This window comes from Mesorhizobium sp. WSM4989, assembly GCF_029625795.1.
In the GTDB taxonomy this organism is placed as follows: Bacteria; Pseudomonadota; Alphaproteobacteria; order Rhizobiales; family Rhizobiaceae; genus Mesorhizobium.
Window position 1 is genome coordinate 332480 of the sequence record NZ_JARTVN010000001.1, and the last position, 108892, is coordinate 441371.

Annotated in this window: 121 protein-coding genes, 1 tRNA gene and 2 pseudogenes (2 of these 124 cut by a window edge); 62 read left to right on the top strand and 62 right to left on the bottom strand. The window is 63.8% G+C overall.

Annotated features, from left to right (window positions below; genetic code table 11):
* The 3 genes in view from P9217_RS01715 to P9217_RS01725 are tightly spaced (at most 49 nt apart) and all read left to right on the top strand, a layout consistent with a single transcriptional unit that may run on beyond the window.
* Positions 1–232, top strand: partial view of a transporter substrate-binding domain-containing protein gene (locus tag P9217_RS01715; protein ID WP_278086771.1) — the final stretch only. 596 nt of this gene lie to the left of the window's left edge; only the last 232 of its 828 coding nucleotides appear in the window; the start codon falls outside the window, past its left edge; it ends in the stop codon at positions 230–232.
* Between the two features lie 49 nt (positions 233–281).
* Entirely contained in the window at positions 282–1562 is a 1281-nt protein-coding gene (locus P9217_RS01720; RefSeq protein ID WP_278086770.1) for an FAD-binding oxidoreductase, read from the top strand.
* 18 nt (positions 1563–1580) lie between these two features.
* Positions 1581–2552 carry an amino acid ABC transporter permease gene (locus P9217_RS01725; RefSeq protein ID WP_095801486.1) on the top strand — a complete coding sequence of 324 codons (972 nt, stop codon included), beginning with the start codon at positions 1581–1583 and terminating at the stop codon, positions 2550–2552.
* A 3-nt stretch (positions 2553–2555) separates the two neighbouring features.
* Here P9217_RS01725 and P9217_RS01730 read toward each other — a convergent pair whose 3' ends face one another.
* Both P9217_RS01730 and P9217_RS01735 read right to left on the bottom strand, forming a co-directional pair.
* Positions 2556–3371 (bottom strand): PfkB family carbohydrate kinase, encoded by an 816-nt coding sequence (locus P9217_RS01730; RefSeq protein WP_095801487.1) that lies wholly within the window; start codon positions 3369–3371, stop codon positions 2556–2558.
* A 32-nt stretch (positions 3372–3403) separates the two neighbouring features.
* Entirely contained in the window at positions 3404–4417 is a 1014-nt protein-coding gene (locus P9217_RS01735) for an SIS domain-containing protein (protein WP_278086769.1), read from the bottom strand.
* Positions 4418–4604: 187 nt separating this feature from the next.
* On the opposite strand from P9217_RS01735, the gene P9217_RS01740 reads away from it, so the two are divergent.
* The 4 genes from P9217_RS01740 to P9217_RS01755 all read left to right on the top strand — a co-directional run bounded on the left by P9217_RS01740 (position 4605) and on the right by P9217_RS01755 (position 8559).
* On the top strand, positions 4605–5336 hold the full coding sequence (locus tag P9217_RS01740) for a GntR family transcriptional regulator (RefSeq protein WP_278088263.1): 732 nt from the start codon (positions 4605–4607) through the stop codon (positions 5334–5336).
* A 436-nt stretch (positions 5337–5772) separates the two neighbouring features.
* On the top strand, positions 5773–6351 hold the full coding sequence (locus P9217_RS01745) for a TetR/AcrR family transcriptional regulator (RefSeq protein ID WP_095801489.1): 579 nt from the start codon (positions 5773–5775) through the stop codon (positions 6349–6351).
* Between the two features lie 39 nt (positions 6352–6390).
* Positions 6391–7665 carry a beta-ketoacyl-ACP synthase II gene (gene fabF / locus P9217_RS01750; protein ID WP_095824610.1) on the top strand — a complete coding sequence of 425 codons (1275 nt, stop codon included), beginning with the start codon at positions 6391–6393 and terminating at the stop codon, positions 7663–7665.
* A 78-nt stretch (positions 7666–7743) separates the two neighbouring features.
* Positions 7744–8559, top strand: coding sequence for an oxidoreductase (locus P9217_RS01755; RefSeq protein WP_278086767.1), 816 nt, complete (start codon positions 7744–7746; stop codon positions 8557–8559).
* Between the two features lie 73 nt (positions 8560–8632).
* Here P9217_RS01755 and P9217_RS01760 read toward each other — a convergent pair whose 3' ends face one another.
* Positions 8633–10582 carry a GGDEF domain-containing phosphodiesterase gene (locus P9217_RS01760; RefSeq protein WP_278086766.1) on the bottom strand — a complete coding sequence of 650 codons (1950 nt, stop codon included), beginning with the start codon at positions 10580–10582 and terminating at the stop codon, positions 8633–8635.
* A 480-nt stretch (positions 10583–11062) separates the two neighbouring features.
* On the opposite strand from P9217_RS01760, the gene P9217_RS01765 reads away from it, so the two are divergent.
* Positions 11063–12598 carry an FAD-dependent oxidoreductase gene (locus tag P9217_RS01765; protein WP_278086968.1) on the top strand — a complete coding sequence of 512 codons (1536 nt, stop codon included), beginning with the start codon at positions 11063–11065 and terminating at the stop codon, positions 12596–12598.
* A 268-nt stretch (positions 12599–12866) separates the two neighbouring features.
* A complete protein-coding gene (locus tag P9217_RS01770; protein WP_066992988.1) occupies positions 12867–13052 on the top strand; it encodes a hypothetical protein in 186 nt (61 codons plus the stop codon).
* Positions 13053–13106: 54 nt separating this feature from the next.
* On the opposite strand, the gene P9217_RS01775 is transcribed toward P9217_RS01770, so the two are convergent.
* Positions 13107–13439, bottom strand: a complete 333-nt coding sequence (locus tag P9217_RS01775; RefSeq protein ID WP_127215351.1) for a hypothetical protein — start codon at positions 13437–13439, stop codon at positions 13107–13109.
* A 326-nt stretch (positions 13440–13765) separates the two neighbouring features.
* On the opposite strand from P9217_RS01775, the gene P9217_RS01780 reads away from it, so the two are divergent.
* The 5 genes from P9217_RS01780 (at position 13766) to P9217_RS01800 (ending at position 15616) form a co-directional block, all read left to right on the top strand.
* Complete coding sequence (locus tag P9217_RS01780) at positions 13766–13996, top strand: hypothetical protein (RefSeq protein ID WP_067321889.1); 231 nt, start codon at positions 13766–13768, stop codon at positions 13994–13996.
* 82 nt (positions 13997–14078) lie between these two features.
* Positions 14079–14240 (top strand): hypothetical protein, encoded by a 162-nt coding sequence (locus tag P9217_RS01785; protein ID WP_095801495.1) that lies wholly within the window; start codon positions 14079–14081, stop codon positions 14238–14240.
* A gap of 118 nt (positions 14241–14358) precedes the next feature.
* A complete protein-coding gene (locus P9217_RS01790) occupies positions 14359–14664 on the top strand; it encodes a hypothetical protein (RefSeq protein WP_066992982.1) in 306 nt (101 codons plus the stop codon).
* A 342-nt stretch (positions 14665–15006) separates the two neighbouring features.
* Entirely contained in the window at positions 15007–15306 is a 300-nt protein-coding gene (locus tag P9217_RS01795; RefSeq protein ID WP_067321894.1) for a DUF982 domain-containing protein, read from the top strand.
* 22 nt (positions 15307–15328) lie between these two features.
* Positions 15329–15616: a DUF982 domain-containing protein gene (locus tag P9217_RS01800; RefSeq protein WP_067321896.1), complete on the top strand. Its 288-nt coding sequence runs from the start codon at positions 15329–15331 to the stop codon at positions 15614–15616.
* A 51-nt stretch (positions 15617–15667) separates the two neighbouring features.
* Here the strand turns inward: P9217_RS01800 and P9217_RS01805 are convergent, their stop codons facing one another.
* Positions 15668–16177, bottom strand: a complete 510-nt coding sequence (locus tag P9217_RS01805) for a DUF892 family protein (RefSeq protein WP_278086765.1) — start codon at positions 16175–16177, stop codon at positions 15668–15670.
* Between the two features lie 212 nt (positions 16178–16389).
* On the opposite strand from P9217_RS01805, the gene P9217_RS01810 reads away from it, so the two are divergent.
* Together P9217_RS01810 and P9217_RS01815 are read left to right on the top strand one after the other, a co-directional pair.
* The gene (locus P9217_RS01810; RefSeq protein WP_095778947.1) at positions 16390–16578 is read left to right on the top strand and encodes a DUF3606 domain-containing protein; all 189 of its coding nucleotides are present in this window, start codon (positions 16390–16392) and stop codon (positions 16576–16578) included.
* A 44-nt stretch (positions 16579–16622) separates the two neighbouring features.
* Positions 16623–16745 (top strand): hypothetical protein, encoded by a 123-nt coding sequence (locus P9217_RS01815; protein WP_259979811.1) that lies wholly within the window; start codon positions 16623–16625, stop codon positions 16743–16745.
* A gap of 288 nt (positions 16746–17033) precedes the next feature.
* Here P9217_RS01815 and ligD read toward each other — a convergent pair.
* Positions 17034–18272, bottom strand: a pseudogene (ligD, locus tag P9217_RS01820) (non-homologous end-joining DNA ligase); the annotation flags it as partial.
* A gap of 194 nt (positions 18273–18466) precedes the next feature.
* Here ligD and P9217_RS01825 point away from each other — a divergent pair.
* The gene (locus P9217_RS01825) at positions 18467–18685 is read left to right on the top strand and encodes a hypothetical protein (RefSeq protein WP_095824617.1); all 219 of its coding nucleotides are present in this window, start codon (positions 18467–18469) and stop codon (positions 18683–18685) included.
* 248 nt (positions 18686–18933) lie between these two features.
* Here the strand turns inward: P9217_RS01825 and P9217_RS01830 are convergent, their stop codons facing one another.
* The 3 genes from P9217_RS01830 to P9217_RS01840 are packed head-to-tail and all read right to left on the bottom strand — an operon-like array spanning position 18934 to position 19575.
* Positions 18934–19191, bottom strand: a complete 258-nt coding sequence (locus P9217_RS01830; RefSeq protein WP_095801499.1) for a helix-turn-helix domain-containing protein — start codon at positions 19189–19191, stop codon at positions 18934–18936.
* A gap of 23 nt (positions 19192–19214) precedes the next feature.
* The gene (locus tag P9217_RS01835; RefSeq protein ID WP_066992959.1) at positions 19215–19397 is read right to left on the bottom strand and encodes a hypothetical protein; all 183 of its coding nucleotides are present in this window, start codon (positions 19395–19397) and stop codon (positions 19215–19217) included.
* Positions 19381–19575: a DUF3606 domain-containing protein gene (locus P9217_RS01840; protein ID WP_066992956.1), complete on the bottom strand. Its 195-nt coding sequence runs from the start codon at positions 19573–19575 to the stop codon at positions 19381–19383. Before P9217_RS01840 ends, P9217_RS01835 begins: the two co-directional genes overlap by 17 nt.
* Positions 19576–19959: 384 nt before the next feature.
* Here P9217_RS01840 and P9217_RS01845 point away from each other — a divergent pair, with 384 nt between their 5' ends.
* The 5 genes from P9217_RS01845 (at position 19960) to P9217_RS01865 (ending at position 25463) form a co-directional block, all read left to right on the top strand.
* Positions 19960–20958, top strand: coding sequence for a L,D-transpeptidase (locus P9217_RS01845; RefSeq protein WP_278086764.1), 999 nt, complete (start codon positions 19960–19962; stop codon positions 20956–20958).
* Between the two features lie 148 nt (positions 20959–21106).
* A complete protein-coding gene (locus tag P9217_RS01850) occupies positions 21107–23545 on the top strand; it encodes an FAD-dependent oxidoreductase (protein ID WP_278086763.1) in 2439 nt (812 codons plus the stop codon).
* Positions 23545–24654 (top strand): mandelate racemase/muconate lactonizing enzyme family protein, encoded by a 1110-nt coding sequence (locus P9217_RS01855; protein ID WP_278086762.1) that lies wholly within the window; start codon positions 23545–23547, stop codon positions 24652–24654. The genes P9217_RS01850 and P9217_RS01855 overlap by 1 nt, the downstream gene beginning before the upstream one ends.
* A 101-nt stretch (positions 24655–24755) precedes the next feature.
* Complete coding sequence (locus P9217_RS01860; RefSeq protein ID WP_067321922.1) at positions 24756–25079, top strand: DUF2934 domain-containing protein; 324 nt, start codon at positions 24756–24758, stop codon at positions 25077–25079.
* A gap of 99 nt (positions 25080–25178) precedes the next feature.
* Complete coding sequence (locus P9217_RS01865) at positions 25179–25463, top strand: photosystem reaction center subunit H (RefSeq protein WP_095778953.1); 285 nt, start codon at positions 25179–25181, stop codon at positions 25461–25463.
* Positions 25464–25607: 144 nt separating this feature from the next.
* Here P9217_RS01865 and P9217_RS01870 read toward each other — a convergent pair whose 3' ends face one another.
* A complete protein-coding gene (locus P9217_RS01870; RefSeq protein ID WP_067321928.1) occupies positions 25608–25880 on the bottom strand; it encodes a PilZ domain-containing protein in 273 nt (90 codons plus the stop codon).
* 166 nt (positions 25881–26046) lie between these two features.
* Positions 26047–26196, bottom strand: a complete 150-nt coding sequence (locus P9217_RS01875) for a hypothetical protein (RefSeq protein WP_095778956.1) — start codon at positions 26194–26196, stop codon at positions 26047–26049.
* A gap of 204 nt (positions 26197–26400) precedes the next feature.
* Here P9217_RS01875 and P9217_RS01880 point away from each other — a divergent pair, with 204 nt between their 5' ends.
* Positions 26401–26583: a hypothetical protein gene (locus P9217_RS01880; RefSeq protein ID WP_067321930.1), complete on the top strand. Its 183-nt coding sequence runs from the start codon at positions 26401–26403 to the stop codon at positions 26581–26583.
* A 177-nt stretch (positions 26584–26760) separates the two neighbouring features.
* Here P9217_RS01880 and arsC read toward each other — a convergent pair whose 3' ends face one another.
* The 3 genes from arsC to P9217_RS01895 are packed head-to-tail and all read right to left on the bottom strand — an operon-like array spanning position 26761 to position 28213.
* Positions 26761–27171, bottom strand: coding sequence for an arsenate reductase (glutaredoxin) (gene arsC / locus P9217_RS01885; RefSeq protein WP_067321933.1), 411 nt, complete (start codon positions 27169–27171; stop codon positions 26761–26763).
* Positions 27168–27866, bottom strand: a complete 699-nt coding sequence (locus P9217_RS01890; protein ID WP_278086761.1) for an MIP/aquaporin family protein — start codon at positions 27864–27866, stop codon at positions 27168–27170. Before P9217_RS01890 ends, arsC begins: the two co-directional genes overlap by 4 nt.
* On the bottom strand, positions 27863–28213 hold the full coding sequence (locus tag P9217_RS01895; RefSeq protein WP_067321941.1) for a metalloregulator ArsR/SmtB family transcription factor: 351 nt from the start codon (positions 28211–28213) through the stop codon (positions 27863–27865). Before P9217_RS01895 ends, P9217_RS01890 begins: the two co-directional genes overlap by 4 nt.
* 42 nt (positions 28214–28255) lie before the next feature.
* Here P9217_RS01895 and P9217_RS01900 point away from each other — a divergent pair, with 42 nt between their 5' ends.
* Entirely contained in the window at positions 28256–28393 is a 138-nt protein-coding gene (locus tag P9217_RS01900) for a hypothetical protein (RefSeq protein WP_156751036.1), read from the top strand.
* A 659-nt stretch (positions 28394–29052) separates the two neighbouring features.
* Here the strand turns inward: P9217_RS01900 and P9217_RS01905 are convergent.
* The gene (locus tag P9217_RS01905) at positions 29053–29235 is read right to left on the bottom strand and encodes a hypothetical protein (RefSeq protein ID WP_095778960.1); all 183 of its coding nucleotides are present in this window, start codon (positions 29233–29235) and stop codon (positions 29053–29055) included.
* A 557-nt stretch (positions 29236–29792) separates the two neighbouring features.
* On the opposite strand from P9217_RS01905, the gene P9217_RS01910 reads away from it, so the two are divergent.
* Positions 29793–31193 (top strand): sensor histidine kinase, encoded by a 1401-nt coding sequence (locus P9217_RS01910; protein WP_095801506.1) that lies wholly within the window; start codon positions 29793–29795, stop codon positions 31191–31193.
* Positions 31190–31834 (top strand): response regulator transcription factor, encoded by a 645-nt coding sequence (locus P9217_RS01915; protein ID WP_066992920.1) that lies wholly within the window; start codon positions 31190–31192, stop codon positions 31832–31834. Before P9217_RS01910 ends, P9217_RS01915 begins: the two co-directional genes overlap by 4 nt.
* A 182-nt stretch (positions 31835–32016) precedes the next feature.
* Here the strand turns inward: P9217_RS01915 and P9217_RS01920 are convergent, their stop codons facing one another.
* The 3 genes from P9217_RS01920 to P9217_RS01930 form a co-directional block, all read right to left on the bottom strand.
* Entirely contained in the window at positions 32017–32505 is a 489-nt protein-coding gene (locus tag P9217_RS01920; protein WP_278086760.1) for a hypothetical protein, read from the bottom strand.
* A 592-nt stretch (positions 32506–33097) separates the two neighbouring features.
* The gene (locus tag P9217_RS01925) at positions 33098–33604 is read right to left on the bottom strand and encodes a hypothetical protein (protein WP_067321952.1); all 507 of its coding nucleotides are present in this window, start codon (positions 33602–33604) and stop codon (positions 33098–33100) included.
* 311 nt (positions 33605–33915) lie between these two features.
* Positions 33916–34803 (bottom strand): DMT family transporter, encoded by an 888-nt coding sequence (locus P9217_RS01930; protein ID WP_278086759.1) that lies wholly within the window; start codon positions 34801–34803, stop codon positions 33916–33918.
* A gap of 580 nt (positions 34804–35383) precedes the next feature.
* On the opposite strand from P9217_RS01930, the gene P9217_RS01935 reads away from it, so the two are divergent.
* From P9217_RS01935 to P9217_RS01950, 4 genes are all read left to right on the top strand, one after another.
* Entirely contained in the window at positions 35384–36535 is a 1152-nt protein-coding gene (locus tag P9217_RS01935) for an acyltransferase (RefSeq protein WP_278086758.1), read from the top strand.
* Entirely contained in the window at positions 36535–37647 is a 1113-nt protein-coding gene (locus P9217_RS01940; RefSeq protein WP_278088264.1) for a glycosyltransferase, read from the top strand. The genes P9217_RS01935 and P9217_RS01940 overlap by 1 nt, the downstream gene beginning before the upstream one ends.
* A gap of 112 nt (positions 37648–37759) precedes the next feature.
* A complete protein-coding gene (locus P9217_RS01945) occupies positions 37760–38785 on the top strand; it encodes a glycosyltransferase (protein WP_127246685.1) in 1026 nt (341 codons plus the stop codon).
* Entirely contained in the window at positions 38782–40554 is a 1773-nt protein-coding gene (locus tag P9217_RS01950; RefSeq protein WP_278086756.1) for an ABC transporter ATP-binding protein, read from the top strand. The genes P9217_RS01945 and P9217_RS01950 overlap by 4 nt, the downstream gene beginning before the upstream one ends.
* A gap of 234 nt (positions 40555–40788) precedes the next feature.
* Here P9217_RS01950 and minE read toward each other — a convergent pair whose 3' ends face one another.
* The 3 genes from minE to minC form a co-directional block, all read right to left on the bottom strand.
* Positions 40789–41061, bottom strand: a complete 273-nt coding sequence (gene minE, locus P9217_RS01955; RefSeq protein ID WP_042638296.1) for a cell division topological specificity factor MinE — start codon at positions 41059–41061, stop codon at positions 40789–40791.
* A complete protein-coding gene (gene minD, locus P9217_RS01960) occupies positions 41058–41873 on the bottom strand; it encodes a septum site-determining protein MinD (RefSeq protein WP_067321964.1) in 816 nt (271 codons plus the stop codon). Before minD ends, minE begins: the two co-directional genes overlap by 4 nt.
* Positions 41874–41981: 108 nt before the next feature.
* The gene (gene minC, locus P9217_RS01965) at positions 41982–42845 is read right to left on the bottom strand and encodes a septum site-determining protein MinC (protein ID WP_066992899.1); all 864 of its coding nucleotides are present in this window, start codon (positions 42843–42845) and stop codon (positions 41982–41984) included.
* 544 nt (positions 42846–43389) lie between these two features.
* Here minC and P9217_RS01970 point away from each other — a divergent pair.
* The gene (locus P9217_RS01970; protein WP_066992896.1) at positions 43390–43599 is read left to right on the top strand and encodes a cold-shock protein; all 210 of its coding nucleotides are present in this window, start codon (positions 43390–43392) and stop codon (positions 43597–43599) included.
* 219 nt (positions 43600–43818) lie between these two features.
* Positions 43819–44007, top strand: coding sequence for a hypothetical protein (locus P9217_RS01975; protein WP_066992893.1), 189 nt, complete (start codon positions 43819–43821; stop codon positions 44005–44007).
* Between the two features lie 93 nt (positions 44008–44100).
* On the opposite strand, the gene P9217_RS01980 is transcribed toward P9217_RS01975, so the two are convergent.
* The 4 genes from P9217_RS01980 to P9217_RS01995 all read right to left on the bottom strand — a co-directional run bounded on the left by P9217_RS01980 (position 44101) and on the right by P9217_RS01995 (position 48016).
* Complete coding sequence (locus P9217_RS01980; RefSeq protein WP_278086755.1) at positions 44101–45621, bottom strand: FAD-dependent oxidoreductase; 1521 nt, start codon at positions 45619–45621, stop codon at positions 44101–44103.
* Between the two features lie 89 nt (positions 45622–45710).
* Positions 45711–46583, bottom strand: a complete 873-nt coding sequence (locus tag P9217_RS01985; RefSeq protein ID WP_127324537.1) for a ferritin-like domain-containing protein — start codon at positions 46581–46583, stop codon at positions 45711–45713.
* Positions 46584–46898: 315 nt separating this feature from the next.
* Positions 46899–47324: a globin family protein gene (locus P9217_RS01990; protein WP_127324536.1), complete on the bottom strand. Its 426-nt coding sequence runs from the start codon at positions 47322–47324 to the stop codon at positions 46899–46901.
* Between the two features lie 83 nt (positions 47325–47407).
* Positions 47408–48016, bottom strand: a complete 609-nt coding sequence (locus P9217_RS01995; RefSeq protein WP_164746757.1) for a TetR/AcrR family transcriptional regulator — start codon at positions 48014–48016, stop codon at positions 47408–47410.
* 207 nt (positions 48017–48223) lie between these two features.
* Between P9217_RS01995 and P9217_RS02000 the strand changes: the two genes are divergently transcribed.
* Positions 48224–49348, top strand: a complete 1125-nt coding sequence (locus P9217_RS02000; protein ID WP_164747392.1) for an alpha-hydroxy acid oxidase — start codon at positions 48224–48226, stop codon at positions 49346–49348.
* A gap of 152 nt (positions 49349–49500) precedes the next feature.
* Here the strand turns inward: P9217_RS02000 and P9217_RS02005 are convergent, their stop codons facing one another.
* Both P9217_RS02005 and P9217_RS02010 read right to left on the bottom strand, forming a co-directional pair.
* Positions 49501–50337: a BA14K family protein gene (locus P9217_RS02005; RefSeq protein WP_127324535.1), complete on the bottom strand. Its 837-nt coding sequence runs from the start codon at positions 50335–50337 to the stop codon at positions 49501–49503.
* Between the two features lie 78 nt (positions 50338–50415).
* On the bottom strand, positions 50416–51522 hold the full coding sequence (locus tag P9217_RS02010; protein WP_278086754.1) for a KamA family radical SAM protein: 1107 nt from the start codon (positions 51520–51522) through the stop codon (positions 50416–50418).
* Positions 51523–51703: 181 nt separating this feature from the next.
* Between P9217_RS02010 and P9217_RS02015 the strand changes: the two genes are divergently transcribed.
* Positions 51704–52639: a hypothetical protein gene (locus P9217_RS02015; protein ID WP_095801518.1), complete on the top strand. Its 936-nt coding sequence runs from the start codon at positions 51704–51706 to the stop codon at positions 52637–52639.
* A 66-nt stretch (positions 52640–52705) separates the two neighbouring features.
* Here P9217_RS02015 and P9217_RS02020 read toward each other — a convergent pair whose 3' ends face one another.
* Positions 52706–54262, bottom strand: a complete 1557-nt coding sequence (locus P9217_RS02020) for a serine hydrolase (protein ID WP_278086753.1) — start codon at positions 54260–54262, stop codon at positions 52706–52708.
* Between the two features lie 388 nt (positions 54263–54650).
* Between P9217_RS02020 and P9217_RS02025 the strand changes: the two genes are divergently transcribed.
* Positions 54651–55544: a hypothetical protein gene (locus P9217_RS02025; RefSeq protein WP_278086752.1), complete on the top strand. Its 894-nt coding sequence runs from the start codon at positions 54651–54653 to the stop codon at positions 55542–55544.
* Between the two features lie 41 nt (positions 55545–55585).
* Here P9217_RS02025 and P9217_RS02030 read toward each other — a convergent pair whose 3' ends face one another.
* The 3 genes from P9217_RS02030 to P9217_RS02040 form a co-directional block, all read right to left on the bottom strand.
* A complete protein-coding gene (locus tag P9217_RS02030) occupies positions 55586–57013 on the bottom strand; it encodes a hypothetical protein (protein ID WP_278086751.1) in 1428 nt (475 codons plus the stop codon).
* 371 nt (positions 57014–57384) lie between these two features.
* Entirely contained in the window at positions 57385–57894 is a 510-nt protein-coding gene (locus tag P9217_RS02035; RefSeq protein ID WP_278056965.1) for an Hsp20/alpha crystallin family protein, read from the bottom strand.
* An 89-nt stretch (positions 57895–57983) separates the two neighbouring features.
* A complete protein-coding gene (locus P9217_RS02040) occupies positions 57984–58460 on the bottom strand; it encodes an Hsp20 family protein (RefSeq protein ID WP_127216123.1) in 477 nt (158 codons plus the stop codon).
* A 347-nt stretch (positions 58461–58807) separates the two neighbouring features.
* On the opposite strand from P9217_RS02040, the gene groES reads away from it, so the two are divergent.
* The 3 genes from groES (at position 58808) to htpG (ending at position 62967) form a co-directional block, all read left to right on the top strand.
* Complete coding sequence (gene groES, locus P9217_RS02045) at positions 58808–59122, top strand: co-chaperone GroES (protein ID WP_066992870.1); 315 nt, start codon at positions 58808–58810, stop codon at positions 59120–59122.
* A gap of 52 nt (positions 59123–59174) precedes the next feature.
* Positions 59175–60803, top strand: a complete 1629-nt coding sequence (groL, locus tag P9217_RS02050) for a chaperonin GroEL (RefSeq protein ID WP_066992865.1) — start codon at positions 59175–59177, stop codon at positions 60801–60803.
* A gap of 271 nt (positions 60804–61074) precedes the next feature.
* The gene (htpG, locus tag P9217_RS02055) at positions 61075–62967 is read left to right on the top strand and encodes a molecular chaperone HtpG (protein WP_067321997.1); all 1893 of its coding nucleotides are present in this window, start codon (positions 61075–61077) and stop codon (positions 62965–62967) included.
* Positions 62968–63126: 159 nt separating this feature from the next.
* Here the strand turns inward: htpG and P9217_RS02060 are convergent, their stop codons facing one another.
* A complete protein-coding gene (locus P9217_RS02060; protein WP_278086967.1) occupies positions 63127–64746 on the bottom strand; it encodes an ABC-F family ATP-binding cassette domain-containing protein in 1620 nt (539 codons plus the stop codon).
* A 219-nt stretch (positions 64747–64965) separates the two neighbouring features.
* Between P9217_RS02060 and P9217_RS02065 the strand changes: the two genes are divergently transcribed.
* A complete protein-coding gene (locus P9217_RS02065; protein ID WP_164750533.1) occupies positions 64966–65292 on the top strand; it encodes a GYD domain-containing protein in 327 nt (108 codons plus the stop codon).
* Between the two features lie 28 nt (positions 65293–65320).
* On the opposite strand, the gene P9217_RS02070 is transcribed toward P9217_RS02065, so the two are convergent.
* From P9217_RS02070 to P9217_RS02085, 4 genes are all read right to left on the bottom strand, one after another.
* Positions 65321–66064: a 2OG-Fe(II) oxygenase gene (locus tag P9217_RS02070; RefSeq protein WP_095824686.1), complete on the bottom strand. Its 744-nt coding sequence runs from the start codon at positions 66062–66064 to the stop codon at positions 65321–65323.
* Positions 66065–66143: 79 nt separating this feature from the next.
* Positions 66144–67574 carry a patatin-like phospholipase family protein gene (locus tag P9217_RS02075; RefSeq protein ID WP_278086750.1) on the bottom strand — a complete coding sequence of 477 codons (1431 nt, stop codon included), beginning with the start codon at positions 67572–67574 and terminating at the stop codon, positions 66144–66146.
* 86 nt (positions 67575–67660) lie between these two features.
* Positions 67661–68188 (bottom strand): hypothetical protein, encoded by a 528-nt coding sequence (locus tag P9217_RS02080; RefSeq protein WP_278086749.1) that lies wholly within the window; start codon positions 68186–68188, stop codon positions 67661–67663.
* 6 nt (positions 68189–68194) lie between these two features.
* Complete coding sequence (locus P9217_RS02085; protein WP_127215420.1) at positions 68195–68617, bottom strand: OsmC family protein; 423 nt, start codon at positions 68615–68617, stop codon at positions 68195–68197.
* 206 nt (positions 68618–68823) lie between these two features.
* On the opposite strand from P9217_RS02085, the gene P9217_RS02090 reads away from it, so the two are divergent.
* Both P9217_RS02090 and P9217_RS02095 read left to right on the top strand, forming a co-directional pair.
* The gene (locus tag P9217_RS02090; RefSeq protein ID WP_278086748.1) at positions 68824–70068 is read left to right on the top strand and encodes a cytochrome-c peroxidase; all 1245 of its coding nucleotides are present in this window, start codon (positions 68824–68826) and stop codon (positions 70066–70068) included.
* A 184-nt stretch (positions 70069–70252) separates the two neighbouring features.
* Positions 70253–70396: a hypothetical protein gene (locus P9217_RS02095; protein WP_156751089.1), complete on the top strand. Its 144-nt coding sequence runs from the start codon at positions 70253–70255 to the stop codon at positions 70394–70396.
* Between the two features lie 86 nt (positions 70397–70482).
* Here P9217_RS02095 and P9217_RS02100 read toward each other — a convergent pair whose 3' ends face one another.
* A complete protein-coding gene (locus P9217_RS02100) occupies positions 70483–71070 on the bottom strand; it encodes a dihydrofolate reductase family protein (protein WP_067325443.1) in 588 nt (195 codons plus the stop codon).
* A gap of 105 nt (positions 71071–71175) precedes the next feature.
* On the opposite strand from P9217_RS02100, the gene P9217_RS02105 reads away from it, so the two are divergent.
* Together P9217_RS02105 and P9217_RS02110 are read left to right on the top strand one after the other, a co-directional pair.
* A complete protein-coding gene (locus P9217_RS02105; RefSeq protein ID WP_095824647.1) occupies positions 71176–71592 on the top strand; it encodes a helix-turn-helix domain-containing protein in 417 nt (138 codons plus the stop codon).
* A gap of 134 nt (positions 71593–71726) precedes the next feature.
* Positions 71727–72449 (top strand): 3-keto-5-aminohexanoate cleavage protein, encoded by a 723-nt coding sequence (locus tag P9217_RS02110; protein ID WP_095824648.1) that lies wholly within the window; start codon positions 71727–71729, stop codon positions 72447–72449.
* A 40-nt stretch (positions 72450–72489) separates the two neighbouring features.
* Here the strand turns inward: P9217_RS02110 and P9217_RS02115 are convergent, their stop codons facing one another.
* The 4 genes from P9217_RS02115 to P9217_RS02130 form a co-directional block, all read right to left on the bottom strand.
* Positions 72490–72891: a GFA family protein gene (locus tag P9217_RS02115; protein ID WP_095801529.1), complete on the bottom strand. Its 402-nt coding sequence runs from the start codon at positions 72889–72891 to the stop codon at positions 72490–72492.
* Positions 72892–72969: 78 nt separating this feature from the next.
* Positions 72970–73962 (bottom strand): adenosine deaminase, encoded by a 993-nt coding sequence (add, locus tag P9217_RS02120; RefSeq protein WP_278056985.1) that lies wholly within the window; start codon positions 73960–73962, stop codon positions 72970–72972.
* 142 nt (positions 73963–74104) lie between these two features.
* Entirely contained in the window at positions 74105–75163 is a 1059-nt protein-coding gene (locus tag P9217_RS02125) for a Gfo/Idh/MocA family oxidoreductase (protein ID WP_278086747.1), read from the bottom strand.
* Positions 75164–75252: 89 nt separating this feature from the next.
* On the bottom strand, positions 75253–76038 hold the full coding sequence (locus tag P9217_RS02130) for a ThuA domain-containing protein (RefSeq protein WP_278086746.1): 786 nt from the start codon (positions 76036–76038) through the stop codon (positions 75253–75255).
* 217 nt (positions 76039–76255) lie between these two features.
* On the opposite strand from P9217_RS02130, the gene P9217_RS02135 reads away from it, so the two are divergent.
* The gene (locus tag P9217_RS02135; protein WP_278086745.1) at positions 76256–77011 is read left to right on the top strand and encodes a DUF4239 domain-containing protein; all 756 of its coding nucleotides are present in this window, start codon (positions 76256–76258) and stop codon (positions 77009–77011) included.
* A 3-nt stretch (positions 77012–77014) separates the two neighbouring features.
* Here P9217_RS02135 and P9217_RS02140 read toward each other — a convergent pair whose 3' ends face one another.
* The 4 genes from P9217_RS02140 to P9217_RS02155 form a co-directional block, all read right to left on the bottom strand.
* A complete protein-coding gene (locus P9217_RS02140) occupies positions 77015–78256 on the bottom strand; it encodes a glycosyltransferase (RefSeq protein ID WP_278086744.1) in 1242 nt (413 codons plus the stop codon).
* A 292-nt stretch (positions 78257–78548) separates the two neighbouring features.
* A complete protein-coding gene (locus tag P9217_RS02145; RefSeq protein ID WP_245479192.1) occupies positions 78549–80135 on the bottom strand; it encodes a tlde1 domain-containing protein in 1587 nt (528 codons plus the stop codon).
* A 507-nt stretch (positions 80136–80642) separates the two neighbouring features.
* Positions 80643–80891, bottom strand: a complete 249-nt coding sequence (locus P9217_RS02150; RefSeq protein ID WP_179293627.1) for a hypothetical protein — start codon at positions 80889–80891, stop codon at positions 80643–80645.
* Between the two features lie 291 nt (positions 80892–81182).
* Positions 81183–81662 carry a DUF2231 domain-containing protein gene (locus tag P9217_RS02155; protein ID WP_164747617.1) on the bottom strand — a complete coding sequence of 160 codons (480 nt, stop codon included), beginning with the start codon at positions 81660–81662 and terminating at the stop codon, positions 81183–81185.
* Between the two features lie 235 nt (positions 81663–81897).
* Here P9217_RS02155 and P9217_RS02160 point away from each other — a divergent pair.
* Positions 81898–82048, top strand: a pseudogene (locus tag P9217_RS02160) (SAM-dependent methyltransferase); the annotation flags it as partial.
* 29 nt (positions 82049–82077) lie between these two features.
* On the opposite strand, the gene P9217_RS02165 reads toward P9217_RS02160, so the two are convergent.
* The 4 genes from P9217_RS02165 to P9217_RS02180 all read right to left on the bottom strand — a co-directional run bounded on the left by P9217_RS02165 (position 82078) and on the right by P9217_RS02180 (position 85523).
* A complete protein-coding gene (locus P9217_RS02165) occupies positions 82078–83331 on the bottom strand; it encodes an NAD(P)/FAD-dependent oxidoreductase (RefSeq protein ID WP_127246662.1) in 1254 nt (417 codons plus the stop codon).
* Positions 83328–84062, bottom strand: coding sequence for a methyltransferase domain-containing protein (locus P9217_RS02170; protein ID WP_127246661.1), 735 nt, complete (start codon positions 84060–84062; stop codon positions 83328–83330). The genes P9217_RS02165 and P9217_RS02170 overlap by 4 nt, the downstream gene beginning before the upstream one ends.
* A complete protein-coding gene (locus P9217_RS02175; protein ID WP_127246660.1) occupies positions 84059–85126 on the bottom strand; it encodes a type III polyketide synthase in 1068 nt (355 codons plus the stop codon). The genes P9217_RS02170 and P9217_RS02175 overlap by 4 nt, the downstream gene beginning before the upstream one ends.
* A gap of 238 nt (positions 85127–85364) precedes the next feature.
* Positions 85365–85523: a hypothetical protein gene (locus tag P9217_RS02180; RefSeq protein ID WP_164748208.1), complete on the bottom strand. Its 159-nt coding sequence runs from the start codon at positions 85521–85523 to the stop codon at positions 85365–85367.
* A gap of 230 nt (positions 85524–85753) precedes the next feature.
* Between P9217_RS02180 and P9217_RS02185 the strand changes: the two genes are divergently transcribed.
* From P9217_RS02185 to P9217_RS02195, 3 genes are all read left to right on the top strand, one after another.
* Positions 85754–85900: a hypothetical protein gene (locus P9217_RS02185; protein ID WP_082954140.1), complete on the top strand. Its 147-nt coding sequence runs from the start codon at positions 85754–85756 to the stop codon at positions 85898–85900.
* Positions 85901–86482: 582 nt separating this feature from the next.
* A complete protein-coding gene (locus P9217_RS02190; RefSeq protein WP_066999287.1) occupies positions 86483–86701 on the top strand; it encodes a hypothetical protein in 219 nt (72 codons plus the stop codon).
* 104 nt (positions 86702–86805) lie between these two features.
* Positions 86806–87510: an SOS response-associated peptidase gene (locus P9217_RS02195; protein WP_095824689.1), complete on the top strand. Its 705-nt coding sequence runs from the start codon at positions 86806–86808 to the stop codon at positions 87508–87510.
* On the opposite strand, the gene P9217_RS02200 is transcribed toward P9217_RS02195, so the two are convergent.
* From P9217_RS02200 to P9217_RS02215, 4 genes are all read right to left on the bottom strand, one after another.
* Entirely contained in the window at positions 87507–87722 is a 216-nt protein-coding gene (locus P9217_RS02200; protein ID WP_278088265.1) for a hypothetical protein, read from the bottom strand. The two genes, P9217_RS02195 and P9217_RS02200, sit on opposite strands and share 4 nt — an antisense overlap.
* A 71-nt stretch (positions 87723–87793) precedes the next feature.
* Complete coding sequence (locus P9217_RS02205; RefSeq protein ID WP_067330704.1) at positions 87794–88273, bottom strand: class I SAM-dependent methyltransferase; 480 nt, start codon at positions 88271–88273, stop codon at positions 87794–87796.
* 123 nt (positions 88274–88396) lie between these two features.
* Positions 88397–88657 (bottom strand): hypothetical protein, encoded by a 261-nt coding sequence (locus tag P9217_RS02210; RefSeq protein WP_127334995.1) that lies wholly within the window; start codon positions 88655–88657, stop codon positions 88397–88399.
* 3 nt (positions 88658–88660) lie between these two features.
* Positions 88661–88921, bottom strand: a complete 261-nt coding sequence (locus P9217_RS02215) for a hypothetical protein (protein WP_127246657.1) — start codon at positions 88919–88921, stop codon at positions 88661–88663.
* 137 nt (positions 88922–89058) lie between these two features.
* Here P9217_RS02215 and P9217_RS02220 point away from each other — a divergent pair, with 137 nt between their 5' ends.
* Positions 89059–89259 (top strand): hypothetical protein, encoded by a 201-nt coding sequence (locus tag P9217_RS02220; RefSeq protein WP_095779104.1) that lies wholly within the window; start codon positions 89059–89061, stop codon positions 89257–89259.
* A gap of 14 nt (positions 89260–89273) precedes the next feature.
* On the opposite strand, the gene P9217_RS02225 is transcribed toward P9217_RS02220, so the two are convergent.
* A complete protein-coding gene (locus P9217_RS02225) occupies positions 89274–90713 on the bottom strand; it encodes an FAD-binding oxidoreductase (protein ID WP_127325417.1) in 1440 nt (479 codons plus the stop codon).
* A gap of 222 nt (positions 90714–90935) precedes the next feature.
* Here P9217_RS02225 and P9217_RS02230 point away from each other — a divergent pair, with 222 nt between their 5' ends.
* A complete protein-coding gene (locus P9217_RS02230) occupies positions 90936–91265 on the top strand; it encodes a hypothetical protein (RefSeq protein ID WP_127246655.1) in 330 nt (109 codons plus the stop codon).
* A gap of 113 nt (positions 91266–91378) precedes the next feature.
* Here the strand turns inward: P9217_RS02230 and P9217_RS02235 are convergent, their stop codons facing one another.
* Both P9217_RS02235 and P9217_RS02240 read right to left on the bottom strand, forming a co-directional pair.
* Positions 91379–92311 (bottom strand): dimethylarginine dimethylaminohydrolase family protein, encoded by a 933-nt coding sequence (locus P9217_RS02235; protein WP_127325416.1) that lies wholly within the window; start codon positions 92309–92311, stop codon positions 91379–91381.
* 31 nt (positions 92312–92342) lie between these two features.
* Positions 92343–93929, bottom strand: coding sequence for an amidohydrolase (locus P9217_RS02240; RefSeq protein WP_278086742.1), 1587 nt, complete (start codon positions 93927–93929; stop codon positions 92343–92345).
* Between the two features lie 82 nt (positions 93930–94011).
* On the opposite strand from P9217_RS02240, the gene P9217_RS02245 reads away from it, so the two are divergent.
* The 5 genes from P9217_RS02245 to P9217_RS02265 all read left to right on the top strand — a co-directional run bounded on the left by P9217_RS02245 (position 94012) and on the right by P9217_RS02265 (position 99242).
* Positions 94012–94908, top strand: coding sequence for a LysR substrate-binding domain-containing protein (locus P9217_RS02245; protein ID WP_066999260.1), 897 nt, complete (start codon positions 94012–94014; stop codon positions 94906–94908).
* A 390-nt stretch (positions 94909–95298) separates the two neighbouring features.
* Complete coding sequence (locus tag P9217_RS02250) at positions 95299–96393, top strand: ABC transporter ATP-binding protein (protein ID WP_095801538.1); 1095 nt, start codon at positions 95299–95301, stop codon at positions 96391–96393.
* Between the two features lie 68 nt (positions 96394–96461).
* On the top strand, positions 96462–97574 hold the full coding sequence (locus P9217_RS02255; protein ID WP_066999254.1) for an ABC transporter substrate-binding protein: 1113 nt from the start codon (positions 96462–96464) through the stop codon (positions 97572–97574).
* A gap of 23 nt (positions 97575–97597) precedes the next feature.
* On the top strand, positions 97598–98431 hold the full coding sequence (locus P9217_RS02260) for an ABC transporter permease (protein WP_067330676.1): 834 nt from the start codon (positions 97598–97600) through the stop codon (positions 98429–98431).
* A gap of 4 nt (positions 98432–98435) precedes the next feature.
* The gene (locus P9217_RS02265; protein WP_278086741.1) at positions 98436–99242 is read left to right on the top strand and encodes an ABC transporter permease; all 807 of its coding nucleotides are present in this window, start codon (positions 98436–98438) and stop codon (positions 99240–99242) included.
* A gap of 249 nt (positions 99243–99491) precedes the next feature.
* On the opposite strand, the gene P9217_RS02270 is transcribed toward P9217_RS02265, so the two are convergent.
* Positions 99492–99767: a hypothetical protein gene (locus P9217_RS02270; protein WP_095801540.1), complete on the bottom strand. Its 276-nt coding sequence runs from the start codon at positions 99765–99767 to the stop codon at positions 99492–99494.
* Complete coding sequence (locus P9217_RS02275; RefSeq protein WP_066999308.1) at positions 99764–100123, bottom strand: metalloregulator ArsR/SmtB family transcription factor; 360 nt, start codon at positions 100121–100123, stop codon at positions 99764–99766. The genes P9217_RS02270 and P9217_RS02275 overlap by 4 nt, the downstream gene beginning before the upstream one ends.
* Positions 100124–100546: 423 nt before the next feature.
* Between P9217_RS02275 and P9217_RS02280 the strand changes: the two genes are divergently transcribed.
* The 3 genes from P9217_RS02280 to P9217_RS02290 all read left to right on the top strand — a co-directional run bounded on the left by P9217_RS02280 (position 100547) and on the right by P9217_RS02290 (position 101728).
* Positions 100547–100765: a hypothetical protein gene (locus tag P9217_RS02280; protein ID WP_245299680.1), complete on the top strand. Its 219-nt coding sequence runs from the start codon at positions 100547–100549 to the stop codon at positions 100763–100765.
* A gap of 115 nt (positions 100766–100880) precedes the next feature.
* On the top strand, positions 100881–101126 hold the full coding sequence (locus tag P9217_RS02285) for a DUF982 domain-containing protein (RefSeq protein WP_059186167.1): 246 nt from the start codon (positions 100881–100883) through the stop codon (positions 101124–101126).
* Positions 101127–101485: 359 nt separating this feature from the next.
* The gene (locus P9217_RS02290; RefSeq protein ID WP_066999301.1) at positions 101486–101728 is read left to right on the top strand and encodes a DUF982 domain-containing protein; all 243 of its coding nucleotides are present in this window, start codon (positions 101486–101488) and stop codon (positions 101726–101728) included.
* 407 nt (positions 101729–102135) lie between these two features.
* Here the strand turns inward: P9217_RS02290 and P9217_RS02295 are convergent, their stop codons facing one another.
* A complete protein-coding gene (locus P9217_RS02295; RefSeq protein ID WP_278086740.1) occupies positions 102136–103134 on the bottom strand; it encodes a glycosyltransferase in 999 nt (332 codons plus the stop codon).
* A gap of 93 nt (positions 103135–103227) precedes the next feature.
* Entirely contained in the window at positions 103228–103809 is a 582-nt protein-coding gene (locus tag P9217_RS30400; RefSeq protein ID WP_336618893.1) for a CatB-related O-acetyltransferase, read from the bottom strand.
* A gap of 233 nt (positions 103810–104042) precedes the next feature.
* On the opposite strand from P9217_RS30400, the gene P9217_RS02305 reads away from it, so the two are divergent.
* Entirely contained in the window at positions 104043–104828 is a 786-nt protein-coding gene (locus P9217_RS02305; RefSeq protein ID WP_067330655.1) for a hypothetical protein, read from the top strand.
* A gap of 143 nt (positions 104829–104971) precedes the next feature.
* Here P9217_RS02305 and P9217_RS02310 read toward each other — a convergent pair.
* Positions 104972–105048, bottom strand: a tRNA-Arg gene (locus P9217_RS02310).
* A gap of 117 nt (positions 105049–105165) precedes the next feature.
* Positions 105166–105471, bottom strand: coding sequence for an ETC complex I subunit (locus P9217_RS02315; RefSeq protein ID WP_066999298.1), 306 nt, complete (start codon positions 105469–105471; stop codon positions 105166–105168).
* 293 nt (positions 105472–105764) lie between these two features.
* Between P9217_RS02315 and P9217_RS02320 the strand changes: the two genes are divergently transcribed.
* From P9217_RS02320 to P9217_RS02330, 3 genes are all read left to right on the top strand, one after another.
* Positions 105765–106736 (top strand): NAD(P)H-dependent oxidoreductase, encoded by a 972-nt coding sequence (locus P9217_RS02320; RefSeq protein WP_095826404.1) that lies wholly within the window; start codon positions 105765–105767, stop codon positions 106734–106736.
* Positions 106737–106867: 131 nt separating this feature from the next.
* Positions 106868–108037, top strand: a complete 1170-nt coding sequence (locus P9217_RS02325) for an NAD(P)/FAD-dependent oxidoreductase (RefSeq protein ID WP_278086966.1) — start codon at positions 106868–106870, stop codon at positions 108035–108037.
* 333 nt (positions 108038–108370) lie between these two features.
* Positions 108371–108892 carry the beginning of a PAS domain S-box protein gene (locus P9217_RS02330; protein WP_278086739.1) on the top strand. 981 nt of this gene lie beyond the right edge of the window, so only the first 522 of its 1503 coding nucleotides appear in the window; its start codon is at positions 108371–108373; its stop codon lies off the right edge, out of view.

Sequence of the window (108892 nt, forward strand, 5' to 3'; positions counted from 1 at the left end):
CGACGCAGTCATCGCGCCCGAGCAGACCGCCCAGAACGCCATCAAGAACGGGTATCCGCTGCGCATCCTCGAGGGCGACTACGCCTTCCGCGAGCCGCTGGTGGTGATCGCGGACAAGGGTGACGCCGAGTGGACCACCAAGATCGGCGGCATCATCGACCAGATGAAAAAAGACGGCACACTCGCCACGCTGACCACCAAATGGTACGGCAAGAACTACAGCGCCGAATGACGTTCGTCGCGGGCGGCTTTGAAGGCCGCCCGCTCTCATGCGATTCATCATGACCTATCCCGATACTTACTATCGCCGCACGCTTGCCGACGAGAAGGTCAGACCACCTTTGGCCGGTCTGGCCGAATGCGACACGGTCATTGTCGGCGGCGGACTGGCCGGTCTGACGACGGCGCTGCAGCTGGCGCGCGCCGGGCGCGAGGTCGTCCTGCTCGAAGCCGAGCGCGTCGGCTTCGGGGCCTCGGGCCGCAACGGCGGCTTCGTCAGCCCCGGCTTCGCCACCGGCAGCGACAATATCGCCGCGATGGCCGGCACCGCGGCGGCACAGAAGCTGCACCGATTGTCGATCGAAGGCGTCGAATTCGTGCGGCAGACGATCAAGGATCTCGACATCAAGGCGGCAAAGCCTCGCCCCGGAATTATCGGCGTGCTTCGCCATGACGGCGGCGCCGAACTGAAGGCCCACGCCGAACGGCTGGCGCGGGATTTCGACTATCCGCTCGAATATCTCGAGCGTGACCAGGTGCGCGCGGTGCTGCAGTCCGAGCGCTACTATCAGGGCCTGCGCGACCCCAACGCCTTCCACATGCATCCGCTCAACTATCTGCGCTCCGTCGCCGAGGAGATCGAGCGGCTGGGCGGCAGGGTCCACGAGGCGTCGAGCGCCGTCGAGGCGAGACTCGACGGCCCGCAAAAGACCATGCGCACAGCAAACGGCGAAGTACGCGCGCGGCAGGCGGTGTTCGCCACCGGCGGCTACACAGGACGGCTGCTCGGCCAGTTGAGGCGGGCCATGTTGCCGATTGCGACCTATGTGATGCTGAGCGAGGAGGCCCCGGAGCTCATCGCCAGCGCCATCGCGACGACCGACGGCATAGGCGATAGCCGCCGCGCCGGCGACTACTACCGCGTCGTGGAAGACGGGCGGCGGCTGCTCTGGGGTGGGCGCATCACCACGCGGGCCGCTTCGCCGGCGGCGCTGGCCAGGGAATTGCGCCGGGAGATGGTCGGAACCTATCCTCAGCTCGCTGCGCTCAAGACCGAACTCGCCTGGTCGGGGCTGATGGCCTACGCCCGGCACCTGATGCCCCAGATCGGACAGCTGCAGCCAGGCGTCTGGTATCTCACGGCGTTTGGCGGCCATGGCATCAACACCACCGCCATGGCCGGCAAGGTGGTGGCCGAGGCGATACTCGGCCAGTCGGACCGTTACCGGCTGTTCGAACGGTTCGGACTGACCTGGGCGGGCGGGCCGGTCGGGCTTGCCGCGGCGCAACTCACCTATTGGAAGCTACAGGCGCAGGATTGGTGGCGCGAACGCCCCCGCTGACCACAGGGAGATCGACAGGTGATCGGCAGACTGCTGCTCAATTATCCGGACGCCGCGCGTCGCATCGGCATGTGCCTGGCGCTCGCCGCGTTCGCTGCAGGCCTCTACGGGCTTGGCATCAAAGCCGACTGGATCGGCAAGCTGGTTCCGAGCTCCCTCGAATGGCTTGCCGCCAATCCCGCGGCAGCGCGGGGCGTTTCGGCGGTGCTGATCGCGCTGATCGCGGCGGCCAACTGGAAAGCCCTGCAGCAACTCGGGCGCAAACAGCAGATCGTGGCGGTGTGGATCGAGCTGTTCGTGTTGCTGATGCTGTTCTTCTATTCCTTCGACCTGTCGTTCTCTTTCATTGGCAGGAAGATCGGCTTCCTCGTCTCGCAGGGCGTGGTAACGACGCTCTACATCTCCGCCATTTCGATCGCCATCGCCACGGTCATCGCCTTCATCGGCGCCATAGCCAAGCTCTCCAAGAACGGCGTCATCTATGGCCTGGCAACGTTCTACACCTCGCTGTTCCGCGGGCTGCCGTTGCTGATGCAGATCTACATCATCTATCTCGGCCTGCCGCAGGTCGGCTACGTGATCGGGGCCGTGCCCGCCGGCATCATGGCGCTGTCGCTTTGCTACGGCGCCTACATGACCGAAATTTTCCGCGCCGGCATCGAAAGCATTCCGCGCGGCCAGACCGAGGGCGCCACCGCGCTTGGCCTCAGCCCCAACCAGACGATGTTCCTGGTGATCCTGCCGCAAGCGATGCGCGTCATCGTTCCCCCGACCGGCAACCAGTTCATCGCGATGCTGAAGGATTCCTCGCTGATTTCGGTGGTCGGCGTATGGGAGATCATGTATCTGGCGCGCACGCAGGGCCAGACCGAGTTCCGGCACATCGAGATGCTGATCACCGCCTCGATGATCTACTGGCTGCTGTCGATCGGGCTCGAATTCCTGCAGTCCCGCATCGAGGAACGGTTCGGGCGCTCGCTGAAGCGCTGAACTTCAGTGCGGCATTCCCTCCTGGGGGAAGCCGCCGAGATGGCAGCAGGTCAGCGCGGCGCGGTCGCGGCCGCTTTCGAGACATTGCAACAGCGGCTTTTTGGCCAGCCAGGCGTGGAGAAAGCCGGCAATGAAACTGTCGCCGGCGCCGGTCGTGTCGACGACCTCGACCGGACGGATGCCGGTCTCGGCGCGCTCGCGGGCCGTCACCGCCATCGATCCCTCGGCACCGCGCATGACGACGGCGCAGCCTGCGCCGCGCGACAGAAGGTCCACCGCCATCGCCGCCGCGGCACCATAGGGTTCGCCGGTCGAGCAGAAGGCTATGCTCAGGCCCTCGACGCCGAGATTGGCCGGATCGGCGTTGACCGAAATGTCCTGCGAGACGCTGACGCCTGCCCGCGACAGGCGCCAGCGCAAGGCGCCGCCGTCATCCAGCCAGCCGATATGGACGTGATCCATCGCCTCCATGATGGCAAGTTCGGCCTCGTGCGGCGCGTATCCGGCGCAGGCGCCGAAATCCTCGGCGGCGATCAGCCGCTCACCTGACGGCAACACTTTGATGTCGGTCCAGGCGGTGTTGCGGTCGCCGACTCGCAGGTGGTCGACCACGACCCGATTGGCTTCGAGCTCGGCGCGGGTGCGCTCGCCTTCGGCGTCGCGGCCAACGGCACCGAAATAGAAGCTCCTATTGCCAAGCCGGGCGAGCTGGACGGCGACGTTGAGCGCGTTGCCGCCGACCAGCGAGCGCCCGATCGGCAAGCCGAGGCGGTCAGTGCAATTGTCGCCGACGGCGGCAAATCGAAATTGAGCCGTCATATCCCCTCTGCTACGCCGCTAAAGGCACGCGCTCAATAGGCTACGCGTTTATAGTAGCGGCGCGTCGTCAGCGGGTGGTTGCGGATTACCTCGAGATGAGCACTGACGCGTTCGAGGGCGGTGGCCAGCACGACCGGCGAAACCAGCGCGCGCACGTCCGCAGAAATGCCGGGCAGTTCGAAGGCGGCCGTGTCGAGCACCGTCGTCTTGTCCGTGTAGTTAGCTGCGAAATTCTCGACCCGCTCGGCCAGCGGCCGGGCGCTGTCCTCGCCCTTGAAGAGAACAACGCTCACGTCTTTTTCCACCAGCTCCAGCGTGCCGTGGAAAAAATCGGAGGCATGCACCGGACGGGTCCGGATCCATTGCATCTCTTCCAGGATGCACATGCCGTAATACCAAGCCTGCGGCCACACGTTCCCGGCGCCGGTTATGATGTGATAGTCGGAGGCGGCCAGTTTTTGGGCGAAGTCGGCGGCTTGCTTTTCATAGCTCCGCTTCACCTCCAGCAGCGATCGCGGCAACTGCGCCAGCTCGGCGAAAATCCGTTCGGATTCGGCCATCTCGCCGCGATGCTTCAGCACCGAAAGCGCGATGAACAGCGACTGGAGGTAGAAGGACTCGCAGGAGGTGTCGTCCTCAGCGAAGTTGACGAAGACGTGGTCCCCGCCCCTGCCGAGCGGCGTCTCCTCATGCCCGACCAGCGTGATCACCGTCGCTCCGATCTCCTTGATCCTAGCCAGCAGCGCCACGCTTTCCTTGGTGGTGCCCGAGAGCGAAGGCAGCACGACGATCGACTTCTCGGTCAGGTGCACGGATTGGGCAAGCTGCAGCTCGGCAGTGATATCGACGAAGGCGGGAAAGCCGGACCGGCGCTGCAGCAATTGCGCGGCCGGATGCATCAGGATCGCCGCGCCGCCGGTGCCGAGGAAGAAGATGTTTTGAGCCCCGCCGGCGAGACATTGCGCAACGGCGGTTTCGATGCGCTCCCGCAGAGCCACCGCCCCCGATTGAATGCGTACAAACCGGGCTTCGTCGAAACTGAGCATCGTTCCCTCGATCGCTTCTGTTGTAAGACAACTGACATCTCAATGAGCGCATTTCAAGAGAAATTTTGCGGACCGGCTTCGGTCCATTTGCGTATGCAGCAAAGTCAGGCGCCACGACATGCCCCGCTTGACCTAGCCGCGATTGTCCGACAACAAAAGGAGAGTTGGCACAATGGGGATAAAGGACTTGGACGAGCCGCTTCGCGATGCGCGCACACTGGCGGTCCAGCTCCGCGACCGCCTTGCCGACCTGATCAGAAGCGAGGGGCTCAAGCCCGGCGACCGGCTGCCGACCGAGTCGCAGTTGACGCAGCGCTTCCGCATCTCGCGCCCTGCCCTGCGCGAAGCGCTGAAACTTCTCGAACAGGACGGCGCCATTTCCGTCACCCACGGCCTCGGCCGCTTTGTCACGGCGAACTCTGCCGTGCAGGTCGACCGGCCGATAACGATGTTCGAAAGCGTGACCGACATGTCGCGCCATTACGGCTACGACACCATCAACAAGGTTCTGTCGATCGCCGAGGAAACGCCCGATCCGGTGATCCAGCAGCAATTGCGGCTGGCCGACGGAGAGCGCGTCATAAGACTGGAACGGCTGCGGCTGCACAACGACGTGCCCCTCATCTACTCGCTGGATTACGTGCCGCGCGGCCTTTTGCCCGGCCGCCTTTTCGACATCGAATGGAGTGGTTCGCTGCTCGCGCTGTTGGAGAAACACCGCCATCAGCCGCGTATGTCGGCCGCCTCGGTTTCAGCCGTGACGCTGCCGGACGAAATCGTGCAGCGCAACGACCTGCGCGATTTCGGGCCGGCGCTGCTCATTACTGAAACCTGTTTCGATGCGACCGGGACACCGGTCGTCTATGCCGCTGTCTATCATCGCGGCAGCCATTTCGCCTTCAGCTTCGCACGGCGGTGACGCCCAACGCCGGCGATTCGGGCCGGCGACGGCGGTGTTCGCCGGGACGCTGCCGATTGGGAATTGAGTTCGAGAATAGCCTTCGAATAGGTCCTCTGGTCCACGCGTCTTTTGTTAGGTCCTGGCCAACGCTCTGAGACTCTTGTCCGGCAGCTTGCCAGGCCGCGATCCGTGGCGGGGTAGTCCGGCAGCGTTGCGCTCATCTGCATGTCGCCCACGGTCGAGACCGTCACCTCCCCGCCGGATCTCGAGAGCGCGTAGAGCTGTTCGCGGTGGCCCGGCAAGGAGAAGCTCACGGAATCCCGGTCGGCGGGCGCATCTGGCCTGCCGCAAACCTACGCCCGACGAGCCGCCTATCCCGGATCCTTAATTAGATTGCGCTCAGTCTCTAAATGGCATATAGATTTCGTACGCAATCTAAATATGGAGGCCGATCATGCGCGTGAGCCGCATTCAGGCTGAGAAGAACCGGCAGACCGTGATCGACGTGGCCAGCCGCCTTTTTCGGGAACATGGGTTCGACGGCATCGGCCTCAAGGATCTGATGAAGGGTGCCGGGCTGACCCAAGGCGCCTTCTACAAGCAGTTCGCGTCGAAGGAGGACTTGGTCGCACAGGCTTCCAGACGGGCGGTGGAGAGTACGGCTGCCCGATGGGCGACAGCGACCGCAGCCAATCCCAGCGATCCGCTTGGGGCGGTGATGGCATTTTACCTCAGCATGGGCCATCGCGAGCAAAGGATGGACGGCTGCCCGGTCGCGGCGCTCGGCTCGGATGCCGCCAGGCAGCGGGCCGAGGTGAAAGGGTCGTTCGAAGCCGGCATCAAGCAGTATCTCGAAATCATCGGCCGGTTGATCGCCGCGACCGACGTAGACGAGCCCAACAGCAAGGCCATGGCCATTCTTTCGACGATGGTCGGCGCGCTGACGTTGTCGCGCGTCGTCAACGACCCCGACCTCGCTCAGGCCTTTCTGGATGCGGCCACCGAACAGGTTCGCGACGCAGTCACGGCTTGAACCGCGCGGGACTGACGACCGGGATTGATAGGAGAATAGATGCGACGGATCGTTGTAACGGGCATGGGCGCGGTCACGCCGCTTGCGGCGGATGTCGAGACGTCCTGGTCGCGTCTCCTGGCCGGCCGCTCTGGTATCCGCAGGCTTGCGGACGAGGTGGTGGAAGATTTGCCGGCGAAGATCGGCGGCGTGGTTCCTTCCCTGGAGGATGATCCCCAAGCCGGCCTCGATCCGAACGGTTTCCTGGCGCCGAAGGATCAGCGCAAGGTCGACCGCTTCATCCTGTTCGCGCTGGCCGCTGCAGAAGAGGCGCTTGCCCAGGCGAGATGGAAACCGGCCTCGGAAAAGGATCGGGTTCGCACGGCGACGATCATCGCTTCAGGTGTCGGAGGTTTTCCCGCCATCACCGAGGCGGTACGGACCGTCGACCAGCGCGGCGTTCGGCGCCTTTCACCGTTTACGGTGCCGTCTTTCCTGGTGAACCTCGCGGCTGGCCACGTCTCGATCCGCTACGGCTTCAAAGGCCACATCGGCGCGCCGGTAACCGCATGCGCCGCCGGCATCCAGGCGATCGGCGATGCGGCTCGCATCATCCGCGCCGATGAGGCCGATATCGCTTTGTGCGGCGGCACCGAGGCATGCATGAACACAGTCAGCTTGGGCGGCTTCGCAGCGGCACGCTCGCTTTCGACCTCCTTCAATCACCGCCCCGATCAAGCTTCTCGTCCGTTCGACATGTCGCGGGACGGATTCGTCATGGGCGAAGGCGCCGGCATCCTGGTCATCGAGGAATTGAGCCATGCGCTGGCTCGCGGCGCGAAACCGCTCGCCGAGGTCGTCGGCTACGGCACCACGGCGGATGCCCATCATGTCACTTCCGGCCCCGAGGACGGCGATGGCGCGCGACGTGCGATGGAGATCGCGATTGCCCAGGCCGGCATCTCGCCACGCGACATCCGCCACCTCAATGCGCATGCGACCTCCACGCCGGTGGGCGACCTGGGAGAAATCGAAGCGATCAAAAGGGTCTTCGGCGCGGATTTCTCGATCGCCGTCAGCGGGACCAAGTCGGCGACCGGACACCTGCTCGGCGCTGCCGGCGGGCTCGGCGCGATCTTCACGATATTGGCGCTCAGGGACCAGGTGGCGCCGCCAACCCTCAATCTGGGCGCGCCCGATCCGGCCGGCGACGGCATAGACTTCGTCGCGAACCAAGCCCGGCCAATGGAAATGGACTACGCGATCTCCAATGGGTTTGGCTTCGGAGGTGTGAACGCCAGCGCGCTGTTCCGGCGCTGGGACGGACAGGCATGAACGGTCGAGCCGCTCCCTGGCTGCGGCTTTTGTTTCGGCCTTCCGATTTCCCCACTCCAGCCGCAAGAAAGTGATCTCATGGAAAAGACCAATCCTGGCGTCGCCCTCCTCACAGGCGCATCCTCGGGCATCGGGCGCGCAACAGCCGCAGCCCTCCGGAACGCGGGCTTTCGCGTGTTCGGAACCAGCCGTCGCGCGATCTCCGAACAGTCCGACGGCGTTACCATGCTGACCGGCGACGTGACCGACGACGCGTCCGTATCGAAGCTGGTCGAAGAGGTGCTGGCCGAAACAGGGCGCATAGACTTGCTGGTCAACAATGCCGGCATCGGCCTGCTTGGCGGCGCGGAGGAGTCCTCGACTGCGCAGGCTCAGGCGCTTTTCGATGTGAATGTCTTTGGTGTCATCCGGATGACCAACGCGGTGCTGCCGACAATGCGACACCAACGCAGCGGCAGAATCGTGAATTTGAGTTCCGTGCTGGGCCTGATTCCGGCTCCCTATTCCGCTCTCTATGCGTCGACCAAGCATGCGATCGAAGGCTATTCAGAATCGCTGGACCATGAACTGCGCTCGTTCGGAATTCGCGTGGTGCTGGTCGAGCCCGCCTACACCCGCACGTCGTTTGAAGAAAATCTCGCCAGGCCCGATCAGTTGCTGGACATCTATGGCATCGCGCGCGCCGGCATGGATGTGGTTCTGCGGAAAGCCATCGAGACAGGCGATGCGCCCGAGGTCGTGGCCAAGACGGTCTTGCAAGCGGCGACCGCCTCCGTTCCGCGGAGGCGCTATGCTGCCGGAAAAATGGCTCGCCAGATCAGCTTGCTGCGCCGTTTCGTTCCCGAATCCGCCTTCGACAAGAGCCTGCGAAAGCAAAACGGCCTGCCGGCCTGACATCCAAGTCGCCGACAGTGGTCATTCGAGGCTCTCTGACACATGAGTTGGGCAGCCGCAGCCGCCCACCCCCTTAGGCGGCGCTGCCGGTTCGGCGCGACGGGAGTTGCCCGGGATCAAAGGCGGCATTTGCGGCGGCAGAGGTGTCGAAACGCCTCGGCTCGAAGGCCAGCGCATCGTGCATGGGAAGCGCTGCCGAGAAGAGGAAGCCCTGCCCGATCATGCAATCGAGCGAGCGCAGGATCAGGCGATCGGCGTCCGTTTCGACCCCCTCCGCCATGACCTCTATGCCAAGCGTTCGTCCGAGATCGATGACGGCCCTGACCAGCGCCTGATCTTCCACGGATTTGGCCAGATCGCGAACGAAGTCCTTGTCGATCTTGATCTTGCGGATCCGACTGTCCTTCAGCGAAACCAGGGTCGAAAAGCCGGTGCCGAAATCGTCCAGCACGATCGATATGCCCGCGTCCGCCAGGCGTTCCAGCTTTTCGTCGACCCGGGCGCGATCCACGGGCGCCTCTTCGGTAATCTCTATCTCGAGCATGGCCGCGGGGACATTCCTCGTCTTCAGGATGTCCAGCATCATATCGTCGACATTGCCTGCCTCGAGTTCACGCGGCGACAGATTCATCGCAACGCGCACATCCTGGCGCCCTTTCCTCGCCAGTTCCTCGATCATGGAGCAGCAATTGAGAAAGACCTTCTCCGTCAGCAAGGAAAGCAGACCGGTTTCGCGTGCCGCTGTCACGATCTCCGGCGGGGGAATGGCGCCGTGAACCGGATGCTGCCACCGCAGCAGCGCTTCGAAGCCGGCGACCGCTTGCGCGTCCAGCCGCACGATGGGCTGGAACCATGAGCAAAGCGTGCCTCTCTCGATGGCTGCGCGCAGGTCGCGCTCGATGCAGTGCTTGCGTTCGAGCCCCTGATCGAGCTCGGCATCGAAGAGGCAGTATTCGTTCCTGCCGCTGCGCTTGGCCGCGTAAAGCGCGAAGTCGGCGCGCAGCAGCATCTCCGTCAGTCGCGGTGTCTCCGATACGTATATACCGATCGAGGCGCCGACACGCACCGATTTCAATGCCGGATCCGGATTGGCGATGGCCGCGATGATCAAGGACGCAAGCTCGTCTATCGAGTGCTGCGAGCTTGCGGCGGGAAAGAGCAGCACGAACTCGTCGCCGCCGATGCGCGCGATCGTTGCCCCCGGCGGCGCGTGGTTCTCTATCCTGCGCGCGACCCGGACCAGCAGGTCGTCGCCGATATTGTGACCATAGGTGTCGTTGACGGATTTGAAGCCGTCGAGATCGATCAGCATGGTCACGAACGGACCGTCGGAAAAACCCATCTCGCCGATTGCGTGCTCGAGCCCGTGCCTGTTGAGCAAGTTCGTCAGCGGATCGCACCTGGAGTTTCGTTCCATCCGGGCCGCGAACGCCCTCGCCTCGTATTTGAGGCGGCTCGTCTCCTTGAAGCGGGTCTGCCCGAGCAGCGAGCTTCTGATCATGCCTCCAAGAAAAAGCAGGACCGTGAGGCCGAGGACGTAGTTCTCGATATTGCCTTTCGCCAACACGCATCCTGCGGCGATCAGAAGCGGCAATGTCAAGAAGTTGATCGAAGCCGGCGCGTATGACGCACCATAGGTGACCGAACCGGCCGACAGGCCGGCGAGGACGACCAGATAGAGCGGCGCCTGGGGAGTGGTGTATCCATCCGATAGCACGGCCAGAAAAGACCAGGCGATGCCCGATGCCAGCGCCAACAGCCCGTAAACGGAAAGCCGCGCATCGACTGGCCTCGACCGGCCATCGGACCCATTAAAGGCAATTTCCGGCTGGGTGAGGGCCAGTCCTATGCGGGCGCCGTTGATGATGGTGACCGCCACAAACCACAGCGCCGCCGCCGGGCCACCGCCCGAGAGCATCTGCACGGCCAGGATCAGGGCCGAGAGAACGGTGCCGATGGGCATCGAGATGAAAAGGCCCTTCTTCAGGTCAGCGAACTGATCCCGCAGAATTCCCGCTTCCACGGCTTCGCTTTGCCCCTGAAGGGCTGAACCTGGGCCGGGCTGGTCGGAATTTCTCATGCCTAGTGGCTAAACGAGCGGAATGAAAATCGCGTTAAGGATTTCAGCGACTTACGCCGCATCAGTCATGGATAGGCGAGCGCGACGGTTCCGGCCCGCCTCCCCATCGGGGTCGAGGCTGTCCACAACTCCAGCCGAACGGACTGTTCCCCACGCTGCCTCTGCGCTTCGATCTACCCCGGTGTGGCGGGAGTTTGCGAAAATCTTTGGGTCCGTTTGGAAACCGATCTGACGAAACTCCATCAAATCATTCGTCGGCCGCTATGGTCACCAAAGGATGGGTGTCGATGTCGTGACAGGCCTCGAACTTTGCCCATCGACTGGCGCAAAGCAGGCCAGGCGATCGTTGATTTGCCCAAACCAGCGTCGGGAGTCAGTCTGGCTCGGTCGGACTCCAATCGAACAGCGAAGGGAGAAAGAAAGATGGCTCAAGACCACTCTAAATCGAACGGACCGGATCTGGCCCAAGGCATTGCGCTAGCCGACCTTGCCGATGGCGCAAAGCTGGTCGGTCACTGTGGCGATGAACAGGTGCTGTTGGTGCGCCGCGGGACAGAGGTCTTCGCAATCGGAGCGGCGTGCACGCATTATGGCGGGCCGCTGGTCGACGGTCTTGTCGTGGAGGATACCGTTCGATGTCCGTGGCACCACGCCTGCTTCGATTTGCGCACCGGCGAAGCCGTGCGTGCGCCTGCGTTCAGTCCACTCGCCTGCTGGTCGGTGGAACAGCGCGGCGATCGCATATTCGTGGGCGAGAAGCGCAAGCGAGCGGCTCAAACGCCCGGCAGCGGAGGCGCTGGCCAGTTTGCCGGCAGAATCGTGATCGTCGGAGGCGGCGCGGCCGGTTTCGCAGCCGCCGAAAGACTACGGCGCGAAGGCCATCAGGGCAGCATTGTCATGCTCAGCGACGACGAGGCGCCGCCCGTCGATCGCCCCAACCTTTCCAAGGACTACCTCGCCGGCAAGGCGCCGTCGGACTGGGTTCCGCTGCGTCGGGAAAGCTTCTATGCCAAGAACGGCATTGATCTGCGCCTCAAAGCCAGCGTCGCCGACATCGATGTCCGGTCCGGCGAGGTCGTGCACGCAGACGGGAACCGAACTGCCTACGACCGTTTGCTGCTTGCTACGGGAGCCGAACCGGTCCGCCTCACGATCTCGGGCGCCGATCAGCCACAGGTCCATACGCTGCGCTCGCTCTCCGACTGCTGCACGATTATCGAGGAAGCCAAGACGGCCCGCAGCGCCATCGTGCTGGGCGCCAGTTTCATCGGCCTCGAGGTTGCCGCGTCCCTGCGTGCGCGGAACATCGAAGTTCATGTCGTCGCGCCCGACGAACGGCCGATGGAGCGGGTCCTCGGGCCGCAGATGGGCGACTTCATCCGCAGCCTCCACGAGCAAAATGGCGTCGTCTTTCATCTCAAGGACACCGCGACCGCCATCGACGGCACGAACGTGCAACTGAGCAGCGGCCTTACGCTGACCGCGGATCTCATCGTCGCTGGCATCGGCGTGCGGCCGCGGCTCGGGCTTGCCGAAAAGGCTGGGCTCAGGCTCGACCGCGGCATCATGGTGGACGCCTTTCTGGAGACGAGCGCGCCGGGCATTTTCGCGGTAGGCGACATTGCGCGATGGCCCGATGCCCACTCCGGCGAAAACATCAGGGTCGAGCACTGGGTGGTCGCAGAAAGGCAGGGACAGACCGCAGCTCTGAACATGCTCGGACAGCGCGAGAAATACACTGCCGTGCCGTTCTTCTGGAGCCAGCATTATGACGTCCCGATCAACTACGTTGGACATGCGGAGCGATGGGACAAGATCGCGGTGGAAGGCGACATCGCCGCCAAAGATTGCCTCCTGCGTTTCAAGCGCAAGGGACGCACACTGGCGGTCGCCTCGATTTTTCGCGACATCGAAAGCCTGAAGGCCGAATTGGAGATGGAACGCCAGAGCGCTACCTGATGAAGCATGCGGAGGCCGCTTAGCGCAGCGCACGCACGGAGGCGGCCGGCGTCGGTCTGCAATGCGCTCAAATCCGACATCCGACCGGAACGGCCGACGGCTGCAAATGTGATGCAGTTGAGGACCAAAGGCCGTTTTGCCGTTTCAGACGGCCTGGCGAAGGCTGATTTGCCGCCATGCGATCGGCGGTACCAATCGCCTACGAAAAGCAACAATGCGATGAAACCTTTCAGGGCTTCTTTCCGTTCGGTCGGAGGAGGATCCAACAATGACCGAACCCGGCGAAAGCAGTTCCCATAACCGGATCGACGACAAGCAGCTCGTCATTTTGCTGAAACAGAAAACAGGCATTTCGGACGCGCAAGCCAGGAGGCTGATAAAAGCGGTTGGACGCGATCGTCCTGCGCTGTTGCGGGAAGCCAGAATCATCAGGGCGAGGCACTCGGGCGTCTAGTTCACGCCGCCGCTTGAGCCGGTCGATGGGCCTTTCCGAAAAACGGCCATCCCCTCAGCGTGCGACCAGCCGAGAAACCTTGAGCCGCGGCGCGAAGAAGCAGCGCAAATAGGGCTGATTGGTTATCACGTAGTTGTTTTCGCAGATATGATATTGGCCGTCCGGCGATTCCTGAACCCGATCTCGCGGGATGTTGAAACCGTCGGGCAAATAGGTATAGCCGCCGTCGGCTCTGGACCGCACCGAAGACTGAGGGATGGCGCGGCAATCTTGACTGCCGCAGCACTTGAATCTCGTTACCGGGTCAATCTTGTCTTCGTACCAATCATGCGCATTGGCGCCTGTTGCGGCGGCAATGCACATGGCTGTGAAGATGACCCTTCGCATGGCATTCCTCGTGTGCGGAGGCGCTGCTCATTCGGGCGTCATGTATATTAGCGTTGCGCCGAAAATGCCATTGCATCGCGAAGGCCCGGCACGGCAGCCGTCTGCCTCGCCCGCTCACACCAGCCATCGTTTTGGATGGTCTCGCCGGTCATGAACGCGTTCTGCATAAGATACAGACAGGCGGGCGCGCGATGTCGGAGGGCGTGGCGAAGCGCTTTTAGTCGTTGGTTGCTGCGTCTCGTTGCCCCAGAATCGCTTGTGCCTCCTGGCGGCATGCACAAGAATCGGCGGCTTGCGCAGACCTGCCGATTGCGAGATGGTGGGCGATGATCGCCGGTAGGTATCTGGATCACAAATTGGAATGCCCGTATTGCGGTGTGATCCGGTTGCAGATCCCCATCGATGCTCAACCCATTACCCAAATCCATTGTGCCGAATGCGGCAAATATCTGGGTACGTGGGACGAACTCCAGACCGACTTCGAGCGCCAGGGCGGCACCGAGGGGGTGTTCCGTCTGGACAAAGGGCGTATCCAGAAGCTCGCTTCCAGCCAATAACGGACCGCCGGTGGCAGCCAAGCCCGGAATTGGCGGGAACTAATTTCTGACTTGAACGTTGCGCCGCCGTAGGGGACTTCCCATGGCGCTCACATCTGACAGTCAGTCACAGGAAGCTGTTGTTCAACGGCTTGTCCGGGAGATCGGCATTACCGAAGCGCAGGCTTTGGAACTTGTTTCTTTCCTAGGCTTGAATTGGGGTTCGCTCGTTCGCGAGGCGAAGGCACTGTCGTTCAGGAAGTAGCCTGTTGACGAGCCAGATCCGGTTTTCTTGCACGCGTGCCAAGGCACGCGCTGGAAAGTGCGCAAAGATACATTAGCGATCGCTTGACGAATCCGCCGACCGCCCCAGTCTTGCGTCTATGGCAAGAGGCATCAAGGTCGGAGACGAGGTCGCCATCACCGCAACGGTTCGCCGGCGGGTGACGGAGGACCGCGTCAGCGTGTCGATTCCCTCCTATGAGCAGCCGCATTCGATCATCGACCGCACGTCGACCGTGAAGAGAGGCCAGCCGATCGAGCTCGTCGGAGATGTAACGCGCGTCAATGGGGACCGGGTGACAGTGAAGCTCGGCGTACCGGTTACAGTTGACATCGACAAGGTCAGGCTGGTGACCACCAGCAAGCCTCCCGCGCGAAAGCCACCGGTGGTTCAGCGGCCGGCGTAAGGAAGACTGTGCCTGCCGGCAGTTCCGGACGGAAACCCGAGTCACGCTTTCTAGAATTGCTCCGGCAAAAACCCGCCCGGGGAGGAGCGCGGGCGGGTTTTCGCAAGAGCGGCCACATGACTCGCTCACGGATGGCGGCCCTCATTTCGGAGCAAAGGTTCGCCCCGCCGCTGCGTACCGAACAGCAAGACCCGCGGAAGGTTCCCATCGAGCCGAACGCTCCCGCACGCGCCCTCATCTTGACGGCCAAAAACCGCAAACCCATATCGCAGCCAGGCCAGGATCGTTGAAGGTTCCGGCCCGTCTCAGAACTCAAATTGTTCGTTCGACTTGGAGGATCTTATGAACGATCGGATGTTTGACAGCCCTGTTTTCGTGAAGAGCGGGAACAGCCTCATCCAGGAAATCGCGTGCCTCGATGACGCCCTGGAATTTCTCTACGAATGGCCCAAGAACAGACGCGGCACCATCTACGAGACCGCCCTGCGTGCCTGTCAGCGAGCATTCGACAGCGACTATCCGCTAACGGCGGCCAGAGACGCGTTCTGCGGCTTCGCAAAGTCGGTCAAAATCCACGAGGACGTGAGTGTCACTTTGCCTTGGATGACCGGCAAGGGCCCAGGCAGCGGCGTGACTGCGTAGCCGCAAAAAGGAGGCAGTCACGATGCTTGCAAAACCGTTCGAAAAGCCGATCCGCGTCTGGGTCGGACTGGGATTTCCGCGTCAGCTGAACACTGTCGTAGATGCCTATCAGTTCGTCGCCGACTGGTGTGGCAACAGCCCTGAGCAGAAGGCGGCGATGCGTGCCTGCAAGGCCGCCTTGGCCGGCGAAATCGACGCAGAAACGGCGAGAGGCGTCTTCGTTGCCTTTGCCCGCCGGAAGGACATCCTCATCGAGGAGGGAGCAGTTCCGCTCCCAACTGGAAAGGCAGCCCAGCCGAAGCACGCTTGATGGGACCGAGGCGGCGGCCAACGCCGCCTCGTTTCACCTGTAGGACGCGAACTAGCGCTTGGCGCTGTCGCTGTCGGCATCGGCCCGGGCGAGGAATGTCTCGGTGACCTGCGGAAGATTGTCCTTCAGCCACTCGGCCATCGCTTCTTCTTCGCGCAGGTTCTGCTCACAGACCCGAGCAATCTCGGCTTCACCCACGGCTTCAGCGGCAGCCATGAGGATCGTATAGGAAGCGATCTCCATATGCTCGAAGGTGTAGCTGGCCAGAGAGCCTTTCATCACCTCGTCGCCGGCGAACACGCCGCTGATCGACTGCGCCATTGCGGTCAGTTTTCCGCCTGCGTCCTTCAGTGTTGACGAACCTTCTTCCAGGCCTTCCAGGCAAGACTTCAATCGTCTCGCCTGCTCCTTGGTCTCGGTGAGGTGAGCGCGGATGCGTTCGCTGAGTTCCGGATAGCTCTCGAGCCGGCCCAGCTGGCCGGACAGCATCGTCTCGGCTTGCTCTTCCATCGCGTGAGCATCCCTCAGCCACTGGATCAGCCATTCGCGGGATTCAGACATAGTTTGTTCCTCCTGGTTGGGTGCGCCCGAACCACAAGGACTGCGGATTGTTCCGTGGCGAGAGTGACGGGAGTGGGCATGACGAGCAGCAGGCCCGCGGCTCCTCGAAAAGTGTCGCTGACAGGACGGAAGCCGCGTCCGCATACCAACCTTCCAGAGGCTGGAACATTCCCAAAGGGAGGCGGTTTTATTCCTATCCAGGAGGAACAACCATGGCAGACGACACGACCAAGCGTGATTTCCGCGACCGCGGCCGCGTGTCAGGCGATGAGGAATATGAGGTCGCCCACTTCGCGAGGAAATTCCAGCTGACAATCCCCGAGGCTCGCGACCTCATCAAAAAGCACGGAAACGATCGTGCGACGCTGGAGCGCGAAGCAAGGGCGGTGGCGAGCCGCTGACAGGCGTTCGCACTTGTGCGGAGATACTGCGAAGGAGACTTGACATGGCTAACAACCTATCCCGCGAGGAGGAGCAGCGTGGCACCAGCAGGGTCTTCATGTGGGGCACCGTCGCCGCGGCCGCAATCTTTGTGGCCCTTCTGGCGCTATTTTGGTTCGGCTCGTGATTGCCGTCGGCGACAAGGCCAAAGACCTTGCGGCGTACCACAGCCCTGCTCGACCGGTCGGGGCTGCGTCCTTAATTTGGGATTTCGAAATGAGGCAACCGACGGCATGGGCGGGGGGCGATGGGGAGCCGTCGGTTACCAGGAACAGGGGCCATCGAATCAAAATATGCATAGGCCCTTATATGATCATGCCAGCAATTTGCGTTCTTGGAAACTGGTTCCGCCCGAAAATTCAATCGCCTATGCCTAAGAACGCAGATTCGAGATGATCTTCACGGGCCTCGCCCGCTACGCCGCATTTCGCTGAGCCGCCCTGAACGGATGGTCCATGGTAAACGCATCCGGCCGGATACGCCGCTCTACCTGCACCCAAGGAACGGGATGCGCGATGGGGAAGCCGGCGCGGGCCCGCGGCGAAAAAGCGCCGGCGGCCGTGTTGCCGCGTCCGTTGCGCAGATAATCGATGAAGATGCGGCCCTTGCGGGCCACCGGCGCGGCCGACAGCAAGTAGCGGTCGGGTTCTGCGTCGGCGAGGACCTGTGCAATCGACCTGGCGAGCTGCCGCGCGCCGTCGTGGGTCATCTTCGCCGCCAGCGGCGCCATCAAGTGAATGCCCTTGCCGCCCGTGACCTTCGGCCAGCTTTCCAGACCTGACGCTGCCATGATGTCGCGCAGCGCCAGCGCGGTCTCAGTCACTTGCGCCCATTCCACGCCCTCACCAGGGTCGAGATCCAGCACGATCCGGTCGGCATGCTCGATGTCATCCACCGTGGCATTCCACGGGTGGAGCTCGACAGCATCCATTTCGACCAGCCCGAGCAAGCCGTCGAGGTCGTCGACCCAGACCCGAGTGCCCTCCCCACCTTCTCGCTTCTCGACGCGCAGCTGGTGCACCGCTGCCGGGATCTCGGGCAGCGGTCCCTTGTGGTAGAAAGTTGCCCCGAAGGCATGACGGACGAGCTTCAGTGGGCGACGGCCGAGGTGCACCAGCGCCTGATCGGCGACCAGACTCCAATAGCGAACGAGCTCATCCTTGGAAGGCGAAACCGCATCGGGCAGCAGCTGCAAGATATTCTCACGCGGCACGCCGTGATCTCGGTCCGCTCTTCGTTTCGACGGCGCCGGCGGCTTTGGCGGGACGGCCACCAGGTCCTCGCGGAGCCCCTTGAACACGGCTTCGCGCAAGATCCCGCGATCGGTAACGCCGCTGAACTGCACCTCGGCCAGGACTTCGGGTCTCACCCAGGTCGCCTTTGGCTTCACAATGGGCTCCGACAAAGGCGATTTGCCGATGATCAGCGGATCGAGCCGTTCGCGAACGCGTCGCGCCACTTCAAGCGTATAACCGCTCTGAGCCTTGCCTGCATAAAGCAGCCGATCGCCCTCGCGCTTGCCGATATAGAGCGATGCGATCCGGCGCGGCTCAGCACCAAGCTTCTCGACGAACGCGACGATCGGAAAGGTGTCGCTCTTGATGCATTTGACCTTGACCCAGCTCGTCTGCACGCCGGAACGGTAGGGCGCGTCCTAGTTCCTTCCATTTTAGTAAAATCGTATGTTTGTCCGACTTGGCCAAGCGTGGCCTCGCAAAGGCAACACGTTGCCCTCCGGGCCGCAGAGTGCTCCGATTATCTGATCAGATGTTTTATCAATTGAGTGCGGAACAATCCTTAGGCGGCGACGTTTGGCTGCGGGGTGGATCTTCTTCAGGTGGGCCGTCAATGAACAAGTCAATCGTAATGGATTCGGTCGAGATCGACACGCTGGAAGACAGGTATTACGTGCGCGTTATCGAGGATGGCGTTGTCACCATCAAGGGTTTCGGTTCCGAAGCGGATGCGAAAGCTTTTGCCAAGCACGAACACACCCGACTGGGACTTGACGCTGTCAAGCAGCCGGGCACCGGCCAAAAGCTGCGATACGGGTTTCCGGAAAGTTGATGCCGCCTCGAAGATCGAGGAGTCTCTGACTTCCCCTTCGGGAACGCCGGCAACGCGCGGCCGCGGTCCTGCCCTGCAAATAAGTCAGCCATGCGCGTCGTTCATTTGCCTGGTCGAGGTTGAACCAGCTTGAAGTCGAAGCTCTCCGGCAAACGTCCACGAGTGCTCACAGGCCTCACGGAGGACGCGACCTCCGGTTTGCGTGGACAGTTAGCTCGCTGCCAGCAGCGCTCGGCAGCGGGACCAGCTTAGCGGCGCTGTTTATGGCGATAGCCATTCATTTCGGGCCTGACGGCCGAAAGCGAGGGCCCCTTCGCCGTGAACACGACGCCTGCCGCCTCAAAAGCGCGACGGATGCGGGTTCGTTTCTCGACCCGCAGGATTCTGATCCCGTTCTCGAAGTCGCGAATGGTCCCTTCGCCTAGGCTGGCCTTGGCGCCGAGGCGCACCTGCGACCAATGCAGGAGTTCTCGTGCGGCTCGCGACTCCTCTGGCGTCAAATCCATCAAGGGGTCTCCCCTAGGGCTTTTCAGCTGTCAATTTCCAGCTTCGTGTGTCCCGGCTGCTCATGCCAGATCACCTGCCGGAGGTCGCCCCAGTCCACTGCCTGCCCGCAGGCGGGACATATCCGGAACTGGTCCTCTTCGTTGGCGGCTGCTCTGACCCGCAACCGGGCAAAGATCGGCGGCCCCAAATCAGAAAGCTTTGTCACCCAGCTTCCTTGCCTCACGTTGCAAAATCTTACGGTCGTTGCCGTGCTCGCTGATCAGTTCCCGAACCTGTTCAGGCGTGATGCGATGCTGCTTGGCAAAGTAGCGAACCTCATAATCGTCGTCCGCCGACACACGGTCGCGGTCCCGGAAATCGCGCTTCGTTTTGACGTCTGCCATGGTTGCTCCTCCTGGCAAAACGAACACCGGGAAGGCAGGAATGTTCCAAACCGCTAATATGTGCGTGAAGCGCTACGGCCGGGATGGGGTCGGCCACGGCATTGCCTGGGGAGGCCTCAAATGAAGTAACCGGCGGCATGGGCGGGGGGCGTTGGGGAGCCGCCGGTCACCAGGCAAGGGCCCATCTAATCAGAAAATGCATAGGCCCTTATATGATCATGCCAGCATTTTTCGCTCTTGGGAACTGGTTTCGGCATAAAATTCAAGATCGTACGCCCAAAGGTGCACGTTCTAATGATTTTCACGCCGGCGCTGCGACAGGAACCAGATCGGCACGCCCGCGTCATAAAGACAGGTTTCTGTCGTAACCCGGGAGTGAAGTCGATGGTCCGGCTCTTCGTTGTCGCTGCCGTGGCGTTCGCGCTCGCATGCAGCGGAGCTCAGGCGGCCAGGCTTGACCTCGACGCGGTCAATCAGGCGCAATTCAGCGAGGGCGAGCCGAAGGACGTCAGTCCGATGCTTCTCAAGGCGCAGATCCTTCTCGATCGCGCCCGCTTCTCGCCGGGCCTGATCGACGGTCGCCTCTCCGACAATTTTGCCAAAGCCGTGGCGGCGTTCCAGGCGGCGAACGGACTGGCTTCCGACGGCAAGCTCACACGCGAGACCTGGGACAAGCTGACGGCGAGCTCCGCCGAGCCGGTTCTGGTGGCATATGAGGTCACGGTCAAGGACGTGCGCGGCCCCTTTACCAGGCGCATTCCCACCCGCCTGGAGCGGATGGCCCGTCTGAAGCGCCTCGGCTATCGCAACGCGCGGGAGAGGCTGGCCGAGCGTTTCCACATCAGCGAACAATTGCTGAAGACGCTCAACCCGCGCGTCGGGTTCCGGAAGGCAGATGTGAGCCTCGTAGTGCCCGATCTCGGACGGGGCGACGCCCCGGCGGAGATCGAGACCATCGAGGTCGACAAGGCATCCCGCCAGGCCCGCGCGCTCGATCCATCAGGCAAGCCGGTTGCGGTCTATCCGGCCTCGATCGGCAGCGAGGAAAAGCCGGCGCCGAGCGGCGCCGCGGAGGTCAAACGCGTGGTGCGCAATCCGACCTATCACTACAATCCGAAATTCGCCTTCAAGGGGGTCAAGAGCAAGCGGCCCTTCACCATCGCCAAGGGACCGAACAATCCGGTGGGATCGGTCTGGATCGACCTCTCGATCGAAAGCTATGGCATCCACGGCACGCCGGATCCCGGCAAAATCGGGACGACCTACTCGCATGGCTGCATCCGGCTGACCAACTGGGATGCCGAAGACCTCGCCGCTATGGTCAAGCCGGGCACGAAAGTCGAGTTCAAGGACGAGACGGCGCAGGACGGGCAGGCGCAGTAAAAACGCCGGGAGGAGCGAGCCGCCAAGGCGGGATCGCTGCATAAGCCTAATTTATCGTTACCCCTAGTTTTTCAGAACGTTACACGGCCTTCCGTCGCCTGTAGCTTCGGCGGCGCGCTTTTGAAAACGATCTGGAATTGGTGGTTCGATGCAAGCACATGCGAGAGTGGTGATCGTCGGCGGAGGATGCGTCGGCGCCGGCATCCTTTACGGCCTGGCCAAGCGCGGCTGGACCGACGTTGCGCTGCTCGAGCGGACCCAGCTTACGGCCGGCTCCACCTGGCATGCGGCGGGCCTGATCCCGTCCTATACCCGCAACATCAATGTCGGCCGCATGATCAAGAAGACCATCGAGATCTATGAAGGGCTGGAGGCCGAAACCGGCCAGCCGGTCGGCTGGCACAAATGCGGCCAGCTGCGCATCGCCAACAGCCGCGACCGGCTAGACGAATTCAAGAGTTATATGAGCGTGGCCGACGTCCAGGGCATGCGCGCTGAGTTGCTGACGCCGGGCGAAGCGAGGCAGCTGGCGCCGCTGCTCGACAACGACCACATGCTGGGCGCGCTTTATCATCCCGATGACGGCCATATCGCGCCGGCCGATGTGACCATCGCCATGGCCAAAGGCGCGCGGGATCTGGGTGCCAAGGTGTACTTGAACACCGAGGTCACCGGCTTCAGGCGCACGCCCGGCGGCGAATGGCTCGTCCAGACTAACAAGGGCGACATCACCTGCGAGCACGTGATCTCCGCGACCGGCAATTATGCGCGCCAGACCGGCGCGCTGCTCGGCCTCGATATCCCGGCGATCCCGATCCTGCATCAGTACTGGATCACCGAAGCGGTGCCGGAAATCGTCGAGCGGAAAAGGCAGGGCCGCCCCGAAATGCCGATCCTGCGCGACGAAGGGTTCGAGGGCTATCTGCGCGAAGAAGGCGACGGGCTGATGTTCGGGCCTTACGAGCGCACGGCGAACCTGAAACTGTTCGCCGAGGACGGCGTCCCTTCCTGGTTCGGCGCCGACCTCGTCGAAGAAGATTTCGAGGCGGTGTCGTGGAACTGGGAGCAGGCTCTGCAGCTGGTGCCGGCGCTGGGGCGCGTCGGTATCAAGGCCAATGTGCGCGGACCGTTCCAGATGACCGCGGACGAGCTTCCCTTGATGGGGCCGGCCTGGGGCCGGCCCAATGTCTGGCTGGCCGAAGGCGTGCCAGGCGGCATCCTGTGGGGCGGCACGATCGGCTATTACCTGTCGGAACGGATCGTCGAAGGCGGCAACAGCCTCGACACCTCGGATCTCGATCCGCGCCGCTTCGGCGACTATGCCAACAAGGCCTGGACGCGCGAAAAGGTCCGCGAGGCCTGGGGCACACATGCGGAGCAGAAGTATCCGGGACAGGACATGCCCGCCGCCCGGCCGCAGAAGACCGCGCCTTCCTATGACAGGCTGACCGAGCTCGGCGCCGTCTGGGGCGTTCTCAATGGCTGGGAGATGCCCAACTGGTTCGCGCGCCACGGCGTCGAAGCCAAGGACCAGTATAGCTGGCGATGGACGCCGAAGGGGAACCTCGTCGCCCAGGAAGTCCAGGCGGTGCGCACTGCCGTCGGCCTGGTCGAGATGACGCCCATGACCAAGTTCGAGGTGTCCGGACCGAACGCGGCCGCCTGGCTGGACAGGATCATCGCCAATCGCTTGCCGGCGGTCGGAAAGGTGACGCTGGCCCATCACCTCACTGCAGGCGGCGGGGTGCAGGCGGAGTACATGGTGGCGCGCCTCGGAGAAGACCTGTTCTACCTCATCTCGACGCCGCGCGCCGAGCGCTGGAATTTCGACGATCTCTCAAGGCTGCTGCCCGCCGACGGCAGCATATCACTGAAGAACGTCACCAACGATCGCGGCTGCTTCACCGTCGTCGGGCCCAAGGCACGCGAAGTGCTGCAGCCGCTGACCGAGATCGATCTTTCGAACGAAAAGTTCCCGTGGTTCAGCGTGGCGACCGGCAGCGTCGCACTGGCCAGCGACGTGCGGCTGCTGCGCGTCAACTATGAGGGCGAGCTCGGCTGGGAACTCTATCACCCGCTGTCCTATCAGCGGCAGCTGCTGGATGCCATCCTCAAAGAGGGCGAGAAGCACGGCATGCGGCTTATCGGGCTGCATGCGCTGGAGTCGCTCAGGCTCGAAAAATCTTATCGCGCCATGTATCGCGACATGAACCCTGAGCTCAACGCGCTGGAGAGCGGGCTCGAGCGCTTCATCCGCCTCGACAAGGGCGATTTCGTCGGCCGCGAGGCGGTGCTGAAATACAAGGCGAGGAACGACCAGCGCCGGTCGGTGACGCTCAAGATCGAAACCGACGGCGCGAGCACGCTTGCCTCCGAGGGCCTTTATAGCGACGGCGAACTTGTCGGGCGCATTACGTCGGGCGGCTACGGCTATGCGCTCGGCCATGACGTGGCGCTGGCCCTTCTGCCGGAGCGTCTGAGCAAGCCCGGCACCAAGCTCGAGGTCGCCATTTTGGGAGAATGGAAGATCGCCGAGGTGATCGCGGACTCGCCTTACGATCCGACCTCGGCCAGGGCGCGTATGTGATGCGCGTCGATCGGATCAACGTCTATTCGGCGCAGCTGCCCGTCAAAGGCGGCGTCTACCGCATGGCCAGCGACGACGTGGAGTCGCTGGACTCGACGCTTGTCGAGATCGTGACCGAAGACGGTTTGACCGGTTGGGGCGAGACCTGCCCGATCGGACCGGTCTATCAGCCGCACCATGCGCTGGGCGCTCGCGCGGCGATCGCCGAAATCGCCCCGGGTCTGATCGGTGCGGAGATCGCTTCGATCAGGCTGCTTGCGAAACAGATGGACGAGCGCCTGAACGGACATGGCTATGCCAAGGCCGCGTTCGACATGGCCTTTCTCGACCTGCTCGGCCAAAAGCTCGGCGTGCCGGTCTCGACGCTGCTGGGCGGCGCGCTGACCGATCGCGTGCCGGCCTATTATTCGCTGATCGTAGGTCCGCCGGACGAAACGGCGAGGATCGCCGCCGACAAGGTGAAGGCCGGCTATCCGCGCCTCCAAGTGAAGATCGGCGGGCGCAACCTCGAAGAAGACGTGGCCGTCGTGCACAAGGTCTGGGAAGCTGTCGGCTACAAGGCGCGCATAGCGGTCGACGGCAACCGGGGCCTGACAATCGCGTCGGCAATCCATCTCGACCGGCTTTGCCACGCCATCCCCTTCGTCTTCGAACAGCCCTGCAACACCATGGATGAAGTCGCTACGCTGAAGGGCCGCCTGACGCATCCGGTCTATCTCGACGAGAGCACCGAGGACCAGAACGCGGTGCTGCGAGCGATCTCCATGGGCATCGCCGACGGCTTCGGCTTCAAGGTGACGCGCCTCGGCGGCCTCACGAAGATGACAACCGTGCGCGACCTTTGCGCCATTCGCTCGCTGCCGCACAGCTGCGACGACGCCTGGGGCGGCGACATCATCGCGGCGGCCTGTGTCCATCTTGCTGCCACGGTCGAGCCGCGCCGGATGGAGGGAGCCTGGATCGCCCAGGAATATATCGACGGGCATTTCGACCGGAAGAACCCGGTCGTGATCGAAAAGGGCTTCATAGCCGTGCCGCAGCGGCCGGGCCTGGGCGTCAAACCGCAACCCGGGACATTCGGCAAGCCGCTGGCGACTTACGGAGCCTGACCACCGGCCAGGCTTTGGCCGGCCCAGCCGATCACTTCTTGGGTCTCGCGGATCGTTCCACCTCATCCCGCGTTGAGTGGCACGCAAAGGGAGGAACGGCAATGGATGATGATCGGACCGAGAAGATCAGACAGCGTGCCTATGAGCTCTGGCAGCGCGAGGGCAGCTTGCATGGCGACCATGAGCGGCACTGGCGCCAGGCCGAGATGGAGATCGATCGCGAGGCGGCGCTGCCGCTCACGGCAGACGATGCGCTGCCTGGAACGCGCGAGATCGACAGCGCGGATGTGCTGACGGTCGAGGCGCTTGCGATACGCACCGGCATATCGGCCCAAGAAGCGCAGGAGTTGCTCGACAGGCTGGGCAGCGACCGCGCCGCGATCGAGCAGGCGGCGCGGAGCATCCGGGCACGGAAAGGGCTGTAGGTCAGGAACCCAGACGCGTGCGACGTTGCCGGCATTCGACGTCGGCGGAACCCTCGTTGCCATCGACAGTTCCTCCTGTCTAACCACAGGAGACCTGTCATGGATCATACCAACCACGTGAGGCTGACAAACGCCGAATTGACTCCCAGCATTCTCGAAGGCGCCACCATCTACGGCCCCGACGACGAAAAGATCGGCTCGGTCGACCACATGCATGGCAGCCAGGTCGTCATCGATGTCGGCGGCTTCCTCGGCATCGGTGCAAAGCCGGTCGCCGTCAGCGCCAACCAATTGGATTTCATGCGCGACGAGGACGGCGACGTCCACGCCGTGACCAGATGGACGAAGGACCAGCTGAAGTCGATGCCCGAGCATCACGACTGAGCACGGGAGGGTCCGACGAGAGCCGGGCCTCCATTCAGCAGGTCGCGCTCGGCGGCCTGCACGTGGCCCCCGCGCTCAACGAGACGACGGCGGTGGAGAAGCGGCGACGCCGCTCCGCCCCGTTGCCGGGGCTAACGAAGGCCGTCAGCCCTTCATTGAATTGCTGTAGACCTGCACGCCGACGCGCTCGTTGCGGCGCCAGCGCACCACGGCCCGATAAACGGCGTCGTCATCGGGAACAATGAGCGTGAAACGGTCGGGCAATTCCACCTGCGGCCCGACGCGCAGTTCGGCGCCATGCTCGTGCTGATTACGGACGGAGCACCTGATGCTGGCGTCGCCGGTGACGATTGTAGCCTCCTTCAGCACGAATTCTCGTGAATGAAGACGGCGCTCTAAGTGGGGAAAGGTGGCCATGATGCACTGGTCCCGAAACTTGCCCGGCGGGCTCAAACTCAATCGCCCGACGCACCACCCTAGCGCGGACGTGTTTCCGTTCCGTTAGCGTTTTCTAATCACTGCCCACTCGGCGATCCCGTTTCCGCACAGGCGGCGCCGGACCGAACGAGCTTGTCGCATGCCGCTAATGCCGCTTGAAATACTGGACCTCGCGCTCGTGCTTTTCGGCAGCCTCGCGCGACTTGAAGGTACCGAGATTCCGGCGTTTGCCGGTCCTCGGATCCACCTTGCGCGAATAGAGCCGGTAGTCGCCGGACTTCAGCTTGCGGATCATGGGACACCTCCTCTGCTCGTAAGTCTAATCCACTCGACCTGTCCGGGGTTCCAGCAGCGAACGTGATCCATTTCACGGAAGCGCCGCGCCGAATGTCGGAATCGACGCGGCAGCGACACGATTGGGTCGGATTATTTGTACTCAAACGACTTCCGCGGCGTTAGTCTTTGCGTCCGCGAGCATGCCGGACTGGAGGAGGGTGAGATGGCGACGGCCAAGCTTCACGGCGTTGAACTCGTCAAGGGCCAGAGGTGGACGGTGCGCGTCACCGCCTACGGCACTACGCTGACCTTCCCTTTCGAAGCCGAGCAATTTGCGCGCTCCTATGCCGATGGTCAGGCCTTCCGCCTCGGCGTCGAGGTGGTCGAGTTGAAGGACTGCGCCTGAGCGGCTGCGGGCGTAGCGATCGCCGCCACGGGTTCGCCGCGCGACAAATCTATCGCCAAGCTCCGATAGCGGCGGACCTTATGCAGGAACTGGCAAGAAGTCGGTGTCGTGCCCATCACTTTGTCGACTCGTTCGCAAACCACGAGCCTCGATCTACTTCATGAAGCATCTGGCGTTCTAGGTTTGCGGCAACCAGGCAACCTTCTCGCCATCCTCCTTGATGAATTCGCGCACGGGGTTGTCGAGCAGCGGCAGCACCGCCTCCGACGGCCGGCAGAGCCTCGTGCCCTTGGGCGTCTCCACGATCGGCCGGTTGATGAGTATCGGATGAGCGAGCATGAAACCGATCAGCTCGTCGTCGCTCCATTTCGGATCGGCGAGGCCAAGCTCCGCGTAGGGCGTGCCTTTCTCCCGCAACAGGTCGCGCGGGGTGATGCCCATCGCCGCGATCAATTCGAGTAGCCGTTCGCGGCTCGGCGGCGCCTTCAGATATTCGATCACCATCGGCTCCTCACCGCTGGCGCGGATCATGGAAAGCGTGTTGCGCGAGGTGCCGCAAGCGGGGTTGTGGTAGATGGTGACCGTCATGGCTCGGCTTTCAGTGGCTCGGATTGCTCGATGGATTCGGGCCGCAGCAGCCATCCCATCAGCGCCAGCGCGATAAAGGCGCCGAGCAGTTCGGCGACGATGAAACCCGGGAGATCGGCCGGCCTGATGCCGGAAAAGCTGTCGGTGAGCGCACGCGCCACGGCGACGGCCGGATTGGCGAAGGACGTAGAGGCGGTGAACCAGTAGGCGGCGGTGATGAAGAGGCCTACCAGCCATGGCACAGCCCGTCGCTCGAAGCGCAGGCCGGCGAGAATTACAGCGACCAGGCCGAATGTCGCGACAATCTCCGAAAACCATTGCGCCGGTCCGGCGCGCAGCTTGGTCGCGATTTCCAAGGCCGGCAGGGCGAACATGAGGTGCGCGGCAATCGTGCCGGCGATGCCGCCGGCGAACTGCGCGGCGAGATAGGCAGGCAGATCGCGCGGCGGGAGCGACCGGTTCAAACAGAAGACGAGCGAGACGGCCGGATTGAAATGCGCCCCGGAGATCGGTCCGAGGATGGTGATCAACACCACCAGCATTGCGCCGGTCGCGAGCGTGTTGGCGAGCAGCGCCAGCGCGGTGTCATGCGTCAGCGTCTCCGCCATGATGCCGGAACCGACCACCGTTGCCACCAGCAGGCCGGCGCCCAGGGCTTCAGCAACGGCACGTCGCGGCAGATCGTAAGAGATCATTGCCGGGGCCCCTCGCCCGGCCGGCAGCACGGGGCGGCGAGCGCCGGCGCGCAGATTTCCGGCCGGCCCGAGCAGCAATCCTCCATCAGAAAGCGGATCAGAGCGGAAAGCGCATCGTATTCCGCGCTGTAGACGATCGAGCGTGCGTCGCGGCGCGTGCCGACCAGGCCGGCGCGCTCCAGTTCCTTGAGATGGAAGCTGACATTGGACGGAGATACCTCGACCTGTTCGGCAAGCGAACCGGCGGCGATGCCGTCCGGCCCGGCAACCACCAGCAACCGAAGCAGTTTCAGCCGCGTTTCCTGCGACAGCGCACCAAAGGCCATCAGGGCTTGTCGCTCATCCACGTTTCAACAATCCTTGAAATATTGAAACGAGGCATAGCCGACATGCTCACTCCTGACAAGAAATATCGTCCCCGCTCCTCCATTGGATCCTCGGACCTGACCATCGGCGATCTGCTCCACACGCTGGCTGATTACCAAGACAAGCCGCTGGTGTTTCGTTACGACGCGGCCGGCCGGTGAAATTTCCACCCCAACTAGGATAGTGGGCCGGTTTGAAATCGCGGGTTAGCCAAACTCCCCGTCCATCACGCTCTATTGAGCGAATGTGAATGATCCCCAGCTTCCTCTGAACCCGTGATTGTGATGAATATCCGACCGCCAGAGCACACCCAACAATGTCGCTCTCAGCAAGGAAAAGGGCTCGCGCCTAAACGCCGCGAGCCCTTCTCTTTTTACGTCACGCGCTTTTTTGTAAGGGCGGCGCACTGTTGGCTTCTCGGCTTCGACAAGCGCAACGATGATCGCGCTTCTCCCAACGCTTGTCGGTGACGCCCGCTTCCGCCTGTTTCCGGACGGGGCCTAGGCGAAAGCGCCTATTCTGATTGGGGTGGACTTTCAAACCGACCCACTACCCAAATTAGCGATCTCTTGTATTTCTTGAAAATGAGGATCATGCTTGGCCCAATGCGTGGCAACCTGATGCGCAGCCGGGTGGATAAAAGGGTAAGGCGCCATGGAATTCGCAGTCTGCTATGACCACAGCGTGATCGATCTGGCTTGGTCGATCTTCCTCGGCATCACGACGGTTTTCATGTTCTTGGCGCCATTGGCCGTTGCGCGGCTTATCGCGCGGGGCACCTGTCGGACGGCTTCAGACGGCCTGACAGCCGAGGCCTTTCCTAGCCGACGATTTTTAGCCCAGGCACTTCACCGAACAGCGCCGAGCAGTCGATCTCGTCCAGGAAAAGCGCGTTGGGATCGAGCACCAGCCACGATGTATGCATACGAAGATCCCTCAGCCTTGCGTTCTTTTCGGCGCGCGCCTGGCGCTCCGCCTCGGCAATCGAGGCCAAGCCTGGCATCTCGGCCTTGTGAAGGTGAGAACTCCTCGACATAGCGAGACAAAACGCGGTCGCCCTATTTTGCGTTCCAGCCCATCCGCCTGAAAACAAGTGCGGTGATCATACCCGCGAGCACGACCGAAAAGCCGGATGGCCAAGGCCACCCCAAGCCGCCGCACGTTTCATTCGCGCCGCCATCGCTACGAGCGGCCCGACTGAATCAGCGCAGACCCAGAAAACTCAAAATGGCGATCACGATGACGATAGCACCTACGATCCAGATGATGTTGTTCATGGTCCTCTCCACATGTCAGCGGTCAGGAAACGCGCCTGCCAAGGGGGCATAGGCCGAAGTTTCTTTCGGGAGCCCTCGCAAAGACCTCAACACTTAGAAACTGCTAATGTTCCGCCCGCATCTGTGCCGGGGGCCGGACTAGGCGTTCTTGGCACCTGGAAGCGGTTTCTGCAGCCTCGACGGCCGCGCTGTTAACCGCTCGCCTGAAGGCCGGACCAAGGTCGGTGTCGCAATTGCCGCGGCTGGCCTATACTCTTTGTCCGTGGTGGGGTGAATCGCGCGAATGCTCAGGGAGACCTTGAAGCGACTTGTGCAAATCTGGAGCGGGCTGTCGCTGGCCTGGCAGTTTGTGATTGCCGGCGGCATCGGGCTTTTGGCGGTGATGCTCGTGGTTGGCCTCTGGGTGACGTCGCAAATCCGCGAAGGCGTGATGCACAACTCCGCCACCACGACGGCGCTCTATGTCGACAGCGTGATCGCGCCGCTGCTGCCGGACCTGCGCAAGAGCCGCGAGCTCGACGACACGGTCAAACGGGCGCTGGACGAGACGCTCGGCCAGGGCGCGCTCGGCAAGAGGCTAGTGTCATTCAAGCTGTGGCGGCGCGACGGCACGGTGCTTTACGCCGATAACTCGAAGCTGATCGGCAAGACGTTTCCGCCCAACCCCAATCTGATCTCGGCCTTTGCCGGCAATGTCGTGGCGGAATTCAACAACCTCGCCGACGATCCTGAGACCAGCGAAGAGAAAGCGGTGACCGCGCCGTTGTTCGAGATCTACAACCCCGTGCGCGAACCCTGGTCGGGCGAAGTGGTGGCGGTGTCGGAATTCTACGAAGTCGCCGACGATTTCCAGGAGACGCTGAATTCAGCACTCAGATGGACCTGGCTGGTGGTGGCCGGCGCCACCGCCGCCTCGCTGGCGCTGCTGTCGGGCATCGTGTTTCGCGGCAGCCGCACCATCCAGACGCAGCGTGCCGCGCTGGAAGCCAAGGTCAGCGAGTTGCAGGAGGCGCTGGCGCAGAACTCGTCGCTACGCCAACGCGTGCAGCGCGCCTCGCGGCGAGCCACTGCCATCAACGAACGCTACCTGAGGCGCATCGGCGCCGACCTGCATGACGGCCCGGCGCAGCTGGTGGCACTTGCCGCGCTCAGAATGGACAGTCCGGTGCTGGTCGACCCCGCCACGCCCAAACCGCAGCGCGAGGCGGAAATCGCCGGCATCCATAAGACGCTGGGCGAAGCGATGAGCGAGATACGCGGCATCTGCAACGGCCTGGTGCTGCCGCAGATCGAGACGCAGGCGGTGGCCGACATATTGCGGCTGGCGGTCGCCGAGCATGAGCGCCGCACCGACACCAAAGTGCTGCTGACGCTGCCAGAGCGCTTGCCGGAACTCGGCACCTCAGAGAAGATCAGCATCTATCGTTTCGTGCAGGAAGGACTGAACAACGCCTTCCGGCACGGCAAGGGCAAGGGCCAGCAGGTGAGAGCCACGATGAAGGGCGGCAAGCTTCTGGTCGAGGTGCAGGACACCGGCCCGGGCTTCAATCCTGCGCGAAGCGAAGGCCTCGGGCTCGCCGGTCTCAGGGAGCGTATCGAAAGCATTGGCGGGCAATTCGAGACGCTTTCGGGGCCGGGGGGAACGAGACTGGTAATCACATTGTCTGTCGAGGAGCAGCCGTGACCGCACCCATCCGCATCGCTATTGTCGACGACCATCCGCTGTTTCGCGAGGGCGTGGCGCGCAGCCTCGGCGAGATCGGCGGCTTCGAGCTTGTCGGCGAAGGCGCCAGCGCCGAGGACGCCGAAAAGCTGGTCCGCGCCAGCGCGCCCGACGTGCTGCTGCTCGACATCAGCATGCCCGGCGGCGGCCTCAATGCGCTGGCCAGCATCCTTTCGGCGGCGCCTGAGCAAAAGATCGTCATGCTCACCGTGTCCGAGACCAATGCCGATGTCGCCCAGGCGCTGAAGGCGGGCGCGCGGGGCTATGTGCTGAAGGGCGTCGGCTCCAAGTCGCTGGCCGAGATCCTGCGCGACGTCGCCAACGGCCAGAGCTACGTTTCGCCGACGCTTTCGGCCCGGCTGCTGTCGGATCTCTTGCAGCCCACCAGCCGCAAGCCCGACCCGCTCAGCCAGCTCACCGGCCGCGAGGCCGAGATCCTGGGGCTGGTGGCGGAGGGCCTGAGCAACAAGGAGGTCGCGATGCGGCTGTCGCTGCAAGAAAAGACGGTCAAGCACCACATGACCCGAGTGCTCGCCAAGCTCAACGTGCGCAATCGGACGGAGGCGGCGCTGCTGATGCATGAAGCGAGAGAGAGGAATTAGTGAATAGTGGAAAGTACAGTGAATGGTGAAGCGTCGGCGCGTTCCCATTCGGTGAAGTGCGTTTCGTTGATTACTGTTCCCTATTCACCATTCACCGTCATTTCAAAAGCAAATCACCCCCGCCTCTGAAGGCGGGGGTGACATGCGAAGGCGCGGGAAAAGGGGGTAGCTTCTCTCGGCCCTCACAAGCCTAGCAGACGGGCCAGATCCTTCTCGGTCGCCCGGCGCTCGACGATGGTGCGGCCTTGCGCATCGCTCATCTCGAAGCGTCCGTTCTCGATCTCTTCTTTCATGCCGTTGCGGTGGATGATGGTGATCCTGTTGCCGTCGATCTCGACTATGTCGCCCGTCGCCGCATTGACACGGCTGGCGGCCTTGCCGCCGGGGCTGCTGTTGCCTTTGCCGCTGTTGTTGCCAGGACCGGCATTGGCATTGCCGCCACCGGAATTGCTGTTGCCGGAATTGCCGCCAGCGTTTCCGCCGCCGCTATTGCCCCCGCCGCCGTTGCCGCCGCCATTGCCGTTGCCGCCGCCGTTGTCGGCATAAGCGGTGGCCACCAGAAGCTTGGCAAGGCTATTGGACGTGAAATGACCAGGCGCGGCAAAAAGCGCCAGCGCGGCCGCGGCGCGCAGCGTAAGGCGGACAAACCTTTTTGAGGCGGGTTCGCGCATGCCGTCCTTGGTTCATGCCGGTTCCGCCTCGGCCCTGCCGAAGTTCCGCTCTCAGCCCGCCAAGGCGGAACCGGTGTCTTGACCAGACAAGATTCACGCTTTGGTAAGGTTACGGAAGCGGCCCACGACCCATGCCATGTCCGGTCGGACCTTTTTGCAGTCACTTGGGGACCATTGTCGCACCAGCCGGGAACACAACTGGAAGCTGCGACTGCCGTCGCGTTAACCAAATCGCTTGGAAAGCGGCCAGCAATTCATTATGACTGTCGCACGCGAGAACGGCGCGGACACTCAACGAACCGCGGCATGCTACGGCGCATGCGCCCTCCTGGACGAAAAAGCGCCGTAACCTTTGGTTTGCGCATGAAATGTTTCCCCGGACTGCGGGGGCATGCGCCAAGAGCCCGCCTTATCCGGCAGCCGTCTCAAGGGCCCCAAAAAAGTACCCCCGCCAAAAGGCGGGGGCAAGGTGAGCAGCGGGAGTTCTGTCGTAAGACGATCAGGACCGAAGAGACGAAGCAAAAGGTGGCAACCTGATTTTGCAGCGCTGGCTTTTGGCCCCTTAAGATCTAATCCAGATAGAACCTCGCTCTCACAAACTCTTTAGGCGATCGAGATCGGCCACTGTGGCCTTGCGCTCGACGATGGTGCGACCAAACTTGTCCTCCATCCTGAAACGGCCGTTCTCGATGCTCTCCTTCATTCCGTTCCGGTGCGTGACCTGGATGCTATTGGCACTGACCTCGACCTTGTCGCCGGTCGCCGCATTCACATGATCATCGACATCGCCGGTTGCTGCAGTGTTCGTTGCGCCCTTGCTGTTGCCGCTGTTTCCGTTTCCGTTGTTACCGCCCGAGTTGCTGTTTCCGCTGTTGCCGCCCGAGTTGCCGTTCCCGTTCCCGCTGTTGCCGCCGCCGCTGCCGTTACCGTTTCCGCCGCCGCTGTTCCCACCGCCATTGCCGTTTCCATTGCCGCCTTTGCCGGCATAGGCCTTGGCCACGACAGGACCGTCGAAGGAGAGATGAAAAGGCGCGACAACAAGCGCCAGCGCAACGAGCGCCCGCAAGACATGCCTGCAGCCCATGCGCGATACGCGCATCCCAATCTCCCCTTGCCAGCCATCCGACCCTTCGGCCGAACTACCCCACCGGCAATGTCGCAACATCAGCATCCCTAATCAACCCGTCGTGGGGAAGTGGCCCACGACCCTTGTCTTGCTTTTTAAGACCTTTTTCGCAGCGATGTCGGACCTAAGTCCTATCTCAACCACCAGATGTGATCGGGCCCGGCTGCGTGCACGGCTTTTTCCGGCGTGGATACCCGCGTGCACGGCTTCGCGCAACGCGCTACGAGTGGTTGTTCTATGCTCTCCCAAAACCGCCGCGCCCTCAGGCGATATGGCATTGATCCTTAACAGGGTGACGGAACCGGCGCTCTCGCCGTTACGGCCGCGCCGAACGCGGCGGCAATCACGGCGCCAATACCGGCGCATTGCAAAACGCTCAAGCTCTCGTGCAGGAAGAGAAACCCGGTCAGCGCGGCGCCTGCGGGTTCCAGGCAGACGATCATGCCATAGACTTTCGCCGGCATTCTGGCGAGCACCATCATCTCCAGCCAGAAGGGCAGCGCGCTGGAGAACAGCCCGACGACGACCGCGGCCGCCATGACATGCGAGTCGGTGAGATAAGGTTCGGCTGCGGTGAAGCCAAAAGGCAGCGCGACGAGCGCGGCGATCGCCATGCCATAGGCCGAGGTGCGGGCGCCAAGCTCGGCGCCGGCCTTCTGCGCACAGATGATATAGAGCCCCCAGCAGGCGCCGGCGGCAAGCGCAAGCAGCACGCCGATCGGATAGAGCCCGCGGCTGATATCGGCGAACGGCGAGAGCAGCACGATGCCGGCGACGGCAAGCACCACCCAGACGAGGTCGAGAAGGCGCCGCGAGCCGAGTGTGGCGACAAAAAGCGGGCCGGTGAATTCGAGCGCCACGCAGATGCCCAGCGGAATGCGCTCGAGCGCGGCATAGAAGAGCAGGTTCATCACCGAAACGGTGAGGCCATAGGCGGCGAGCCAAGGCAGACCCTTTCGCGTCGGCAGCACTTTCCATGGCCTGAGCACTGCCGCCAGCATCAGCGCGCCGATGACGAGCCTCAGCATCGTTGTGCCCTCGGCCCCAAGGACCGGAAACAGGCCCTTGGCGAAGGCGGCGCCAACCTGCACCGAAAGGATGGCGCTGAGCAGGCCAAGCACGGGCAAGGCCCCCAGCGGCGCCTGCGGTGTTGCGATCGGCGTCGACGTCACTTCTCCTCCATCCCCCCGCGCCCCGGTCCGTGGTGGAGATAGAGACTGATGTTTCCCTTGTCTTGAGGCAACGGGGCCGGATGGTTGGACAGGCCTTTCAAGTATCGCAACTGGATTGCTGCGCCGCACAAGACTTTGAAATTCAATATACTTTTCACAACGCGATTTGAATAGTCTTTGGCTAAATGGAGCGTTACTGTCAATATCGCCAAAACACCCGCTACGGTTGTCGCAATGCGTCACAGCATCCGTAGCGATAAATACTTCAAAAATCAGACCAACCGACCATCACCATATAGGACCATAGGCCAAACTTCCCAAGTCAACTGTCGTCTGCAACCCTCCAAATCACAGCTTTATTTCAAACTCGTAAGCATTGTGTGTTGCGCCGCAACATAAGCGGAGACAGATGTGAACCAACATGGGCAGTGGAGGATGCCGCTACGTTGAGCCGAATGGGCATTCCGCTGACAGCCAAGGACGGCACTCTCGCCCCGGACGGAGATTCGTCGACAGGCGGAGTCGGCGTGCTTTGCAGGTCCAGCGCAGGATCTTACGACGGAGCCTGGGGACCCCGCCAATGACAGGTCAGCGCGACATCCAGCTTGATGCAGTGCGAGCTGTAGCCGTCACGCTGGTGCTTTACGCGCATTTCCTTGCGCCGAACGGCACCTCCTTCCTCGGCCATCTCGGCGTGCGGCTGTTCTTCGTGCTCTCCGGCTTCCTGATCACCCGGCTTTTGCTTGACGCGCGTGACAGCAACGCATTCGCTTCCGGGCCGGCCCTGCGCGCCTTCTATGCCAGGCGCGTGATCCGAATTTTTCCGCCTTATTTCGCGGTGCTGGCCCTGGTCTGGCTCACCAATCTGGAACAGTCCAGCCCGTCGCTTGCCTGGCATGCGCTTTATCTCTCGAACTTCTGGTATGCGCTGCGCAACGACTGGAACCCCTGGCTGCTCTGCCATTTCTGGAGCCTCAGCATCGAGGAGCAGTTCTATCTCGCTTGGCCGCTGATCGTGCTTCTGGCGCCGCGCCGGCGTATCGAGGCGATCACGATCGGCGTCATCCTCTTCTCGTTCGCCTACCGCTTCTACTGGCCGCTCACCGCCAACCCGGCGCTCGCCCGGGACCTGTTGCCGCCGGCCTCGATGGACGCGCTTGGCTGCGGCGCCCTGCTTGCCGTGCGCCGCGCCAGGGGCGCCGATGTGCCGCGCTGGATGCGGCTCGGCTGGCCGGCTTTCGCGGCCGTTTTCCTGCTCGTCGTCTGGTCCGATCCGGGACCGGCGAACTCGGCATGGGAGTGGGCGCACTGGGCGCTGGTGCAGGTGCTGCCGCTGGTGCCGCTGGTGGCGATTGTCGCCGCCTGCTCCAACGGCCTCGGCGGCAGGCTCGGCAAGCTGTCCGAACTGCCGCCGCTGCTTTTCCTCGGCCGCATCAGCTACGGCGTCTATCTCTACCACCCGATCCTTCTCGCCTACGCCGTCAAGGCGCAGCCCTGGATCCCGCTCAACGTCTCGGAGCAAGGGCCTGGCCGCTTCCTTGTCGCAGGCGCCGCCACGCTGCTTGTCGCCTCGCTCTCCTGGGCGCTGTTCGAAAAGCCGCTCAACAGTCTCAAGCGCTATTTCCCCTATGTCGCGCGGCCGCGCGCGGGCATGGCGGGCGAGACAAGTTGGGTCGGCCCGCCGGCCGGGGTATCCGCGCTGGACCTGCAGCAAACCGAGGCGCGACGATGATGGCAAGCGCCACTCCCCTCATCTCCGTGCTGCTGCCGGTCTACAATGCCGAGCCCTATGTCGGCGCTGCAATCCAATCGATCCTGCGGCAGGATTACAGCCGGCTCGAGATCATCGCCATCGACGACGGTTCGACCGACCGGTCGCTGGAGATCCTCGACCGCTGCCGCAAGGCGGACAGCCGCGTATCCATTGTTTCGCGCGAGAACCGCGGTCTCGTCGCCACCCTCAATGAGGGGTTGGCGAGCGCGCAAGGCGAGCTCGTCGCGCGCATGGACGCCGACGACTTCGCCTATCCCTGGCGGCTGTCGCGCCAGGCGGCGCTGTTTGCAACGCGTCCCGAGATCGGCTTCTGCGGCTCGATCGTCGACATGCTGGTGCGTGGGCGTATCGCGCCCGGCAGGCTCGACCCGGTGTTCCGCCTCGACTTTGCCGTGCTCGCGAAATTCTTCACGATCTTCATGCACCCGACCGTGGTCTACAACCGCCGGGTGATCGGCGAGGCCGACCTTCATTACGACGCCGCCTACCGGCATGCCGAGGATTTCGACCTCTTCCGCCGGCTCGCCGACCGTTATCCGGCGGCCCTGATGGAGGAGAGCCTGCTGGTCTACCGCGTGCATTCCGGCAGCGTGACCAGCCGGCACGTGAAGGAGATGCGGCGCACACATCTCAGGATCGTGGGCGAAAACCTCGAGCGCGAGGGTCTGACAGACGATACCAAGGACCTGCGCGCGATCGGCGATCAAGTCTCCTTCGCGACGGTGGCCGGGGTAGCAGCCTTCATCCGCGCGCTGGAAGAGCGGATTACCGCGCTGCCCGCGGCGGTGCGCCCGAGCTTCGAGGCCGGCGCGCTCAACCTCTTCTATTTCCTCTACCAGCTCGTCAACGACGAGGAGCAACCCGCGCTGACGCATGAGCTTTTGACGCTTTCCGCGAAATGGTACGCGATCCGCCGCCGCGAGCAATATGCGTTGCGCCCCGGGGCCTGGGCACCGTGGCTCAGCCAGGCTTCGATGTGGGCCGGCAAGCAGGCCGACAGGCTCGCCTACCGCTTCAAATCCACGCCGGCGGCATCGGTGCTGGCGCCTTACAGGATGGAGGCGGCATGAGCAGCTTTGGCCGCGTCCACTCGCCGGCGGTGGAAATCGGCGAAAGCCGGCGCGACAGCCAATCTCCCCTCACAAGCAGGGAGGTCAGCAGCCTCAGCGCTGAGCCCTCTCCATGAACGACGCGCGCCATCCCCTGCCGCGGCACCCGGCCCTGCCCGCGCCTCCCTGGCCCAGGCAGCGGCCGCAGGTCTCCTTCATCGTCTGCACGCGTGACCGCGCGGCGGTGCTGGAAGCCTGCATCGATTCGATCCGTGCCGCCTGTCTTGCGCATCCCGCCTTCGCCGCCGAACTGGTGGTGGTCGACAACGGCTCGCGCGACGGCACGGCGGAATATCTTTCCCGGATCGCCGCGAGCTCCGACATTCCACTTACGGCGATCTCAGAGCCGCGGCCCGGGCTGGCGGCGGCGCGCAATGCGGGGCTGGCGCGGGCGCGCGGGCACGTGCTGGTCTTCAACGACGACGACTGCAGGCTCGACCGCAACTACCTCGCCGACCTCCAACGGCATTATGCAAGCGGTGAGAAATGGCTGATCCGCGGCGGCCGCGTCGAACTCGGCGATGCGCGCGACCTGCCCTTCACCATCAAGCGCTGCGACGAGCGCCAGCGGCTGACGCCCGCCGTGCATCCGGGCGGCTTCGTGCTCGGCTGCAACATGACCATGCATCGCGACGTCGCCGCTCGCATCGGCCCCTTCGACGAACGCTTCGGCGCCGGCGGGCCGCTGCGCTCGGCGGAAGACACCGACTACCTGGTGCGCGCCATGCTCGCCGGCATGGCGGTGGAATATGTGCCCGACATGACGATCTTCCATCACCACGGCCGGCGTGGCCGCAAGGCGATCGATCGGCTGCACCGCGACTATCATTTCGGCAATGGCGCGCTGTGTCTCAAGCATTTCCGCCGGGCGCCATGGCTGCTTCGCCATTTCTACTGGGCGGCGCGTGCCGCCACGCGCGAGCTGATCGGCGGCCCGCGCTTCGACCAGGATCTCAGGCTCTCGCACTGGCCGATCGTTTTGATGAACCTCGCGGGCGCGGCGAAATTCATGGCGCTCGTGCTGGCGGGGCGGCCCGATCGGCAGCCGCGGCGCGCTGAGGATGCGGCCGAGGCCAGTGCGGAGGCCGGCACGCCATGAGCGGGCACCCGACACTGGCGATGCTGCGGCGGGCGCTCGGCCGCCGTCAGCTCGGCCTGCTGCCCGTCGTGGTCGCGCTCGGGCTTGCGAGTGCTGCGCTCGAAGGCTTCGGCATCGGGCTGATCATTCCGCTGCTCGGCATCATCATGGGACATGGCGAGGCGACCGGCATGGCCGGACTCTCCGCCCTGCTGCAGAAGGTCGGCGCCGGGCTCGGCGAGCGCGAGCGGCTGATCGCGATTTCGGCCGCGATCCTCGGCTCGATCCTGCTCAAGAACCTGCTTGCCTTCGCCAATGCGGTGCTGACCGCGCATATCTACGGCAAGGCCGGTCAATCGATCCGCGGCGCGCTCGCCGAACGCCTGCTCAGCGTCGGCTATCCGTTCTTCCTGAAGGAGAGCCCAGGGCGGCTGCTCAACATCATCTCCAACGAATCCTGGCGGGCGTCGGACGCCATGCAAGGGGTGCTGGGCGCGATCGTCAGCGCCTCGGCGGCGGTTATCCTGCTTGCCTTCCTGCTGCTCTTATCCTGGCAGATGACGCTGCTGGTGATGCTCGGCCTGGCGCTGGTGCAAGCGGCACATATGGCGCTGTCGGCCCATCTCAAGGGCCCGAGCCGCAGCGTCGCGGCCCGCAACAGCGCTTTAGCCTCGCAGATGCTGCACCTGGTGCATGCCGGCCGTCTCATCCGCATCTTCGGCCAGGAGGCGCGCGAGAAGGCGGCGTTCGAGAAGGCATCGGACAGCGTGCGGCGGGCGGCCTTCACGCTTTCCAAACGCCAGGGCGCGCTGGCGCCGCTCACCGAAGTGCTGCACGCCGTGCTGTTCCTGGCGGTGGTGATCGGCGCCTGGCTTGCCGGCTTGAGCTTCCCGCTGGTCGCCGCCTTCCTCATCCTGCTTTACCGCCTGCAGCCGCATGTGCGCGCGCTGCAGATGACCTGGAGCCAGCTGCAGGGGCTTTCCGGCTCGCTGGAGGAGGTGAGCTGGCTGCTCGACCCCGAGGGCAAGCCCGCGCCGCCCACGGGCAGCCGCCCGTTCGCGGGACTCGGCGAGAAGATCGCCTTCGAGGGCGTCAGCTTCAGCTATGCCAATGAGGAGCAGCGCGCGGCGGTGCTGCATGCGGCGAGCTTCGACATCGTGAGCGGCCGCTCGACGGCGCTGATCGGCCGCTCCGGCGCCGGCAAGACGACCATCGTCAACCTGCTCTGCCGCTTCGTCGAGCCCGATGGCGGCCGCATCCTCGTCGACGGCGCGCCGCTCGGCGAGATCGACCCGGCCCAATGGCGGGCGCACATCGCTTTGGCCAGCCAGGAGCTGGAGCTGGTCGACGGCACCATCCTCGACAACATCACCTACGGCAAGGACACGGCCAGCGCGGAAGAGGCGCGCCGCGCGGCCAAGCTCGCCGAGGCGCATGGCTTCATCGAGACACTGCCGCAGGCCTACCAGACGGTGGTCGGCTATCGCGGCGTCAACCTGTCGGCCGGGCAAAGGCAGCGCATCGCGCTGGCGCGAGCGCTGCTGCGCGACCCCGACATTTTGATCCTCGACGAAGCCACAAATGCGGTGGACGGGCTCTCGGAAGCGGCAATCGTGGAAACGCTGAAATCGCGCGCCGGCCGCCGCACCACGATCGTCATCAGCCATCACCACTCGACCATCGCGTTCTGCGACGACCTGGTGATCCTGGAGCATGGGCGGGTGAAGAAGCAGGCGCCGTTCGCGGAACTGGCGGCGCGCAGCATGGATGAGCTGTACCAGCCGGAGTGAGGGCTTTCTTTGCGAGGGAAGTGGCGAAGGTTGGCGCGAGACACCCCCCTCTGCCCTGCCGGGCATCTCCCCCCGCAAGGGGGGAGATTGGCAGCTCCGGCTGCCGCGCTCTTCATGCTCCGTCGGAAGTTGGCGAAAGCGGCGACGACATCTGATCTCCCCCTTGCGGGCCCTTGCGGGGGAGATGTCCGGCAGGACAGAGGGGGGTGCTGTCCCGCCGGCGCTAAACCAGCTTCACCCCGCCATCGCGAGCGGCGCGGCGCTCTTGTTGGGGATCTGGATGTCGATCTCCAGCGTCGACATGGTGGCGCCGCGATCCATCGAGACCTGGAGATAGTCCTGGTCGATCTGCACATGCTTGGCAATGACGGCCATGATCTCCTCGCGCAGGATGGAGACGAGGTCTGGCTGGCCACGGCTCTGGCGTTCATAGGCGAGCAGCAGCTGCAGCCGCTCGCGCGCCACAGGCGCACTGGTGCGCCGCTTGAAGAGGTCGAGAATGCTCATGCCGCCCTCCTTCCGAGAAGCCGTTCGAGGAAACCCTTGCGCTCGAAGGGGACGACCACCGGCAGGTCCTCGCCCTCCAGGCGCCGTGCCGCTTCGAGGTAGGCCTTGGCGGCGGTGTTGATCGGCTCGCTGAGCGTCACCGGCGCGCCGAGGTTGGAGGCCCTGAGCACATCCTGGCTTTCCGGGATGATGCCGAGCAGCGGCGTCGAAAGGATCTCCAGCACGTCGTCGATCGACAGCATCTCGCCGCGCGAGGCGCGCGTCGCGTCATAGCGCGTGACCAGCACGTGCTTCTGGATCAGCTCGCCCTGCTCGGCCTTCATGGTGCGGGCGTCGAGCAGGCCGATGATGCGGTCGGAATCTCGCACCGACGACACTTCCGGGTTGGTGACGATGACCGCCTCGTCGGCGAAGCGCATGGCAAGCTGGGCGCCGCGCTCGATGCCGGCCGGGCTGTCGCAGAAGACATAGTCGAACACCGAGCGCAGCCGGGCGATGACTTCGGCAACGCCCTCCTCGGTCAGCGCGTCCTTGTCGCGCGTCTGCGAGGCCGGCAGCAGATAGAGCGTCTCCAGCCGCTTGTCGCGGATCAGCGCCTGCGACAGTTTTGCGGTGCCCTGGATAACGTTGACGAGGTCGAACACCACGCGGCGCTCGGCGCCCATGATGAGGTCGAGATTGCGCAGGCCAACGTCGAAATCGACCAGCGCAACCTTCTTGCCGGTCTTGGCCACGGCAGCGCCGAGCGCGGCCGTCGAGGTTGTCTTGCCGACGCCCCCCTTGCCCGAGGTGACCACGACTACCTTGCCCATATATCCAGCCTCCGTTGGCGATTTTTATTCTCTGGCCGTGCCGGGCACGGCGGACTCATGAAGGACAATGGCACGCGAAACCGGTCCGAAGCTTGCGCGGCCAAAGACTCAGCCGAGCGGCACCACGCACAGCGCATCGTTTTCGAGGAAGGCCTGCACCGCCTTGCCGCGCGAAACGCCTTCCATCTCCTCGGCCGTGGTGTACCAGCCGTCGACGGCGAGCAGCTCGGCCTCATTCTTGCGGCAGAAGATGCGCGCCGATGTGTTGCCTTCCGAGCCGGCGATCGCCCGGCCGCGCAGCGTGCCGTAGACATGGATCGAGCCGCCGGCGACGATTTCCGAGCCGGACGCGACCGAGCCCAGCACGATGACGTCGCCATGCGGATGAAAGACCGACTGCCCCGAGCGGATCGGCGCCTTGATCATCAGCGTGCCGGCGGAAGGCTCGTGCCGTGCCGGTACAGCACCCTGCCCCGACCCGGCCGGTTCCGACTTGGCTGCTTCGGCGGCTCGCGCGTTCTGCGCATCGAGCTTCGCCAGTTCATCCTGCGGCGCCCTCATTTGCCCCGGCTGCACGTCCTCGACCGTAGCCGTCTCGACCGTGATCTCTTCCGCCTTCGCCTTGCGCGCGGCCCTGCCCAGCAACCCCTCGGCGGTCGCCTCCTTGGCGCCGGCGAGCAGCGGCGGCAAATCGGGGCCGAGCTCGGCGCCCTCGAGCTCGATCGCATAGACGCGGATGCCGCGCCGGGCGAGCGTGCCGACAAGTGCAGCGATCTCCTCCGGGCCCGGCTTCAAAGTATTGAGATCCAACACTACCGGGCGGCCGTTGAAATAGCCCGGCGAGTTGCCGATCCAGTGATCGAGCCCCTCCAGCCACTCGTCGATCGGCGCCTCCGGCGTCAGCGTGAAAGCGACGAAGGAGCGGGCGCGGAAGCGGATGGATTTGTTGTGCAAAGGGGCGGCGAAGGTCACGGCCAGACGAATCCTTACTCAATGGTTAAAGGGTGCCGGGCGAATGGTTAACAAAAGGTTAATCTTGCGGGTGGCGGCCGCTGAGGAACTGGCGCGGCTAAGTTTTGTGGCGGGGTGGTCACAGTGCCTGCCCCCGTGTCTAACCAGCACACAATTCGACACGAGGCGTGAGCTGGTAGGAGATGCTCAGCGGGGCTAGCGGGCCAACAATCTGCTCGGCATTTCGGAGCTTGTCGGCGGCAGATGAAGATCTGTATTTCGGCGCTTTTCATCGGCGCCGGGCGGAAGCCCGCTATAGGAGTCGGGCGGCTCAGGCGCAATTAGTCGCCCGGAAGCTTTCAGGACAACGGCCTTCGATAATATTATTTCGCATCGCCTTGTCGCCGCTGCGGTTAAGCGCTATGTTTTTCAAATCGAACTTGTTGAACGAACGTTGTTTCTGCGCCTTGGCGCCCTGACGATCTTCCCTCTCAATTTCGAAGACTGCGACGTTTGGCACGCAGCCAGGCGGCGATGATTTGCGTCGATTTGAAAGGAAAATCGTATGACTACTGGAACCGTGAAGTTTTTCAACGCCACGAAAGGCTTCGGCTTCATCGAGCAGGGCAATGGGCAGCCGGACGTGTTCGTCCATATCTCCGCCGTCGAGCGCGCCGGAATGCGCTCGCTAGCGGAGGGCCAGAAGGTGAGCTTCGACATCGTGAAGAACCAGCGAAACGGCAAAAGCTCGGCGGAGAATATCCAGGCGGGCTGATGCCGTGCATCCATGGCCTTTGACCGCGGATGTACCGGCATTGGCCTTGGAGCACTTTGATCTTGCGGATGTCTTCGTCCCGAAACCGGCTCCCGATTTCGGGCAACATGTTTTGGGATTTTACGCATGTCTTCCCCTAACCGGTTTCCGATTTTGGGAGATATGCTTTGGAAGGTCGGGCTTGCCCGGCCTTCTTCATTTCAAATTGCGAGGTAGACCATGGCCGAAACCAGTGTGTTCAAGCCGAAGGGCGACGCCAAGAGCGAAGCCACCACGAAGACGGCGCGCACGATAATCGAGGGCGAAGCGGCAGCGCGGCAGGCAAAGACGGAACGGCTCCGCGCGGCCAGGCTCGCCCGCGGGCCGGTTGAAGCGGAGCCAAAGAAGAAGCCGGCAAGGCGAAAATAGCGACGGAGGTTTTGGGGAAGTCCACTTCTCCCGACGCGATTCGACTCGACTTCCCGCGGCTGGGAATCGCCGATCCAATTCCCTTCAGCCGAACTATCCCAAAGGCCGGATGGCCGGGCCGTTGAGGACAGTCCCGTCCGGCGCGAACTGCGAGCCGTGGCAGGGGCAATCCCAGCATTGCTCGGTCGAATTCCAGTGCACGATGCAGCCGAGATGCGTGCAACTGGCCGAATGCCGGTGCAGCTTGCCGTCGCGATCGCGGCACACGGCGAACTTGCTCAAGCCGTCCTGAAGTATGCCGCCTTCGCCGGGCTCGAGGGCGTCGGCCGACTTGACCTCACCGGGCAGCAAATAGCCGGCAAGGTTCTTCACCGTCGTAAGATTCTCATTGACGTAGTGCGCGAGCGCGGCGGGCGGCGTCCGGTCGGGGGCGTAGACGGCTTCCCAGGAGTTCGATCCGTCCACGATCAGATCGCGGATCAGCAGTCCGGCCAAGGCGCCATGCGTCATGCCCTGGCCGGAGTCGCCGGTGGCGATGAAGACGTTGCCGTTGCCGGGGCTTCGGCCAATGAAGCCGCAAAAGTCGATCGTTTCGAGGACCTGGCCGGACCATCGCGCTCGTTCTCCGCCAAGATCGGGCACCAATGCCCTGATCCAGGCCTCGAGCGCGACAAAGCGCGCCGCGCCGTCATCCGCTTCGCCCGATTTGTGATCGCGGCCGCCGGCTATGAGACAGTCCGTCTTGCCGGGGCCGGGATTGAGGCGGACATAATAATAGGGATCGTCCATATCCCAGTAGAGCGCATCCGGGAGGGTTCCCCTGGCAATATCGAAAGCCATTGCATAGGTGCGGTAAGGCGCCATCTTGCTGTGGATCTTGACCCAGGTGTTGATCGGGGAATTGGTGGCAAACACTGCGTTCGAAGCCGTTACGGTGGAGCCGCCGTCGCATTTCAGGCGAACCTTGTCCCCCTCCTCGATTTCGGTGGCGGCGCTGTCGGCGAATGCCTTGCCGCCTCGTTTCTCGAAATCGGCCAGCAGCGCGCGCAAATATTTCAGCGGGTGGAAGGTCGCCTGGTCTGGATAGCGCAGGATGGGCGCCGATTCATGGCCCTTGAGCGGCACACCCTTGCCATGCTCAGCTTCGGCGCCGATCTTTGCCGCAGCCGCATACTCCTTGTTGCATTCTCTGGCGGCCTCTTTCTCGTCCATCCATGCCGCCGGGAACAGGAAGCCGTCCAGCCGGCGGAAATCGCAGTCGATCTCCAGCGTGGCGACATGGCGTTCGATGCGGTCGACGGCGGCTTGCTGGCTTTCCTGGAATCCGCGCGCCAGAGCCTCGCCGCGCATGTCGATCAGCGCGCTCAAGCCGTCGTCGCAGATGGGTGCCAGATGGGCGGTCGTGCGCGATGTCATGCCGCCGAGCAAGGGGCCGCGATCCACGAGCACCACCTTGCGTCCCGCCAAGGCCAGTTCGTAGGCGATGGAAACGCCGGCGATGCCGGCGCCGACGACCGCTACGTCACAATGCTCATCCTGCTCGAGGCGAGGCGCGTTGGGCAAGCTGGTGTCGAGTGTCCAAAAAGATCTGGTCGCTTCGCTGCTGACGTTCATTGTCTGCCTCGTCGAAACGAAATCGGATGCCCGCGCCGAATGCTGCTCGGCCGGGTTGCAGATCATCGTGACCGGCTCCACCCTAACGGCTAGGTGCTCTTGAGCGTTCCGTTCATCCCGTTCGGGTAAAAGCCGCCCTTGCCCACACCCGACTGATCGGTCAGATAGACGATGCGCAGCACCTCCTGCGGCGTCCTTGTGAAGGCAATCGCATCCGGCGTCGAAGGAACGACGTTGGCCTTGCCGTCGACCTGAATGCCCTGGTCTTTGTCCTCGTTCCCATCGATCTTGTCGCGTGCGTCGGAAACTGCATTCGCCGCCTTCCAGGCCTTCTCGCCCATGCGATAGAGCGACGACCGCGCCATTCCCATGTGATAGGCCTCGACCGCGAGAATTCCAGCCGCGGCAGCGAGGAATTCCTTGTTCTTCAGGACAGTTGCCGCACCGGCGTAGGCCGTCACACCGACGTCCTCGAACAGCATGCCGCCGAGCACGAAATTCATCTGGTTGCCAAACGCATCGAAATCGTCGCCGAGGCCGGCCGCCTTGGCGACCGCGGCAAAGCCGGCATCGAAATCGATCGCCGGCCGGTCCACCGCGTTCGACGCCAGCGTCTTGCGATAGAACCTGACATGGGCAAGTTCGTTTTCCGCGACCTCGCGCATGAATTCACCGAGCGCGGGCGTATCGAAGGCAACCTTTTTGCCGCCGACGACATCGCCGGGTTTGGAACCGATGTCCGAGTCATCGATGCCTTTTCCCGTGGTGCCGCGGAGGTAATATTCAGCCTCCATATATTCCAGGTTGAGCGCGAAGCGGAAAATGTCTTCGTCCTTTATGTCGTCCTGCGCGGCAGCAGACGAAGTCGAAGCAACGCCGGCCGCTGAAGCAATGGTCGCTCCAAGACCGATTTGCAGTGCCCGGCGGCGACAAACATGAAGTGAAGGCGTGACAGCGGTCATAGCTTCCTCCCGAAGCCCGCCTATCAACCGGTTTGGCCTCAATGAGCGGGCCAGCCGCCAAACTTCGCAGAAGGCAGAATGTTCCTGAAAAGAAGCCGATATGGCTTTGCCTGGGGGAGCCTGATGCGGCCGCGATACGGCTCGCGTGGCGCCGGTGCGGTTTTGCGCAGCCAATGGCTCGAGCCCTGTCGCCCAGGTCGGCGCCGGGCTTGCAGGCAGGGCGGCGACGGGCGCCTCGCCGCGACCTCCGGGCCATGAACAAGGCCCAGGAGATCGCCTGCCGCGCTCGGCTTCGCGCTCCAGCCTGACGAGAGCTCAAGCCGCCAGCTCCACCTCACGGGCTGCGACGATCATGACGCCGGCGAGCAGGCCGTAGGCGGCTTGCCAGGCCTCGCGGACCTGAGGCGTGAAGGCCTCGCCCAGGCCCGCCTCCAGCGTCTCGATCAGCGCCTGGCCGACGATCGGATAATGATGCTCCTCGACGCCATAGCCGACATGGCACCTGGCGAGATCCTGCACGGCGGGCAGGATGGTCTCGGCGCGGGAAAGGCCATGCACGACGAAGCCCAGCGCCGCCATCAGCTTGGCGCCCTGCCTGCTCATGTCCGTTGCGCGAAACAGCCCCTTGAGGCTGGCGTCAATGGCAAACAGCTTCTCGTAGAACAAGGCCGCGGCCGCCTCCTTGATCGGCACGACCTCGCGAAAACTGTCCTGCACAAGCCTGATCTGGTCGGGTGTCATCGGCGTGCTCCTCCGCATTTGCTAGGCTGCAAACATCCGGCGCGAGCGTTTCGCTGGCATGCCGGTTGTGGAGCGGGTGTGTTTCAGGCGTGTGTTGGGCGGGTATCGTGTTGCGGAAACTCCACCTCGGCTGCCATCAGCCGCTTCGCCGCATCCGCCGCGGCGCTGCAATAGCTCTGGTCGCCGTGGATCAGGATCATCACCATGGCGCCCTCGATCAGCAGGAATAGCTCGCGGGCCCGCTCCTTCGGCGACGGCACCTTCGCTTCGGCGAGCAGCATTTCCAGATGACGCTCCATCAGCGCCTTGTGCTGGCGCGCGATCACGCGCGCGGGGTGGCCGGACAGGTCGGCAAGCTCGATCGCCAGCCGGGTGAAGCCGGAGCCCGCCCAGCGCGGCTTGGACGACCACTTGACCAGCCCCTCGAAAAGCTTGTCGATCAGCACGTCCGCGCCGCCCGAAAACTCGATGCCGTAATTCTGGAAGTCGGCGAATGTACGCTCATGCTGCGAAGCGAGCACGGCGGTCAAGAGCGCGTCCTTGCTGTCGAAATGATAGTAGAGCGTGCGCTTGGTGACGCCGGCGGCATCGGCGATCTCGTCCATGCCAACGCGGAAAAAGCCCCGGCGGCGAAACAGCTTGTAAGCCGCCTGGAGGATCTCGGGCCTGGTCTCGTCGGACGCTCTGGGCATGGGGCGCGCTGCCGTTGCCGTAAGTATACTCGCTAGTGAATTTACATCAGCGGCCACGCGACCTTCAATAATCAGCATTCGCTAATATTTTATGGGAGGACGACGATGGAACGAGCAGTCCCCACGCCACTCGATGTTCCGACGGGCATCGTGACTTTGCCCGACGAGATCAGGGCAACATCGGCGGCGCCGCAACTGCTCAAGGGCATGACCTGCATCGAGGACCTGCGCCGGGCCGCGAGCCGCCGCGTGCCGCGCGTCTTCTTCGACTATGCGGAGTCCGGCTCCTATGCCGAGCAGACGCTGCGCGCCAACCGCGCCGACCTGGAGCGCATCACGCTCAAGCAGCGCGTCCTGGTCGATGTCGAGCAGCGCGACACGGCAACCACGATCCTCGGTGAGAAGGTGTCGCTGCCGATAGCCCTTGCACCGATCGGCCTCGGCGGCATGCAATGGGCCGATGGCGAGATCCTCGCCTGCCGGGCGGCAAAAGCCGCGTGCATTCCCTATACGATGAGCACGATGTCGATCTGCTCGATCGAAGATGTGGCGCAAGCTGTCGGCAAGCCATTCTGGTTCCAGCTCTATGTGATGAAGGATCGCGGCTTCGTGCGCTCGCTCATCGAACGCGCCGACGCCGCGCGCTGCAGCGCGCTGGTACTCACGGTCGACCTGCAAGTGCTGGGCCAGCGCCACGCCGATGTCAGGAACGGGCTTTCGGTGCCGCCGGCGCTCAAACTTCGCACGATCGTCGACATCGCCAGCCGCCCGGCCTGGGCGGCCCGCATGCTTTCGGCCAAACGCTGGACCTTCGGCAACCTCGCCGGCCATGTGAAGGGCGAGGACAGCATCAAGGCGGTGGCGGATTGGGTGGCGCATCAGTTCGACGCGACGCTGAGTTGGAGCGATGTCGACTGGATCAGGAGCATCTGGCCGGGCAAGCTGATCCTCAAGGGCATCCTCAATGTCGACGACGCGCGCAGCGCCAGCAGGGCCGGCGCCGACGCCATTGTGGTGTCCAACCATGGCGGCCGGCAGCTTGACGGCGCGCCGTCAACCATCTCGATGCTGCCGAGGATAGCGGACGCGGTGGGCTCCGATGTCGAGATGCTGTTCGACGGCGGCGTGCGCTCAGGCCAGGATCTGATGCGGGCGCTGGCTCTCGGTGCCCGAGCCTGCCTGGTCGGACGCGCCTATATCTACGGCCTCGGCGCCGGCGGCGAGGCGGGCGTGGCGACGGCAATCGACATTCTGCGCAAGGAGTTGTCCGTCACCATGGCGCTGACCGGGACAACGAGCGTCGCGGAGATTGATGGCCGAGTGCTGAATTGAGCCGATCATCTCCCGTTCGCGGCGGGAAGGTGCCGAAGGGCGGCGCTAACGTTAGCCATTCGATATGCACCCCCCCGCTGGTCTACCGACCATCCCCCCCCAAGGGGCGCCTTCAGGAGCCAAGCGTCACTTCGCAGGAACGTGGGCCTGCCCTACTCGCACTGCCGGCGCGGGCCGCCGTCATAGGGCTGGTAAGTGTTGTCCTGCGGATCGTAGGAGCGATAGCGGCTGAAGCAGGAGTCGATATGATCGCCCGACATTTGCGGGCCCAGCAGCCGATCCCTGGAAGGCTGGTCTTCCGGCAAAATCTCTTCCGGCGGGCCGCCATAAGTCGTCGCGTAGCCGTCCCGTGTCGTGGCGTAGCCTTCCACCTCGGCCTGGTCGTCAGTCACCTCGCCTTGATTGTTCATCCAGGGCTGATCGGGTTGGTGCCCGTCGGTCGAGGCTGTGCGATCGCCGCCCGGATCGAAATAGGGCGAGATGCAGGGGCGAGTCTCCCCGCTGTAGGAGCGGTAGCTGTTTTCTTGCGGGCGGTAGCTGCGATAGCGGTTGGCGCACCATTCGAGATGCGCGGCGGGCAATTGTGCCTGCTGGGCCGGCGCCTGCTGCGAAGGCTGTTCAGCCGCATCGGCCTGGCCCGTCTGTGAACCATTGGGCGGAGAGATCTCGGGCAAGGGCTGCAACTGCCGCGGCGCGGCGGCTTGCGGCGTTGGGAGAGCTGCGGTCTGCGTGGCCGTATCCGCCGCTTTGGCCCCCTCGTCCGCCTTAACGGACGCGCCGGCGGCCTGCTGGGCCGGGATGCGCTCGAGATCCTGCTTCGCCGGATCGACGGGCCTGGCGTCCTTGGTCCAGAGCTCCGAAACGCCGATCGCCGGCGTTGCCTGGCGCACCGGCTTGGCGGCCAGCAGCCAAGTGGCGAAGGCGAGCCCTGAGGCAAACACGGCCAGGGTCAGCACGAAGCCGCCGACGATTCCCAACAATGCCTTCACGCTGCTCTCCTTCGACCCCCCGCTATACAATGCGGGGGGCGGGATGGGAGTTCCTCTGCCGCCTCTCGAGATGAGGAACTAGGCGACCACCTCGCCATACTCCCTCACCTTCCCGTCCTGCCCGCGAATCCGCCATGTCTCGCTGTCCCGGCCCTCGATGTGGCTGGGGCCGAGCGGCACCTTGCCGCCGCCATCGGGCAGATCGATGACATAGGTCGGGTTGCAGATGCCGGAGAGGCGCCGGCGCAGTTCCGCGGCCAGCGCCTGGCCCTCGGCAATCGTGGTGCGGCGGTGCGCCATGCCCGGCGCCAGATCACCATGGTGAAGATAGTAAGGTTTTACGCCCAGCCGATAGATCAGCTCGCGGCAGAGCTCTTCCAGCACCTCGACCTTGTCGTTGACGCCCTTCAAGAGAACGCTCTGGTTAAGCAGAACAAAACCCGCCTGACGCATGGTCCGGCAAGCCGTTTCGGTGTCCGGCGTGATCTCGCGTGGGTGGTTGAAGTGAGTGACCACCGTCACCATCAGCCTTCCTTGCAGGGCCGCCACAAGGCCGGGCGTGATGCGCGACGGCAGCGCCACCGGCACGCGGGTGTGGATGCGCAGGAGCCGGACATGCGGGATGGCCTCGATGCGGGCGCGGATTTCGGCGAGCGCCTTGTCGGGCAGCGACAGCGGATCGCCGCCGGTCAGGATCACCTCGCGGATCTCGCTATGTTGGGCGATGTAAGCGAGGGCCGGCTCCAGCGCCTCGCGCGTATAGCCGCGGCCGATCGAAGTCAGCGACTCCTTGCGAAAACAAAAGCGGCAATAGACCGCGCATTGATAGGTCGGAAACAAGAGCACGCGGTCGGCATGGCGATGCGTCAGCCTGGGCACCGGGCTGAAGGCGTGATCGCCGATCGGATCGCCGAGCTCGCCCTCGGCAGTGATCAACTCGTCCGGCGACGGGATCACCTGCGCGCGGATCGGATCGTTCGGATCGTTCCAGTCGATCAGGTCGAGATAGGCTTTCGGCACGCGCACCTTGTGGGCGGCCGCGGCTTGCTGCGCGGCGGCGCGCTCGGCCGGTGAGAGCGGCAGGGCTGCGAGGTCGCGCACATGGCGCACGCCGGCACGCACGTCGTCCTGCCAGGCGGCGTCGGGTCCGCGCGCGGCTTCCTTGAGATCGGTATCTGAGGTCATTGGGGTCTCGGTACGAACTTGCGCGGGATATCGGCCGGATGGATGGCCGGGTCAATCGTTTTGGTTGCCGCAGAGCGGTGGAGCGGCGCGCGAGACCGGCTGGGCCTGATGTCCAGCTTGTCTCGTGGCTTTGAGCGCGACGAAATTGGCGCTAATTTGGCGCAGGCTTCGGGGGACACGAATGGATTTCAGCGCAGGCCATGGCTACCTTCTCATCGGTGGGCTCATCCTGGTCGGCGCCGGGCTGCTGATCATTTCGCTGATCGTCAATCTGCGCGTGGCGCACAGCGTGCGCGACGAACTGCGCCATCGCGAAAAGCTGCTGGAATATTATCGCAACATCTTTTCGCAGCTGGGCGTGATCCTGATCGGCATCGGCGTTTCGCTGTTCATCTTCTTCTTCCAGCAGAACTATCAGGACCAGCGCAAGCGCGAGACCGAGCTGCAGCAGGTTCTCGCCAAGCTGGCGGCGCGCGTTGCCCGCGGCGCCCCCGTCATCGAAACGCTGGGCGAGTTCGACGAGATACTGGATGAGGGCGGCGCCTATGTCGGCCCCGAACACGGCGGAAGCAACGCCGCGATCACCGCCAGGGGAACGGAGCTCGCCAAGCAGGTCGAAAAGATCCTGCTGGTCGAACGTGATGTCGATGTTCGAGACTTCGAAATCCTGAACCTGTCGCGCGACCTCGAAGCCACCTTTGTCGTCAACGAGATCGATCCGACGCTGTGGTTCAACATCGTGCGCGACGAGAACGAGATCAAATACGCGACGACGCAGTTAGCCCTCGACTACAAGGACCTGCATGAGGCGATCGGCGACGAGGCGGTGGAGGCCGCGGTCGCCAAGCCCGACAAGGAACCGAAGATCAAGCACGAGGTGCTCGACATCCTCTATGACGCCGACCTGCTGCGCCAGCGCAGCAGGCGGTTTCTCGCCCGCGCCTGCTGGCTCTTCAGCAAGGGCAAGAGTTTCGTCGCCCTTGCACCGGTTGATGCGATCGAGACCGACACCAAATCGCAGCAGGAATGGATCGACCGCGCGAAATCGGTGCTGACGCAGACAAAGACGGGCAGCGGCGACTGCTTCAAGCTGCTCCGCTACGGGCAGGCATCCTGAGCCCGCTGGTCTTTGTTTTGACTCTGTCGTTCACCCAGAATCGCCGCACGGCTCTGGGTGAAGCGATCAGTCTCCCACCCGCTGCAGCCTGCCCAGATGATTGTCGTCGAGGAACTCGATCGTCATCGCCGAGGCCTTGCCGTCGGGGCCGACGACGAAGCTCACGCCCGCCGGCCGGTCCGGCGTCTCGGCGTCGGGATGGGTCAGGAACAGATCGGCGTCGAAATGCGTCAGCGAATAGGACCGCGCTCCGGCCGGTCCGACCTCGAGCACAAGGCCGTCGCCCGCGCTCGACACGGTCACGCCGCCGATGAAGTCATTGCCGTAGCGGCCGGAATAGGCGCTGGCCGGCCGGGCCGGCCTTGGCGGAGACGGAGGCGCGGCATATTCGGCCTTGGCCGCGGCGATCGCCGGACCCAGCATCCCGGCATAGATTCTGTCCCAGGCCTCGACCCAGTCCTTTTCGACTTTTCCGTCGAAGACCAGATCGGCAAAGCTGTCGGACAACCCTTCCGGGACACCGGTCGGGAAGGCGTTCGCAAGGATAACGATGCCAAGCTTCTCCTGCGGAAACAGCGTCGCCACCGTACGCGCACCGACGCTGAAGGCGCCTGCATGGCCCCAGCTCAGGCCGTGCCGGCCGAAATCAATATTCCAGCCGAGGCCATAGAAAGACTCGCCTCCGGTTACGGGATTGCGGCCGAGCGCCATCTGGGGCAGATGCGTCTGTCGCAGCGCATCGGAAGCAATCAGCGTCCGGCCGGCATAAACCCCGTCGCCGAGCACCAGGCGCATCCATTGCATGAGATCGCGCGCGCTGGAATTCACGCCGCCCGCCGGCGCCTGAGGATCGACATTGCGCTTGACCTTTGCGGCCCAGACGCCGTCGATCTTGACATGCAGCGCGGCGCGATTGGCGCGGCTGATGAAGTCCGCGTGACGGGAGCTGGTCGCGGCCATTCCAAGCGGGCGGTAGAGCTTTTCCTCCGCGACCGTCTCCCAGGGCTTGCCTGTCGGCTTCGCGGCCGCGACGGCACCCTCGGTCAGCCCGAAATTGCTGTAGGAATAGCCGGCGCGAAAGCTCGACGATGGCGACACAAAGCGGAGGCGGCGAAGGATCTCGGCGCGGTCGTAGCCGATGCCCTCGAGGTCGTCTCCGGCAGTGCCGGGAAGGCCGCTGCGATGCGTGAAAAGATCGCGGATGGTGAGTTCGCCGGTGGGATAGGGATCGGCAAGGCGGAAGGCCGGATCGAGATCGGCGATCTTCGAATCCCAGGATACCACCCCGTCGCTGACCAGCGCGGCCACGACGGTAGCCGAGATCGGCTTCGAAAGGGAGGCGATCTGGAACACCGTGTCGGCGTCGACCGGCTCCGGTCTGCCGGCTTCGCGATGCCCGAAACCCTTGAGGAAGATCACCTTGTCGTCATGCACGACGCCGATGGCAAGGCCGGGGACCGCACCATCGGCGACGGCGGCTTGCGCCAGCGCTTCGAGCTTCGGCAAGGCGGCGGCGATGCGCGCGGGCGTGACGGGATCGGCCGATGCCGCGTGCGGCCAAAGCGCCAGTCCGGCGATGAAGGCCAAAACCGTCAAATGACAGAGATCCCGACCAAGCCGCATCGCGCGCTCCCTTCCCTGCATTCACCCTAAGATTGTACAGGCAGGCACCGGCTTGGCCAAGTCTTGCGCGGCCCTGATCATCCTCCCAATCGACTGGTGTGGCGCCGGGTGCGTCCCTCACCTCTGGGCCTGCGCCCGTCTCAGAAGATCCGGCCGTCCCCGACATCATGGCTGTGCTCTGGACACGAAAGCTTGCGTTCCTTCGCGCCCCCCTCTGTCCTGCCGGACATCTCCCCCACTTGGGGGGAGATCAGATGTGGCGCCGGCTTTCGCCAATCATCGCGGAAGGCCGGATATTAAATTCGGGTTCTCCCCGGGATTCCGCCACGCAAAAGCCGCCAAGTCAGGCGAAGGCCACAAGGGCTTTGGTTTGAATTGGGGTTATAGAATGCGGCTGGTCTGGGCGTTTTTGTTCGCGCTGGCGAGCGGCGTGGTTTTCGCGGCATCGCCGGAGGACGACTATATCGCCGCGCGCGACAAGGCGATTTCCGACATCGCGGCGCAGGAGAGCTCGAACGCGGAAGTGGAGGCGCTCGATGGCGCCAACACCAAGGCGCTGGCCGATCTGGAAAAGCGTCTTTCCGCCATTCTCGGCCCGCTTGCGGTCAAGGATTTTCCGGCAACCGGCACGATCAATCTGCAGAGCCTGAGCGCCTCCGATATTGGCTTCGGCATGCTGGACGGGCTGCGCTACGCCAAGAGCGATGCCGGCCCGAGCATCGTCGCGACGACCCGCGGGCTGGTCGAGCGCTGGCTGCGGTCCAAGGCTGACGAGGACGATGAAGGCCTGCGGCTGCCCGCCGGCATCGAGGACGCGCTCAAGCTAGACGCCTTCTATACGCAGGCGATCGGCAGCGACGCCGCATTCGTGAAGACGCTCGACTTTTCACTAAAGAAGCCCGAAGGCGCCGATATCGCCGTCGCGCGGCTCGGCGGCTGGACGCAGGATGTCGGACCGATCTACGACCAGCAGGTCGTCGTCGCGGTCGTCAAGGGCGACCGCGTCCTGATCGCCGAGGCGCCCGCGTCCCCGCCCGTGCCGAAGATCGCGGCCTGCGAGGCGCTTTGGACCGCGGCGGACGCGGCTGCCCAGAAATTTCAGCAGACCTATCAGAACTCGGACCTGAAGGACCAGCAGGCCTATGATTCCGCCAACGCCGCCTGGGAAAAAGGCGACGGCGATTATCGCGCCTGCATGGGCGAGCGCCTGCCGGGCGATTCGGGCTTCCCGGCACTGCTTGCCGAGGCCCAGCAGCTTGCTGACCGGATGACCGGCAAGTAGGCCCAGAGCGGTGAAGCGCTGAGCTGGCTAGACGCCCTTCCTCAGCTCGCGGCAGCTCTCATGTTGCGCCGGCGCCTCGCGGTGGGTCGCGCCGGCTCCACGATATGCCCGTTGGTGACATGCCCGTTCGTCACGGGCACAACATCCTGCCGGGCCCGGGCGTCCGTCACCCTGTGCAGCCGCTCGTAAGGCAGCAGCTCCTTGATGCGGGCATTCAGCGTCTCGACCTCGGCGCGCAGGTCCTCGCATTCCTGTTTCTGGATATCGAGCTGGATCTGCTCCGACGCCTGCTGCAGCGATAGCTGCGAGAGGTTGGTACTGATCACCGACAAATTCTTCTTGTCCAATTCGCTCTCGTTCCTGAGAACGGCAAGCTTCTCTTCCGCGATCTGCCGCTCGGTCACGGCGTCATTCAACTGCGCCCTCAGTCCTGTCGCCTCGGCGACCGCCTCGGTCTTGTCGATGGAGGCCTGCTCCAGCCGCGATTGCAGCTCCTGGATTTCGGAGCGCAAGCCGCGCAGCTCCGCCCGGCTCCGCGCAAGCTCCGCCGCGCCATCGCTTTCGGCAATGCGGGCGGCTTCGGCTGTCTCGGCAAGCTTGGCCTGCGTCGTCTCCAACGATTTCTGCAGCCGGGCCTCCTCCTTCTCGTGGCTACCGAGCTGGGCCATAAGTTCGGCAATGCGCGTGGCTTCGTTGGCGTGGGTCGCCGCGAACTCGTCGAATTTGTGCCGGGCCTCGGCCTCGCGCTTTTGCGCCTGCTCCAGCTCGATCGAAAGCCCGACCTGCTTCTCGCGCAGCAGCTTGTTCTCGACAGCGCGCCTGTCGGCTTCGACGGTCTTGGCCGTCAGGGTCTTGACGATCTCACCGAACTCAGCCTCGCGCCTGGCGCTCTCATTGCCCATCTCGACCATTTCGAGCCGCACCGCTGCAAGCGCCTCGCGCAGCGACTCCCTGTCCTGGACGAGACTTGCCTCGCGCTGCTGCCAGGCCTCGGCCGCGCCGTCGCGTTCGCGCTGCTTGCGCGTAGCGTCAAGCAATTGTTCCGACAAGGCCTTGTGTTCGGCGCCCAGAGCGGCGTTCTCCAGCTCCAGCTCATTGGCGCGCAGCGCATCGCGATGCAGGGCGTTCAGGATATCGCGCGTCATGTGGTGCGCTGTGGCGATCTCGGCCAGCCTTGACCCGATCTCCTCCAGATGACCCTGTCCGTCGCGGAAGAGTCCGGAAACGGCTTCCAAGGCGGCCAACCGTGTCTGGGTGTGCGGCGTCAGCCGGGAGGCGGAAGCCTCGGACTGAGTCTCGCCCGGCGGATCCTCCTCGCTTGCCGCCAGGTCGGCGGCAGAATCGTATCCCGGGGACGTCTCTTCGTCAGCCGAAAGACATTCTTCGAAAGCCTCTGCCAGATCCGACTGGAGCTCTTGAAATTCCTTGTCTACGTCCTCGGCCCGTTTGATCAGGGATTTGAAATTCATAACGGCACACCTCTTACGCTCACACCCGCCGTATTACTTAACGAATTGCTAATCTAGCCCTTAACGTTCCGTACGGGAAGCCTGACCAAAAGAAGGAAGGAATTAAGGTTATCGCGGATTTCCAGAGGCTTGCGCGGTGTTCCGTCAGCGGCATCTGCGCTCAGCGCGGTAAACGGTTAGAATGGCCTGCGTCGGCCGCACGTCATCGAGCCGCAAGCGAGCACCTGGCGCCCGCTGCGGGCGGATCACTCGTTGGAAGGGGAGCCACGCTCCAGCCAGCACCTACGCCAGCGTTGGCCGTTCCATCTAGCGCCGAGGTTCCGTCATGCCGCAGGGGCCGGACCCGCCGGTCCAACCCCTGCATCCAGGCATCAGCTCTTGATTTCGATACGCTTGGCCTGCGACTGCGCCTTCGCGGTCTTGGGCAGCATTACCGTCAGCACGCCGTTCTTGAAGCGGGCATCGATCTTGTCTTCTTCGATCTCGTAGCCCAGCGGGATTCGACGCTCGAAGCGGCCATAGATGCGCTCGGAGAACTGCCGCTCCTTGTCCTCCGTCTCGGAGCGCTTTTCACCCTTCAGCGTCAGCACGCCATCATCAAGCAGCACCTCGATGTCCTTCTCGTCCAGGCCCGGGACTTCGGCCGCCACCTTGATCTCCTTCTCGTTGTCGGAGATCTCAACGCTCGGCCAGCCGGCACCAAAGGCTGATACGCCGCCTGGGGATGGCAAGCCGGAACCGAAACCCCGGAAGACGTCGTCGAACAGCCGATTCACCTCGCGATGCAGCGACAGGAAAGGATCGCGTTCGCCGTCGCGGAAGACACTTGGAACCTGGTTACCATTGTTTCGGCCCCAGGGAATCAGATCACGAACACTCATGTTTTCCTCCTTTCTGTTCATCCGGAAGACAAGGCCCACAAGCGCCGGGAACATCACCCGGCGCTTGGCGCAAAGCGCGGCGAGAAGGCTCAGGCCGCCTTGTTGTCGGCCTCTATTTTCTTTGTCGCGGCCGTTGGCGATGATTTGTCCGCCGTGATCTCGATCCGGCGCGGCTTCATTTCTTCCGGGATCTCGCGTTTGAGGTCGATTGTCAGCAGACCGTTGACGAGGCTCGCATCGACGACCTTGACGTGATCGGCAAGCTCGAAGCGACGCTGGAATGCGCGGCCGGCAATGCCGCGATGCAGGTACTCGCCGTTGTCCTCGCCTGCCTTTTGGCCAGAGACCATCAGCATGTTCTGCTCCTGGGTAATGGCCAGTTCGTCCTGGCTGAAGCCTGCCAGGGCCATGGTGATGCGGTAGTCGTCCTCGCCGCTCTTGGCGATATCGTAGGGCGGCCAGTTGTCAGCGGTTTCGATGCGGCTTGCGGTCTCGAGCGCGTTCAGCATTCGATCGAAGCCGATGCTCGACCGGAACAGGGGAGAAAAGTCGAAACTGGTTCTCATAGCTACATCCTCCATTGAGCAACATAGATACGAGGAGCGCCAAGGCAGCGGCGCTCCTTGACCTTGCCGGCCACATCAGGCGCCGGCAGGTTCGATTTGGGAATTGATTCCTTTGCCGTCAAGAGGTCCGGGGCGCGCCCGTCAAAGCTGCATAATTACCTTTGTTTTCACGGCGCTAGCACTCGGCTGTTGCGAGTGCCAAAAAATTTCTTGCGGCCTCTTGAAACCGGCGCGTGCAAAACCAAATCCACATGCGCGAGGCCGAAAGGATCGCGAGCCCCGCTCCGGTCCTTCCGGTCCGGAGTGGAGGAACCTCTCAAAATCTGTTTGTCCCGAAGGAGAACGATATGAAGTTCCATCCATTGCATGACCGCGTTCTGGTCCGCCGCGTCGAGGCCGAGGAGAAGACGGCCGGCGGCATCATCATCCCGGACACGGCGAAGGAGAAGCCGCAGGAAGGCGAGATCATCGCCGTCGGTTCCGGCGCGCGCGACGAGAGCGGCAAGCTCATTCCCCTCGACGTCAAAGTCGGCGACCGCATCCTGTTCGGCAAGTGGTCCGGCACCGAGATCAAGCTCAACGGTGAAGACCTGCTCATTATGAAGGAAAGCGACGTGATGGGTGTGGTCGAGCAGACATCGGCGTTGGGAAAAGCGGCTTGAACCGGCCCAACCCGATCGGTGAATGAAAGGTGCCTGCTGAAGGAGTGTTCCAATGGCTGCCAAGGAAGTGAAATTCCATTCCGACGCCCGCGACCGCATGTTGCGCGGCGTCAACATCCTCGCCGACGCGGTGAAGGTCACGCTCGGCCCTAAGGGCCGCAATGTCGTCATCGACAAGTCGTTCGGCGCTCCGCGCATCACCAAGGACGGCGTCACTGTCGCCAAGGAGATCGAGCTCGAGGACAAGTTCGAGAACATGGGCGCGCAGATGGTGCGCGAGGTCGCCTCGAAAACCAGCGATATCGCCGGCGACGGCACGACCACCGCGACCGTTCTCGCCCAGGCCATCGTCAGGGAAGGTGCCAAGGCCGTTGCCGCCGGCATGAATCCCATGGATCTGAAGCGCGGCATCGACAAAGCCGTCGAGGCTATTGTTCAGGAGTTGAAGACCAACGCCCGCAAGGTGACCAGAAATGACGAGATCGCCCAGGTCGGCACGATTTCGGCCAATGGTGATGCCGAGATCGGCCGTTTCCTTGCTGAGGCGATGCAGAAGGTCGGCAACGAGGGCGTCATCACCGTCGAGGAAGCCAAGACCGCCGACACCGAGCTGGAAGTGGTCGAAGGCATGCAGTTCGATCGCGGTTATCTCTCGCCTTACTTCATCACCAATCAGGATAAGATGCGCGTCGAGCTCGAAGAGCCCTATGTGCTGATCCACGAGAAGAAGCTTTCCAACCTGCAGGCGCTGCTGCCGGTTCTGGAGGCGGTGGTTCAGTCGGCGAAGCCCCTGCTCATCATCGCGGAGGATGTCGAGGGCGAGGCGCTCGCGACGCTGGTGGTCAACAAGCTGCGCGGCGGCCTGAAGGTTGCGGCCGTCAAGGCTCCGGGCTTCGGCGACCGCCGCAAGGCCATGCTGGAGGACATCGCCATCCTCACCGGCGGCACCGCTATCAGCGAGGATCTCGGCATCAAGCTTGAGAACGTCACGCTGGAGATGCTCGGCCGCACCAAGAAAGTGGTGGTCGAGAAGGAGAACACCACGATCGTCGATGGCGCCGGCAAGAAGGAGGAGATCCAGGGCCGCGTCGCGCAGATCAAGGCGCAAATCGAGGAGACCACCTCGGACTACGATCGCGAGAAGCTGCAGGAGCGTCTGGCCAAGCTCGCCGGCGGCGTGGCTGTGATCCGCGTCGGCGGTTCGACGGAGGTCGAGGTCAGGGAGCGCAAGGACCGCGTCGACGATGCCATGCATGCGACGCGCGCGGCGGTCGAGGAAGGCATTCTTCCGGGCGGCGGCGTGGCGCTGCTCAGGGCCGCCAATGCGCTCGACGCGGTGGCTGCCGACAACCCCGACCAGAGATACGGCGTCGACATCGTGCGGCGCGCCATCGAGGCGCCGGCGCGTCAGATCGCCGAGAACAGCGGGGCGGAAGGCTCGATCATCGTCGGCAAGCTGCGCGAGAAGACCGATTTCGCCTATGGCTGGAACGCCCAGACCGGCGAATATGGCGATCTTTTCAGCCAGGGCGTTATCGATCCGGCCAAGGTCGTGCGCACCGCGCTGCAGGATGCAGCCTCGATCGCCGGCCTGCTCGTCACCACCGAGGCGATGGTCGCCGAGAAGCCGAAGAAGGAAGCGGCACCCGCCATGCCCGCCGGCGCCGGCATGGACTTCTAGGACGCTGGGGAGGCGCGGCGCCGACACAGCCAATCTCCCCCGACAGGGTTCAATTGGGGGAGATTGGTCGGCAGGGCAAAAGGGAGCGCGAGGGAAACGGCACCCTTCTGAATTGACAAGAACCGGAAAAGCGCGAAAGCACTCCGCGACAGATCGGCTGGCGGGACGCGTCCCCTTTGTCCTGTCGGACATCTCCCCTCATCGGCGGAGATCGGCAGCTTCGACACGCCGCGGCGCGACGCGCCAGAGTTACTATGTGGGAAGATTCTGAATGACGACGGATACCAAGACGACGGAAACCAGGACATTCGAGGCGGATGTCTCGCGGCTGCTGCACATGATGGTGCATTCGGTCTATTCGGACCGGGACGTCTTCCTGCGCGAGCTGATCTCCAACGGCGCGGACGCGTGCGAGAAGCTGCGCTTCGAAGCGATCACCCGTCCCGAGCTGCTGGGCGAGGACGCAAAGCCGCGCATCACTATTTCGGCCGACCCCGACAACAAGCAGCTTGCCGTCGAGGACAACGGCATCGGCATGGGCCGCGAGGAGATGGCCGAGGCTCTGGGCACCATCGCACGCTCCGGCACCCGTGCCTTCATCGAGCGCGTCGAGGCTGGCAAGGCGACTGAGGACTCGCAACTCATCGGCCAGTTCGGCGTCGGCTTCTACTCCGCTTTCATGGTGGCCGATCATGTCGATGTCATCAGCCGGCAGGCCGGCAGCGAGGAAGCCTGGCGCTGGTCTTCCGACGGCAAGGGCACCTACGAGATCGCTCCCGTGCCGCTTGCGGCAGCTCCCAGGCGCGGCACGCGCGTCGTGCTGCATCTGATGGACGATGCGAGTTCCTACACCACGCCTTACCGGCTCGAAGGGCTGGCGAAGTCGCAGTCCGGCCACGTGCCGGTGCCGATCACGCTTGTTGAGAAGCCGGGCGCCGAGCCGCGCGATGTCGCCGACGGCACGGCGCTCTGGGTGAGGCCGAAGAGCGACATAAAGCCCGAGGAATATACCGACTTCTACCGCAGCATCGCCGGCCAGTATGACGAGCCGGCCGCCACCATCCACTTCCGCGCCGAGGGTCGGCACGAATACAGCGCACTTGCCTTCGTGCCGGGCTCGCGTCCGTTCGATCTCTTCGACCAGGACCGCAAGGGTCGTATGAAGCTCTACGTGCGGCGCGTCTTCATCACCGACGATGCCGACGTGTTGCCGCGCTATCTGCGCTTCGTGCGCGGCCTGGTCGATTCCGCCGATCTGCCGCTCAACGTCTCGCGCGAGATGATCCAGGAAAGCCCGCTGCTCGCCGCGATCCGCAAGGGTGTCACCAACCGCGTCCTCGGCGATCTGGGCAAACTCGCCGATAACGATGCCGAGGCCTACGCCAAGATCTGGGAGAATTTCGGCGTCGTGCTCAAGGAAGGCATCTACGAGGACTACGAGCGGCGCGAGCAGCTGCTGAAGCTCGCCCGCTTCCGCTCGACCGCTTCCGGCGAGACGCTGCGCAGCCTGGCCGATTATGTCGCCGCGATGAAGGAAGGGCAGAAGGCGATCTTCTTCATGGCCGGGGAAGACCGCGCCCGGCTCGAGGTCTCGCCGCAGCTCGAAGGGTTCCGGGCGCGCGGCATCGAAGTGCTGCTTTTGACCGATCCGGTCGACAGTTTCTGGACGACGATGGCGCCGGAATTCGACGGCAAGCCGTTCAAATCGGTGACGCAGGGCGCGGCCGAACTGTCGGAGATCCCGCTGCTCGACACCGCGTCCAAGCCGGATGCCGAAATCTCGTCCGAAATCGCGACCTTCCTGGCCTTCGTGAAGACGGCGCTGGGAGACGAGGTCTCGGACGTGAAGGCCTCCGACCGCCTGACCGAAAGCGCGGTCTGCCTGGTCGCACCGGAGCACGGTCCCGACCGCCAGTTCGAGCGGCTGCTCAACGCCGCCGGCCGCCTCGACAAGGCGGCCAAGCCGATCCTCGAGATCAACCCGCGGCACGAACGCGTCACGGCGCTGGCGAAGCTCGGCGACGGCGAGCGCGCTTTCAAGGAAGACGCCGCGCATCTGCTTTACGACGAGGCGCGCGTGCTGGACGGCGACAAGCCGGCCGATGCCAGGGCGTTTTCGGCGCGGCTTGCTCGCCTGATCGAGCGCGGTTTGGCGAGGGAGTAGTGGGGCGTTGGGCGCCTCACGGAGCCCGGATCCTGCCGTGACTTCTCACGAGGAGGCGGCGCAAGGGTGAGATCGGTCGCGATCCTTCGCGCCCCCCTCTGTCCTGCCGACGGGTCAAGGCTTCTCCACGCTGCTACGCTCGGAGGTCAGAGCGCCGCCCTACCCCCTCAGCCCCGGTGCCTCTTGCCCCGTCCTGGCGACATATTCCGTATAGCCGCCGCCATAGGTGTGGATGCCATCCGGCGTGAGCTCCAGCACGCGGTTCGATAGTGCGGACAGGAAATGGCGGTCGTGCGAGACGAACAGCATCGTGCCTTCATATTGCGCCAGCGCCTCGATCAGCATCTGCTTGGTCGCCATGTCGAGGTGGTTGGTCGGCTCGTCGAGCACCAGAAGGTTCGGCGGATCGAACAGCATCAGCGCCATGACCAGCCTTGCCTTCTCGCCGCCCGAGAGCACGCGGCACTTCTTCTCGATCTCGTCGCCGGAAAAGCCGAAGCAGCCGGCTAAAGCCCTGAGCGGCGCCTGGCCGGCCTGCGGGAAATTGTCTTCCAGCGTCTGAAACACGGTGCGCTCGCCGTCGAGCAGTTCCATGGCGTGCTGGGCGAAATAGCCCATCTTGACGCTCGGACCGCGCGCCACCGAGCCCTCATCCGGCTCGGAGGCGCCGGCCACGAGCTTCAAAAGCGTCGACTTGCCGGCGCCGTTGACGCCCATCACGCACCAGCGCTCGCGGCGGCGGATCTGGAAGTCGAGGCCGGCATAGATCGAGCGGCTGCCATAGGATTTGTGGATGCCCTTCAGCGTCGCCACGTCCTCGCCGCAGCGCGGCGCAGGCTGGAACTCGAAGGCCACCGTCTGGCGACGCTTGGGCGGCTCGACGCGGTCGATCTTGTCGAGCTTCTTCACCCGGCTCTGCACCTGGGCGGCGTGCGAGGCGCGCGCCTTGAAGCGCTCGATGAAGGCGATCTCCTTGGCAAGCATCGCCTGCTGGCGGTCGAACTGCGCCTGCAGCTGCTTGTCGGCCAGCGCCCGCTGCTCCTGGTAGAATTCGTAATTGCCGGAATAGGAGGTGAGCGCGCCGGCGTCGATCTCGATCACCTTCGAAACGATGCGGTTCATGAACTCGCGGTCATGCGAGGTCATCAGCAGCGCGCCGTCATAGTCCTTGAGGAATTTCTCCAGCCAGATCAGGCTCTCAAGATCGAGATGGTTGCTCGGCTCGTCGAGCAGCATGACGTCGGGCCGCATCAGCAGGATACGGGCGAGCGCGACGCGCATCTTCCAGCCGCCGGAGAGTTTTGCAACGTCGCCGTCCATCATCTCCTGGGAGAAGCCGAGGCCGTCGAGCACCTCGCGGGCGCGGCCGTCGAGCGCATAGCCGTCGAGTTCCTCGAAGCGGTGCTGCAACTCGCCATAGCGCTCGATGATCGCGTCCATCTCGTCGGCGCGGTCGGGATCGCCCATGGCGTGCTCGAGCTCGCGCATCTCGGCTGCGACGGCGCTCACCGGGCCGGCGCCTTCCATCACCTCGGCGACGGCGCTCATCCCCTCCATGTCACCGACATCCTGGCTGAAATAGCCGATGGTAACGCCGCGATCGACTGAGACTTGGCCTTCGTCCGGCTGCTCCTGGCCGATGATCATGCGGAAGAGCGTCGTCTTGCCGGCGCCGTTCGGGCCGACGAGGCCGACCTTCTCGCCCTTCTGCAGGGCGGCCGAGGCTTCGATGAAGACGATCTGACGGCCGTTCTGCTTGCCGATATTTTCGAGACGGATCGTGGGGCGGTCCGGGAAACTGCGCTGAGATGGCGGGATTTGCCCGGGGCATACGCGAATGAGGCTGCGGAGGGAAGAGGCAGAAGCGCCGCATCCGCGCGCTCGGCTATTCCTTCGAGGCAGAACCCAGCCGCGGTGAAATTGATTGGCGTCGCCGACCGATCGAGCGCTTAGTGCTGGAGCCAACCACTTGATGGGCTCTGGCAAGGGAGGTCAACCATGGCCATGTACCTGACGCGCTTCAGCTACACGCCCGAGACCTGGGCGCGAATGATCGAAAACCCCGAGGATCGCCGCAAGGCAGCCAGCTCATACATAGAATCGGTCGGCGGAAAGCTGCACGGGTTCTGGTACGCGTTCGGCGAACACGACGGGTGGAACCTGTGGGAGGCGCCGGACAATGTTTCGATGGCGTCCGTCGTGATCGCCATCGGTGCCGGAGGGGCACTCAGCTCCTGCGAGACCACCGTCCTCCTCAGCGTCGAGGAGACGATGGACGCGCTAAGCAGGGCGAAAGCGATCCGTTATCGGCGGCCTGGAACGTAGAGCCGAGAAAAGCCGCCTCGGAGGGGTGTCACCTCGCGTCGTGGAAGATGATACCGAGCGTATGTCGCCTGCCCGAGCGCAGGCGGCTGACGCCGTGGCGCAGGTTGACGCGATAGTAACCTCGCGTGCCCTCCACGGGCCGGTTGTGCACGGCGAAGATCACCGCGTCGCCGCGCTTGAGCGGCACCACCTCGGCGCGGCTCTGCATGCGCGGGCGCTGCTCGGTCAGCACGAATTCGCCGCCGGTGAAATCCTTGCCGGGTTCGGAGAGCAGGATCGCCACCTGCAGCGGAAAGGCGAGCGCGCCATAGAGATCCTGGTGCAGACAGTTGAAGTCGCCGGGGCCGTATTGCAGCAGAAGCGGCGTCGGCTTGGTTTGGCCCTCGTCGTGGCAACGCTTTAGGAAGGCGGCGTGGTCGGAAGGGTAACGGAGCGCGGCGCCCATCTTCTCGTTCCAGTCGTTGGCAACGCCGGCGAGCCGTGGATAAAGCGCAGTGCGCAGGCCCTCGATCAGATCAGGCAGCGGATAACGGAAATAGCGGTACTCGCCCCTGCCGAAGCCATGGCGCGCCATCACCACATGGCTGCGGAAATGTTCTTCGTGCGGATAGAGCGCGGCGATTTCGGCGCATTCCTCCGGCGAAAGCAGGCCGGGCACGACAGCGCAGCCCTGGGCGTTGAGCTCGGAGACGAGCGCGTGCCAGTCCTGCGCGGCGACACGGGATTCGGCGGAGCGTCCGGCGCGTTTGGTGTTGAGGGAATGGACGGTCATGAGCGCCTCCTTTGATGCCATCAAAGTGGGGCGGAGGCGAAGCGGCGGCCACCCGATTCCTGCGGAAATGGCGCGACCTTTACGGCGAACCAGCCGCAACGAAGCCCGAGCGGCCCTGCGCGCGGCGGAATGCCTGCTGCAGGCGCGGGTTGAGGCGCACCGCGTCGCGGCCGGCCTGGATGGTCCGCTCGACCTGCTCCGGCGTCAGCCTCAGCCGGGTCGGGATGACGTTCAGCGCGGCTGCCTCCTCTGGCGGCAGGTCGGCGAAGGAGACCAGTTCAACCACCATCTGGACGTCGCGGCACTTCCAGCCGGACAGGCTGCCGCGGTAGCGCGCTACCACCGCCGCCGGCAGGCTGCAGCGATATTTGACCAGCTTTTCGCGCCACAGCCGGAATTCGAGCTTGAGGGAATCGAATTCGTCGCGCACCGAGGACGCGATCGAGGTGCCGGCGGTGGCGTCGATCATGTCGACCAGGCCCGGTCCCTGCTTGACCTTGACCCAGTCGGGTTCTTTCCTGCGGCCCGCATCGGCAACGATCATGATCAGCGTTCGCATCCTCACCGCCGCCTGCGGCGACAACGGGCTGTGCGGACTGCCGGCGATGTCGAGCGATTCCGCGAAGCCGACCACCGCGATGTTGTCGGTCAATCCGCCGTCGAGCAGTTTGATGTAGTTGACGCGGTCGTTGTTCTGGTAGGACGCCATGGCGCGAGCCGCGGCCTTGACCCGTTCCGGTGCCTCCGGATCGTTGAGACCGCGTTCGATCCAGTCCGGCTGCTTGTAGTTGCATCTAGTTGTCGGCGTGGTCGTCGAGACGACAACCGGCGCGAACACCGCGGGGAACGCCGCCGAGGCCGCCACCGCATCGGCGATACGAAGCTTGTCGAGATCGCTGCAGATGGCCGCGAAACGGTCGTAGGTGAAGCCGAAGGCCGTGCCGTTGTAGATGTCGGATGCGTGGATCCAGACCAGCGGGGCGCCGGGACGTCTGAAGGCGCTGTAAGTGGCACCGTCGAACAGGTTCCTGTCCAGCCACGCAGCAAAGGTGCTGCGGTCGTTGACGCCGCCTTTCCACAGCCGCGCCAGATTGGCCGGAGCGAGCTTGGCGGTGTGCAGCGAGCTCTCGGCATCGCGCAGCAAGAAGCGCTCGCGAAGCTCGCGGTAACCACGCCCTTTGTAGCCGAGATAGGCCGCCGTCACCGCACCGCCAGAAACGCCGCCGACGACGCGCACCTCGTCGATCAGCGTATGCGCTCGCCCGCCGCTGCCGACCTCGACAGCGTCGAGCGCCTGAAGCACGCCATAGCTGAAGGCGGTGGCGCGCGTGCCGCCGCCAGAGAAGGACAGCGCGACCACGGTCGACCCGTCGGCGGGAGCATCGGGAATGTAGTCCGGCGAGCCAGGCCCGACTTGCGTCACATGGGTGTTGATGGGCTCGACATCATTGGCGACACATCCGGCCAGCAGCGCTGCTGCCAACACAAGCAAGCCCACACGCCAACGCATCGAGGTCCCCCCGATCGCCCGTTCCCGGCCTCAGTCTATGCGCAGCAGGCAGAGCAAGGCAACGGCCAGCCCCGGGGTCCTTCACCTCAAGCGTTCCGGCGGTACCCCTCCAGTTCCGGATCGAGATCCACCTTCACTCCATTGGTGAAGACGCAGGTCGCCACCATGATGCCGGCGAAGGCGACGAGGTTGACGAGCAGCGTTTCGTCGTAGCGCGCCTTCAGCGCGGCCCAGGTCTCGTCGGCAACGGCATTGGCGTCGGCGGCGAGCGCCCTGCCGAAGGACATCAGCAGCGCTTCGTCCGGGCTGGGTTCGATCGCGTCCGGATCGAGGCCGGAGTCGATCAGCGCGCGGCGGAAGAAGGTAACCGGGATCTCGGCGCGCATCGTCTCGGCGATCGCCTTCGAAAACAGCCAGATCGCCCGGTCGTCGAGCGTCGGACGCAGGAGATCGCGCAGCGTGAACCATTCGGCGTAGATGCGGTGCGCGGCCGGGGAGTGAAGCAGGATGCGCTTCATGTTGGTCAAGCGGCCGCGCAGCGCAAGCTCCCGGTCATGCTCGACGCGGATTTCGTCGGAGGCGGTCGCATAGTCGATCGCAGAGAGATGCGCCACGGCCCCTCACCCCAGCGTCGCGTGCAGCGCCGGCGCGCCGCGCAGCGTGTTGGAGACGGTGCAGATCGTCTCGGCATCCTCGACGATGCACTGCTTGGTCGCGGCGTCGAGGTCGCCGGCAATCTCCAACCGGATATTGAACCTTTCCACCCGCGACGGCTCGTCCTTCGCCTTCTCGCCTCCGACATCCGCCCTCACCTCGCCAAGCCGGTCGGCGACGCCGAGGCGGGTGGCGGCGATGCGGGCGCTCAGCACCATGCAGGCGGCCAAGGAGGCATAGAGCAGGTCGAGCGGGTTGAAGCCCGGCGCGCTGACCGCAGTCACCACGTCGACCGTGCCGCCGGTCGGCGTCGTTACCGCCGGCAAGCCGCCCGGCGGCAGCACGGCGCAGGCGCCGGTAGCACGGGTTCTGATCTTCAGCTCGCTCATCGAAAGTCCTTCGTCCGGGTTTGGAGGCCATTGATAGCGGACGGGAATTTATCTCGGCAACCATCCAGGGCACAGCTGCGGTTTTCTTCGTGCGAGGTGGTCCGTGGAAGGGCTGATCTGCCGCGTTCCGGCTTGGCAATTTGCCTCCGCCAGTCAACAATCCGCGGCACCGCGCTGATGGGCCAATGGAAACGGGATTGAGGGTCATGACACCACGGAAATTTGCCACGCACGCCGCTCTCGCCGTCGCTGTTCTTTGGCCCGCCGCCGGCCAGCCGGCAGATGGCGTCCATCCTGGCCCGATGTCGCGCACGCAAGCCTTCGCACGCGCCGAAGCACTGACAGCGATCGGGCGAAAAATGTTCTTCGACCCATCGCTGTCGGCTTCGGGCAGACAGGCCTGCTCGTCCTGCCACGATCCCAACCACGCCTTCGGTCCGGCCTCCGCCGCGCCGGTCGAGATGGGCGGGCCGAACCTCGACCGGCCTGGCCTGCGAGCGGTGCCGTCGCTGCGCTACCTGCAGGCGGCGCCCGCCTTCACCGAGCATTTCTACGATTCCGAGGACGAGGGCGACGAAAGCGTCGACAATGGCCCGACCGGCGGATTGACTTGGGACGGGCGCGCCGACCACGGCAAGGACCAGGCGAGGATCCCGCTGCTGTCGCCGTTCGAGATGGGCAACAAGGATGAAGCCGCCGTGGTCACCGCCTTGCGCAAAGCGCCCTATGCCGACGCGTTCAAGGCGGCGTTCGGCGCGGATATTTTCGACCATCAGCAGGATGCCTTCGAAGCGGCGGTCGAGGCGCTCGGCACCTTCGAGCAGAGCAGCGCCGACTTCTACCCCTATTCCAGCCGCTACGACGCCTTCCTTGCCGGCAAGGCGCAGTTGACCGCGCAGGAGTTGCGCGGCCGTGCGCTGTTCGAGGACGCAAACAAAGGCAATTGCGCGAGCTGCCATCTGAGCGAGCCGGCAAATGACGGCGAGCCGCCGCAATTCACCGATTACGGCCTGATCGCCATCGCCGTGCCGCGCAACCAGGCGATCCCGGCCAACGCCGATCCCAATTATCTCGACCTCGGGCTGTGCGGGCCGCTGCGGGCCGACTTCAAGGGCCGGAGCGAGTATTGCGGCCTGTTCAAGACGCCGACCCTGCGCAATGTCGCGCTGCGCAAAAGCTTCTTCCACAACGGCTATGTCCACTCGCTGCGCAAGGCTGTCGCCTTCTACGTCACTCGCGACACAGATCCGGGGCGCTGGTATCCGAAGAACGCGGACGGCACGGTCGAGAAATTCGACGATCTGCCAAAGGCCTACTGGGGAAACCTCAACACCGACCCGCCCTTCAACGGCAGGAAACCAGGCGAGAAGCCGGCGCTGACCGACGCCGAGATCGACGACATCGTCGCTTTCCTCGGCACGCTGACCGACGCGGACCAGGCCGGGCAGTAAGGCGGCTAAAAGCTCACCGCAGACTTCCCCGGCCAAAATAATCGGTGGACGCGTCTTGTTTGTGTGGCTTCCGTCACAGACCGACAGAAAGCATCTGCTACATTAGCATCTCGTCAGAGCGGGGGCTCAAATGAGATTCGTAGCGGTGCAAGAACCGCCTCATCATAGTTGGGCGGTGTTCGACATGGCCAATGACAAGCCCGCCGAACATGCCGGGCGCGCGCTCATCGGTCTCACGTCGCACGAAGCCCGGCGGTTCGCCGCCGCGGCCAACGACGAAGCGGGGTATCGGGAAACCAACGCGCTGGCGTCGCATCCAGGCGGGTAAGGCATGGCACCGACGGTTCGCAATTCGCCGGGAAACGACAAGCGAACAAGCGGTTGAGACGGCGTGCTGCCAGATTGATTCAAGCCTCACCCCGCCGACGCGTAGCGGTTCACCACCATGCCGCAGGCATAGGCTTTCGAGCCGGTGAGCTTCAGCCTGGCAAAGCCGCTCTGATCGAAGATGCGACGGCCGGCCCCCAGCACCGCCGGGTTGATGAAGAGCTGGAACTCGTCGACCAGCCCGGCGGCGATCAGCGCCGAGGCGAAGCCGGCGCCGCCGAACACGGCAATGTCGCCGCCTTCGCCCGCCTTCAGCGCATTGATCTCGCGCGGCAGATCGCCGCTCGCGACCCTGGTACGCTCCCACCGCGACGCCTTCAGCCTGTCGCTCAGCACCACCTTGTCAGCTGTCACGATACGCTGGGCGAAGGCATAGAAGCGGTCTCGTGGAAATTTCATCGCCGCATTGCCCCAGTGATTGACGTAGCCCTCCTCGGCCATCTTGCGGCTGAGCAGAATCGTGTCGACGGTTGCGAACATGGCATTGAAGTCCTGCTTGAGCTCTTCGTCCCAGTCGCTCTCGTCGCCCCATTCCCAAAGCTGCCAACGACGGTTCTCGTCGGCGCCGACGAAGCCGTCGACCGACATCTGCATTTGCAGGATGAGCTTTTTCATTGCGCGGTCCTCTCGCATCTCCAAACACGGTTTACTTTTGAAATCATTTGACGCGCGGAAGGAATGCTGTCAATTGAAAAGTGATTTACAAATGGAACTAACTTCATGTCCACGAAGGAAAGGTCCGGCTGCCCGATCAGCCTGTCGCTCGAGCTCATCGGCGACCGCTGGACGCTACTCATCATCCGCGACCTGGCCTTCGCCGGGAAAAGGCATTTTCGCGAGTTCCTGCAGTCGGACGAAGGCATCTCGTCGCGCACGCTGGCAGAGCGGTTGCAGACCCTGGTCGACAAAGGCGTCCTCACCCGCAGCGACGACCCGACCCACAGGCTGAAAGCGATTTACCGGCTGACCGAGGCCGGCATCGACCTTTTGCCGATACTCGCCACGCTTGGCGCTTGGGGCAGCAAATATCGAAAGGCGGATGAGGATTTGGCGCGGGTTTCCAAGGAACTAGCGGCAGGTGGCCAGCCGGCGCTGGAGCGGATGAAGAAGAGGTTGAGGAAGGAGCATTTGGGGTAAGGCGTTCCACGCCGCCAATTGCCCAAAGTCGAGTTCTACGGCGAAGGATCGGCGTCGATAAGATCCTGCCCGCAGGTTCCGTTTCCCGTCTATGCTCCCCTGCGCTAGACTCCGCCTGAACAGGATCGACCGCCATGATCGTCCAGGCCTGCATCAACGGCGCCCGCGCCGCGGATTTCCACCTCGCCCTGCCGCTCGACCCGGATGCCATGGCACGCGACGGCGCGGCCTCGGTTGCGGCGGGTGCCGCCGAACTGCATGTGCATGCGCGCGGCGCCGACCGGCAGGAAAGCCTTGCCACGGAAGCGATGGACTGGACGATGACGGCGCTGCGCCGCGCCTGCCCCGGCACACTGATCGGCGTTTCGACCGGCGCCTGGATCGAGAAGGACGACAGGCGCACGATTGCGGCCATCGCCGGCTGGCATGAGCTGCCCGACTACGCCTCGGTCAATCTCAGCGAGGCGGCGGCGCCCGAAGTGATGGAAGCGTTGCACGACCGCGGCGTCGGCATCGAGGCCGGGCTGGCGTCGATCGGCGATGCGCTCAGGCTGGCCAGCCTCGATCATGGCCGCCGGGTGCTGCGCGTCCTGATCGAGATTTCCGAGCAGACGCTGGAGGAGGCCTTTGCCTTCGCCGACGGCATCGAAAAGCTGCTGCAACGCGAAGGCATTCACCGCTCGATCCTGCTGCATGGCGAGAACGCGACCGTGTGGCCCTTCGTCGAGCGGGCGGCGGCGCGGAAGTTTTCGACCCGTGTCGGGCTCGAGGACGGTAAGGAGTTGCCTGATGGGACGGTGGCGGACGGGAATGCGGCGCTGGTGAAGACGGCGGTGAGGATCTATCGCCGGGCGTGACTTGGTTCCTCGCCTCATGGGGAGGACCCAAGGCCAAAAGTCAGCCGAACTTCGTCAGCGGCTTGGCGGTTATCTCGACCCATTCGCAGCGCCGGCTGCGGTGGTAGAAGGATTGGAAGGGCGGCGGGAACGACGGATCCGCGAACGCCCCTACCGGAATTGCAGTTAGGCCGGGCTGCGTGTCGATGCGATAGTGCACTGTGGTCCCGCAATCAGGGCAGAAGCTGTAGGTTATCTGCCCGCCCTGCTCGCCGGTGCGCGTGAACTGCAGCGCGCGCCCGTCTATCGTCACATCGGCCTCGGCAAAGCGCACATTGTAGCTGAAGGCGCTGCCTGTGCGCCGCTTGCAGTCGAGGCAATGACACACCGAGATGCGCACCGGCTCGCCCGCGCAGGTGGCCGACAGCTGACCGCAGGAACATTCGGCGCGTCGCGTGACCATGCTGGCTCCTTTCGACCGAGTCTCGGCACCTTATGCAGTTCGGCGGCGTGGTGAAAGCACCTATCCGCCGAGCGTCGCCTACCCCTGCCAGGCCGTCAGATCCGCCAGTATCCGCGCCTTCACCGCCGGGTCGGCGTAGCTCGCATGCACCGATGTCGCGGCGAGCTGGCGGATGGTTTCACTGTCCCAGGCGAAGGTCTCGGCGCAGGCGGCGTAAGAGGCTTCGAGCGTCGTGCCGAGCAGCGCCGGATCGTCGGTGTTGATGGAGACGGGAACGCCGGCTTTGCGCAGAGCGTCGATCGGATGCTCGGCAAGCGAAGGATAGACGCCGAGTGCGATGTTGGAGATCGGGCAGACGCCGAGCGCAATTCGCCTCTGTGCGAGCAGGTCGACCAGAGCCGGCTCCTCGATCGCGCGAACGCCATGGTCGATGCGATCGGCGCCAAGCAGCTCGATGGCGTCGCGAACGCCCTCGGGACCGCTCGACTCGCCGGCGTGGACGGTGCGTCGCAATCCGGCCGTGGCGGCGCGGCGGAACGCCTCGGCAAAGCGCGGACCGGTGCGCCCGGCGGCCGCCTCGTTGCCGTCGATCGAAAGGGCCACGACGCGCGGGTGCCTGATCCTGCTCAGCAACTCCACCAGTTCGATGGCGTCCTCGGCCGACTGGGTGCGCAGCAGGCTGATGCAGAGCCCGACCGGCGGGTATCCATCCTGCTCGGCCGCCGCGAACCCGGCATCGAAGGCGTCGATCATGCCGGCGATGTTCCGGTGCCAGTGCGGCCAGTGGGTCGGATTGACGATGACATCGGCGTAGCGCACGCCGCTCTTGGCCATGCGCCGCGCAAATTTATAGGCGGTGATGGCCAGCTGCTCGCGCGTACGAAACGTGCCGCACAGCCAGTCGAGCATTTCGAGGAAGCTCTTCAGATCATGCGCCTCGAAGAGCCTGTCGCGCGGCGCGCGCAGCGGGATGCCAGCCTCCTCGCAATTCCTGATCACGTCGTCGGCCTCGAAGCAGCCCTCGACGTGGATGTGCACTTCGGCCTTCGGCAACCCGATATAGTCGGTCAATGAAGCCTCCCGAGCTTTGTGGCGGCATCAAATCACGAAAGGCGAGATCAAGGCTTCAAGAAATGATTGAAAGATTTGTGTGTGATGGCCGCCAGTCTTCCCCCGTTGCGGGCCGTTGCGGGGGAGATCGGCAGGTTCGGCCTCACTGCGTGTCCGCGTGGGCCCTCAGCTCGGCGCGCTTTTCGTCCGACACCACCGCCAGATCCAGCACCTTCTGCAGACCCGCCGCATGGCGGAAATTGGGCTCGGCCTGCACGCCGCTTTTCACCGCCTCGACGAAGCGCTGGTAGTTGGTCGGCACGGTGCCGGCGTCGAGCTCTTCCCATTTGGCGTCCTCGACATTGGCACCGATGCAGCCCTTCAACATCGAGCCATTGAGATTGTGCACCACCTCGATGCCGCCCTTGTCGCCATAGATGCGCAGCCTGAGCTCGTTGAGATGGCCGCTCGCCCAGCGGCTGGCATGCACCACGCCGAAGGCGCCGTTGGCGAAATCGAGCGTCATGGCGAAGCTGTCATTGGCGTCGAGCTGGTAGTCGCCGATGCGGTTGCCCGGCGCCTTGTCGAAGGCGCGCAGCCGGCAGAATACGTGGTCGATATCGAGGGCGGCGCCATAGCTGGCGAAGTCGAGGATGTGGATGCCGACGTCGCCGAGCACGCCGTTTGAGCCGTGGCCGCGCGAGAGCCGCCAGAGCCACTTGGGGTCGCTTCGCCAGTCGCCCCAGAATTTCGATACCAGCCAGCTCTGCAGATAGGAGGCCTCGACGTGGCGCACCGTGCCGATCTCGCCGGCCTGCACCATTTGTCGCGCCTTCTGCAAAGGCGCGACGTTGCGGTAGGTGAGGTTGACCATGTTGACGACGCCGGCGGCTTCCGCCGCATCGGCCATCTCGCTTGCCTTGCCGAAATTCTCGGCCAGCGGCTTTTCGCAAAGCACCGGCTTGCCGGCGGCGATCAGCGCCATGGTGGTCGGGTGATGGATGCGGTCGGGCGTGACATTGGCGACCGCGTCGAAACCGCCCCAGTCGAGCGCCGCCTCCAGCGAGGTGAAGCGCTTCGGGATCTTGTAGGCGTCGGCATACTCGCCGACGCGGGCTGGATCGACATCAACGGCACCGACGATGTCGACGCCTTCGATAGCGCCGAAGCGGCGGGCATGCTCCTGCGCCATCCAGCCGGTACCGAGTATCAAAAGCCGCATTTTGCTCCTCCAGAGGAATTGGTTCGATTCAATGATATGAGGCGGGCGATCTAATTGTTGCTTGTACGCAATCCCAAACAGAAAACGGTTTAGCGGAAACCAGCCTCGCCGGGCGCATGCAGCTTGCCGCCGCGTTCGACGATCGGCTCCAGCGCCTTCTCCACCGGCACGTTGGGTGCTTTGAGGATGGCGGAATTCCTGCCCTGCGGGTTGTGCGCCCACTTCACTGCGTTGCGCAGCACCTTGTGCACGGTCGCGTCGTGGTAGGTCGGATAGGTTTCGTGGCCCGGGCGGAAGTAGAAGACATTGCCGGCGCCGCGCCGGTAGGTAAGGCCTGAGCGGAACACCTCGCCGCCCTGGAACCAGGAGATGAAGACTGTCTCCAGCGGCTCCGGCACGGCGAACTGCTCGCCATACATCTCCTCGTTCTCGAGCTCGAAAAACTCGCCGATGCCTTCGGCGATCGGATGGCTGGGGCTCGTCACCCAGAGCCGTTCGCGCTCGCCGGCCTCGCGCCATTTGAGCGTGCAGGGCGTGCCCATCAGCCGTTTGAAGATTTTCGAGAAATGGCCGGAGTGGAGCACGATCAGTCCCATGCCTTCGAAGACGCGGCGTGCGACGCGCTCGACCACATCGTCGGCCACCGCGCCATGGTCCTTGTGACCCCACCAGACGAGCACGTCGGTCTCGGCGAGGCGGGATTCAGGCAACCCATGCTCCGGCTGCTCCAGCGTCGCGGTCGAGGCGGAGATCGCCTTGTCGGCGTTGAGCGCGTTGGCGATGGCCGTGTGCATGCCTTCCGGATAGATGCCGGCGACCACCTCATTGGTCCGCTCATGGATGTTCTCGCCCCAGACGACAGCGCGAATTGTCATGGATTGCCTCGTGATGGTGAGAGGGTGGAGCCGCCCGGCGCAATAGATAGCGTCTTCGGCCGGCATTGGAAGCGGTTTTTGCCCTTCGCTCCGCTGCACATGACGACGAGCCAGAAAGCATCGTTGGCGAACAACCACATACGCCTGTATGCTTCCGCTTTGATTCAACCACCTCCACCCAATTGGCAACCGTCCTTTCCCGTGCGCAATATCAGCTATGGGCGAAGTGCTTATAGGGGCGGCGATTTTTGCTTGTCTGGCCGGGGCGTCGCTGGTCAGCCTGATGGTGCATGAGCGCTTCCCTGCTCACCACCTTGGCGACGATACCAGCGCGGTGGTGCGGCTCGCCGCGAACCTCTTCATGGTGATGTCCTCGCTGGTCCTCGGCCTGATGATCAACTCGGCCAAGAACACGTTCGAATCCATCAACGTCAACGTCCACACCTTCGCCACCGATCTCATTCTGCTCGACAGAACGCTCCGACGCTATGGACCGGAGGCGGACGGCGCCCGGCAATCGCTCACCGCCTATGTGCAGCGCGTCGTCGATACCTCGACCGCCGACAGCGACACGACGGTCGTCCCGAACAGGCTGTCGGAACTGCTGCTCAATCAGGTCGGCGATATCGTGGGCGGATTGACCCCTGCGAATGCCAGGCAGACCGCCGCGCAACAGGCGGCGACACAGCAGCTGCAGAAGGTGATCGCGCAGCGCTGGATTCTGGCCGAGCAGTCCGAGGGTGCCATCCCCGCGCCGCTGATCGCGCTGCTCGTTGCCTGGCTGACGCTGATCTTCGCCAGCTTCGGCTTCCGAGCACCGTGTAATGGAACCATCATCTTCACGTGCCTCATGTCCGGGGCGCTGGTGGCCGCGGCAATCTATCTGATCGTCGACATGGACAGCCCCTTCTCCGGCCCGATCCAGGTCTCGCCGGCGCCCCTGCAGAGGGCGCTGGCGGAACTGACGCAGTGAAGGTCAGGCACGACCGAACATCTCGATCAAAAGCTTCGCCGCCACCGCCGCGCCGTCGGCGCGGACCGAACGGGCAACCTCGCTCGCACGGATGCGGGTTTCGGGCGCCAGCGCCGTCTCCATCGCCGCCGACAATGACCCCGCTGTCGGAACCGGGCCGTCATGAGCTGCGCCGATGCCGAGCTCGGCCACCCGCCGCGCCCAGTACGGCTGGTCGCCGATCTGCGGCACCACCAGTTGCGGCGCTCCTGCCCGCGCGGCGGCGACGGTCGTTCCGGCACCGCCGTGATGCATGACCGCGGCGACGCGGCGGAACAGCGCCTGCTGGTTGACATCGCCGACGGCGAAGCAATCGTCCCGGTCGTCGGTAAGGCCAAGCTCGGCCCAGCCACGCGCGATCACCGTGCGCCGGCCCTTGGCGCGGACCGCCTCGATGGCCGCACGGCCGGCCTCCTTGGCCACGGCAATGGAGCCGAAGCCGACATAGACCGGAGGCGGGCCGGCTTCGAGGAATGCCTCCAGCCCGTCGGGCAGCGGCCGCTCGTCGGTCAGGATCCAGGCGCCGGTCTGCCTGGCATCGGTCAGGTCCGAAGGCAGCCACGGCCCGAGCGCTGGGTCGCAGGCGAGCAGGACCGGATCGCCGTAGACATAATCGCGGACATTTTCCACCGCAGGCAATCCGAGCGACGCGCGCCAGCTGTTGATCGCTTGGCCGAACAGCGCGTTCTTGGTCGCGATATCCGTCTCCCACAGCAGCCGGTTGTCGGTCACCCCGGCTGGAAGCGGATGTCCCGGATATTCATGCGGCCGGTTGTGCGCCGACGGCAGCCAGATCGGACAGAAGGTGGCAAGGATGTAGCGCATGTGCCGCTGCCCGGCGACAAGCCGCGCGGCGGCACAGGACGGAAACAGGCCGCAGGCCACCACGGCATCGCAGCCTTCGGCGGCCGCCATGAGCGTATCGTATTGCCTGGCGAGGATCTCGGCCGCCTGGCCGGAGATCAGCGCGGCCACGTCCTTCGGCGATTCCGATGCCCTGCGCCGCGTCATCTCCTTTACCCATTCGCGCACCGGTGCGAAGGCCGGCACCAGCTCCACACCGGCACGGGCGCACAGCGCTGCAAATTCTTCATCGCCGGGGACACTCACCCGCACCTCGGCGCCGAGCGCCTGCAGTCGCTCGCCCAGCGCCACCACCGGCTCGACATCGCCGCGCGAACCGTAAGTCGACAGTAAAATCCGCATGCAAACTCCCTTTCCTAAACTGAGGTCAAGGGCAGCGTACATACGGCATTGCCGGGGGCTTGCCGCAAGCCCGGGCTGCGCCATATATGCTTTCTGGGAGAGGGAGTTCTCCCTTTCCTCATCCGCAATTCGATGGAACCGGTCACTGCCGCTGTTGCAAGAGACGTGGCGAAGACATCAAGCGCGTGCGTCGACCGCGCCGCGCGTCAACGGCGGTAAGGACCGCAAACCGTCAAGAAATCAAAGGCAGCCTACCGGCAACAAGCTGCTGCCGGCATAGTGGCGGGCGGGGTCAGCCCTGGCGGCCTTCCTGGGCGACCTGGGTGGGCGACCCGTTCAGGCGCGGCACAACGACCAGGCGCTTGATCTTCCCCTTCTTGAAGGCAGAGAGGAAGCGGCCATAATCCTTGAAGGCCACGCAGCCGCTGGATTGGGCTGGGGCGCCGCGCAGCAGATAGGTATGGGCGAGCAGACCGTTGCGGTTATATTTGTTCCTGCCGCTGGTCGGCGTCAGCCGGATGGCCTCGACGCCATGGAAGCGCGATTCACGCAGCGACAGATTGTAGGTGTCGGGCGGCGTCGGGCCGGAATTCTTGCGGTTGGCGAAGCGCGGCTGGTCGGCCATGGCGCCCTTCCCCGAATGCGCCTCCAGTTTGGAGCCATCGGGCATGTAGACCGTCGCCGTCGAGATGTCATAGACGGCGACGCCATTGCCCGTCGAAGGACTGTTGAACAGACCCCTAAAGGCGTTGCCGAGACCGCCGCGCTCGGGCGTGTCCGGCTTGGCGTAGGCGAGCATCTCGGAGGCTTGCGCCTTGCTGCGCTTGGCCGGCGCGGCCTCAATCGGCTTCGCACCCTGCACACCCGGAAGCGCCTGGTCGGAGCTCCTCAGCGAGCGCGGCGTCTGCGCACCTTCGGCGGAGTCGACAACGGTCGGCTGCGGCTTGGCCGGCTGCGGTTTGGCCGACTCCGGTTTTGCAATTTGGGGCCTTGCCGCCTGGCTTGCCTGCGGCTTGGCCGGTTCCGGCTTCCTCGCGGCATTCTGTTCAGGCGCTTCCGTCGCGCGCCCGAGGGCGGTGCGCGGCCTCAAACCAGGCACGGCGATGCTGTCGGGCAAATCATCCTGCGGCGGCAGCGAAGCGACCTGCACTTCAGCTTGTCCGTCGTCGCCGGAAGCGCCGGCCGTCATCTCAGGCGCGTCGCCGCTGGCGAGCGCGACGGCGCTCGGCACGTCGACCGTCTCTTCGGGCATGACATTGGCAAGCGCCAGCGCCAGTTCGGACGCGCGCTGAACGTCGACCTGATTTCCGCCAAAGCGTGACTCGGCCGGGCCGCTCAAGGTCAGCCCACTCCGGCCCGAACCGTTATCGGCCGCGCCGCCGAAGCGGCTTGCCGACGGCAAGCTCGCCAGCAGGACCGGAGCGTTCTCGGCGCGCCGGAAGGCATCGGCCAGTTTCTGCGGCGAAAGCCCGGCGCGCTTGATGACGCTGTCGAAACGGTCGGCGACGTCCGCGGCGGAAGCCGCGACAACCTTCTCATGCGATACGCTATCCGGTGCCGGTTTCAGCCGCGCGGCCTTGCCGTCATGCACCAAGCTGGAGGGGTTTGGCGTGGAGCTCGCAAAGCTGGCTGCGAGACTGAGGCAGCCGGCATCGCAGCCGCGGGTGAGCGAGCCCGTCTTGTGCGCGCCGTTCGCGGCAAGGCGCGGCGCCCAGGCGTTCGCGACCTTGCGGCGCTGGTCGCCAAGCACGATGCTGCGCGGCGCAAGCATGCTCTGCGGCAATCCGTTGGAGGCGGCGGTGAGCGAGGTACTCACGGAATAGAGGCCGGCCATGGTCGCGACCGACCACAGGGCCAGGGCAGCGCCGACAGCAGGCACTACAACCCAACGATGACCACCAGATTTCTTCGAAGTTACCCCCTGTTCAGGAGCGTCACCCCGGTTCTTCAAACGCAAAAACGCCATACGACCACTCTCAATCGGCATGCCGGTTTGCGGACCTGGCACCCGTCACGATCACAGCTCGCCTGGTGCCCCCTGCACCTTCACGCGTCTGTTGCCGATTGATTCAAAAGATGGACAAAGATGGTTAACCAATCCCTCCACCAATCGCCATTGTGGCGACGGTCCATACGAAAAAAGAGCCCTCCATGGTCTCCGCCACGGTAAAAATGCTCTCCCTCAGCTGCTTTGCTGCCCGTTTTTGCGGGCCGAGTCAAGCAAGCGCGAAGGTTCTACCCTTTCGGGCGATCGCCAGCTAAGAACGGATTGAGGTTAAAAAACGGCAGGAACAGCCTGGCGCGACCAGCTGCGGCATCTCTTCCAGGGCGGCAGATCGCAACGTCAACCCCGATGCGGGAAGACAGCCTTCGCCGCGCCAGACAATCAAGGACGGAGCTGTCGAGCCGGATTGCGTCGCGACGGTGCGGTGCGGCGCTCCGCAAGCGATTGCAACAACTCCGCTTCGGCGCTGAAGCCGTTTTGGAAGGCTTCGAGCACGTCGGAGGCAAGCTGTTCTCTTTGGTCCCCGTCTTTTAACGCCAGACGGCGATCGTTGCACAACTGATCGAATACTTTCTGGAGGAGCTCCAGCTCGACTGGCGTGAATATTCCGCTGTGTTTGGTGAAAGCCATGACGCCTCCCTGCCCCTTACATGGGCGAAAGCGCGATCTAGTCTTTCAAGCGTCCGTGTGCCTCGTCTGGGTGCGGACGACAAGGCATCCTACACCTTTCCGGCCGGCCTATCGATTCCGTCGTAGTCGTAGATCGGACTGTTCAAGCTGAACCCGCTTCCGTCGGCCAACGTCGCGGGGCGCCTTGGAGTTGTTCAACTTTTGAATCGCTTGCCCAATCCAACTGATTGTTCTTACACAGCTTCCAGCGAAATCCTGGAGCTGCTTCAATCACCGGAAAAACGGGCGCATTCAGCGCATTTGGTCCGGATCGTCGGCAACGCCGACGTGATGCCGATAGACCATTCCCCAACCCTTCCAGCCGGTGAACAGAAGGATGAGGACAACGATCAGCGACAGGACAAGGCCGACCGGCACAACCGCTGCCTCCGCGTCGGCATATCGCGAGTACCAGTTGTAGAGTTCGATGAGAACGACGACCACGTTGCCGCCGGCGTGAAGCCATGCGTCCTGGAGATTGCGGATCTGGGTGTCCCCCAGGACATCGGTCAAGCCGGCAAGAGCCGCCAGCACGGCCATGATCAGACCTGCCCCCAGCAGCCAGAGCGTAGCGGTGACCCAGCCCGGATTACCGGTTCGCCAGAAGATAAGGTCGCAAACGAAGGTCGCGACGAAGAAGGCGATCGGGAACGGTATCAGCATTGCATGAACAGGATGGCCGGCAATGCTTGCCGTGCTGTGCGGATTGCGAGGGATCGTGTGCTGGACCATCGTAGGGCCTCCTCGAGGCGTGGCGAGCGCCGCCCTCAGGCCACATCACAACGCATCAGGGGCTCGGCGGCAGAAAGCCGGATATATGCAAACTCCGGTTGAGCCGGAATGTTCCATAACCCGACTGCGCTGCGCGGAACGGAATTCACGCACCGCTATAGGCGCGTATGCCAGTGTGGGCTCGACTCGAAAGCGAGCTGAACGATAGTGTGCTCTTGTCGCGCGTGATCCAATGCCACGCATCCCGGCGGTGGCTTATTGTCACGGCACTCTTCTTCGCAACGAAATCCAAGCCAGGGATCGGCAAAACTGGAGCAACGGATTACGCCACTTCGGTGATTGCGGACAGGCACGGCAGCGGTGAGGTCGCCGCCAAAATTCAGTCGACATCATCGTGGCTGAACTCTAGGCCAACCTATCGAGCCAGGCGCGCATCGGCCAAACCAGGGACAGGTTTTGTCTTGCCGCTGAGCCGCGCTCCAAAGGTGAGCGTGCGTGGAAAATTGCGGACGACTACCTCCATCAACGCGACGCCGCCGGGGCCGAGGGCTAGCCGAGCCAGGGCTTCGGCGGCCAGGACCCGCGTTGAGAATAATCTTCGCCAGACCGCCTCGTAACGTTTGCCGGCCGCTTCCCGTCCCGCCCGCCCGCTCGCCGCCCCGCCGAGTTCCTGAGCCACAAGCCAGCCGGACTGAAGCGCCATCGATATCCCCTCGGCGATAATCGGATGCGACTCGCCAGCGACATTGCCGACGCGGAAGATGTCTGCTTCGTAGCCTGCGCGGATGCCCGGCCGGATCGGACCGGCGGCCAGCCACGGACCATCGAGACGGGCATCCGCCAGCGCGTCCCGCGCGCCCCGGCATGTCGCCCTGATGTGACGCTCGACGGCTTCGGCCGCCGGGACATGGCCGCCGCGTTCGCGGGCAAGGCTGCCGCGCAGCCGGGCAAGCACGTCGCGCCTAATGCAGCACGAGATCGATAGGCGGCCACGATCGGCGAGCACCATGCCGCCGTAGCCGCCGGGAAAAGTGAGCAGCGGCATCAGATCGGGCGGCAGCGCCGACCCGGTGAAATGTGCCTTGAACCCGAGCAGGTCCGAGGAGCGGCTTTGTTTCCCGAGCTGGCTCGGCAGCGGCCCCGGCTCCCACGAACCGTGTGCAGCGACGATTACCGATGCCCGCAGGGTCATCCCCTCCTCGCCGGGACTGCCGCTTGTAGCCTGGATCCGCACCGCCTGGCGGTCGCCATCCCTTTCGATGGCGACGGCACGGCAGGGCTGGAACACTTCCACGCCAGCCGAGCGGGCCGCGTCGAGCAGCAGCGTGTCCAATATGTCGCGGCCAAGCGCGCGGCCGAAGCCGTCTCTTGCTGCGGGTCCGGATCGCGCGCCCGGCATCGGCGCCTCGATGCTGGCATTGCCGGAAAAGAGGCCGACCCGGCGTATTTCCGGACCGGCCTCGCCGCGCCAAGCATCGCCGATACCCAGCCGGTCAAGGAGCGCGAGGTTGCTTGCCGAGATGTATTCGCCGCATACCTTGCGGCGCGGAAACGCGCTCTTCTCCACGATCGCGACAGCCCATCCGCGCCGGGCGAGCGCCAGCGCCGCCGACGTGCCCGCCGGGCCGGCGCCGATGATGATCGCATCGTGGGTGGATGCGCGCTTCACGGCTTATCCCTGGGCGCATCCCCAACCTGGATCGCCGAGGCCCCGACAAAGACATGCGAGAAAGGCCCTGCGCGCCGTTCCTCGAGCGGGTTGCCGCCGGCGGCAGCCCAAAGATCGGAAAGCTCGTGGCCGCGAAAGCCGGCGCGGACGCTTTCAACCGCATCATGTCGCGTGACGTCGTTGACGCCGATTGCCGGCAGAAGCCGGGCCGCGATCAGTGCAAAGCCCGCCCTCAGCGGTTCCGTCGCCAGGATGAGCGGCGCCTTGGGCCGCAATAGCGAGAACAGCCGCAGCAGTGCAGCATCGCTGAAATGATGCAGGAAGAGGTTGACCGTGATCGCGTCGAAGGGTCTGCCATCCCCCTTCTCCGCCCAATCGAAGACATCTGCGGTGATGGTTTCGACCCTCCATCCCAGCCCGGCGAAATCCGCCGCGAGCCTCGGCGTGGCGAGGCGGACGCGATCGAGCATCGTCAGCTCCACCTCGCGCCAATCGCGTGCCATGCGCCACGCCACCTTGAGCATGAAGGTGCCGTCGCCGGCGCCGATCTCCAGGATGCGGCCGGGCGGCCTCGGCAAAAATTTCCGCATGAGCGAAGCCATGATCGGCGCCTGGAACATCAGCGCGTTGATGCGGGCGAGATCGCGGCGCGAGCGGATTGCCCGCGCATCGTCGGCCGCGAGCCCGTCCAGGATTTCCGGAACGAGGCTGCGTTCAGCGAGCGCACTCATGAGACGGTCCTGAACAGCATGGTCTCGGCCGTCAGCCCGGGCCCGAACGACATGCCGCAGCCGAGCAGCCCGCCCGGCTGCTTCAGCATCTTCTCCATCACGAACATGACGGTTGGCGACGACATGTTGCCATATTGGCGCAACACCTCGCGCGACGGCTCGAGCGCGGCGGGCTCGAGTTCAAACGCCCTTTCGACGGCGTCGAGAATGCTGCGGCCGCCGGGATGCACAGCCCAGAGGTCGATCGCTTCCGGCGCCCGGCCTCCGAGGATCGCGTCCCGGTTGCTGCGCAGGGCTTCCTGGACAGCGGCCGGTACCTTGCCGGAAAGAACCATGTCGAAACCTTGGTCACGGATATCCCAGGTCATCAGTTCGCGCTGCTCGTTCGCGACGGCGCAGCGGAAGGAGTCGAGCTCGATGCCGGGCGGCTCGGCGGTGACGATGCTCGCAGCGCAGCCGTCGCCCCAGAGGCAGAAGCAGAGCAGCTTTTCCAGTTCGGTGGTTTCCCTGATGTGTAGTGTGCAGATCTCGATGTTGACCAGCAGTACCCTTGCCCCCGGATCGGAGCGTACGATGTGGCGTGCAAGCTTGAGGCCGTTGACCGCAGCGTAGCAGCCCATGAAACCGATCATCGTGCGTTCGACGCCGTCCGCAAGGCCGCAGCGCTGAACCAGGTCGAGGTCGATGCCGGGCGCGGAGAAACCGGTGCAGGTGGTGACGATGAGGTGTGTGATGCGCGAAGCCTCGTTGCCGAGATGCAGCCCGTCGACGCCCTTTTGCGCCAGCGCGGGGGCGGCCTCTGCGAACATAGCCATTCTGGCGGCCGTCCCGGGAAATGCCCCGCGCTTGAAGATCCCGCCGAGATCGACCGACGGCCCTTCGGGGTCGAGAGCCGGGGCAAAGCAGGAGAAGCGGTGGTCAATGCCGGCAAGCCCGGCCATGCGTTCGAATAGTTTCCTGCGGTCGCTGCAGAGCATGGAGGCCGCGTAGCGCAGGTAGAACTGGTGGACTTCATGCTGGGGAACCGCCGTCGCGATCCGGTTGATGTAGGCGTTAGCGGACATGTACTGTCTCCCTGGGCCTCGGCGCGGTGCGCGCTGTTGCCGGAGGGGTTCCTTGCTCATGAGCGCGCCTTGGCAGGCGCCAAGCGCTGACCGTTGCCTGTTCGATAAACGTTTCGGAAAACCTGTTTCTTCCCCTGGCGTATGATCCCGAAACTAAAAGATTTGAAGGGGATGATAGGCAAATCAAAGTGTTACAGCCTTTTCCGCGCCCTAGCAGCAGGCAAGGATTTCGGCTCGATCACTTGCTGCCCTGCACCGTTCCGGGCACGATCAAGGCTCCCTGATCGCGCTCCGAATATCTGAAGCCGATAAAGAACAAGGCGATGATGGTGAGGCCGACCGCCAGCACGATGGCGAGGGTCCTTCCCGGGTTTTCGGCAGGGGGCCTATCTAGCATGGTGGTTCGCCTCGCATATCAACCTGGCGAGGGCGGGAAGGGTTCCCAGGCGGGTAGAACGCTCGCCCGGTCCGACATTGACGGTATCGGCAAGGAAGCGGGAAGCGCACCCCCGGGCGAAGAGCGACTACCGGCGATAGCTGCAAATTGCATCAATCGAATTGTGAGAAAATTAATCAGCGCTTTCTAATATTGTTGGTCACCCGGCAGCGAATTCCGGTAACGGACCCATGACCAAGAACCTCGGCAACGCCAAGCCCAACGCCCCTGCGGGCGAGATAAGATCCTCGCCATTCGGCAGGATAGCGCCGGCGCTGTTCCCGCTGGCAGTCGTGGCGCTGGGCTACCTCGTGGGCAAGCAGTTCTTCGGTTTCTGATGCTGGGCAAATGTTCTGTGGAGGCGGGCCGGAGCCTCGCGCGGGCCGGTGCTCGTATTCGGCCGTTTGCGCCCCTCCCACTGCTTTGGTCCTAGGGCCTAGGTCGTTCTTGCCCTTGCATTAGTACAAGCGCATGTTCGAAGTAGCCGGCAGGCTCGCAAACTCCGGTCAGGCCCGGCCGCCGAACCCAAAACACCCCCCCCAGGCTGCCGGGCCGTCGGCGCGCCTTGCAAGCAAGCCCTCCACACCACCGATGGGTCCGTAACCAGCGCTGCTGCCGCGGTGGACCTGCACGCGCTCACAATCGCTCCAAAGCGCTCGAGAGGCGTATCGTTGCGCGGACCGGGCGCCGCATCGAAGTCGAATTCTACCTAGGGTGTCCTTCAAGCTTTCAGTGTCTGGATTTTATCCATTTTGAACGGCCCTTACCGGAAATCTGTATTTTCGACATCAAGTGTGCTCGTGCCTTGCAACTATTCTCCTGCTGAGGATAATAAGCGGTTGCTTGCGGCGACCCTTCGTGCGTTAAATCGTATTGCTGTTCGAGGATGCAATTCTTAGGGCGACGAGCTGGAGCTGCACATGGTGGCAGGCGAACCAGACAGTGTCCGCGTAAAATTCATCAACGGCCAATGGCTGGTGCGCGTCGTCGAAGGCGGCCGGCTGGCCCATCAACTGTTCAACATCCACGCGGAAGCCGAAGCCTTCGCCGAGGAGGAACGCCACCGGCTGGGCCTGCCGGGCGAGCCGCCGGCCGCGGAGCCGGCCGAGCCAAAGCGGCGCGGCGGGCGCAGACGCTGAGCGCCCGATATCCTCAATTCGTGTGGCTTGCCATCGCCTCACCGGCAACCAGTTTGCGCTCCGCGGAAAATATGGGAACAATCGGCGGGACGGGGATGCTGCCGATGTGCAATCTTTACAACATCACCACAAGCCAGGAAGCGATCCGCCAGTGGACGCGAGCGCTGCGCGACATTTCGGGCAATCTCGAACCTTCGGTCGACATCTATCCGAACCAGCCGGCGCCGGTGGTGCGCAATGCCGCCGACGGCAGCCGCGAGCTCGCCCGGCTGCGCTGGGGCATGCCGACGCCGCAAGAACGCGTGCGCGGCAATGCCGATCCCGGCACGACCAACATCCGCAACCCGCAATATGCCCACTGGCTGCCTTATCTCGGCGTCGAGAACCGCTGCCTGGTGCCGGTGACGAGCTTTGCCGAGCCCTCGCCAAAGCCCGGCGACAAGGATCCTGAAACCGGCGTGCAGAAGAATTTCTGGTTCGCGCTCGGCGAGGACCGCCCGCTGTTCTTCTTCGCCGGGATGTGGACGCCCTGGCATGGCGTGCGCAAGGTGAAGGAAGGTCCGGGCGACCACGAGCTCTACGGCTTCCTGACGACCAGGCCGAACGCGTTGATCGCGCCGATCCACGAGAAGGCGATGCCGGTGATGCTGACCACTCAGGAGGAGACCGAGCTGTGGCTGACAGCGCCGTGGTCGGAGGCGAAGACGCTGCAGCGGCCGGCGCCGAACGACGCGCTGGTGATCGTGGACAAGCCGGCGACGCAGATCAAGTTTCCGGCGGAACCGCCGGCGCAGGGGTCGTTGTTTTAGCTCCTCGCCTTCTGCAGCACCCAGATATAACCCTTGGGCGGGTGATCCTGGTCGATGAACTGGGTCTTGACCTCAGTGTCCTTGCGGCCGCAGCGCTTGCAGCGGAAGCGGATGGTTTCGAGCGGCTTGTTCCAGCCGACCACCTTGGCCACGTCGTTCGCCTTGAAGCGGCCGGCGTGGTAGCAGTGGCGGCATTCGACTATGAGCAGCATGTTGGCCTTGACCGCCCGGCCGACGAAGCCGCGGAAACGGATGCCGGATGTGAAGTGAGCTGTGGTGGCGGCTAGTTCACGCGCCAGAGGAAATAAGGCCAGTCCGGCGTGTCGAAGGGCAAGGGGGTCCAGCGCGGCGACTGCATCGCCCGGTCGCTGACCACTAGGCCACCCGGTGCCATCAACGCATCGATGAGCGCCGCCAGCCAGCCGGCCTGGGCGGTGTCGCGGGCGCGGTCCTCACTGCCGAAATCGGCATGGGCCAAGGCTGCGGGCGCGCAGCCGGACAAGGCGGACAGCGTTTCGCGGAAATCGCCCAGCACAAGGTCGGCGCCGGCCGGCGCCGCATCAGCCGGGGCGTGCAGGTCGCGGTCGAAGGCGATGATCCGGCGGTCCGGGAACAGCTTGCGCAGATGGCTGTAGGTGCGGCCCTTGCCCAGGCCGATCTCCAGCACCGGGCCGGGCAAGTCCCGGGTCTCCTCCGCCGCCCGCTCCAGCGCCCGGCGCTGGGTGGTGAGGCGGGCGATCATGCGGTCGAGGCGGCTGTCCATGGGCGCTCCGGGCAGGCTCGATGGTGTCGAGGGCCGCCACTGTAGCTTCGGCCAGGGACACCGTCGATCCCGAACGCGGTAAAACCAGGTCTCAGAAATAGCTCGCGTGTTGAGTGACAGCTGCTATCCCCTCGCCTTCTGCAGCACCCAGATATAACCCTTGGGCGGGTGATCCTGGTCGATGAACTGGGTCTTGACCTCAGTGTCCTTGCGGCCGCAGCGCTTGCAGCGGAAGCGGATGGTTTCGAGCGGCTTGTTCCAGCCGACCACCTTGGCCACGTCGTTCGCCTTGAAGCGGCCGGCGTGGTAGCAGTGGCGGCATTCGACTATGAGCAGCATGTTGGCCTTGGCCGCCCGGCCGACGCTGTCCATGGGTCCGGCCATTTCTCATGTCCGGTCTGAATAATCCTCAGGCAGCGGCAGCAGGCCGAGCCAGGCGGCGCGGAAATCGAGGTCCCTGCCCGCCACCGCGCCCATCATCTCATGCAGCCTCTCCACCAACCCGTTGAGCCGCCAGTACATTTCGCCGTTGGTCTTGAGATTGAGCTGCGCCGCCAGCACGGTCTGGCGCAGTTCCAACGCATCGCGAATGATCGCCTCCGCGTCCGACCGGAACAATCTGTCATAGCGGCTTCTCCGTCTGCCCAACGCGGCTCTCCGTGATCCTGAGCAACCGCCCCATCTGCTGACAAAATAGGAACCCGTTCCTCGCTGAGTCAATTCGTCGTTGACAATTTTGTTCCCTTTTTGTTCACATGCTAGTGGGAACCTGCGGAGCACCCGAGATGGATCACATCGTCAGGCTCGACAGCCGCGAGGAAGCGGCGCTTCAGGCAATCGCCGAGCGGTTCATCGCCCGCCACAAGGGCGACCCGGTGAAGGCGCTGAAGGAGATGATCGTGTTCAACGGCCATCTCCAGCAACGGCTCGACGCGCTCCAGGCTTCAAGGCTTCGTCAACGAGACGCGTCGGGACGGCGCGGCTGAGGCATGCTGCCCCGTCAGGCGGCCCGCAGTCCTTCCTTCGGACGCAGGTTCTGGTTCATGCGGAACAGGTTCTGCGGATCGTAGCGCTGCTTGATCTCGAGCAACCGGCGATAATTGCCGCCATAGGCCGCTTCGACACGGTCGATCTCATCCTCCGGCATGAAGTTCACATAGGCCGTTCCGGCAGCATGAGGCTTTGATGCTTCATAGATGTCTCGAGCCCATTCGATGCAGGCCTTGTCCATGGCCGGTTCGCGCCAGCGGGCGTGAACATTCATGACGAAATGCGAGCTCCGCTGCGGAAACGCCGTCGCTTCCGCCGGGACGCGGCCAGCGACGCCGCCGACATGGCCGAAGAATATCTCGCATTCGGGACCCGGAAGCCTGGATATCGCGGTCGTGGTGATCTCGATCGCGCTGTCGGAAAGCTCGGTGAAGTCATGGCTCTTCCAATAATTGCGGGCGCCAGGCGCGAGCAGCGGATCGAAGGCCTGCTGCCAGCCCGTGAACGGGTTGGGACCGACGACGTCGGCAATCGGCGTGCCGATGGCGCGGAGCTTTTGCGTCGCCTTTTCGCCAGCCTCGATAGCGCCGCAATAGCACATGGCCAGCACCAGCACTTCCTTGCCGTGCCATTCGGCCGGCAGGAAGGGCAGCGGCGGCGCCTGCCGCATGACCACCCAGCAGGTCAGTTCGTCGGGGGCAGTTTCGAGCGCGGCGCGGTATTCCCGAAGCACCTTCCCGGCATCGGCGAAGGGATGGACGACAAGGCCCGACAGCACTTGCGGCCCGAACTGGTGAAGTTTGAACTCGAACCCCGTGACGACGCCGAAATTGCCGCCGCCGCCGCGCAGCGCCCAGAACAGGTCCGCGTTCTCGGTCTCGCTGGCGCGCAGCAGCTTGCCGTGCGCGGTTACCACGTCGGCCGAAACGAGATTGTCGATGGTCAGCCCGTATTTGCGGGTGATCCAGCCGAAGCCGCCGCCCAGTGTCAGGCCGGCAATACCTGTGGTCGAGTTGATGCCGGTCGGCAGCGCCAGTCCGAAGGCCTGCGTTTCGCGGTCGACATCGACAAGCGTGGCGCCGGGTCCGACCCAGGCGCGCCGCGCCGCGACATCGACCCGCACAGACTTCATCATGGAGAGATCGATGACGAGGCCGCCCTCGCAGATGGCGCTGCCGGCAATGTTGTGACCGCCGCCGCGCACGGAGACGAGAAGTCCGTTCTCACGGGCGAAATTCACCGCGGCAACGACATCGGAGGCGCCGACGCAGCACGCGATCAGCCCGGGCCGCCGGTCGATCATGTCATTCCAGATGCTGCGCGCGCCGTCGTAGCCGGCGTCACCCTCCCGCAGCACCGTGCCGCGTATTTGCGTCGAAAGCGTTTCCAGGGCGGCGGCATCGACTGTGGTCTTGCCGCCCTCAAGGGCAGTGAAGCTCATGGCATTCATGAATTCCTCCCGTTCTTGTTGATGAGCCCCCTCCGCCCGAATTTTAGTGTGCGCTCATGTTCGGCATCCCGCAAGTTATCGCGGGCAGCGAGCCGGCCGTGCGGGCGTTGCTCAACAAACGATTGGCAAGAACGGCACGCGCGTTGCCAGCAATCTTGACGGGCAGGAATAACAGGCTCTCAATCAAGAGAGATTATCGCTGCGGATATAGGGGAACGCCGCATGAAACGCATGTTGTTTGCCTGTTCGATATCGTCTGTGCTGCTATTGTCAGCGAACCGGGCGTTTGCGTTCAATTTCGGCTTCGTCAGAGTGCCGGACTGGATGGATCCTTATATCGGCGTGCTCGTTGCCGTCACCCTCTTCTTCTGGCTCGGACTGGCGGCGACAAAGCCGAGCGGCGTGCCGTTCAAGCAGGTGCGGTATGTGAAGATTTCGCCCATAGCGAATTTCTTCTACCTCGGCATCGCCTTCTTCTTCACCATCATGATGATTATGCTGTTCGCCGGCATGGGCCTGAGGCGATACGCTGAGTGGACCGGCGCAGCGTAGAGAGAGAGCGAAACGGGACAGATCGAAGCTCTTTCGCGCCCCCTTCTGTCCTGCTGGAGATCTCCCCCTCAAGGGCCCTCAAGGGGGAGATTGGCAGCTTCGGCGCCGTGCTCCTATGCCTTCACCCGCTTCAGCGCCTGCGCCATGCAGTGAATGCCGCCGCCGGTCTTGGAGATCTCGCTCATGTCGACGGCCGCCACCTCGAAGCCGCGTGCCTTCAGCTTTTCGATCAGCGTCTTGCTCGAGGTCGGGGCGATCACCCTGTCCTTGCCTAGCGACATGAAGTTGCAGCCGAGCGCCATCGTATCCTGGAAGGGCACGTCGATGATCTCGTGGCCCTTGCCCTTCAGCCAGTCGACGATGCCGGGCTCGGTGCAGGCAAGGCAGACGGCGGTGAGCTTTTCGGCGATCGGCACCACCATCAGGTCTATGTGCACGTAGTATTCGTCGATGAAGGCGATGCGCGTCTCCCAGCCTTCCTTGTCGAACCAGGCCTGCACCTGGCGCGCTCCCTCCTCCTGCGTGCGGGCGCCGCCGCAGCCGATCAGCACCACGCCTTCCTCGATGACGTTGAAGTCGCCGCCCTCGAAGGTGCCGGCGGTCACCATGTCGTAGATCGGGATGCCGAGCTTCTCATAGGTGCGGATGGCGGCGTAGTTCTCGCCGCGCCGCCACCAGTTGGCCATTGCGGTGATGAACGCGCCGTAGGGCGTCATGACGCTGGAGTCGCGCGAATAGACCTGCATCGGCAGTTCCGGCGTCGGCTCGTGCCAGTGGATGGTGACGCCGAAATGCTCGTAAGCGGCGACGAGGTCCTTGTGCTGCGCCTGGGCGATCTGGATGTTGCAGGGCGCCTCGCGCAAATGCTTTCTGGACAGCGAACTGGTCGAAAGATGGCGAAGGAAATTGGGCGAGCCGAGCAGCACGTCGCTCAGAACGTCGGTCTCGTTGGCGAAGCCCCAGGCAGTGAGCGGCTTGGTGCCGCCATTGGGATTGCGGCGCTGCAGCGAGAACGGCTCAGCGACGATGCGGTCATGGACGGTCATGGTGTTCTCCTCGGGGTCGGTCTGCTTGAGATCATTGGCTGCTCGGTATCCACCAGTCGCGCCCGCGCCCGGTGGTGACATATTCCGGCCAGCGGAAGTTTATCGGCGGCTCGTAGTCGCAAAGCGGCGCGATCCAGTTCGAGCCGCCGGCGCCGCCGCCGGTTCGCTTGACGAATTCGTCCATGGCCGCATCGCGCGCCGCCTTGTCTTCCAGTAGGCGAAGCGCGGTGAGCGCGACGGTCTTGGAGGCGCAGGTCACCATCGGGTCGATGGTGGCCGCAATGCCGCCCAACGCATTCATCACCCAAGCGGGATAGGCGTGGCCGTTGGCCGAACGCAGCGCCGGGCGGGCGACGTAGAAGCGCGATGTCGGCGCGTGCCAGCTCATGTCGGTATAGTCGTCCGAGGTCGAGTTCACCTGCGAGGGCGGCAGGTCGCGCCGCAGGACCGCCTCGGCCTCCTGCGGCGTGATAAGGCGCTCCAGCTCGTCGATGAACGGATTCTCGGTCGCCTCGCCGCCAGCATTGACCTGGACCTCGCGGGCGATCGCCCTCGCCTCTTCGTTCCACTGTGGCGGACCGACGGTAGAGAGCGCTTCATAGGTGATGCGGGCCATGGCGTGGTTGGCCAGTCCCGGGCGCGACTTCGACACCCAGTGGCGTTCGTAGCGGCAGCCGCTCATCTTCGCCGCCGCTTCCGCGTTTCGGTCGAGCACGGCGGTCACCTGCTCGGCCATGGCGATGGTCGGCACGCGGATCATGTACTGGATCTCGGCAAGGCCCGCCGGCAGATTGTCGGCGGTCGCCTGGCCCGCGGTCAGGATCGCCTCGCTGATCGACCAGCCGCCCTGGTGCGTCAGCATGGAATCGCGCAGCGCCTTGGAAGCCATGTACATCATCATCAGCGCATCGTTGGCACCTGGCGCCCTGACCGCGGAATGCGCCTGCGGGATCGGGGCGCCGTCGCTTGCGCGGCCCCAATTCTGAGGCTCGTCGCAAATGAAGCGGTAGATCATCGAATAGGCCGCGCCGCAATGCGTGTCCCAGCGCGCGGTGTTGCAGAGCGGCAGCATGTAGAAGGGATGAAAGGAGATCATGCCCGCAAGGCCGTCATAATAGCCCTTGGCGGCATGGATCGGCTTCGAGCCCCTCACCTTCTCTGCCGGCTCGCCAGTGAAGCGCAGCGTGCCTTGAATGCCATGCTGCTGCATCGCGGCCTTGGCGGCGAGCAGCCCGCCGAGGCTGCCAATGCCGAGGCCCGAGTGCGGATCGGTATGGCCACCCGCCTCGACGCTGAGCCCCGCCCGCGGTTGCTTGACCGTCGCGGCATCCTGGCAGTTGCCGGGCACGGCGTCGTATTCGGCATACATGCCGATCGTCGGTCCGTCGCCATTCGTCCAATGCGCGCAGAAGGCGGTCGGCATGCCGCCCGAGCCCTCTTCCACCGAAAAGCCTTCACGCTTCAGCCGGTCGACATACCAGGCTGCGGACTGGTACTCGCGCCAGGCGGTCTCGCCGAGGTCGAAGATGGTGCGCGTCCAGGCCGACAAGAGCGGCTGGATGCCGTCGATGCAGGCCAGTGCCGTTTCCTGCGCTGATGTCGTCACCGGTTTCTCCATGCCGCAAAGAAAGCAGTGAAGCGGCTCTTCAAAAAGTGATATGTTTTCCCGGCTCGTGCAAATTCGGTTCACCTGAGGCCTCTTGCGCATACCTTCCACGCAGGCGCTTCGCGCCCTCGACAGTTTTGCTCGTCACGGCAGCGTGTGGCGCGCGGCCGATGAACTCCACCTCACCCGCAGCGCCGTCTCGCATCAGCTGAGGCTGCTCGAACGCGACCTCGGCTTCGATCTCTTGCAGCGCATCGGCAAGGGCGTGGCGCTGACGCCGCGCGGCCAGCGCTACGCCGCCGATGTCAGGAAGGCGCTGACCGTGCTCGGCGACGCGGGGACGCAGAACAGCGGCGCCGGCGTCGGCGGCTCCTTCGGCATCTCCTGTCCGCCGGGCTTCGCGTCGATGTTCCTGTGCACCCATATCGGCGAGTTCCAGCAGATGTATCCGGACGTCGCGCTGTCGGTGCTCACGCCGCGGCGGCTCGACGACGTCAGCAATCCGGAGGCGGACGCCTTCATCGCCTTCGGCGTCGGCAACTGGCCGAACCGCGCGGTGGAGCTGCTTTGCGAGGTCTCCTTCACCCCGCTCTGCAGCCCGACGTTGCTCAACAAGGTGGGCGGCTTTTCCAAGCCCGCCGACGTGCTGCGCGCCAACCTGCTGCATCTCAGCGATACCGAGGACTGGGCGCGCTGGCTGGCGCTGTCGAAGGTGGAAAATCCCGACACCGAAGGCGGCATCTTCTTTTCCGACATGAACCTCGTCTTCTCGGCGGCAATCGCCGGCCAGGGCATCGCCATGGGAGACGAGCTGACCGGCCGCCGGGCGCTGAGCGAGGGCAGGCTGGTCAAGCCGTTCGAAGCGACGGTGCCCTCGCCGCGCTCCTACTATCTGGTCTTCGAGCATGCCAAGGCGGGCCACCCGGTACTCAATGCCTTCAGCGACTGGCTGCGGGCGAAGCTTTTGGAAAGCAGGCTGGCGAAGTATTGAAGGCGGGGACGCCGGCACGCCTTAGGATGTCCCTCGGAGTGCCAACCGTCCGGTCGTCATCCCCGGGCTTGACCCGAGGATCCATTCCGTGGCGATCGCGAAAGGCACGCTTGATCAGAATTCTGCACCGTTGCAGCTCCCAGAGGTCACGGCATGGCAACCAGGGTCTGCGCGCGTCGCTTCGCTCCTTGCTCCGCCCTGAAATGGCGACGGCATGAACGCCTTCGCCAATCGCGAAGGTTGGCGAGCCCGCCGAACGCCCAAGTTTGGGAGACGCTCGCGCCACCTGCCCATCCGTGAATCAAATTTGCCGAACAGACGAAAACTATTCGGTTGCGGTGAACGCGCGCCGTGCATACGATTTGAAACAAGCGTGAGGACGAAGGCAGGATGCAGCAACCCGGCCGGGCCGCAGAGATCAAGGCGAACGGGATAGGCAAGAGCTTCGGCTCGTTCCGGGCGCTGGACAATCTCACGCTCGATATCGGCCGCGGCGAGTTCCTGACGCTGCTTGGGCCATCCGGTTCCGGCAAGACCACCTTCCTGATGATCTTGGCCGGCTTCGTGCAGCCGAGCGAGGGCAGGCTTTTCAGCGACGGCACCGACATTACCGACCGGCCGGCCGAACAGCGCGCCGCCGGCATGGTATTCCAGGGCTATGCTTTGTTCCCGCATATGAGCGTGGAACAGAACATCGCCTTTCCGCTCAAGGTGCGCAAGAAGTCCGCTTCCGAGATCAAAAGCCGTGTCGGCGAGATGATCGAGCGCGTCGGTCTCAAAGGCCACGAGAAGAAATTGCCGGCGCAGCTTTCCGGCGGCCAGCAGCAGCGCGTGGCGCTCGCCCGCGCCCTGGTGTTCGAGCCGGGCGTGCTGCTTCTCGACGAGCCGTTCTCGGCGCTGGACAAGAGCCTGCGCGGCCAGATGCAGGCCGAGATGAAGCGGCTGCACCAGGAGACCGGCACCACCTTTGTCTTCGTCACTCACGACCAGAGCGAGGCGCTGGCGCTTTCCTCGCGCGTCGCCATTTTCAATCACGGCAAGCTCTTGCAGGTCGGCAGGCCGGACGAGGTCTACGACCGGCCGGCCAGCCGCTTCGTCGCCGAGTTCCTGGGCGAGATCAACATGCTGCCCGTGAAGGGCGTCAAGCCCGCCGATAATGGCGCCACCGGTGTCTGCGAGGACCGGGCGGTCAACATGCGCTGCAAAGCAGAAAAGGTCCGCGGCGACGCTATCCTGGCAATCCGGCCGGAACACATGTCGATCGCGCCGGAGGCAGCGGCCGGCGAAAACGGCATCGCCGCCACTGCTGTCGCTTCGACCTATCTGGGTGCGGCGACCAAGCTCGACCTGACCACGCGCCAGGGTGCGAAGGTCACCGTCTCGGTGCCGAACGAGGTGGCCGCGGCAGCGTTGAGCAAGGGCAATTCCGTCTGGCTGACCTGGCCGGCGGAAAAGGGCTTCCTCCTGCCGGACGGAGGACAATGAGCGCCGAAGCGGCGTGAATTCGCCGCGTCGGTTTCCGGATCAGATCAATTAAAACAAGGGGAACTGACATGAACGAGACCAAGAAACAGACCATCGACTCCCTCGCAGAGAGGGCAAAACGCGGCGAGATCTCGCGCCGGCAATTCGCGCAGCTTGCAGGCCTCGTGCTCGCCGGCACGCCGATGCTGCTGCGCTCGACCCATGCTCAAGCCGAGACCAAGGGGCTGGTGCTGGTGAATTGGGGCGGCGACGCCATCACCGCTTACGACGCCGCCTACGGCCAGGCCTTCACCAAGGATACCGGCATCCCGGTGAAGATGGACGGCTCGGGCCCGACCGAGGGCGCGATCGCCGCGCAGTTCAAGAGCGGCGCGCCGACCTGGGACCTGGTCGACGTCGATCCGTTCTCGGCCATTACGCTGGGCGGCCAGGGCATGCTCGAGCCGATCGACTACAAGATCGTCGATAAGAGCAAGATGCGGCCGGGCTTCGGCTGGGAATTTGCCGCGTCGACCTATTTCTTCTCCTACGTGATCGCCTACGACTCGCAGAAGTTCGGCTCCAATGCGCCGACCGGCATGGCCGACTTTTTCGACGTGAAGAAATTCCCCGGCAAGCGCTCGCTCTACAAATGGGGTGTGTCGAGCTGGGAAGCCGCCCTGCTCGCCGACGGCGTGGCACCCGCCTCGCTCTATCCGCTCGACCTCAAGCGAGCGCATGACAAGATCGCCGCCTTCAAGGAAAACGTCGTCTCCTATTGGGGCGGCGGCGCCGAAAGCCAGAGCGTGCTGCTCAACGGCGAGGCTTCCATGGCGATCGTCTGGTCGACGCGCGCCTCGCTGATCGAGCAGGACTCGGGCGGCCAGATCAAGTTCATCTGGGACCAGGGCCTGATCTCGCCCGGCGCGCTCGCGGTTCTGAAGAACAACCCCGGCGGCAAGGAAGCTGCGATGAAGTTCATCGCCAGCACGCAGGATCCGCAGAAGGAACTGGTGATGTTCGAGAAGCTCGGCCAGGGCCCGGCCAACCCGGCGGCCGACGCGCTGATCCCGGCCGACAAGAAGCGCATCAACCCGGTCGATCCGGAAAACATGAAGAAGCAGATCCCGCTCGACATGGAGTGGTACGCCAAGAACTACGGCGCGGCGCTCGACGAATACACCAAGATCATCTCGGCTTGAGCGGGCGGAGATGCTGAACTGACATGAGGGGCACCCTCTCCGACAGGACGGGCGCGGCGCTGTTGATGGCGCCGCTGCTCCTGTTCCTGGTCCTTGCTTATGCCTGGCCTTTCCTCGGCGTGGTGAAGTGGAGCTTCACCTTGCCGACGCCGGGACTCGGCCAATATGGCGCGCTGGTCAGCGATCCGCTGGTGCAGTCGGTATTCGTCCGCACGTTGCGCATCGCGGCGATCGTCACCATCGTTTCCGTCACCGCCGCCTATGCGATCACGGTCGTCTGGGTGCGCGGCAGCCCGGTGCAGCGCGTGCTTGCGGAATTCTGCATCCTGGTGCCGTTCTGGATCTCGGTGCTGACGCGCGCCTTCGGCTGGGTGGCGCTGTTGTCCAACCGCGGGCTCATCAACACCTGGCTGCAATCGATCGGCTTCATCTCCGAGCCGCTGACGCTCGTGCGCAACGAGTTCGGCGTCATCGTCGGCATGTCGCATTTCCTCATCCCCTTCGCGGTGTTTCCGCTGGCTTCGGCCATGCGCAGCCTCGACGAGCGCGTGCTGCTCGCGGCGCGCGGTCTTGGCTCCAGCCGCATGCGCACCTTCTGGACGGTGTTCGTGCCGATGACGCGCTCGGGCATTATCGGCTCGGCGATGATCACTTTCGTCTTCTCGCTGGGCTTCTTCGTCACGCCGGCGATCCTCGGCGGCGGCCGCAGCGTGATGATCGCCGAACTCATCTATCTTCGCATCTTCCAGAGCCCGGACTGGGGGCTGGGCGCGGCAATAAGCGTCGTGCTGGTGGTGTTCGTCGGCGCGCTGATGGCGCTCTTGTTCCGCTACGTCAAACCGAAGCAATTGGTGTAGCAAGATGCCCACCTACCGCCCCGGTCCCGTCTCGCTCATCCTCGCCGTCCTGGTGGCGCTGTTTCTGCTTATGCCATTGCTCGCCGTCATCCCGGTGTCGCTGACGCCGAGCCGCATGTTGACCATGCCGACCGGCGAACTGTCGCTGCGCCACTACCGTTCGCTGATCGAGGATCCGCGCTGGCTGGAGTCCATCCTGCTCTCGATCCGCATCGGTGTGGTCAGCAGCGCGATTTCCACGGCGCTCGCGCTCACCTTCAGCCTCGGCGTGTGGATGTTCCAGCCGCGCTTCACCGCCGCCCTGGTCGGCTTCGTCCTTTTGCCTATGGTGGTGCCGCCGGTGGTCTCGGCGGTGACCCTGTATTTCCTGCTCACCTCGGTCTCCGGCATCTCATCCTTCTTCGGTTACGACACCTGGCTGGGTGTCGCGATGGCGCATTCGGTGATGACGGTGCCCTTCGCCACCGTTCTGATCCTGGTCTCGCTCAGCCAGCTCGATCGGCGCATCGACCTCGCCGCACGAGGCCTGGGCGCCAGTGTGTGGGAGCGCGCGACGCGCATCATCATGCCCAACATCAAGTTCGGCATCGTCACCGCGACGCTCCTCTCCTTCGTGCTCTCCTGGGAAGAGATCGGCGTGACGCTGTTCATCACCTCGGTGAACGCCATCACGCTGCCGCGCCTGATGTGGATGGGCCTGCGCGACAACATCGATCCGGCGATCGCAGCCCTTTCGGTGATCCTGATCATCATCACCGTGCTGGTGCTCGCCGCGCGAAGCGTGATTACGCGCCGGCGAGCCGCACCGTAAATCCGCGGCTTTGTCCCAAAACGAAAGAGGCCCGCCGGGAGCGGCGAGCCTCTGACGGTGCCAAAGTGGAAGTCTGGCCCGTGGTGATCCGGGGGTGTGGATCGCGTAAAGTCTAGCCACCCGAAGTCCGGCGCGCGATTTACAAATCCGTAAACTTCGCGCCACCTGAGCGAGCGGCGGAGGCAGAAAAGAGACGTATTATCATCGCCTTGCGAGCATCCGCGACCGCGCCGGCGCAGCATCCTTCAATCAAAAGTGATGGGAAGAGCGCGACAAGTCGAGCCCGATCGGCGACGACGGCCAGCCCGTGACGACATGACGAAATCCGGCCGCTACCGGTTTCCCCGGCAGCAGCATTCTGGCCAGGATCGCGTCCCGGCGAATGAAGTGATCATAAAGTGCCGCCAGGGCAGGTATGCCGGTCGGCGCATTGCCATCCTGTTTGCATCGCGCCTTCAGAGGGCGCGCCGCGCAGGCGAAGCAGGCGAAGGCTGCTCGCCCTCGCCTGCGGTCGGAGCCGTTCAAGCGGCCTGCGGCGGCCGCATTCTTTCGACAAGAGCCTGCCGGGCCGGGCCGGCGAGCGGCCTGTCCATGGTCAGCAGCCCGTCGAGCAGAACGAGGAGCTCACGCGCCGCGGACGACTTGCAGGAATAATAGACCATCTGGCGGTCGCGGCGGGTGTCGACCAGGCCAAACCTGCGCAGTTTGGCCAGATGCTGGGAGAGTGCGGACTGGCTGAGTTCAACCTTGTCGGCGAGCGCGCCGACAGACAATTCGCCCTCGGCCAGGTAGTTCATAATGAGCAAACGCTTCTCGTTGCCCATTACCGCAAGAAAGGCTGCCGCGCTTTCTGCGTTGGCGGTAAGTTTCTTGGTCACCATCGGTTTCCCCATGTTCATGCTCTTCCGAGGCCACGGGGGCAATGGCTTCGGAATTCCAGAGCATTTGATGGGCCTGCTCCGACACGCAGTCGGAACCTGCCCTGCTTCTTTGTTCGACCAAAACCCTCCGTAACCCGGTTGCCACCACGTCGGGATCTTGGTCTCGGACAGCCTGCGCCGCGTTGTTGCGCGACGCAAGTTGGCGCAGACTCGGAATAATTCCGCGCCGCTAATGAGTATCAGCGCTTCGTCCTTTCAGCAAGATAGCGAAGCTGGCCCCATCTCCGGCATGCTGTCGAGCACACAACGAGACGAAAACCTGACCGGCCGGGCGCCGCGAAAGACGCACGTTGTCGCCGTTTCCTTGAGGACTCACCCCGTTTCCGAACCCGTGCTAATGTTTAGCCGGGGAGCAAGGGGGACATGAGCTGGAGGAAGAAGCCCGTGTCCAACATGTCGCGAAACACATTCACGCCCGCCGAGACGGCGCTGTTGGGGCGTGTCTTCGAGAGCGGCCGCATCGATGGAGAAACCGAAGAGCAGAAGGAGGCGCGCGCCTCCCGCATCATCGCCAATTACATGGCCGGCATCACCGATGAGACGGAACTCATCGAACTGTCCCGCAAGCCGCTCGGAAGATAGGCGGCAGCCACGCCCGTTACCGGCGCGCTGCTCACATCCTGTTGAAATATCAGGATGAAACTTGCCGCGCGGTGGCGCGTTTATCATCCGCTCACAACGCATCAGGGGTTTCGCGATGATCCAGGGATGGTTTTCCAGGCCGGTCGAAGTCGCCGTCGGCGTGGCAGGCTCGATCCGACACATCTCCAACGCCCAGCAGGCTGTGGAACTGCTGACGGGCCAATGGCGCGACGCCGGCAGCGCGCAGCATGGCGCGGCGCTGCGCGCCTGCCGCCGGGCTATGAGCGGCGACGTTCCGGCCGACAATGCCAGGGAAGCCTTCATCAGCGCAGCCCGCGAAGCGCATGTGCTGGTCGAATAGTCCCAAGGCGGCATCCTGTCTTCTGCAGAAGAGCGACCGATGCGCGAATTGACCGGACGCTTCCGCGCCGGCCAAAACCGCTGCCTGATGCGTTCATCCGCCTGTCGGCTCCGATCTCGCCGCGGGCGACAGCGGGGCCAGTGACGTTGTCACACGTTTTTTGCGCGGCGCGCCGGCGCAATGAATCCGCTGCGTGAGCCAACTCCGGCCGCCCATCGCTGATCTCTAAAATTTTCCGGAACATTATCGGCAGTTTTTGGTTAATGCGCGGGTCCGCCGATCATCCGGGGCCCGCATCCCAACAGGCGCCTGCCGGCGCCGTTGCTTATCAAAAGACCAACATACGAACGGAGCATGTGATGAACGACGTCTGGTTTTCCGAGCCGGTCGTGATCGATTTCGAACCAAGCGGACATCGCAAGGTCTCAAGCTGCTTCGAGGCAGTCGAATGCCTCGACCTGCGCTGGCCAAGGCGGGCGCGCGACCGCGCCTGGCGGTCGGCAAGCCGCGTCTGCCGCGACGCGCTCGACGGCTTGAGAAGTCCTACCGAAGCCCGCAAAACACTGCGCAAGGCAGCGAAGGCCGCCGGCCTGCTGGCCTGAAGCGTGTCGCGATCCCGTGCGGAAAAATCGCCACCCGGATCGTCTCGAATTACCGCCAAGGACTTGCTCCCGGCAGCCCGTAAGCCAGAAAAGTCGGAACATTGCAGCCGCCGACCTGTTACTTCCCCGTAGTCTCCTGACTACAGGGTTCCAGACCCAAGCCGAGCCCGTTCCGGCTTCCCATCGCCGGGGCGGGCTTGCTTTTGTCCGGTATTGGTTGCGCGGCATCCCAGCGAGTGAGAGCAGCGACCGACGCATACTTTTCAGCACGCCCTTGCGGACATCCTGACGGCTACATGAAAACGCCGGCCGCTGGACTTTCGGGGCGCCTGTTGTTCAGGCCGTATCATTTCAACGAGCCGGCCGCCGGCGCTCAATGCGAAGAGAGAGTCATGGTGAACGGGCGGCTAATATCCACAGGATGCGGCCGATTTGGAAAGAAGATAGCCAAACCCGCCGAGCACCTCCGGGAATTGTACGGCCATCGCGCCCTCTTCCGCTTGCCTTGCGTAGATCTGGTGCATTTTCCCCGCGTCGTAACGCGCGCGGCGGCGATGCACGTCGTTACCGAAGAGACCACCGACGGCATCGAAGCGCCGGAGGAAGCGTTTCGTTATCCCGCGCTCGAACGGCAGCCGCTGCCGGAAGGGCTTATTCCAAGGCGTATCATCTGCCAGATCGCGCCAGATCTTGAGGGCTTCAAGCTCGACTCCAATCTGGCTGCCCCAAGGCTTGCCGCCCGCGAAATGCCGTGCATAGGCCTGAGAAAACCGATAATCCCGGGCGCCGTTCGACATCAGATTCCAGTTCGGGTGCATCGTCTGCCATTTGCCCTCGAAGGCGACATTAAGCGCGTTCTGGTCGTTCATTTGTCGATGGATCGCGGTCTGGCGCGTCCGTTCCAGGAGGCCTTCCACGCGCACCGCATCCATGTCGAAGACCACCACGCCGGAATTGAAGTATGGCGCGCCCGGCTGCATCCTGAAGGTTCTGCGATACGACGGCCGGAAGTACATGTAGTCGTCGTGCGCCGCCAGCAGCGGCGCTTCGAGCTCCTGGCAGGCCAGGTCGTTGATGTCACGATTGAACAGGACATCACAATCGGTGTAGGCGATCCGACCATAACCGTCGAATTGCGGTAGCAGGTCCGCGAACAGGCGGACATAGGCGGCGATGCTGTAGGTACCGAAGCGGAAGCCAACGCGTTCCATGAAGTCGGACACGTCGAGCAACGCTACTCTGTCGCCAAGCAACCGCCTCGCGACTTGGATATCGCTCTCATCAGCCTTCACGTGGAGAATGAAGCCATCGATTGGCGCGGAAACATCCAGTATCCGGCGCGCTGCCAGGCATGCATAGGGAAAATACTTGCTATCCGCGGCCAAGAAGTAGCATGGGCGCTGCAAGCCTACCTCCGTAATATCGAGCTTCGTACCAAGGGTCTTTCAAGATCGACCGTGAATATCCGGCTGAGCCGCCGAATGTTTATCCCAGCCGCACTACACTGAGGCGATGCCTGCCACAAAGTGCCTGCCGATGAAAGCCTCGATGGGACCGGTGAGCGCGCCGGCTTCCTTTTTGATCTTTTCGTCGTCCCATTCCCACCACCGGATTGCCAGCAACTTCGAAATTACATCCTCAGAGAAACGATATCTGATCAGTCGGGCCGGAGAGCCCCCAACGATCGCATAAGGCGCCACGTCCTTGGTGACCACGGCCCCGGTGCCGACCACTGCGCCGTCGCCGATCGTCACACCTGGCAATATTATGGCGCCGTGACCAATCCAAACATCATTGCCAATCGTGACGCCGCTCGGTCTGCCGCCATTTTGGACGGGATCTGATTGCTTCAGCATCCGGCTGTGGATCGGAAATGTCGTGGCGCGATCGGTCAAATGCTGGCCGGAGCACATGAAAAGCACGTCACCCGCGATCGAGCAGAAAGCCCCGACCGTCAGCGGGGCCTCCTTCGAGGGAAAAAAGACCTTCCGTCGTGACAAGCCATAAGTGTGGCGTCCCACGGTCACGTGTTCCGGCAGCTTCGACCGAGCGTTCCTCAACCAGGTGGACAATACGGACATTCTGAAGCCCCGCCTCCAGCACCATAGCGACATAGCCGCAGATCTGCCCAATCCACAAGCTCAGGAATTTCCCAAAGTCGGGCGAGTGGTCTTCAGTTTGAGACTAGATTGCCGAAGACTTTGATCGCCGCATTTTTCCTCTGTTGGTGTTGTGTTTGCGGTGGATTGGGGCCGCGAGTGTTGCTAGTGGAGCGAACCGCCCCTTCGACTTAACAGAATGACGACTTGACTGAATGAATGACGTCTTTGGTTACATCGCCTATGGCGATAACGAGCTTTATCACCTCGGTGCGCTACTCAGCGCACTCAAGCTTTTGCACCATAGCCCGAAAGCCAGGATTATCGTGGCAACTGACAAGCCGGCATTCTTCCGCGGATACCCGCTTGAGACTATCCTAGTGAGCGCCGAGAAGAAGAAGGAGCTATCCTTCGATTGGCGCTATCATTTCGGGATCAAGGCTGGGGGCCTTATCGAGCTTTTGAAGCGCGCTGACCGATTGCTTTTCATGGACACGGATATGTACCCGGTCGGAGACCTGTCCCGAGCCTTCGGGGCTATTAGGCCCGGCCATTCAATCATGCGTCTTTGCGAGGGGCCGCATGCGTGGTGCCCGCGGCTGGAGGGCAAAGGTGTTCGGGTCGGCGACCATGTTGTGACCGGCCATGAACCGATGTGGAATAGTGGCGTCCTTGGCGTGCACCGCGACAACCTTCCTGCCTTGCTCGATGCCTATCTTCCGATGCTCGCCGTTCACGAGATCGCCAAGATAGATGCTGCTGAGCAGTTCTGCATTGGCATCGCCTTATCCCAAGATGGCCGAACCGTCAGTCCGCATCGCCTGAAAATCAGGAACTACAACACGCGGGGCAAAAAGCTGTTCGCCGGGCAGCGTGTTCGTCAATTCTTCAGTCTCTACGGCGACGCGACAATTGCCCAGCAAATCGCAAAAGCCGCTCGATATCGTCTTTGGCGAACTCCCGTAGACCTATGGCACCAGCGACGCATGTGGTCCGCTTGATCTTGGTTCCCACGCAGGGTGCGATCAAGCACGTGCCCGCCGCCTCTGCCATCCGTGAGAACGACCAACATGAAAAGTTGGAACTCGCCTTGTTGGCGAGTTGGAGCTTTTCAAAGCAATAGCAGCTAAGTGGTTGAAATTAATGGCGATCCCGGCAGGATTCGAACCTGCGACCATCGGCTTAGAAGGCCGGTGCTCTATCCAGCTGAGCTACGGGACCGCTGGCCGGCCGGAGCCGGCTGATGCGACTATGCGGGTGGATCTAAAAGGATGATCCGCTCCGATTTTGTTACGCAATTCCGGACGGAAAACCGCTGAGCACTTTTGCTCGGATTGCTCAATGCGTCCAGGGCGTCCTGCGGTCATAGCGGAAATTGTCCGAATAGGAAATCTGCCGGCGCTTCGGTTCCTTCGGCTCCTCGACACGATAGGCAATGCCCTGCTTCTCGGCATAGGCGACCGCCTCTTCCCTGGTATCGAAGGTGAGCCGCACCTGGCTCAGCATATCGCCGGACGAGGTGTAACCCATCAGCGGGTCGATCTTCTTGCGCTGGGCTGGATCGAATTCCAGCACCCAGTGGCCGGTCTTGGCCTTGCCGGACTGCATCGCGGTTTTGGCTGGGCTGAAAATGCGCGCGGACATGGCCACCTCTTTGCCGCCCGAAGACCGGGCAATCATTTAGCGCGCGCCAAAAGGCCGAATGGGAGCCTTAGGCCACGCGCGCCAGCCCGTCAATACTGTGCAACGGCGCCGGCGGCAAGGCCATACGCAGCCACGGCTTGGCCAGCGGAGGTCGGAACCTCGCGCCAGCCTGGACATTAACCGAAATGAGAGGCGACCAGCACAGCCGCTCCGACCAAAGGTCCAAGGTTGCGGGGCCTTCGTTATGTCCGCCTCGCGTCGCCATCCCCCTCAACAAGCCTGGACAGTTCGCCATGACCATGACAACCGAACATCCCGTCCTGCAGCTGGCCCTGCTTGTCGGCAGTCTGCGGGCCCAATCCTACAGCCGCAAGATCGCCAAGGCGCTGGCGGCCCGCGCACCGGATTCGTTGCGCTGCCGCTTCATCGAGATCGGCGAGCTGCCTTTGTATAATCAGGATCTCGACGGCGAGACGCCGCCTGCCGCCTGGTCGGCGTTCCGCGCCGCCATCGGGGAATGCGACGCGGTGCTGTTCGTCACGCCGGAATACAACCGTTCGATCCCGGGCTGCCTGAAGAACGCCCTCGACGTCGGCTCACGCCCCTCTGGCAAGAGCGTCTTCAAAGGCCTGCCCGCCGGCGTCGTCAGCGTCAGCCCAGGCAAGATCGGCGCCTTCGGTTCCAACCAGGCGCTCAGGCAGACCTTCGTCTTCCTCGACATGCCGGTGATGCAGCAGCCGGAGGCCTATATCGGAAATGTCGCCGAGCTGCTCGACGACAGCGGCGCGATTAAGAACAGCGACACGGCCGCCTTTCTGAAAGGTTTCATCGAGGCGCTGGAGACGTGGATCAGAACCGTGCGGCCGGGCGGCTCGTCCTTCGACGCCTTCATGAAGCACCGCGAGAAGATCGCCGAGGATTATGTCAACGGCAATGCTACATCGCTGAAGGCCATCGTGACGCATAGCGAGCCGGCCACCTTCTTTTCGCCGCGCGGCGACCATCTCGAAGGTGCCGATGCCGTTGCCGGCCGATACGAGCGCGACGCCGCCAGCTTCCACGAAGGCGGCAGCACCGACATCGAGGTGCTGCAGGCCTCCGCGAGCGGCGATCTCGCCTTCTGGACCGGGCTGCAGCATGCGAGGGCGCGCATGGGCAAGAACGGACAGCCGGCCGAGATGACCTTGCGGGTGACGGAAGTGTTCCGGCTGGAGGACGGCGCCTTCAAGCTGGTGCATCGCCACGCCGACCCCGCCAACGGGTAATCTCCCTATCCGCGACACAATGCCGGGCTCTTTGCAACCACGGCCTATTCCCATTGCCTCGTCAGCGGCATATGTCGGATACATGGCCGTGGCACGTGAGAGCCATGACGACGATAAAGACAAGAATGGGCATGGAAGCGGAAATCTCGTCGGATTGGACCGGCGAGCCGGCGATCCTCGAAGGCGCGATCGTGATCGGCGCCGGCGCGGCCGGATTGGCGGCGGCCTACGCCCTGATCGAGGCCGGGATCGCCACCGAGATCCTCGAGCGCGAGGGGCGGCTGGCCGAGCCCTGGCACCACCGCCATGAGAACCTGCATCTCAACACGCATCGCGACCTCTCAACGCTGCCCGGCGTTTCATTTCCGCAAGGCACGCCCGCCTTTCCGCACCGCAGCGCGGTGATCCGCCTGTTCAACGACTTCGCCCAGACGCACCGGCTGCCGATCGCCTTCGGCGTCGTCGTCGAGGAAATCGATTTCCGCGGCGATCACTGGCTGCTGAAGACCAGCACGGGACCGCGAGCGGCGCGCCACGTGGTGATCGCCACCGGGCGCGACCGACAACCCTTTGTCCCGGCCTGGAAAGGCATGAAGGATTTTTCGGGCAAGATCGTCCATTCGGCGCATTTCGGCCGGGCGAGCGACTATGCTGGGACAAAAGTGCTGGTGGTCGGCGCCGGCAATTCCGGCTTCGACGCGCTCAACCATCTTTCCGGGGTCGAGACCGGGCAGATGTGGCTCTCGGCGCGCAACGGGCCGTCGCTGCTGCCCAAGCGCATCGGCAAGATCGCCGTGCATCGTTTCTCGCCCGTCATGGCGAGACTGCCTGCCCGGCTCGCCGATGCGGTGATGGCGGCGACGCAGCGGCTGGTCTTCGGCGATCTCGGGAAGTACGGCCTGCCCCCCGCCCCATCCGGAGGCGCCAGCCGCCTCGGCTCGGACTATACGGCGATCGCCGCCGATGACGGTGCGGTCGACGCGATCAAGGCCGGCCGCATCATCGTCGTGCCGCAGGTCAAGGAATTCAGGCACGACGGCGTCGTTCTCGAAAGCGGCCAGTCGATCGCGCCTGACATCGTCATTGCCGCCACCGGCTACCGCACCGGGCTGGAGGCGATGGTGGGCAGGCTCGGCGTGCTCGATGCCAAGGGAGTGCCGCTGTTCAACGGCCCGGCGAACGACCCGAAACTGCCCGGCCTCTGGTTCACCGGCATGCGGCCGAGCATTCGCGGCTGCTTCGCCAATGCGCGCATCCAGGGCGCGGCGATCGCCGGCAGGATTGCCAAGCAAAGGCGCTGAGGCGCTAGTCTGCGCGCGAGGCTTCCGTTTTGGGCCGGCCCCGGAAGCTTTAAATGCCGCGAGCGTCGGAGTGCAGCGCAGCCTGGTAGCGCACCTGATTTGGGACCGCCGGGGCTTGGGCGAATTGCCATTTGGCTCAAGCCGCTAGACGGGCGCCGCTCGCGGCTCGTCGGCGACACCAGCCGCCGCGCCGCAAGGCGACAAGTCCTATTGCGAACCCGCGCAAAGCGCATATTGTCGAGCGTGGTCGGGGATCGTACCCGGCGGTCGAAGAGGCAATCGACGCGGTGCTGCGTTAGGCGATGGGTCAAGGACTCGATGCAGCAAGGGGCCATGAGTGTTACGGCCACAGGGCGCGGCCAGCGTGAGCAAGCCGACGGCGATATTGCCCGCGAGCAAACCGTCCTCTTTCGCCTCACCGACCGACTTTACCGCGCCCATGGCCTCGTCGAGATCTACGATGCGGCCCTGGATGCCATATGCGACGCCCTCGGTTCGTCGCGCGCCTCGATCCTGAAATTTGACAATCAAGGCGTCATGAGCTTCGTCGCGTGGCGCTCACTGTCTGAAGAATACCGCAAGGCTGTCAACGGCCACACGCCGTGGACAAGCGATCAGCGCGACGCCAAGCCCATCTTTGTCGAGGATATTCGGTTCAGCGGTGAATCTCAGCAACTCATCGAAACAGTCCTCGGCGAAGGTATCGAAGCGCTCGCCTTTATCCCGCTTGCCAGCTCCCGCGAGCTCATCGGCAAGTTCATGGTCTACTACCCAGCACCCCATAGCTTCACCGATCGTGAACGCGAACTTGCGTTGACCATTGCCCGCCAGCTCGGGTTTGCGATCGAACGGGAC

Excerpts from the sequence above, each read along its gene's own strand:
- P9217_RS01720 (WP_278086770.1), top strand. The coding sequence starts at position 282 with ATGACCTATCCCGATACTTACTATCGCCGCACGCTTGCCGACGAGAAG.
- P9217_RS01730 (WP_095801487.1), bottom strand. The coding sequence starts at position 3,371 with ATGACGGCTCAATTTCGATTTGCCGCCGTCGGCGACAATTGCACTGAC.
- P9217_RS01735 (WP_278086769.1), bottom strand. The coding sequence starts at position 4,417 with ATGCTCAGTTTCGACGAAGCCCGGTTTGTACGCATTCAATCGGGGGCG.
- P9217_RS01745 (WP_095801489.1), top strand. The coding sequence starts at position 5,773 with ATGCGCGTGAGCCGCATTCAGGCTGAGAAGAACCGGCAGACCGTGATC.
- fabF (WP_095824610.1), top strand. The coding sequence starts at position 6,391 with ATGCGACGGATCGTTGTAACGGGCATGGGCGCGGTCACGCCGCTTGCG.
- P9217_RS01755 (WP_278086767.1), top strand. The coding sequence starts at position 7,744 with ATGGAAAAGACCAATCCTGGCGTCGCCCTCCTCACAGGCGCATCCTCG.
- P9217_RS01765 (WP_278086968.1), top strand. The coding sequence starts at position 11,063 with ATGGCTCAAGACCACTCTAAATCGAACGGACCGGATCTGGCCCAAGGC.
- P9217_RS01770 (WP_066992988.1), top strand. The coding sequence starts at position 12,867 with ATGACCGAACCCGGCGAAAGCAGTTCCCATAACCGGATCGACGACAAG.
- P9217_RS01775 (WP_127215351.1), bottom strand. The coding sequence starts at position 13,439 with ATGCGAAGGGTCATCTTCACAGCCATGTGCATTGCCGCCGCAACAGGC.
- P9217_RS01780 (WP_067321889.1), top strand. The coding sequence starts at position 13,766 with ATGATCGCCGGTAGGTATCTGGATCACAAATTGGAATGCCCGTATTGC.
- P9217_RS01785 (WP_095801495.1), top strand. The coding sequence starts at position 14,079 with ATGGCGCTCACATCTGACAGTCAGTCACAGGAAGCTGTTGTTCAACGG.
- P9217_RS01790 (WP_066992982.1), top strand. The coding sequence starts at position 14,359 with ATGGCAAGAGGCATCAAGGTCGGAGACGAGGTCGCCATCACCGCAACG.
- P9217_RS01795 (WP_067321894.1), top strand. The coding sequence starts at position 15,007 with ATGAACGATCGGATGTTTGACAGCCCTGTTTTCGTGAAGAGCGGGAAC.
- P9217_RS01800 (WP_067321896.1), top strand. The coding sequence starts at position 15,329 with ATGCTTGCAAAACCGTTCGAAAAGCCGATCCGCGTCTGGGTCGGACTG.
- P9217_RS01805 (WP_278086765.1), bottom strand. The coding sequence starts at position 16,177 with ATGTCTGAATCCCGCGAATGGCTGATCCAGTGGCTGAGGGATGCTCAC.
- P9217_RS01810 (WP_095778947.1), top strand. The coding sequence starts at position 16,390 with ATGGCAGACGACACGACCAAGCGTGATTTCCGCGACCGCGGCCGCGTG.
- P9217_RS01815 (WP_259979811.1), top strand. The coding sequence starts at position 16,623 with ATGGCTAACAACCTATCCCGCGAGGAGGAGCAGCGTGGCACCAGCAGG.
- P9217_RS01825 (WP_095824617.1), top strand. The coding sequence starts at position 18,467 with ATGAACAAGTCAATCGTAATGGATTCGGTCGAGATCGACACGCTGGAA.
- P9217_RS01830 (WP_095801499.1), bottom strand. The coding sequence starts at position 19,191 with ATGGATTTGACGCCAGAGGAGTCGCGAGCCGCACGAGAACTCCTGCAT.
- P9217_RS01840 (WP_066992956.1), bottom strand. The coding sequence starts at position 19,575 with ATGGCAGACGTCAAAACGAAGCGCGATTTCCGGGACCGCGACCGTGTG.
- P9217_RS01845 (WP_278086764.1), top strand. The coding sequence starts at position 19,960 with ATGGTCCGGCTCTTCGTTGTCGCTGCCGTGGCGTTCGCGCTCGCATGC.
- P9217_RS01850 (WP_278086763.1), top strand. The coding sequence starts at position 21,107 with ATGCAAGCACATGCGAGAGTGGTGATCGTCGGCGGAGGATGCGTCGGC.
- P9217_RS01855 (WP_278086762.1), top strand. The coding sequence starts at position 23,545 with ATGCGCGTCGATCGGATCAACGTCTATTCGGCGCAGCTGCCCGTCAAA.
- P9217_RS01860 (WP_067321922.1), top strand. The coding sequence starts at position 24,756 with ATGGATGATGATCGGACCGAGAAGATCAGACAGCGTGCCTATGAGCTC.
- P9217_RS01865 (WP_095778953.1), top strand. The coding sequence starts at position 25,179 with ATGGATCATACCAACCACGTGAGGCTGACAAACGCCGAATTGACTCCC.
- P9217_RS01870 (WP_067321928.1), bottom strand. The coding sequence starts at position 25,880 with ATGGCCACCTTTCCCCACTTAGAGCGCCGTCTTCATTCACGAGAATTC.
- P9217_RS01875 (WP_095778956.1), bottom strand. The coding sequence starts at position 26,196 with ATGATCCGCAAGCTGAAGTCCGGCGACTACCGGCTCTATTCGCGCAAG.
- P9217_RS01880 (WP_067321930.1), top strand. The coding sequence starts at position 26,401 with ATGGCGACGGCCAAGCTTCACGGCGTTGAACTCGTCAAGGGCCAGAGG.
- arsC (WP_067321933.1), bottom strand. The coding sequence starts at position 27,171 with ATGACGGTCACCATCTACCACAACCCCGCTTGCGGCACCTCGCGCAAC.
- P9217_RS01890 (WP_278086761.1), bottom strand. The coding sequence starts at position 27,866 with ATGATCTCTTACGATCTGCCGCGACGTGCCGTTGCTGAAGCCCTGGGC.
- P9217_RS01900 (WP_156751036.1), top strand. The coding sequence starts at position 28,256 with ATGCTCACTCCTGACAAGAAATATCGTCCCCGCTCCTCCATTGGATCC.
- P9217_RS01905 (WP_095778960.1), bottom strand. The coding sequence starts at position 29,235 with ATGCCAGGCTTGGCCTCGATTGCCGAGGCGGAGCGCCAGGCGCGCGCC.
- P9217_RS01910 (WP_095801506.1), top strand. The coding sequence starts at position 29,793 with ATGCTCAGGGAGACCTTGAAGCGACTTGTGCAAATCTGGAGCGGGCTG.
- P9217_RS01920 (WP_278086760.1), bottom strand. The coding sequence starts at position 32,505 with ATGCGCGAACCCGCCTCAAAAAGGTTTGTCCGCCTTACGCTGCGCGCC.
- P9217_RS01925 (WP_067321952.1), bottom strand. The coding sequence starts at position 33,604 with ATGCGCGTATCGCGCATGGGCTGCAGGCATGTCTTGCGGGCGCTCGTT.
- P9217_RS01935 (WP_278086758.1), top strand. The coding sequence starts at position 35,384 with ATGACAGGTCAGCGCGACATCCAGCTTGATGCAGTGCGAGCTGTAGCC.
- P9217_RS01940 (WP_278088264.1), top strand. The coding sequence starts at position 36,535 with ATGGCAAGCGCCACTCCCCTCATCTCCGTGCTGCTGCCGGTCTACAAT.
- P9217_RS01945 (WP_127246685.1), top strand. The coding sequence starts at position 37,760 with ATGAACGACGCGCGCCATCCCCTGCCGCGGCACCCGGCCCTGCCCGCG.
- P9217_RS01950 (WP_278086756.1), top strand. The coding sequence starts at position 38,782 with ATGAGCGGGCACCCGACACTGGCGATGCTGCGGCGGGCGCTCGGCCGC.
- minE (WP_042638296.1), bottom strand. The coding sequence starts at position 41,061 with ATGAGCATTCTCGACCTCTTCAAGCGGCGCACCAGTGCGCCTGTGGCG.
- minD (WP_067321964.1), bottom strand. The coding sequence starts at position 41,873 with ATGGGCAAGGTAGTCGTGGTCACCTCGGGCAAGGGGGGCGTCGGCAAG.
- P9217_RS01970 (WP_066992896.1), top strand. The coding sequence starts at position 43,390 with ATGACTACTGGAACCGTGAAGTTTTTCAACGCCACGAAAGGCTTCGGC.
- P9217_RS01975 (WP_066992893.1), top strand. The coding sequence starts at position 43,819 with ATGGCCGAAACCAGTGTGTTCAAGCCGAAGGGCGACGCCAAGAGCGAA.
- P9217_RS01980 (WP_278086755.1), bottom strand. The coding sequence starts at position 45,621 with ATGAACGTCAGCAGCGAAGCGACCAGATCTTTTTGGACACTCGACACC.
- P9217_RS01985 (WP_127324537.1), bottom strand. The coding sequence starts at position 46,583 with ATGACCGCTGTCACGCCTTCACTTCATGTTTGTCGCCGCCGGGCACTG.
- P9217_RS01990 (WP_127324536.1), bottom strand. The coding sequence starts at position 47,324 with ATGACACCCGACCAGATCAGGCTTGTGCAGGACAGTTTTCGCGAGGTC.
- P9217_RS01995 (WP_164746757.1), bottom strand. The coding sequence starts at position 48,016 with ATGCCCAGAGCGTCCGACGAGACCAGGCCCGAGATCCTCCAGGCGGCT.
- P9217_RS02000 (WP_164747392.1), top strand. The coding sequence starts at position 48,224 with ATGACCTGCATCGAGGACCTGCGCCGGGCCGCGAGCCGCCGCGTGCCG.
- P9217_RS02010 (WP_278086754.1), bottom strand. The coding sequence starts at position 51,522 with ATGACCTCAGATACCGATCTCAAGGAAGCCGCGCGCGGACCCGACGCC.
- P9217_RS02015 (WP_095801518.1), top strand. The coding sequence starts at position 51,704 with ATGGATTTCAGCGCAGGCCATGGCTACCTTCTCATCGGTGGGCTCATC.
- P9217_RS02020 (WP_278086753.1), bottom strand. The coding sequence starts at position 54,262 with ATGCGGCTTGGTCGGGATCTCTGTCATTTGACGGTTTTGGCCTTCATC.
- P9217_RS02025 (WP_278086752.1), top strand. The coding sequence starts at position 54,651 with ATGCGGCTGGTCTGGGCGTTTTTGTTCGCGCTGGCGAGCGGCGTGGTT.
- P9217_RS02030 (WP_278086751.1), bottom strand. The coding sequence starts at position 57,013 with ATGAATTTCAAATCCCTGATCAAACGGGCCGAGGACGTAGACAAGGAA.
- P9217_RS02035 (WP_278056965.1), bottom strand. The coding sequence starts at position 57,894 with ATGAGTGTTCGTGATCTGATTCCCTGGGGCCGAAACAATGGTAACCAG.
- P9217_RS02040 (WP_127216123.1), bottom strand. The coding sequence starts at position 58,460 with ATGAGAACCAGTTTCGACTTTTCTCCCCTGTTCCGGTCGAGCATCGGC.
- groES (WP_066992870.1), top strand. The coding sequence starts at position 58,808 with ATGAAGTTCCATCCATTGCATGACCGCGTTCTGGTCCGCCGCGTCGAG.
- groL (WP_066992865.1), top strand. The coding sequence starts at position 59,175 with ATGGCTGCCAAGGAAGTGAAATTCCATTCCGACGCCCGCGACCGCATG.
- htpG (WP_067321997.1), top strand. The coding sequence starts at position 61,075 with ATGACGACGGATACCAAGACGACGGAAACCAGGACATTCGAGGCGGAT.
- P9217_RS02065 (WP_164750533.1), top strand. The coding sequence starts at position 64,966 with ATGGCCATGTACCTGACGCGCTTCAGCTACACGCCCGAGACCTGGGCG.
- P9217_RS02070 (WP_095824686.1), bottom strand. The coding sequence starts at position 66,064 with ATGACCGTCCATTCCCTCAACACCAAACGCGCCGGACGCTCCGCCGAA.
- P9217_RS02075 (WP_278086750.1), bottom strand. The coding sequence starts at position 67,574 with ATGCGTTGGCGTGTGGGCTTGCTTGTGTTGGCAGCAGCGCTGCTGGCC.
- P9217_RS02085 (WP_127215420.1), bottom strand. The coding sequence starts at position 68,617 with ATGAGCGAGCTGAAGATCAGAACCCGTGCTACCGGCGCCTGCGCCGTG.
- P9217_RS02090 (WP_278086748.1), top strand. The coding sequence starts at position 68,824 with ATGACACCACGGAAATTTGCCACGCACGCCGCTCTCGCCGTCGCTGTT.
- P9217_RS02095 (WP_156751089.1), top strand. The coding sequence starts at position 70,253 with ATGGCCAATGACAAGCCCGCCGAACATGCCGGGCGCGCGCTCATCGGT.
- P9217_RS02100 (WP_067325443.1), bottom strand. The coding sequence starts at position 71,070 with ATGAAAAAGCTCATCCTGCAAATGCAGATGTCGGTCGACGGCTTCGTC.
- P9217_RS02105 (WP_095824647.1), top strand. The coding sequence starts at position 71,176 with ATGTCCACGAAGGAAAGGTCCGGCTGCCCGATCAGCCTGTCGCTCGAG.
- P9217_RS02110 (WP_095824648.1), top strand. The coding sequence starts at position 71,727 with ATGATCGTCCAGGCCTGCATCAACGGCGCCCGCGCCGCGGATTTCCAC.
- P9217_RS02115 (WP_095801529.1), bottom strand. The coding sequence starts at position 72,891 with ATGGTCACGCGACGCGCCGAATGTTCCTGCGGTCAGCTGTCGGCCACC.
- P9217_RS02125 (WP_278086747.1), bottom strand. The coding sequence starts at position 75,163 with ATGCGGCTTTTGATACTCGGTACCGGCTGGATGGCGCAGGAGCATGCC.
- P9217_RS02130 (WP_278086746.1), bottom strand. The coding sequence starts at position 76,038 with ATGACAATTCGCGCTGTCGTCTGGGGCGAGAACATCCATGAGCGGACC.
- P9217_RS02135 (WP_278086745.1), top strand. The coding sequence starts at position 76,256 with ATGGGCGAAGTGCTTATAGGGGCGGCGATTTTTGCTTGTCTGGCCGGG.
- P9217_RS02140 (WP_278086744.1), bottom strand. The coding sequence starts at position 78,256 with ATGCGGATTTTACTGTCGACTTACGGTTCGCGCGGCGATGTCGAGCCG.
- P9217_RS02150 (WP_179293627.1), bottom strand. The coding sequence starts at position 80,891 with ATGGCTTTCACCAAACACAGCGGAATATTCACGCCAGTCGAGCTGGAG.
- P9217_RS02155 (WP_164747617.1), bottom strand. The coding sequence starts at position 81,662 with ATGGTCCAGCACACGATCCCTCGCAATCCGCACAGCACGGCAAGCATT.
- P9217_RS02170 (WP_127246661.1), bottom strand. The coding sequence starts at position 84,062 with ATGAGTGCGCTCGCTGAACGCAGCCTCGTTCCGGAAATCCTGGACGGG.
- P9217_RS02175 (WP_127246660.1), bottom strand. The coding sequence starts at position 85,126 with ATGTCCGCTAACGCCTACATCAACCGGATCGCGACGGCGGTTCCCCAG.
- P9217_RS02180 (WP_164748208.1), bottom strand. The coding sequence starts at position 85,523 with ATGCTAGATAGGCCCCCTGCCGAAAACCCGGGAAGGACCCTCGCCATC.
- P9217_RS02185 (WP_082954140.1), top strand. The coding sequence starts at position 85,754 with ATGACCAAGAACCTCGGCAACGCCAAGCCCAACGCCCCTGCGGGCGAG.
- P9217_RS02190 (WP_066999287.1), top strand. The coding sequence starts at position 86,483 with ATGGTGGCAGGCGAACCAGACAGTGTCCGCGTAAAATTCATCAACGGC.
- P9217_RS02195 (WP_095824689.1), top strand. The coding sequence starts at position 86,806 with ATGTGCAATCTTTACAACATCACCACAAGCCAGGAAGCGATCCGCCAG.
- P9217_RS02200 (WP_278088265.1), bottom strand. The coding sequence starts at position 87,722 with ATGCTGCTCATAGTCGAATGCCGCCACTGCTACCACGCCGGCCGCTTC.
- P9217_RS02205 (WP_067330704.1), bottom strand. The coding sequence starts at position 88,273 with ATGGACAGCCGCCTCGACCGCATGATCGCCCGCCTCACCACCCAGCGC.
- P9217_RS02210 (WP_127334995.1), bottom strand. The coding sequence starts at position 88,657 with ATGGCCGGACCCATGGACAGCGTCGGCCGGGCGGCCAAGGCCAACATG.
- P9217_RS02220 (WP_095779104.1), top strand. The coding sequence starts at position 89,059 with ATGGATCACATCGTCAGGCTCGACAGCCGCGAGGAAGCGGCGCTTCAG.
- P9217_RS02225 (WP_127325417.1), bottom strand. The coding sequence starts at position 90,713 with ATGAATGCCATGAGCTTCACTGCCCTTGAGGGCGGCAAGACCACAGTC.
- P9217_RS02230 (WP_127246655.1), top strand. The coding sequence starts at position 90,936 with ATGAAACGCATGTTGTTTGCCTGTTCGATATCGTCTGTGCTGCTATTG.
- P9217_RS02235 (WP_127325416.1), bottom strand. The coding sequence starts at position 92,311 with ATGACCGTCCATGACCGCATCGTCGCTGAGCCGTTCTCGCTGCAGCGC.
- P9217_RS02240 (WP_278086742.1), bottom strand. The coding sequence starts at position 93,929 with ATGGAGAAACCGGTGACGACATCAGCGCAGGAAACGGCACTGGCCTGC.
- P9217_RS02250 (WP_095801538.1), top strand. The coding sequence starts at position 95,299 with ATGCAGCAACCCGGCCGGGCCGCAGAGATCAAGGCGAACGGGATAGGC.
- P9217_RS02255 (WP_066999254.1), top strand. The coding sequence starts at position 96,462 with ATGAACGAGACCAAGAAACAGACCATCGACTCCCTCGCAGAGAGGGCA.
- P9217_RS02260 (WP_067330676.1), top strand. The coding sequence starts at position 97,598 with ATGAGGGGCACCCTCTCCGACAGGACGGGCGCGGCGCTGTTGATGGCG.
- P9217_RS02265 (WP_278086741.1), top strand. The coding sequence starts at position 98,436 with ATGCCCACCTACCGCCCCGGTCCCGTCTCGCTCATCCTCGCCGTCCTG.
- P9217_RS02275 (WP_066999308.1), bottom strand. The coding sequence starts at position 100,123 with ATGGTGACCAAGAAACTTACCGCCAACGCAGAAAGCGCGGCAGCCTTT.
- P9217_RS02280 (WP_245299680.1), top strand. The coding sequence starts at position 100,547 with ATGAGCTGGAGGAAGAAGCCCGTGTCCAACATGTCGCGAAACACATTC.
- P9217_RS02285 (WP_059186167.1), top strand. The coding sequence starts at position 100,881 with ATGATCCAGGGATGGTTTTCCAGGCCGGTCGAAGTCGCCGTCGGCGTG.
- P9217_RS02290 (WP_066999301.1), top strand. The coding sequence starts at position 101,486 with ATGAACGACGTCTGGTTTTCCGAGCCGGTCGTGATCGATTTCGAACCA.
- P9217_RS30400 (WP_336618893.1), bottom strand. The coding sequence starts at position 103,809 with ATGTCCGTATTGTCCACCTGGTTGAGGAACGCTCGGTCGAAGCTGCCG.
- P9217_RS02305 (WP_067330655.1), top strand. The coding sequence starts at position 104,043 with ATGAATGACGTCTTTGGTTACATCGCCTATGGCGATAACGAGCTTTAT.
- P9217_RS02315 (WP_066999298.1), bottom strand. The coding sequence starts at position 105,471 with ATGTCCGCGCGCATTTTCAGCCCAGCCAAAACCGCGATGCAGTCCGGC.
- P9217_RS02320 (WP_095826404.1), top strand. The coding sequence starts at position 105,765 with ATGACCATGACAACCGAACATCCCGTCCTGCAGCTGGCCCTGCTTGTC.
- P9217_RS02325 (WP_278086966.1), top strand. The coding sequence starts at position 106,868 with ATGGAAGCGGAAATCTCGTCGGATTGGACCGGCGAGCCGGCGATCCTC.